This window comes from Streptomyces sp. NPDC045678, assembly GCF_056432085.1.
Window position 1 is genome coordinate 173,015 of sequence record NZ_JBWKJS010000001.1, and the last position, 111,083, is coordinate 284,097.

The 111,083-nt window shown below is 69.9% G+C and carries 114 protein-coding genes, 3 tRNA genes and 2 riboswitches (2 of these 119 running past the window's edge); of the genes, 69 read left to right on the top strand and 48 right to left on the bottom strand.

Annotated features, from left to right (window positions below):
* Positions 1-433, bottom strand: the 5' portion of a protein-coding gene (locus AC07DO_RS00685) for an isochorismatase family protein (RefSeq protein ID WP_479056085.1). Its footprint begins 152 nt before the window's first position; 433 of the gene's 585 nt are visible here — the first part of the coding sequence; its start codon is at positions 431-433; its stop codon lies off the left edge, out of view.
* Positions 434-545: 112 nt separating this feature from the next.
* A complete protein-coding gene (locus tag AC07DO_RS00690; RefSeq protein ID WP_479056086.1) occupies positions 546-1,874 on the bottom strand; it encodes a nicotinate phosphoribosyltransferase in 1,329 nt (442 codons plus the stop codon).
* 91 nt (positions 1,875-1,965) lie between these two features.
* On the opposite strand from AC07DO_RS00690, the gene clpS reads away from it, so the two are divergent.
* The 10 genes from clpS (at position 1,966) to AC07DO_RS00740 (ending at position 9,854) form a co-directional block, all read left to right on the top strand.
* Entirely contained in the window at positions 1,966-2,280 is a 315-nt protein-coding gene (gene clpS / locus AC07DO_RS00695; protein ID WP_479056088.1) for an ATP-dependent Clp protease adapter ClpS, read from the top strand.
* Between the two features lie 39 nt (positions 2,281-2,319).
* Positions 2,320-2,922 carry a DUF2017 domain-containing protein gene (locus tag AC07DO_RS00700; protein WP_479056089.1) on the top strand — a complete coding sequence of 201 codons (603 nt, stop codon included), beginning with the start codon at positions 2,320-2,322 and terminating at the stop codon, positions 2,920-2,922.
* Positions 2,923-3,294: 372 nt separating this feature from the next.
* Complete coding sequence (locus AC07DO_RS00705; protein ID WP_479056090.1) at positions 3,295-4,776, top strand: amino acid permease; 1,482 nt, start codon at positions 3,295-3,297, stop codon at positions 4,774-4,776.
* 129 nt (positions 4,777-4,905) lie between these two features.
* Positions 4,906-5,328 (top strand): M67 family metallopeptidase, encoded by a 423-nt coding sequence (locus tag AC07DO_RS00710; RefSeq protein ID WP_479056091.1) that lies wholly within the window; start codon positions 4,906-4,908, stop codon positions 5,326-5,328.
* 3 nt (positions 5,329-5,331) lie between these two features.
* Positions 5,332-5,453: riboswitch (cobalamin riboswitch) on the top strand.
* A gap of 44 nt (positions 5,454-5,497) precedes the next feature.
* Positions 5,498-6,478, top strand: a complete 981-nt coding sequence (locus tag AC07DO_RS00715) for an ABC transporter substrate-binding protein (protein WP_479056092.1) — start codon at positions 5,498-5,500, stop codon at positions 6,476-6,478.
* Entirely contained in the window at positions 6,475-7,506 is a 1,032-nt protein-coding gene (locus AC07DO_RS00720; protein WP_479056093.1) for a FecCD family ABC transporter permease, read from the top strand. Before AC07DO_RS00715 ends, AC07DO_RS00720 begins: the two co-directional genes overlap by 4 nt.
* Positions 7,503-8,297 (top strand): ABC transporter ATP-binding protein, encoded by a 795-nt coding sequence (locus AC07DO_RS00725; protein WP_479056094.1) that lies wholly within the window; start codon positions 7,503-7,505, stop codon positions 8,295-8,297. The genes AC07DO_RS00720 and AC07DO_RS00725 overlap by 4 nt, the downstream gene beginning before the upstream one ends.
* Positions 8,298-8,363: 66 nt before the next feature.
* Complete coding sequence (locus tag AC07DO_RS00730; protein ID WP_317850449.1) at positions 8,364-8,471, top strand: putative leader peptide; 108 nt, start codon at positions 8,364-8,366, stop codon at positions 8,469-8,471.
* 138 nt (positions 8,472-8,609) lie between these two features.
* Entirely contained in the window at positions 8,610-8,888 is a 279-nt protein-coding gene (locus AC07DO_RS00735; RefSeq protein WP_055567827.1) for a MoaD/ThiS family protein, read from the top strand.
* A gap of 12 nt (positions 8,889-8,900) precedes the next feature.
* A complete protein-coding gene (locus AC07DO_RS00740) occupies positions 8,901-9,854 on the top strand; it encodes a PLP-dependent cysteine synthase family protein (RefSeq protein ID WP_479056095.1) in 954 nt (317 codons plus the stop codon).
* A 123-nt stretch (positions 9,855-9,977) separates the two neighbouring features.
* Here the strand turns inward: AC07DO_RS00740 and AC07DO_RS00745 are convergent, their stop codons facing one another.
* Positions 9,978-10,439: a type II toxin-antitoxin system PemK/MazF family toxin gene (locus AC07DO_RS00745; protein WP_479056097.1), complete on the bottom strand. Its 462-nt coding sequence runs from the start codon at positions 10,437-10,439 to the stop codon at positions 9,978-9,980.
* A gap of 196 nt (positions 10,440-10,635) precedes the next feature.
* Here AC07DO_RS00745 and AC07DO_RS00750 point away from each other — a divergent pair, with 196 nt between their 5' ends.
* Entirely contained in the window at positions 10,636-11,388 is a 753-nt protein-coding gene (locus AC07DO_RS00750) for an MBL fold metallo-hydrolase (protein ID WP_479056099.1), read from the top strand.
* Here the strand turns inward: AC07DO_RS00750 and AC07DO_RS00755 are convergent.
* The 3 genes from AC07DO_RS00755 to AC07DO_RS00765 form a co-directional block, all read right to left on the bottom strand.
* Positions 11,385-12,314: a DUF7916 family protein gene (locus AC07DO_RS00755; protein ID WP_479056100.1), complete on the bottom strand. Its 930-nt coding sequence runs from the start codon at positions 12,312-12,314 to the stop codon at positions 11,385-11,387. The two genes, AC07DO_RS00750 and AC07DO_RS00755, sit on opposite strands and share 4 nt — an antisense overlap.
* 89 nt (positions 12,315-12,403) lie before the next feature.
* On the bottom strand, positions 12,404-13,627 hold the full coding sequence (locus AC07DO_RS00760) for a PTS transporter subunit EIIC (RefSeq protein WP_471423331.1): 1,224 nt from the start codon (positions 13,625-13,627) through the stop codon (positions 12,404-12,406).
* Positions 13,628-13,940: 313 nt separating this feature from the next.
* A complete protein-coding gene (locus AC07DO_RS00765; RefSeq protein ID WP_479056101.1) occupies positions 13,941-15,254 on the bottom strand; it encodes a PTS transporter subunit EIIC in 1,314 nt (437 codons plus the stop codon).
* A 144-nt stretch (positions 15,255-15,398) separates the two neighbouring features.
* Here AC07DO_RS00765 and AC07DO_RS00770 point away from each other — a divergent pair, with 144 nt between their 5' ends.
* From AC07DO_RS00770 to rdgB, 4 genes are all read left to right on the top strand, one after another.
* Complete coding sequence (locus AC07DO_RS00770; protein ID WP_479056102.1) at positions 15,399-15,698, top strand: PTS sugar transporter subunit IIB; 300 nt, start codon at positions 15,399-15,401, stop codon at positions 15,696-15,698.
* An 84-nt stretch (positions 15,699-15,782) separates the two neighbouring features.
* Positions 15,783-16,514 (top strand): ribonuclease PH, encoded by a 732-nt coding sequence (gene rph / locus AC07DO_RS00775; RefSeq protein WP_479056103.1) that lies wholly within the window; start codon positions 15,783-15,785, stop codon positions 16,512-16,514.
* 133 nt (positions 16,515-16,647) lie between these two features.
* Positions 16,648-17,043, top strand: coding sequence for a hypothetical protein (locus AC07DO_RS00780; protein WP_479056104.1), 396 nt, complete (start codon positions 16,648-16,650; stop codon positions 17,041-17,043).
* A 30-nt stretch (positions 17,044-17,073) separates the two neighbouring features.
* Positions 17,074-17,676 (top strand): RdgB/HAM1 family non-canonical purine NTP pyrophosphatase, encoded by a 603-nt coding sequence (rdgB, locus tag AC07DO_RS00785; protein WP_479056106.1) that lies wholly within the window; start codon positions 17,074-17,076, stop codon positions 17,674-17,676.
* 53 nt (positions 17,677-17,729) lie between these two features.
* Here the strand turns inward: rdgB and AC07DO_RS00790 are convergent.
* The 5 genes from AC07DO_RS00790 to bcp all read right to left on the bottom strand — a co-directional run bounded on the left by AC07DO_RS00790 (position 17,730) and on the right by bcp (position 21,570).
* A tRNA-Leu gene (locus AC07DO_RS00790) sits at positions 17,730-17,805 on the bottom strand.
* A gap of 11 nt (positions 17,806-17,816) precedes the next feature.
* The gene (locus tag AC07DO_RS00795; RefSeq protein ID WP_479056107.1) at positions 17,817-18,659 is read right to left on the bottom strand and encodes an HNH endonuclease signature motif containing protein; all 843 of its coding nucleotides are present in this window, start codon (positions 18,657-18,659) and stop codon (positions 17,817-17,819) included.
* Entirely contained in the window at positions 18,656-19,276 is a 621-nt protein-coding gene (locus AC07DO_RS00800; protein WP_479056108.1) for an HNH endonuclease, read from the bottom strand. Before AC07DO_RS00800 ends, AC07DO_RS00795 begins: the two co-directional genes overlap by 4 nt.
* A gap of 146 nt (positions 19,277-19,422) precedes the next feature.
* A complete protein-coding gene (gene proP / locus AC07DO_RS00805) occupies positions 19,423-20,925 on the bottom strand; it encodes a glycine betaine/L-proline transporter ProP (protein ID WP_479056109.1) in 1,503 nt (500 codons plus the stop codon).
* A 177-nt stretch (positions 20,926-21,102) separates the two neighbouring features.
* Positions 21,103-21,570 (bottom strand): thioredoxin-dependent thiol peroxidase, encoded by a 468-nt coding sequence (gene bcp, locus AC07DO_RS00810; protein ID WP_479056111.1) that lies wholly within the window; start codon positions 21,568-21,570, stop codon positions 21,103-21,105.
* Positions 21,571-21,754: 184 nt separating this feature from the next.
* Between bcp and AC07DO_RS00815 the strand changes: the two genes are divergently transcribed.
* From AC07DO_RS00815 to AC07DO_RS00825, 3 genes are all read left to right on the top strand, one after another.
* Entirely contained in the window at positions 21,755-22,075 is a 321-nt protein-coding gene (locus AC07DO_RS00815; RefSeq protein ID WP_385940997.1) for a DUF3618 domain-containing protein, read from the top strand.
* Positions 22,076-22,230: 155 nt separating this feature from the next.
* Positions 22,231-22,533 (top strand): GroES family chaperonin, encoded by a 303-nt coding sequence (locus AC07DO_RS00820; RefSeq protein WP_055568690.1) that lies wholly within the window; start codon positions 22,231-22,233, stop codon positions 22,531-22,533.
* Positions 22,534-22,614: 81 nt separating this feature from the next.
* Positions 22,615-22,676, top strand: a riboswitch (guanidine-III (ykkC-III) riboswitch).
* 57 nt (positions 22,677-22,733) lie between these two features.
* Entirely contained in the window at positions 22,734-23,054 is a 321-nt protein-coding gene (locus AC07DO_RS00825) for a DMT family transporter (RefSeq protein ID WP_150168366.1), read from the top strand.
* A 93-nt stretch (positions 23,055-23,147) separates the two neighbouring features.
* On the opposite strand, the gene AC07DO_RS00830 is transcribed toward AC07DO_RS00825, so the two are convergent.
* A complete protein-coding gene (locus tag AC07DO_RS00830) occupies positions 23,148-23,771 on the bottom strand; it encodes a hypothetical protein (protein ID WP_479056112.1) in 624 nt (207 codons plus the stop codon).
* 234 nt (positions 23,772-24,005) lie between these two features.
* On the opposite strand from AC07DO_RS00830, the gene AC07DO_RS00835 reads away from it, so the two are divergent.
* Complete coding sequence (locus AC07DO_RS00835) at positions 24,006-25,439, top strand: helix-turn-helix domain-containing protein (protein ID WP_479056113.1); 1,434 nt, start codon at positions 24,006-24,008, stop codon at positions 25,437-25,439.
* Between the two features lie 30 nt (positions 25,440-25,469).
* Here AC07DO_RS00835 and AC07DO_RS00840 read toward each other — a convergent pair whose 3' ends face one another.
* A complete protein-coding gene (locus AC07DO_RS00840; RefSeq protein WP_479056114.1) occupies positions 25,470-27,983 on the bottom strand; it encodes a transglycosylase domain-containing protein in 2,514 nt (837 codons plus the stop codon).
* Between the two features lie 207 nt (positions 27,984-28,190).
* Here AC07DO_RS00840 and AC07DO_RS00845 point away from each other — a divergent pair, with 207 nt between their 5' ends.
* From AC07DO_RS00845 to AC07DO_RS00860, 4 genes are read left to right on the top strand one after another with little or no spacing between them, the layout of a single operon-like run.
* Positions 28,191-29,012 (top strand): ABC transporter permease, encoded by an 822-nt coding sequence (locus AC07DO_RS00845; RefSeq protein WP_479056115.1) that lies wholly within the window; start codon positions 28,191-28,193, stop codon positions 29,010-29,012.
* Between the two features lie 7 nt (positions 29,013-29,019).
* Positions 29,020-29,832 carry an ABC transporter permease gene (locus tag AC07DO_RS00850; protein WP_479057480.1) on the top strand — a complete coding sequence of 271 codons (813 nt, stop codon included), beginning with the start codon at positions 29,020-29,022 and terminating at the stop codon, positions 29,830-29,832.
* A 5-nt stretch (positions 29,833-29,837) separates the two neighbouring features.
* Positions 29,838-30,827 carry an ABC transporter ATP-binding protein gene (locus AC07DO_RS00855; protein ID WP_479056116.1) on the top strand — a complete coding sequence of 330 codons (990 nt, stop codon included), beginning with the start codon at positions 29,838-29,840 and terminating at the stop codon, positions 30,825-30,827.
* 11 nt (positions 30,828-30,838) lie between these two features.
* The gene (locus AC07DO_RS00860; RefSeq protein WP_479056117.1) at positions 30,839-31,552 is read left to right on the top strand and encodes a DUF1707 SHOCT-like domain-containing protein; all 714 of its coding nucleotides are present in this window, start codon (positions 30,839-30,841) and stop codon (positions 31,550-31,552) included.
* Positions 31,553-31,724: 172 nt separating this feature from the next.
* Here AC07DO_RS00860 and AC07DO_RS00865 read toward each other — a convergent pair whose 3' ends face one another.
* Positions 31,725-33,047 carry an SGNH/GDSL hydrolase family protein gene (locus AC07DO_RS00865; protein ID WP_479056118.1) on the bottom strand — a complete coding sequence of 441 codons (1,323 nt, stop codon included), beginning with the start codon at positions 33,045-33,047 and terminating at the stop codon, positions 31,725-31,727.
* A gap of 364 nt (positions 33,048-33,411) precedes the next feature.
* Here AC07DO_RS00865 and AC07DO_RS00870 point away from each other — a divergent pair, with 364 nt between their 5' ends.
* From AC07DO_RS00870 to AC07DO_RS00880, 3 genes are all read left to right on the top strand, one after another.
* A complete protein-coding gene (locus AC07DO_RS00870) occupies positions 33,412-34,908 on the top strand; it encodes a DUF445 domain-containing protein (RefSeq protein ID WP_479057481.1) in 1,497 nt (498 codons plus the stop codon).
* 177 nt (positions 34,909-35,085) lie between these two features.
* Positions 35,086-36,567 carry an MFS transporter gene (locus tag AC07DO_RS00875; RefSeq protein WP_479056119.1) on the top strand — a complete coding sequence of 494 codons (1,482 nt, stop codon included), beginning with the start codon at positions 35,086-35,088 and terminating at the stop codon, positions 36,565-36,567.
* 21 nt (positions 36,568-36,588) lie between these two features.
* Positions 36,589-37,569, top strand: a complete 981-nt coding sequence (locus tag AC07DO_RS00880) for a GlxA family transcriptional regulator (protein ID WP_479056121.1) — start codon at positions 36,589-36,591, stop codon at positions 37,567-37,569.
* Between the two features lie 109 nt (positions 37,570-37,678).
* On the opposite strand, the gene AC07DO_RS00885 is transcribed toward AC07DO_RS00880, so the two are convergent.
* Positions 37,679-38,209 (bottom strand): VOC family protein, encoded by a 531-nt coding sequence (locus AC07DO_RS00885; protein ID WP_479056123.1) that lies wholly within the window; start codon positions 38,207-38,209, stop codon positions 37,679-37,681.
* A gap of 391 nt (positions 38,210-38,600) precedes the next feature.
* Between AC07DO_RS00885 and AC07DO_RS00890 the strand changes: the two genes are divergently transcribed.
* Positions 38,601-39,137 (top strand): hypothetical protein, encoded by a 537-nt coding sequence (locus AC07DO_RS00890; RefSeq protein WP_479056125.1) that lies wholly within the window; start codon positions 38,601-38,603, stop codon positions 39,135-39,137.
* A gap of 6 nt (positions 39,138-39,143) precedes the next feature.
* On the opposite strand, the gene AC07DO_RS00895 is transcribed toward AC07DO_RS00890, so the two are convergent.
* The 4 genes from AC07DO_RS00895 to AC07DO_RS00910 form a co-directional block, all read right to left on the bottom strand.
* Positions 39,144-39,446: a hypothetical protein gene (locus AC07DO_RS00895; protein ID WP_479056126.1), complete on the bottom strand. Its 303-nt coding sequence runs from the start codon at positions 39,444-39,446 to the stop codon at positions 39,144-39,146.
* A 109-nt stretch (positions 39,447-39,555) separates the two neighbouring features.
* Positions 39,556-40,095: a nucleoside deaminase gene (locus tag AC07DO_RS00900; RefSeq protein ID WP_479056127.1), complete on the bottom strand. Its 540-nt coding sequence runs from the start codon at positions 40,093-40,095 to the stop codon at positions 39,556-39,558.
* Positions 40,096-40,185: 90 nt separating this feature from the next.
* On the bottom strand, positions 40,186-40,398 hold the full coding sequence (locus AC07DO_RS00905) for a DUF397 domain-containing protein (RefSeq protein WP_479056128.1): 213 nt from the start codon (positions 40,396-40,398) through the stop codon (positions 40,186-40,188).
* A complete protein-coding gene (locus AC07DO_RS00910; protein WP_479056129.1) occupies positions 40,398-41,243 on the bottom strand; it encodes a helix-turn-helix domain-containing protein in 846 nt (281 codons plus the stop codon). The genes AC07DO_RS00905 and AC07DO_RS00910 overlap by 1 nt, the downstream gene beginning before the upstream one ends.
* A gap of 222 nt (positions 41,244-41,465) precedes the next feature.
* Between AC07DO_RS00910 and AC07DO_RS00915 the strand changes: the two genes are divergently transcribed.
* Positions 41,466-42,095: an ATP-binding protein gene (locus AC07DO_RS00915; RefSeq protein ID WP_479056131.1), complete on the top strand. Its 630-nt coding sequence runs from the start codon at positions 41,466-41,468 to the stop codon at positions 42,093-42,095.
* Here AC07DO_RS00915 and AC07DO_RS00920 read toward each other — a convergent pair.
* Positions 42,068-42,838: an HNH endonuclease gene (locus tag AC07DO_RS00920; protein ID WP_479056132.1), complete on the bottom strand. Its 771-nt coding sequence runs from the start codon at positions 42,836-42,838 to the stop codon at positions 42,068-42,070. The two genes, AC07DO_RS00915 and AC07DO_RS00920, sit on opposite strands and share 28 nt — an antisense overlap.
* A gap of 161 nt (positions 42,839-42,999) precedes the next feature.
* Here AC07DO_RS00920 and AC07DO_RS00925 point away from each other — a divergent pair, with 161 nt between their 5' ends.
* Complete coding sequence (locus AC07DO_RS00925; protein WP_479056133.1) at positions 43,000-44,190, top strand: DNA cytosine methyltransferase; 1,191 nt, start codon at positions 43,000-43,002, stop codon at positions 44,188-44,190.
* Here AC07DO_RS00925 and AC07DO_RS00930 read toward each other — a convergent pair whose 3' ends face one another.
* From AC07DO_RS00930 to AC07DO_RS00940, 3 genes are all read right to left on the bottom strand, one after another.
* The gene (locus AC07DO_RS00930) at positions 44,191-44,664 is read right to left on the bottom strand and encodes a very short patch repair endonuclease (protein ID WP_479056134.1); all 474 of its coding nucleotides are present in this window, start codon (positions 44,662-44,664) and stop codon (positions 44,191-44,193) included.
* 30 nt (positions 44,665-44,694) lie between these two features.
* Positions 44,695-45,696 carry a NaeI family type II restriction endonuclease gene (locus AC07DO_RS00935; protein ID WP_479056135.1) on the bottom strand — a complete coding sequence of 334 codons (1,002 nt, stop codon included), beginning with the start codon at positions 45,694-45,696 and terminating at the stop codon, positions 44,695-44,697.
* Between the two features lie 204 nt (positions 45,697-45,900).
* Positions 45,901-46,584 (bottom strand): hypothetical protein, encoded by a 684-nt coding sequence (locus AC07DO_RS00940; RefSeq protein WP_479056136.1) that lies wholly within the window; start codon positions 46,582-46,584, stop codon positions 45,901-45,903.
* 127 nt (positions 46,585-46,711) lie between these two features.
* Here AC07DO_RS00940 and AC07DO_RS00945 point away from each other — a divergent pair, with 127 nt between their 5' ends.
* The 3 genes from AC07DO_RS00945 (at position 46,712) to AC07DO_RS00955 (ending at position 50,791) form a co-directional block, all read left to right on the top strand.
* Positions 46,712-48,121 (top strand): ParB N-terminal domain-containing protein, encoded by a 1,410-nt coding sequence (locus tag AC07DO_RS00945; RefSeq protein ID WP_479056138.1) that lies wholly within the window; start codon positions 46,712-46,714, stop codon positions 48,119-48,121.
* Positions 48,121-49,956 (top strand): DEAD/DEAH box helicase, encoded by a 1,836-nt coding sequence (locus AC07DO_RS00950; protein WP_479056139.1) that lies wholly within the window; start codon positions 48,121-48,123, stop codon positions 49,954-49,956. Before AC07DO_RS00945 ends, AC07DO_RS00950 begins: the two co-directional genes overlap by 1 nt.
* A 70-nt stretch (positions 49,957-50,026) precedes the next feature.
* Positions 50,027-50,791 (top strand): protein NO VEIN domain-containing protein, encoded by a 765-nt coding sequence (locus tag AC07DO_RS00955; RefSeq protein ID WP_479056140.1) that lies wholly within the window; start codon positions 50,027-50,029, stop codon positions 50,789-50,791.
* A gap of 54 nt (positions 50,792-50,845) precedes the next feature.
* On the opposite strand, the gene AC07DO_RS00960 is transcribed toward AC07DO_RS00955, so the two are convergent.
* Together AC07DO_RS00960 and AC07DO_RS00965 are read right to left on the bottom strand one after the other, a co-directional pair.
* Positions 50,846-52,852: a GmrSD restriction endonuclease domain-containing protein gene (locus AC07DO_RS00960; RefSeq protein ID WP_479056141.1), complete on the bottom strand. Its 2,007-nt coding sequence runs from the start codon at positions 52,850-52,852 to the stop codon at positions 50,846-50,848.
* Positions 52,853-53,125: 273 nt separating this feature from the next.
* Entirely contained in the window at positions 53,126-54,160 is a 1,035-nt protein-coding gene (locus AC07DO_RS00965; protein ID WP_479056142.1) for a hypothetical protein, read from the bottom strand.
* A gap of 138 nt (positions 54,161-54,298) precedes the next feature.
* Between AC07DO_RS00965 and AC07DO_RS00970 the strand changes: the two genes are divergently transcribed.
* Genes AC07DO_RS00970 through AC07DO_RS00980 form a run of 3 tightly spaced genes read left to right on the top strand, consistent with a single transcriptional unit; the run spans position 54,299 to position 56,954 of the window.
* Positions 54,299-55,156: a class E sortase gene (locus AC07DO_RS00970; RefSeq protein ID WP_479056143.1), complete on the top strand. Its 858-nt coding sequence runs from the start codon at positions 54,299-54,301 to the stop codon at positions 55,154-55,156.
* 47 nt (positions 55,157-55,203) lie between these two features.
* Positions 55,204-55,425, top strand: a complete 222-nt coding sequence (locus AC07DO_RS00975) for a DUF3311 domain-containing protein (RefSeq protein ID WP_479056144.1) — start codon at positions 55,204-55,206, stop codon at positions 55,423-55,425.
* Positions 55,422-56,954: a sodium:solute symporter family protein gene (locus AC07DO_RS00980; RefSeq protein WP_479056146.1), complete on the top strand. Its 1,533-nt coding sequence runs from the start codon at positions 55,422-55,424 to the stop codon at positions 56,952-56,954. Before AC07DO_RS00975 ends, AC07DO_RS00980 begins: the two co-directional genes overlap by 4 nt.
* Here the strand turns inward: AC07DO_RS00980 and AC07DO_RS00985 are convergent.
* Positions 56,917-58,407, bottom strand: coding sequence for an MFS transporter (locus AC07DO_RS00985; protein ID WP_479056147.1), 1,491 nt, complete (start codon positions 58,405-58,407; stop codon positions 56,917-56,919). The genes AC07DO_RS00980 and AC07DO_RS00985 overlap by 38 nt on opposite strands.
* A gap of 106 nt (positions 58,408-58,513) precedes the next feature.
* Here AC07DO_RS00985 and AC07DO_RS00990 point away from each other — a divergent pair, with 106 nt between their 5' ends.
* From AC07DO_RS00990 to AC07DO_RS01020, 7 genes are all read left to right on the top strand, one after another.
* Complete coding sequence (locus AC07DO_RS00990; RefSeq protein ID WP_479056148.1) at positions 58,514-59,044, top strand: winged helix-turn-helix transcriptional regulator; 531 nt, start codon at positions 58,514-58,516, stop codon at positions 59,042-59,044.
* An 88-nt stretch (positions 59,045-59,132) separates the two neighbouring features.
* The gene (locus AC07DO_RS00995; protein WP_479056149.1) at positions 59,133-59,474 is read left to right on the top strand and encodes a DUF6412 domain-containing protein; all 342 of its coding nucleotides are present in this window, start codon (positions 59,133-59,135) and stop codon (positions 59,472-59,474) included.
* Between the two features lie 127 nt (positions 59,475-59,601).
* Positions 59,602-60,363: a YidC/Oxa1 family membrane protein insertase gene (locus AC07DO_RS01000; protein WP_479056151.1), complete on the top strand. Its 762-nt coding sequence runs from the start codon at positions 59,602-59,604 to the stop codon at positions 60,361-60,363.
* Between the two features lie 113 nt (positions 60,364-60,476).
* The gene (locus tag AC07DO_RS01005; protein WP_479056152.1) at positions 60,477-61,334 is read left to right on the top strand and encodes a fumarylacetoacetate hydrolase family protein; all 858 of its coding nucleotides are present in this window, start codon (positions 60,477-60,479) and stop codon (positions 61,332-61,334) included.
* A 200-nt stretch (positions 61,335-61,534) separates the two neighbouring features.
* Positions 61,535-61,999 (top strand): hypothetical protein, encoded by a 465-nt coding sequence (locus AC07DO_RS01010; protein ID WP_479056153.1) that lies wholly within the window; start codon positions 61,535-61,537, stop codon positions 61,997-61,999.
* 133 nt (positions 62,000-62,132) lie between these two features.
* Positions 62,133-62,960: a serine protease family protein gene (locus AC07DO_RS01015; protein ID WP_479056154.1), complete on the top strand. Its 828-nt coding sequence runs from the start codon at positions 62,133-62,135 to the stop codon at positions 62,958-62,960.
* Between the two features lie 43 nt (positions 62,961-63,003).
* A complete protein-coding gene (locus tag AC07DO_RS01020) occupies positions 63,004-64,719 on the top strand; it encodes a hypothetical protein (RefSeq protein WP_479056155.1) in 1,716 nt (571 codons plus the stop codon).
* A 6-nt stretch (positions 64,720-64,725) separates the two neighbouring features.
* Here the strand turns inward: AC07DO_RS01020 and AC07DO_RS01025 are convergent, their stop codons facing one another.
* The 4 genes from AC07DO_RS01025 to AC07DO_RS01040 form a co-directional block, all read right to left on the bottom strand.
* Positions 64,726-65,169 carry a nucleotide triphosphate diphosphatase NUDT15 gene (locus AC07DO_RS01025; protein WP_479056156.1) on the bottom strand — a complete coding sequence of 148 codons (444 nt, stop codon included), beginning with the start codon at positions 65,167-65,169 and terminating at the stop codon, positions 64,726-64,728.
* Between the two features lie 10 nt (positions 65,170-65,179).
* Positions 65,180-66,052, bottom strand: a complete 873-nt coding sequence (locus AC07DO_RS01030) for a radical SAM protein (RefSeq protein WP_479056157.1) — start codon at positions 66,050-66,052, stop codon at positions 65,180-65,182.
* 103 nt (positions 66,053-66,155) lie between these two features.
* A complete protein-coding gene (locus AC07DO_RS01035; protein WP_479056158.1) occupies positions 66,156-66,641 on the bottom strand; it encodes a heme-degrading domain-containing protein in 486 nt (161 codons plus the stop codon).
* Positions 66,638-67,741: a Gfo/Idh/MocA family protein gene (locus AC07DO_RS01040; RefSeq protein ID WP_479056159.1), complete on the bottom strand. Its 1,104-nt coding sequence runs from the start codon at positions 67,739-67,741 to the stop codon at positions 66,638-66,640. Before AC07DO_RS01040 ends, AC07DO_RS01035 begins: the two co-directional genes overlap by 4 nt.
* A gap of 56 nt (positions 67,742-67,797) precedes the next feature.
* Here AC07DO_RS01040 and AC07DO_RS01045 point away from each other — a divergent pair, with 56 nt between their 5' ends.
* The 13 genes from AC07DO_RS01045 (at position 67,798) to AC07DO_RS01105 (ending at position 79,300) form a co-directional block, all read left to right on the top strand.
* Complete coding sequence (locus tag AC07DO_RS01045) at positions 67,798-69,003, top strand: ROK family transcriptional regulator (protein WP_479056161.1); 1,206 nt, start codon at positions 67,798-67,800, stop codon at positions 69,001-69,003.
* A 132-nt stretch (positions 69,004-69,135) separates the two neighbouring features.
* Positions 69,136-69,918 carry a hypothetical protein gene (locus AC07DO_RS01050; RefSeq protein WP_479056162.1) on the top strand — a complete coding sequence of 261 codons (783 nt, stop codon included), beginning with the start codon at positions 69,136-69,138 and terminating at the stop codon, positions 69,916-69,918.
* Positions 69,919-70,040: 122 nt separating this feature from the next.
* Positions 70,041-70,820 carry a GntR family transcriptional regulator gene (locus AC07DO_RS01055; RefSeq protein WP_479056163.1) on the top strand — a complete coding sequence of 260 codons (780 nt, stop codon included), beginning with the start codon at positions 70,041-70,043 and terminating at the stop codon, positions 70,818-70,820.
* Between the two features lie 135 nt (positions 70,821-70,955).
* A complete protein-coding gene (locus tag AC07DO_RS01060) occupies positions 70,956-72,080 on the top strand; it encodes a TIGR03364 family FAD-dependent oxidoreductase (protein ID WP_479056164.1) in 1,125 nt (374 codons plus the stop codon).
* A 5-nt stretch (positions 72,081-72,085) separates the two neighbouring features.
* Positions 72,086-72,790, top strand: coding sequence for an HAD family hydrolase (locus AC07DO_RS01065; RefSeq protein WP_479056165.1), 705 nt, complete (start codon positions 72,086-72,088; stop codon positions 72,788-72,790).
* Positions 72,790-73,842: an ABC transporter ATP-binding protein gene (locus AC07DO_RS01070; RefSeq protein WP_479056167.1), complete on the top strand. Its 1,053-nt coding sequence runs from the start codon at positions 72,790-72,792 to the stop codon at positions 73,840-73,842. Before AC07DO_RS01065 ends, AC07DO_RS01070 begins: the two co-directional genes overlap by 1 nt.
* The gene (locus AC07DO_RS01075) at positions 73,835-74,797 is read left to right on the top strand and encodes a 2-aminoethylphosphonate ABC transporter permease subunit (protein WP_479056169.1); all 963 of its coding nucleotides are present in this window, start codon (positions 73,835-73,837) and stop codon (positions 74,795-74,797) included. The genes AC07DO_RS01070 and AC07DO_RS01075 overlap by 8 nt, the downstream gene beginning before the upstream one ends.
* Complete coding sequence (locus AC07DO_RS01080; RefSeq protein WP_479056170.1) at positions 74,784-75,581, top strand: ABC transporter permease; 798 nt, start codon at positions 74,784-74,786, stop codon at positions 75,579-75,581. Before AC07DO_RS01075 ends, AC07DO_RS01080 begins: the two co-directional genes overlap by 14 nt.
* 50 nt (positions 75,582-75,631) lie before the next feature.
* Entirely contained in the window at positions 75,632-76,717 is a 1,086-nt protein-coding gene (locus AC07DO_RS01085; protein WP_479056171.1) for a 2-aminoethylphosphonate ABC transporter substrate-binding protein, read from the top strand.
* 238 nt (positions 76,718-76,955) lie between these two features.
* Positions 76,956-77,144: a hypothetical protein gene (locus AC07DO_RS01090; protein WP_479056172.1), complete on the top strand. Its 189-nt coding sequence runs from the start codon at positions 76,956-76,958 to the stop codon at positions 77,142-77,144.
* A 71-nt stretch (positions 77,145-77,215) separates the two neighbouring features.
* Positions 77,216-77,995 (top strand): HAD-IIA family hydrolase, encoded by a 780-nt coding sequence (locus AC07DO_RS01095; RefSeq protein ID WP_479056173.1) that lies wholly within the window; start codon positions 77,216-77,218, stop codon positions 77,993-77,995.
* Between the two features lie 110 nt (positions 77,996-78,105).
* Positions 78,106-78,615, top strand: coding sequence for a hypothetical protein (locus AC07DO_RS01100; protein ID WP_479056174.1), 510 nt, complete (start codon positions 78,106-78,108; stop codon positions 78,613-78,615).
* Between the two features lie 16 nt (positions 78,616-78,631).
* Positions 78,632-79,300, top strand: coding sequence for a class F sortase (locus tag AC07DO_RS01105; protein ID WP_479056176.1), 669 nt, complete (start codon positions 78,632-78,634; stop codon positions 79,298-79,300).
* 299 nt (positions 79,301-79,599) lie between these two features.
* Here the strand turns inward: AC07DO_RS01105 and AC07DO_RS01110 are convergent, their stop codons facing one another.
* On the bottom strand, positions 79,600-80,403 hold the full coding sequence (locus AC07DO_RS01110; RefSeq protein ID WP_479056178.1) for a GAF and ANTAR domain-containing protein: 804 nt from the start codon (positions 80,401-80,403) through the stop codon (positions 79,600-79,602).
* A 158-nt stretch (positions 80,404-80,561) separates the two neighbouring features.
* Between AC07DO_RS01110 and AC07DO_RS01115 the strand changes: the two genes are divergently transcribed.
* Positions 80,562-81,593, top strand: coding sequence for a glycoside hydrolase family 6 protein (locus AC07DO_RS01115; RefSeq protein WP_479056179.1), 1,032 nt, complete (start codon positions 80,562-80,564; stop codon positions 81,591-81,593).
* A 119-nt stretch (positions 81,594-81,712) separates the two neighbouring features.
* Here the strand turns inward: AC07DO_RS01115 and glxA are convergent, their stop codons facing one another.
* The 4 genes from glxA to AC07DO_RS01135 form a co-directional block, all read right to left on the bottom strand.
* The gene (gene glxA / locus AC07DO_RS01120; protein ID WP_479056180.1) at positions 81,713-83,650 is read right to left on the bottom strand and encodes a radical copper oxidase GlxA; all 1,938 of its coding nucleotides are present in this window, start codon (positions 83,648-83,650) and stop codon (positions 81,713-81,715) included.
* Positions 83,647-85,605 carry a glycosyltransferase family 2 protein gene (locus AC07DO_RS01125; RefSeq protein WP_479056181.1) on the bottom strand — a complete coding sequence of 653 codons (1,959 nt, stop codon included), beginning with the start codon at positions 85,603-85,605 and terminating at the stop codon, positions 83,647-83,649. The genes glxA and AC07DO_RS01125 overlap by 4 nt, the downstream gene beginning before the upstream one ends.
* 299 nt (positions 85,606-85,904) lie before the next feature.
* A complete protein-coding gene (locus tag AC07DO_RS01130; protein WP_479056182.1) occupies positions 85,905-86,618 on the bottom strand; it encodes a FadR/GntR family transcriptional regulator in 714 nt (237 codons plus the stop codon).
* Positions 86,619-86,708: 90 nt separating this feature from the next.
* A tRNA-Lys gene (locus AC07DO_RS01135) sits at positions 86,709-86,782 on the bottom strand.
* Between the two features lie 207 nt (positions 86,783-86,989).
* Between AC07DO_RS01135 and AC07DO_RS01140 the strand changes: the two genes are divergently transcribed.
* The 7 genes from AC07DO_RS01140 to AC07DO_RS01170 all read left to right on the top strand — a co-directional run bounded on the left by AC07DO_RS01140 (position 86,990) and on the right by AC07DO_RS01170 (position 94,056).
* Positions 86,990-88,318 (top strand): peptidoglycan-binding protein, encoded by a 1,329-nt coding sequence (locus AC07DO_RS01140; RefSeq protein WP_479056183.1) that lies wholly within the window; start codon positions 86,990-86,992, stop codon positions 88,316-88,318.
* Positions 88,319-88,851: 533 nt separating this feature from the next.
* Positions 88,852-90,027: an SPFH domain-containing protein gene (locus tag AC07DO_RS01145; protein WP_479056184.1), complete on the top strand. Its 1,176-nt coding sequence runs from the start codon at positions 88,852-88,854 to the stop codon at positions 90,025-90,027.
* Entirely contained in the window at positions 90,011-90,700 is a 690-nt protein-coding gene (locus AC07DO_RS01150; protein WP_479056185.1) for a nucleoside/nucleotide kinase family protein, read from the top strand. Before AC07DO_RS01145 ends, AC07DO_RS01150 begins: the two co-directional genes overlap by 17 nt.
* A gap of 79 nt (positions 90,701-90,779) precedes the next feature.
* Entirely contained in the window at positions 90,780-91,382 is a 603-nt protein-coding gene (locus AC07DO_RS01155; RefSeq protein WP_479056186.1) for a lytic polysaccharide monooxygenase auxiliary activity family 9 protein, read from the top strand.
* A gap of 155 nt (positions 91,383-91,537) precedes the next feature.
* A complete protein-coding gene (locus tag AC07DO_RS01160; RefSeq protein ID WP_479056187.1) occupies positions 91,538-92,005 on the top strand; it encodes a DUF3592 domain-containing protein in 468 nt (155 codons plus the stop codon).
* Between the two features lie 40 nt (positions 92,006-92,045).
* On the top strand, positions 92,046-93,704 hold the full coding sequence (locus AC07DO_RS01165) for an AMP-binding protein (protein WP_479056188.1): 1,659 nt from the start codon (positions 92,046-92,048) through the stop codon (positions 93,702-93,704).
* Between the two features lie 31 nt (positions 93,705-93,735).
* Positions 93,736-94,056 carry a hypothetical protein gene (locus AC07DO_RS01170; protein WP_479056189.1) on the top strand — a complete coding sequence of 107 codons (321 nt, stop codon included), beginning with the start codon at positions 93,736-93,738 and terminating at the stop codon, positions 94,054-94,056.
* Between the two features lie 21 nt (positions 94,057-94,077).
* On the opposite strand, the gene AC07DO_RS01175 is transcribed toward AC07DO_RS01170, so the two are convergent.
* The 3 genes from AC07DO_RS01175 to AC07DO_RS01185 are packed head-to-tail and all read right to left on the bottom strand — an operon-like array spanning position 94,078 to position 96,558.
* Entirely contained in the window at positions 94,078-94,722 is a 645-nt protein-coding gene (locus AC07DO_RS01175; RefSeq protein ID WP_055554422.1) for a response regulator transcription factor, read from the bottom strand.
* Positions 94,713-95,825: a sensor histidine kinase gene (locus tag AC07DO_RS01180; RefSeq protein ID WP_479057482.1), complete on the bottom strand. Its 1,113-nt coding sequence runs from the start codon at positions 95,823-95,825 to the stop codon at positions 94,713-94,715. Before AC07DO_RS01180 ends, AC07DO_RS01175 begins: the two co-directional genes overlap by 10 nt.
* A gap of 52 nt (positions 95,826-95,877) precedes the next feature.
* The gene (locus tag AC07DO_RS01185; protein WP_479056190.1) at positions 95,878-96,558 is read right to left on the bottom strand and encodes a DedA family protein; all 681 of its coding nucleotides are present in this window, start codon (positions 96,556-96,558) and stop codon (positions 95,878-95,880) included.
* 122 nt (positions 96,559-96,680) lie between these two features.
* On the opposite strand from AC07DO_RS01185, the gene AC07DO_RS01190 reads away from it, so the two are divergent.
* A tRNA-Lys gene (locus AC07DO_RS01190) sits at positions 96,681-96,754 on the top strand.
* A gap of 68 nt (positions 96,755-96,822) precedes the next feature.
* Here AC07DO_RS01190 and AC07DO_RS01195 read toward each other — a convergent pair.
* The 5 genes from AC07DO_RS01195 to ehuB form a co-directional block, all read right to left on the bottom strand.
* Positions 96,823-97,593 (bottom strand): IclR family transcriptional regulator, encoded by a 771-nt coding sequence (locus AC07DO_RS01195; protein WP_479056191.1) that lies wholly within the window; start codon positions 97,591-97,593, stop codon positions 96,823-96,825.
* A gap of 179 nt (positions 97,594-97,772) precedes the next feature.
* Positions 97,773-98,588, bottom strand: a complete 816-nt coding sequence (ehuA, locus tag AC07DO_RS01200; protein ID WP_479056192.1) for an ectoine/hydroxyectoine ABC transporter ATP-binding protein EhuA — start codon at positions 98,586-98,588, stop codon at positions 97,773-97,775.
* Positions 98,578-99,225 carry an ectoine/hydroxyectoine ABC transporter permease subunit EhuD gene (gene ehuD / locus AC07DO_RS01205; RefSeq protein ID WP_150184254.1) on the bottom strand — a complete coding sequence of 216 codons (648 nt, stop codon included), beginning with the start codon at positions 99,223-99,225 and terminating at the stop codon, positions 98,578-98,580. The genes ehuA and ehuD overlap by 11 nt, the downstream gene beginning before the upstream one ends.
* On the bottom strand, positions 99,222-99,953 hold the full coding sequence (ehuC, locus tag AC07DO_RS01210; protein ID WP_479057483.1) for an ectoine/hydroxyectoine ABC transporter permease subunit EhuC: 732 nt from the start codon (positions 99,951-99,953) through the stop codon (positions 99,222-99,224). The genes ehuD and ehuC overlap by 4 nt, the downstream gene beginning before the upstream one ends.
* On the bottom strand, positions 99,953-100,885 hold the full coding sequence (gene ehuB, locus AC07DO_RS01215) for an ectoine/hydroxyectoine ABC transporter substrate-binding protein EhuB (RefSeq protein WP_479056193.1): 933 nt from the start codon (positions 100,883-100,885) through the stop codon (positions 99,953-99,955). The genes ehuC and ehuB overlap by 1 nt, the downstream gene beginning before the upstream one ends.
* A gap of 97 nt (positions 100,886-100,982) precedes the next feature.
* On the opposite strand from ehuB, the gene AC07DO_RS01220 reads away from it, so the two are divergent.
* Positions 100,983-101,486 (top strand): DUF3830 family protein, encoded by a 504-nt coding sequence (locus AC07DO_RS01220; protein WP_479056194.1) that lies wholly within the window; start codon positions 100,983-100,985, stop codon positions 101,484-101,486.
* A 50-nt stretch (positions 101,487-101,536) separates the two neighbouring features.
* Here the strand turns inward: AC07DO_RS01220 and AC07DO_RS01225 are convergent, their stop codons facing one another.
* Positions 101,537-102,940 (bottom strand): amidase, encoded by a 1,404-nt coding sequence (locus AC07DO_RS01225; protein ID WP_479056195.1) that lies wholly within the window; start codon positions 102,938-102,940, stop codon positions 101,537-101,539.
* 42 nt (positions 102,941-102,982) lie between these two features.
* A complete protein-coding gene (locus tag AC07DO_RS01230; RefSeq protein ID WP_479056196.1) occupies positions 102,983-103,960 on the bottom strand; it encodes a D-2-hydroxyacid dehydrogenase in 978 nt (325 codons plus the stop codon).
* Between the two features lie 289 nt (positions 103,961-104,249).
* Here AC07DO_RS01230 and AC07DO_RS01235 point away from each other — a divergent pair, with 289 nt between their 5' ends.
* Positions 104,250-105,080: a maleate cis-trans isomerase family protein gene (locus AC07DO_RS01235; RefSeq protein ID WP_479056198.1), complete on the top strand. Its 831-nt coding sequence runs from the start codon at positions 104,250-104,252 to the stop codon at positions 105,078-105,080.
* On the top strand, positions 105,077-105,820 hold the full coding sequence (locus AC07DO_RS01240; RefSeq protein ID WP_479056199.1) for a maleate cis-trans isomerase family protein: 744 nt from the start codon (positions 105,077-105,079) through the stop codon (positions 105,818-105,820). The genes AC07DO_RS01235 and AC07DO_RS01240 overlap by 4 nt, the downstream gene beginning before the upstream one ends.
* Before the next feature lie 19 nt (positions 105,821-105,839).
* Here AC07DO_RS01240 and AC07DO_RS01245 read toward each other — a convergent pair whose 3' ends face one another.
* Complete coding sequence (locus tag AC07DO_RS01245) at positions 105,840-106,031, bottom strand: hypothetical protein (protein ID WP_479057484.1); 192 nt, start codon at positions 106,029-106,031, stop codon at positions 105,840-105,842.
* A gap of 65 nt (positions 106,032-106,096) precedes the next feature.
* Positions 106,097-106,345: a hypothetical protein gene (locus AC07DO_RS01250; protein WP_479056201.1), complete on the bottom strand. Its 249-nt coding sequence runs from the start codon at positions 106,343-106,345 to the stop codon at positions 106,097-106,099.
* Positions 106,346-106,517: 172 nt separating this feature from the next.
* On the opposite strand from AC07DO_RS01250, the gene AC07DO_RS01255 reads away from it, so the two are divergent.
* Positions 106,518-107,612, top strand: a complete 1,095-nt coding sequence (locus AC07DO_RS01255; protein ID WP_479057485.1) for an LLM class flavin-dependent oxidoreductase — start codon at positions 106,518-106,520, stop codon at positions 107,610-107,612.
* A 33-nt stretch (positions 107,613-107,645) separates the two neighbouring features.
* Here the strand turns inward: AC07DO_RS01255 and AC07DO_RS01260 are convergent, their stop codons facing one another.
* On the bottom strand, positions 107,646-109,514 hold the full coding sequence (locus tag AC07DO_RS01260) for a putative bifunctional diguanylate cyclase/phosphodiesterase (RefSeq protein WP_479056202.1): 1,869 nt from the start codon (positions 109,512-109,514) through the stop codon (positions 107,646-107,648).
* Positions 109,515-109,842: 328 nt separating this feature from the next.
* On the opposite strand from AC07DO_RS01260, the gene AC07DO_RS01265 reads away from it, so the two are divergent.
* Positions 109,843-111,083, top strand: the 5' portion of a protein-coding gene (locus AC07DO_RS01265; RefSeq protein ID WP_479056203.1) for a M6 family metalloprotease domain-containing protein. The gene runs 40 nt beyond the window's last position; the window shows 1,241 of its 1,281 coding nt (coding positions 1-1,241); it begins with the start codon at positions 109,843-109,845; its stop codon lies beyond the right edge, outside the window.

The following is a 111,083-nucleotide window of genomic DNA, read 5'->3' on the forward strand; positions in this document are numbered from 1 at the left end:
CACAGTGGTCCGTGGCGATGCCCACCACGTCGACCTCCGTGATCTCCCGCTCGCGCAGCCACTCCGCCAGCGAGAGGCCGTTCTCGTCGACGCCCTCGAAACCGCTGTACGCCGCGGAGTGCGTCCCCTTGTCGAAGACCGCGTCGATCGCGCCGGAGGCGACCGCGGGCGCGAAGTTCGGGTGGAAGCCGACGCCCTCCGTGCCGGCCACGCAGTGCGGCGGCCAGGAGTCGACGTAGTCCGGGCGGTCCGAGAAGTGCGCGCCCGGATCGATGTGGCGGTCGCGGGTCGCCACCACGTGGCGGTACCCCGCCGGAGCCTGGCCGATCAGCTCGGTGATCGCGGCGGCCACGTCCGCGCCGCCGGCGACCGCGAGGCTGCCGCCTTCGCAGAAGTCGTTCTGCACGTCTACGACGATCAGTGCGCGGCGCATGGCGGGTGTCCTTCGGGTGGGGAGGGGGCTCGGCCGGATGAACCGAGCGTAGAGACTTCAACCACGTTGTGGGAGGGGGCCCCGCCGGGCCGGGCCGCCCCGCCCCGCGATGTCAGACGTATTCCGTCGGAATGACCGCTTCGCCCCGCGAGAGCTGGGTCGCCGAGAGCGGCAGGCCCGCGCGCGCCGCCGCGTGCCGGTCGCGGACCGCGTCGAGCGGCTCGCGGGAGAGGACCTCGCCGCCCTTGACCAGCTCGATCTGGAGCTGCCTGTCGGCGAGCTCCGCGGGCACGGCGCCCGTGCCGACGACCTCGGCCTCGGCCACCCCGTACCGGTCGGTCCGGCGAGCGGCCCACTTGCGGCCGCCCATGGACGACTTGGCGCCGAGGGACTTCTTGGCCACCGGCTCCAGGGGGGCCTTCGGGTCCGCCGAGTGCGCACGGGCCACCAGCTTGTAGACCATGGACGCGGTGGGGTGCCCGGAACCCGTGACGAGCTGCGTGCCCACGCCGTACGCGTCCACGGGCGCCGCCGCGAGCGAGGCGATGGCGTACTCGTCGAGGTCGGACGTCACGACGATCTTCGTCTCGGTCGCCCCGAGGTCGTCGAGCTGCTGGCGCACCCGGTGGGCGACGAGCAGCAGGTCCCCGGAGTCGATGCGCACCGCGCCGAGCTCGGGCCCCGCCACCTCGACGGCCATCCGGACGGCTTCGGTCACGTCGTAGGTGTCGACCAGCAGGGTCGTGCCGCGGCCGAGCGAGTCGACCTGGGCGCGGAAGGCGTCGCGCTCGTTGTCGTGCAGCAGGGTGAAGGCGTGGGCGCTGGTGCCGACGGTGGGGATGCCGTAGCGGAAGCCGGCCGCCAGGTCCGACGTGGTCGCGAAGCCGCCGACGTACGCGGCGCGGGACGCGGCGACGGCCGCCAGTTCGTGGGTGCGGCGGGCGCCCATCTCGATCAGCGGGCGGTCGCCGGCGGCCGAGGACATGCGGGAGGCGGCGGCCGCGATGGCCGAGTCGTGGTTGAGGATGGAGAGGATCACCGTCTCCAGGAGCACGCACTCCGCGAAGGAGCCCTCGACCCGCAGGATCGGCGAGCCGGGGAAGTAGACCTCGCCCTCGGGGTAGCCCCAGATGTCGCCGCTGAAGCGGTACCCGGAGAGCCATTCGAGGGTCGCCTCGTCGACGATGTTCCGCTCGCGCAGGAAACCGAGGACGCCTGCGTCGAAGCGGAAGTTCTCCACGGCGTCCAGGACCCGGCCGGTTCCGGCCACCACTCCGTAGCGCCGCCCCTCGGGGAGTCTGCGGGTGAAGACCTCGAAGACGGAGCGCCGGTCGCCGGTGCCGGCCCGCAGCGCGGCCTGCAGCATCGTCAGCTCGTACTGGTCCGTGAAGAGCGCTGTCGACGGAACATCCACCGGCAGGCCAAGGTCCGCTGTGTTCATGTGAAGGATGCTACCCCCAATCTCGTCACTCTGACGATTTCTGTGGACGCGCGGGAGGCCGTTTGTGCGAGGGCCCCTTCGGAGTGGCAGCATGGGGCAGGTGAGTACGGCTCCCGCAGAGATCACCCGCCCGGAATCGGACGAAGAGGCGCTCGTCGTCCCCGAGTCGGACGTCCCCTGGATCACCCTCGTGCACAACGACCCGGTCAATTTGATGAGTTACGTGACGTATGTGTTCCAGTCCTACTTCGGGTACTCGAAGGAGAAGGCCACGAAGCTGATGATGGACGTCCACCAGAAGGGCCGTGCGGTCGTCTCCACCGGCAGCCGCGAGGAGATGGAGCGTGACGTACAGGCCATGCACGGATACGGGCTGTGGGCCACTCTCCAGCAGGACCGCAAGTAGCGGACCCGAAGCAGCGGACCGGAAGTAGCGACGCATCTGATGCCAGGACAATTCGAAGCGATCCCGGGCGGCGGCGCCGCCGTCGCGCTCGACGAGGTCGAGATCTCGATCATCCGCTCCCTCGCCGTGCAGCTCCTGGAGCTGATCGGTCCGGGTCCCGGTGGCGAGGTCTCCGACGACCCGCTCGCGGAGCTCTTCGCCGACGGGCCGAGCGAGCCGCCCGCCGATCCGGTGATGCGGCGTCTGCTGCCCGACGCGTACGGCGGCCCGGGGAGCGAGAACGGCGCGAGCGACGCGGACGAGCTGCGGGCGTATTCGGCGGAATTCCGGCGCTTCACGGAGAACGACCTGCGGGCCAAGAAGCGTGACGACGCCCTGGCCGTCATCCGCTCGCTCGACTCGATGACGGCGTCGGACGAGGGCGGAGCTGTCCTGAAACTGTCGGTCGAGGAGTCCCAGCGGTGGCTGGCGGCCCTCAATGACCTCCGGCTCGCGATCGGCACGCGCCTCGAGGTGAGCGACGAGGACGACGCCGATCTGCTCTACCGGCTGCCGGACTCCGACCCCCGCAAGCCGATGGTGATGGCCTACCTCTGGCTCGGCGGACTGCAGGAGACGCTGGTCGGGACGTTGCTGGACTGATTCCGGGCAGAAGTTCATGCGGAATGCAGCAAAATTTGTTGTAGTGGACAGGTTTTGCGGGCCCGGAGCGCTGTTCGCTCAGCGGAGCCTCAAATCCGGATAACGATCCCGTCACGCCATTGCCCGCATTTGCTCTGTCAAGGGTTCTTTGTCCGCTTCTTCCTGTGGTCTGCGCCACAGGTGGCTCATTCCCTCACTGTTGCCACCGTGATAAATCTTCACGACCACTCGGTGACGCCACCCATGTCACCGAGGGCGCTTCAGCCGGCAGACCGCCGGTAGCACTCCATCCATATCCGGGGGGATCAGGACCTGATCCGCAGCCACAACGCAGATGAGCGGGCGCGGATCAGCATGGAGAAAGGCGTCACCATGACCTCAGTGCAGGTCGAAGAGCACCACGACGGGCACGACGGCAATGGGGTCGTGCACGGCTCGTCCGGCGAGGGCGAGGGATACCAGCGCGGGCTCGGAGCCCGGCAGATCCAGATGATCGCGATCGGCGGTGCCATCGGCACCGGCCTGTTCCTCGGCGCGGGCAAGGCCATCCACAAGGCCGGACCGAGCCTCATCCTGGCGTACGCCATCGCGGGCCTCGTCATCTTCTTCATCATGCGGGCGCTCGGCGAGCTCCTCATGTACCGGCCCGTGTCCGGCTCCTTCTCGGAGTACGCACGCGAGTTCATGGGCCCGTTCTTCGGATTCGTGACCGGCTGGACGTACTGGCTCTTCTGGGTCGTCACCGGCATCACCGAAGTCACCGCGGCCGCCCAGTACATGCAGTACTGGACCCACGACTCGTTCCCGCAATGGGCCTACGCGCTGGTCTTCACCGTCATCCTGTACGGCGCGAACCTCATCTCCGTGAAGCTCTTCGGCGAGCTCGAGTTCTGGTTCTCGATGGTCAAGGTCACCGCCATCATCGGCATGATCCTGATCTGCGTCGGCATCCTCACCATCGGCTTCTCCGACGCCGGTGACACCGCCACCGTGGCCCACCTCTGGAACCAGGGCGGCTTCTTCCCCAACGGCATCGGCTCCACGCTGATGACCCTGCAGATCGTGATGTTCGCCTTCCTCGCCGTCGAGCTGGTCGGCGTCACCGCGGGCGAGTCCAAGGATCCGAAGACCGTCCTGCCCAAGGCCATCAACACCGTGCCGTGGCGCATCGCCGTCTTCTACGTCGGCGCGCTCATCATGATCCTCTCGGTCGTCCCGTGGACCTCCTTCAAGCCCGGCGTCTCCCCGTTCGTCGCGGCCTTCGAGGAGATGGGCCTCGGCGTCGGCGCCGCGATCGTGAACTTCGTGGTCCTCACCGCCGCGCTCTCCTCCTGCAACTCCGGCATGTACTCCACCGGCCGCATGCTGCGCGACCTCGCGCTCAACGGCCAGGGCCCCAAGTTCTTCACCAAGCTCACGAAGAACGGCCTGCCGCTGATCGGCACCACGGCCTCCGCCGCGTTCATGCTGGTCGGCGTCTGGATCAACTACCAGTGGCCGGGCGAGGCGTTCAACTACGTCGTCTCCTTCGCGACCATCTCCGGCATGTGGGCCTGGATCATGATCCTGGCCTGCCAGATCCGCTACCGCCGCAAGGCCGACCGCGGCGAGCTGCCGCAGTCCACCTTCCGCGCCCCGGGCGCCCCGTACACCAGCTGGTTCGCCCTGCTCTTCATCGGCATGGTCATCGTGATGATGGGCATCGACAAGGACGCGCGGATCTCCCTGTACGCCGCCCCGGTCTGGGCCGCGATCCTGACCGTGTCGTACCTGGTGCTCAAGAGCCGCAACCCGCAGGCCGCGGCGTTCACCAAGCGGAAGGTCGGCGTGTCCGACTCCGTCGAGAAGGACTGACGACTCCGTCTCCCGGGACTGACCACTCCGTCTCCGAGGACCGGGGCTCCCCAAGGCCCCCGTCCAGCATTCGGGCCCGCGCGTACCACACTTCGGTACGCGCGGGCCCCTCTGCTTATCCTGACTGCCATGCTGACCATCACCCAGGCCCTCCACGACCAGATCGTCGCGCACGCGCGCCAGGACCACCCCGACGAGGCGTGCGGCGTGGTCGCGGGCCCGGAGGGCACCGGGCGCCCCGAGCGGTTCATCCCGATGCTGAACGCCGCCCGGTCGCCCACGTTCTACGAGTTCGACTCGGGTGACCTGCTCAAGCTCTACCGCGAGATGGACGACCGCGACGAGGAGCCGGTGATCGTCTACCACTCGCACACCGCGACCGAGGCGTACCCCTCGCGCACCGACATCACCTACGCCAACGAGCCCGACGCGCACTACGTCCTGGTCTCCACGGCGGACACCGACGACGCGGGCCCCTTCCAGTTCCGCTCCTACCGGATCGTGAACGGCGAGGTCACCGAAGAAGAGGTAAAGGTCGTCGAGGCATACTGAGCTTTACTCATGAGGGCGGCAGGACCCAGGAAGCCGGTGCGAACCCGGCACGGTCCCGCCACTGTGACCCCACCCCGACACCGGGGCCGGGGGAGTCAGGAACTGACCTGCCGCCCCTCTCCACGCAACGCGGGGGACGCGGAAATCCCCTGGAGGAGGCAGTTCAGCCATGTCCCGCCGTCACACCGGCATACGCGCGCTCGCCGCCGCGGCCCTGCTCGTCCCGCTCGCCGCGTGCTCCTCGTCCTCCTCGTCGGACGGGGGCGGTGACGGCAGGACCGCCGCCAAGGCCGCCGGATTCCCGTACACCGTCACCAACTGCGGTGTGAGGACGACGTACGACGCACCCCCGAAACGCGCCGTCACCATGAACCAGCACACCACCGAAGTGATGCTGGAACTCGGCCTCAAGGACCACCTCGCCGGCACGGCCTACCTCGACGACAAGGTCCTGCCCAAGTATGAGAAGGCGTACGACTCCGTGCCCGTCGTCGCCAAGGAGTACCCCTCCTACGAGAAGCTGCTCGCCGCCAACCCCGACTTCGTGTACGGCGGCTACGCGAGCGCCTTCCTCGCGGGCGACGGACGCAGCCGCGAGGCCCTCGCCAAGTCCGGCATCAAGAGCCGCCTCAACGTGGAGGGCTGCGCCAAGAAGCCCGTCTCCATGGACGACGTCTACCGCGAGGTCCGCGAGGTCGGCTCCACCTTCGGGGTGCGCGCCCGCGCCGACAAGTGGGTCAGCGGCGCACAGCGCGAACTCGCCGCCACCGCCGAGAAGGCCAAGGGCAAGAAGCCCCTCTCCGTCTTCGTCTACGACAGCGGCGACAAGACCGCGTTCACGGCGGGCGGCCGCGGCATCGGCAACGACATCATCAAGCGCGCGGGCGGCCGCAACGTCTTCGCCCACGTGGACAAGTCCTTCAGCGACGCGTCCTGGGAATCCGTCGTGAAGAACAAGCCCGAGACCATCCTCATCCTCGACTACGGCGCCACGACCGTCGCCCAGAAGAAGAAGCGCCTCCTCGACGACCCCGTCCTCCGGGACGTCCCCGCCATCAAGAACGAGCGGTTCGCCGTACTGCCCCTGTCGGACATGGTCACCGGGGTACGAGCACCCGAGGCGGTGAGGAAGCTGGCGGCGCAGCTGTGAAGCGGCTGCGCCACGCCACCGTCCTGACGACGCTCTGCGCCGCACTCGCCGTGGCCGTCATGGCGGGACTGGCCCTCGGATCCGTCCGCATCCCCACCGCCGACGTCCTGGAGATCCTCACGGGACGCGCGGACCCCTCCCCGTTCCGCACCATCGTGCTGGACGTACGACTCCCCAGAGTCATCCTCGGAGCCACCGTCGGAGCCGGCCTCGCCGTCATCGGCACCGTCCTCCAGGCCCTCGTCCGCAACCCCCTCGCCGACCCGTTCCTGCTCGGCGTCTCCTCGGGCGCCTCCGTCGGCGCGGTCTGCGCGATCGTCCTCGGCTCCGTGTTCGGCCTCGGCGCCGCCCTGTCGACCACCGTCACCATCCCGGCCGCATCCTTCGCGGGCGCCCTGATCTCCCTGATCCTCGTCTACGCCCTCGCACGCGGCGGGAGCGGCGGCTTCGCCACCGGCAGGCTGATCCTCGCCGGCGTCGCCGTCTCGTACATCCTGACCGCCCTGACCAGCCTCATCCTGGTCACCGCCGACAGCGCCGACCACCTCAAGGAGGTCCTGTACTGGACGCTCGGCGGCCTCGGCAGCGCCCGCTGGGACATGCTCGCCCTGCCCTGCGCCGCCCTCGTCATCGGCACGGCCCTCCTCATGTCGATGGCCCGCCCCCTCGACCTGCTCCTCGCGGGGGAGGAGGGCGCCACCGTCCTCGGCCTGGACGCCGCCCGCTTCCGCGTCGGCGTCTTCGTCCTCGCCTCGCTCCTCACCGGCGTCCTGGTCGCCTACAGCGGCGCCATCGGCTTCGTCGGCCTGATGGTCCCGCACGCCGCCCGCATGCTGGTCGGCGCCGCGCACCGCGCGCTGCTCCCGGTCGTCGCCCTGATGGGTGCCGTGTTCCTGGTCGCCGCCGACCTCGCCGCGCGCACCGTCGCCGCGCCGCAGGACATCCCCGTCGGCGTGCTCACCGCCCTCACCGGCGGCCCGTTCTTCCTGTGGCTGCTGAGGCGACGCAACGAAGGAGTACCGGCATGACCACGGCACCGCCCACCGGCGGACTGCGCACCGAAGGCCTCTCGTACGAGGTCGACGGCCGGCTCCTCGTCGACGCCGTCGACCTCACCGCCGACCCCGGCGAGACCGTCGCCGTCGTCGGCCCCAACGGCAGCGGCAAGACGACCCTGCTGCGCTGCGTGTACGGCACCCTGCGCCCCACCGGCGGCCGCGCCCTCCTCGACGGCGAGGACCTGCACACCATGACCCCCAAGGCCCGCGCCCGCCGCCTTGCCACCGTGCCGCAGGACGGGCAGGCGGCGTTCGAGCTCACCGTCCGGCAGGTCGTCGCCATGGGCCGCTCCCCGCACAAACGGTTCTGGGAGGCGGACACCGCCGCCGACGACGAACTCGTCACGACGGCGCTCGCCCGGGTCGGCATCGAGGAACTGGCCGACCGCACCTTCCCCTCCCTCTCCGGCGGCGAACGCCAGCGCGCCCTCGTCGCCCGCGCCCTCGTGCAACAGCCCACCCTCGTCGTCCTCGACGAACCCACCAACCACCTGGACATCCGCTACCAGCTGGAGATCCTCTCCTTCGTACGGAACCTCGGCACCACCAACCTCCTGGCCCTCCACGACCTCAACCTGGCCGCGTACTACTGCGACCGCCTCCACGTCCTCGACGGCGGCCGCCTCGTCGCCTCCGGAGCGCCCAAGGACGTCCTCACCGCCGAGCTGCTCGCCACCGTGTACGGCGTCACGGCCGAGGTCAGCACACATCCGCTGACCGGCGCCCCGACCGTCGTATATCTGCCGCCGCCCGCATCCTGAACGGAATCCGTCCACCAGCTGAGATCACATTCCGGGATCCGGACCGGGAATCGATACGATGACCGCATGGTTCCCCATGACGTGAGCGAAGAGACGCCGAGCGCACCCCTGCTGCTCGTGGCGCGGCTGCACGTCGACCTGTGCCGCCTCGCCAGCGCCATCTGTACCCGCTGAACCGGTCCACCGCGGTCCGACGGCACGGCCGCGGCCCGCGACGGCGCACCCGCGTACGCCCGGCGCACCACACCGCAAGCCCCGCGCCGCCGCGCGCCCACCACACGCACTTCTCGACTCCCGACAGGAGCCCTCAGCATGGCCATCGAGGTCCGCATCCCGACCATCCTCCGCACCTACACCGACGGCGCCAAGGCCGTCGAGGGCAGCGGTGACACCCTCGCCGAGCTCTTCACCGACCTCGACTCGCGGCACGCGGGCATCGCCGAGCGCATCGTCGACGACGGCAAGCTCCGCCGCTTCGTGAACGTGTACCTCAACGACGAGGACGTGCGCTTCCTCGACGGCATCTCCACCAAGCTCGCCGACGGCGACAGCGTCACGATCCTGCCGGCCGTCGCCGGCGGCATGGTCTAGGCCCGATCCCGGATGCCTCGCTACGACTCCCCGCTCGCCGCGGTCGGCAACACACCGCTCGTACGCCTGCCGCGGCTCAGCCCCTCGGACGACGTCCGCGTCTGGGCCAAGCTGGAGGACCGCAACCCCACCGGCTCCATCAAGGACCGGCCGGCCCTCCACATGGTCGAACAGGCCGAGAAGGACGGCCGGTTGACGCCCGGCTGCACGATCCTGGAGCCGACCTCGGGCAACACCGGCATCTCGCTCGCCATGGCGGCCAGGCTCAAGGGCTACCGCATCGTGTGCGTCATGCCGGAGAACACCTCGCAGGAGCGGCGCGACCTGCTCACCATGTGGGGCGCCGAGATCATCTCCTCGCCGGCCGCCGGCGGCTCCAACACCGCCGTCCGCGTCGCCAAGGAACTCGCCGCCGAGCACCCCGACTGGGTGATGCTCTACCAGTACGGCAACCCCGACAACGCGGGCGCCCACTACGCCACCACGGGCCCGGAGATCCTCACCGACCTCCCCTCGATCACCCACTTCGTGGCGGGCCTCGGCACCACCGGCACCCTCATGGGCGTCGGCCGCTACCTGCGCGAGCAGAAGCCCGACATCAAGATCGTCGCCGCCGAGCCGCGCTACGACGACCTCGTCTACGGCCTGCGCAACCTCGACGAGGGCTTCGTCCCCGAGCTGTACGACGCCTCCGTCCTCACCACCCGCTTCTCCGTCGGCTCCGCCGACGCCGTGACGCGCACCCGCGAACTCCTCCAGCAGGAAGGCATCTTCGCGGGTGTCTCCACGGGCGCCGCGCTGCACGCCGCGATCGGCGTCGGCAAGAAGGCCGTCAAGGCCGGCGAGACCGCCGACATCGTCTTCGTCGTCGCCGACGGCGGCTGGAAGTACCTGTCGACGGGCGTCTACACCGCCACGACGACCGAGGCGGCCATCGAAACCCTGCAGGGCCAGCTCTGGGCGTAGGGCTCCGGCCGCCCGGGGAACTGTTCAGCACCGGCTTCGCCGAGTTCGCCCTCGAACGCCGGACGGGCTGAAATGCCGCTGTCCGGGCTGGTCCTCCGGCCCGGACAGCGGCATTTCGGCGGCTCAGCCCGCCAGGTGCCGCACCTGATCCCACAGCACCGGATCCGCCACCCCCGCCCTGCGCCGGAAGTCATGCAGCGGCACGTCCCGCAACTCGTCCGTCTCCAGGAAGCTCGCCCGGCCCTCCGCATCGCCCACCGAACCCGGCGGCAGGGGAATCACCCCCGCACGCTCGTCGTGATACCTGCTGGTGATCTTCGCGACCCGGGCGCTCCGCCCACGCACCGACAGGACCAGACACGGCCGGTCCTTCCCGCCGGGACCGTCCTCGTACGGCACCCGCGCCCACCAGATCTCCGCCTCCCGCGGCGCCGGAAGCCGCCGCCGCGGGCCCCGCGGCGGCCGCGTCCCGCCCGCCGGACGGGAACTCCGCTTCCGCGGTCCGCGCCCCCAGCCGTCCACCACGGTGACGACGAGCGCGAGCACCACCACTGCGGCCAGCGCGAGCCACCACGACGTGTCCATACCCACGACCGTACCGGCGCGCATCCCGGACCGCCCGCCGCCCCACCCGACCCCAGAAGCCCCCCGAACCGGTGACAGTGCAGGTGAGTTCCCCCACAACGGCCCGCGACGGAGGAGCGACCGGCCCTTTTGCGCCTTACGCTCGACGCACCGCACACTCCCCCAGCTCTCCTGCCAGCGCGGAGGTTCCAGCTTCATGAAGCTCACCGTCGTCGGCTGCTCGGGGTCGTTTCCGTCCGCGGAATCGGCCTGCTCGAGCTACCTCGTCGAGGCCGACGGCTTCCGGTTGCTGCTCGACATGGGCAACGGCGCCCTCGGCGAGCTGCAGCGCCACATCGGTCTGTACGACCTCGACGCGATCTTCCTCAGCCACCTGCACGCCGATCACTGCATCGACATGTGCGCGTACTTCGTGGCCCGCTACTACCGCCACGAGGGCGGCCGCTGCGCCCCCATCCCGGTCTACGGCCCGGAGGGCACCGAACAGCGCCTCACCACCGCGTACGCGGACACGCCCTCCGCCTCCTCGATGAGCGAGGTCTTCGACTTCCACACGGTCAAGCCCGCCTCGTTCGACATCGGCCCCTTCTCGGTCCGCACCGAGAAGATGTGCCACCCCGTCGAGGCGTACGCCATCCGCGTCGAGCACGCCGGTAAGTCCCTCACGTACTCCGGGGACACCGGGCCCTGCTCCGCCCTGGACGAACTCGCCGCCGGAACCGACCTCTTCCTGTGCGAGGCCGCCTTCACGCACGGCAAGGAAAGCATCCCCGACCTGCACCTGAACGGCAGAGAAGCGGGGGAGTCCGCCCAACGGGCCGGTGCAGGAAGGTTGCTGCTCACCCACATCCCGCCGTGGACGGACCCCCAGGCCAACCTCGCCGACGCGCGCGCGGTCCACACGGGCCCCACGGCCCTCGCGGCGCCCGGCGCCACGTACGAGATCTAGACCGTACGCCGGTATCCGCGGCCGCCCAGCGCCATCCGGTTCCACGTGTGGCGGCGGCCGCGGATCGCCACCGAGTAGTCGTACATGACCTCCGGGTCGCACATCCCCGGCAGGAACGAGTCCCCGAAGTGGTGGGCGTCGATGCCCACCTCCTTCGCCGTCAGGGCGAGTTGCGGCACCACGTTCGCGTGCGAGCCCTCCTGACTGGTGCCGATCGCGCCCATCACCACCGCGCCCGCCTCCTGCACCGCCGCCACCGCCTCCGCGGCCAGCTCCCTGGTGACCCCCGGCAGCGTGCCCGGCAGCGGCAGCACCACACCGTCGGCACCCGCGTCCACCAGCGACGTCAGCCGCTCCACCGTCACCCGCTCCGGATGCCCCGCGTGGTGCATCTTGCCGCTCCACAGCGCCACGTCGTCCCCCAGCCCGGCACGCAGCTCCTCGGTGACCCGCGCGAGCCCCTCGTACGACCCGCCCGTGCCCGGGTTCGCCGTCAGACAGAGCATCGCCGCACCCATGTCGATGAGCCGCTTGGCGTACTCCGGCTTCGCGCGCCGGATCTCCGGGACGTCGCCCGGCTCCAGATTGATGCCGACCGGGCGGCCGATGTACGCGGCGAGGTCGGCGATCGAGTCGAAGGCGCCGAGCCCCGGCAGATCGAGGCGCTCGCCGTCCCAGGCGCGCTCGATGAGGTTCAGTACGACGATGTCGGCGCCGAAGGCCGCGACCAGCTCGGCGTTGTGCACCCCGGGCATGCCCGGCATCGGGATCAGGGCGGCACGGTCGGCGAACACCTCGGCGACCATGGTGCGGCCCTCCGCGGCGGCGACGGAAGCGGTCAGGGCGCGGCCGCGCAGGGCGGCGAGGCGCTCGCGGCCGAGGTCAAGGATGCGGGGAGTCTGCTGGGGGCTTCGCTGGTCGCTCATGCCTCGACCGTATGCCGCCGGACACGACGAAGCCCCTCGCCGTTGGTACCTGCGGCGAGGGGCTTACGTCACTCGGAAGCGGGCGGAGACTACTTGCCCTCGGCCTTCAGGAGCTCGGCGAGCTCCTCGTCGGACTCACGGCCCGGCGTCGGCAGGTTGAACTTGGTGATCGCGAAGCGGAAGACCACGTAGTAGACCGCCGCGAAGCAGAGGCCGACCAGGGCGAGGCCCCACGGGTTCTTCGCGATGCCGAGGTTCAGCAGGAAGTCGACCGCGCCGGCCGAGAAGCCGAAGCCGTCCTTCATGCCGAGCGCCCAGGTCAGCGCCATGGAGACACCGGTGAGCACCGCGTGGATCGCGTACAGGACCGGCGCGATGAACATGAAGGTGAACTCGATCGGCTCGGTCACACCGGTCACGAAGGCGGTGAGCGCGAGCGAGAACATCATGCCGCCGACGACCTTGCGGCGCTCGGGACGGGCGCAGTGCACGATCGCGAGGCAGGCGGCAGGCAGGGCGAACATCATGATCGGGAAGAAGCCGGTCATGAACTGGCCCGCGGACGGGTCGTGGTGCAGGAAGCGCGCGATGTCGCCGTGGTAGTCCACGCCGCCGTCGTTGTACGTGCCCGCCTGGAACCAGGGGAAGGAGTTCAGGAGGTGGTGCATGCCCACGGGGATCAGCGCGCGGTTGGCGACACCGAAGACACCGGCGCCGACGGCGCCCGAACCGACGAGCCACTCACTGAAGTTGTGGATGCCGGTGCCGAGGACCGGCCAGATCAGACCGAAGACGATGCCCGCGACCAGGCCCGCGAAGGCCGACAGGATCGGGACGAGACGGCGGCCGCCGAAGAAGCCCGCCCAGTCGGGCAGCTTGGTCCGGTAGAACTTCTGGTACAGCAGGGCGACGATGATGCCCATGACCACGCCGCCGAGCACACCGGCGTTGACCGGCGCCTCGTTCATGACGATCTTGCCGTCCACGACGGACGCGACCTTCGGCAGGTTCTTGTCCGTGAAGGTGGCGAGCACCTTCTGGAAGACCAGGTAGCCGGTCACGGCCGCGAGGGCCGTCGAACCGTCCGACTTCTTGGCGAAGCCGATCGCGATGCCGACGCAGAACAGCAGCGCCATGTTGTCGAGCAGGGCGCCACCGCCGGCGGCCATGTACTCCGCGAGCTTGTTGATGAAGGTCGGGAACGACTCTTTGCCGAGCATGTCGTTCTGACCGAAGCGGACGAGGAGGGCCGCGGCGGGCAGCACGGCGACCGGCAGCATGAGGCTGCGGCCGATGCGCTGCATGACGGCCATCACGCCTGCGCCCTTCTTCTTCTTGTCGGCCGCGGGGGCGGCGCCGGTCGTGGACACAACTTCCTCCAGTGGGCAAGGCGCCGCCTGGGGACATGGAAGTGGGGGACGGCGGCGTCTCCGGGGGACGCGGCGAGAAGGCCGCGTGGTCTACACCAATTAGTGGTGTAGACCTGTTGTAGCACGGTGAAGGTGACGTAAGGAACCCGCGATTCCTGTGGGGTCGGCCATATCCGGATATGACAGTCGAAAGACCCCCGGACCAGAGGTCCGAGGGCCTGACAGAGGGTACGAGAAGCGCGCCCCGGGCGACGAATTACGCCTTCGTCTGCTCCCGGTCCTCCGCCTCCGCCTCCTCCTCCGGTTCACGTCCCGGAGTGTGCAGATCGAACTTGACGATGACGAAGCGGAATAGCGCGTAGTACACGACGGCGAAGCACAGACCGATCGGAATGATCAACCACGGCTTGGTCGCCAGACTCCAGTTGATGACGTAGTCGATCAGCCCCGCGGAGAAGCTGAAACCGTCCTTCACGCCCAGCGCCCACGTCACCGCCATCGACACACCGGTCAGCACCGCGTGGATCGCGTACAACACCGGCGCGATGAACAGGAACGAGTACTCCAGCGGCTCGGTGATGCCCGTGACGAACGACGTCAGACCCACCGAGAGCATCAGACCGCCCACCACCTTGCGGCGCTCGGGGCGCGCGCAGTGCGTGATCGCGAGAGCCGCCGCGGGCAGCGCGAACATCATGATCGGGAAGAAACCCGAGGTGAACTGGCCCGCCGTCGGGTCACCCGCGAGGAACCGGTTGATGTCACCGTGCACGACCGTGCCGTCCGGCTTCGTGAAGTCACCGAACTGGAACCAGACGAACGTGTTCAGGAACTGGTGCATGCCCACCGTGAGCAGCGCGCGGTTGGCGACACCGAAGATGCCCGAACCCAGCCAGTCCAGATCCACCAGCCACTTGGAGAAGCTCGTCAGCGCGTCACCGATGGGCGGCCAGATCCAGACGCAGAGACCCGCGAAGACCAGACCCACGAACGCCATGATGATCGGCACGAGACGACGGCCGTTGAAGAAGCCGAGCCAGTCGACCAGCTTCACACGGTGGTAGCGCTGCCAGAACCAGGCGGCGAGCAACCCCATCACGATGCCGCCGAACACCCCCGGATTCTGGTACGCGGCCTGCGCCACCGTCCCGTCCTCCGCCACGCACACCCCGCTCCACATGCCCGCGCCGCCGAACGTGGTGTCCTTCGGGCAGTCGTCGGGGAACGCGCGCAGCACCGCGTAGTAGACGAGGAACCCGGTGACCGCCGCGAGCGCCGTGGAGCCGTCCGACTTCTTCGCCATGCCGATCGCGACACCGATGCAGAACAGCAGCGGCAGGCCGAGCGACGAGTCGAGCAGCGAACCGCCCGCCGCCGCGAAGACCTTGGCGACGTTCGTCCAGCCCAGGCCGTCGTCGCCGAAGACGTCGGGCTGCCCGAGCCGGTTCAGGATGCCGGCGGCGGGCAGGACCGCGATGGGCAGCTGAAGGCTGCGGCCCATCTTCTGCAGGCCCTGGAACAGGCCGTTCCACCACTTCTTCTGTGGCGCCGCTGCGGCAGTGGAACTCATCGGCGTCCCTCCCGGAACAAGCCAGGTTTGGCGGTCGTTGAAAACTGGTGTAGACCAGTTGCGGTACGTGTGGGAGCGCCGCCCGGCAGGGACCGGCACCTTGATCGTCATCATTGGGCACGACTGACGTAACCGCCCGCGAAGATGGTCCAACCGTGCGTTACCGTGGCAAAGCGGTCCCCCGGCCGCGAGAAACACAGGGAGAAACACATGGCCACCAAGGCTGAGAAGATCGTTGCCGGGCTCGGCGGCATCGACAACATCGAAGAGGTCGAGGGCTGCATCACGCGTCTGCGCACCGAGGTCAAGGACCCCGACCTCGTGAACGACGCCGCCCTGAAGGCCGCCGGCGCCCACGGAGTCGTCAAGATGGGCACCGCGATCCAGGTCGTCATCGGCACCGACGCGGACCCCATCGCCGCGGACATCGAAGACATGATGTGAGTTCCTGAACCCACCGCCGAGGGCCCCGTCCGGACAACCGGACGGGGCCCTCGCGCACACCCGCTCTGCGGCTAGGCTCCTCACATGTCTCGAATCGACGGCCGCACCCCCGAACAGCTCCGCCCCATCACCATCGAACGCGGCTGGAGCAAGCACGCCGAAGGCTCCGTCCTCATCTCCTTCGGCGACACCAAGGTCTTCTGCACCGCCTCCGTCACCGAAGGCGTACCGCGCTGGCGCAAGGGCAGCGGCGAAGGCTGGGTCACCGCCGAATACTCCATGCTGCCCCGCTCCACCAACACCCGCGGCGACCGCGAATCCGTCCGCGGCAAGATCGGCGGCCGCACCCACGAGATCAGCCGCCTCATCGGCCGCTCGCTCCGCGCCGTCATCGACTACAAGGCCCTCGGCGAGAACACGATCGTCCTCGACTGCGACGTCCTCCAGGCCGACGGCGGAACCCGCACCGCCGCCATCACCGGGGCGTACGTCGCACTCGCCGACGCCGTCGCCTGGGCCCAGGGCAAGAAGCTCATCAAGGCCGGCCGCAAGCCCCTCACCGACACCGTCTCCGCCGTCTCCGTCGGCATCGTCGGCGGCGTACCGCTCCTCGACCTCCGCTACGAGGAGGACGTGAAGGCCGACACCGACATGAACGTCGTCTGCACCGGCGACGGCCGCTTCGTCGAGGTCCAGGGCACCGCCGAGGCCGAGCCCTTCGACCGCAAGGAACTCAACGCGCTCCTCGACCTCGCCGTCGGCGGCTGCGAAGAGCTCGCCGCGTACCAGCGCGCGGCGCTGGAAGGCACGCGCTAGGGTCTGCGCCGGCCGCGGACTTGGTCCGCGTCGTCAAGCAGGCAACCAACAACCCCCTGCCGGGCGTTGTTATCAGTACGGACGCGCGGACGAAGCCGCGCGTCCGTACGCACCCTGGGGAGGGGACCCAACCATGGCCGCGCGCCACCGTCGCATCGCCACCGCCGTCGCCACGGCACTGATCGTCATCCCGGCCGGCGTCGGCCTCGTCGGCTGCGACGCCGTCTCGAAGGCACTCGACTGCGTCCAGACCGCCGACACGATCGCCGACAGCGTCACCGACCTGCAGCAGGCCGTCGAGAACGCGGGCGACGACCCCGCCGCGGCGGACCGGGCGCTCGACGACATCGGCAAGAACCTCGACAAGATCGGCGACAAGACCGACAACACGGACGTGAACAAGGCGGTCGAGGACCTGGAGAAGGCGGTCGACAACGTCCGCGATTCCGTCGACAAGGGCGACGCGACGCCGGACGTCAGCCCCGTCACGGACGCGGCGGGCGAACTGACGAAGGTCTGCACGCCGTAGGCGCGACCGCCGGGCGGCGATACTGACTCCATGACCCGCCTCATCCTCGCCACCCGCAACAACGGCAAGATCACTGAACTCAGGGCGATCCTCGCCGACGCAGGCCTCACGCACGACCTCGTCGGCGCGGACAGCTATCCCGAGATCCCCGACGTCAAGGAAACGGGCGTCACCTTCGCGGAGAACGCCCTCCTGAAGGCCCACGCCCTCGCCCGGGCAACGGGCCTCCCTGCCGTCGCCGACGACTCGGGCCTGTGCGTCGACGTCCTGAACGGCGCCCCCGGCATCTTCTCCGCCCGCTGGGCAGGCCGCCACGGCGACGACCGGGCCAACCTGGACCTGCTCCTGGCGCAGCTCTCCGACATCGCCCCGGAACACCGCGCGGCCCACTTCGCCTGTGCGGCGGCCCTGGCCCTCCCCGACGGCACGGAACGAGTCGTGGAGGGCCGCCTCCCGGGCACCCTCCGCACGACCCCCGCGGGCACGGGCGGCTTCGGCTACGACCCGATCCTCCAGCCGGAGGGCGAGACGCGCACGTGCGCGGAACTGACAGCGGCGGAGAAGAACGCGATCAGCCATCGGGGGGTGGCGTTCCGGGCGCTGGTGCCGGTGGTTCGGGAGTTGTTGGGCTGAGGCGCAACACGAGAAAGGGCACGGCGCGCGGCGCCGTGCCCTTTCTCGGTGTGTGGGCCCGGTGGGACTCGAACCCACGACACACCGGACCTAAACCGGCGCCCTCTAGGCCAGCTGGGGTACGGACCCGCCCGGCCACTCTACTGTGCCGGGCGTCGACGGTTCGAGAAGGTCCTGGTCTGGCTGTGGCAGGAAGGACACAGGTATCTGAGGTTCTCCCGGCGGTTGTCCAGACGATCGCCGTCGATGTGGTCGATCTCCAGCACGAGAGGCCTGTCCCGCCAGACCTCGCCCAGCCCGCACGCCCCGCACACACGAGGCGTCCCGACTTCGTCGAGGGCACGCCGCAGGAGTGCGGTGCTGGTCCGCCCCGCGGGCGGGTCGAGCCGGACTAGGATCTCCTCGGCGCTCCTCCGATTGGCCCCGGGCCGACCGACGTTGTGCCCCTGTCCGACGAAGTGGGTGGTCGACAGCCCGTAGGCCTCGATGCTGCGCAGCGCTTTCGTGCGGCCGGCGCCTCCCGCCGGAGAACAGCCCAGGGCCCGCATGACACCGGCCAGCCCACGAGATTCGGCGACGGCCCGTGCGAGATCCTCGCGAGGAAAGAGCGCGGCAGCGCCCTTCTCGGAGCGCTGGAGGAAGTGGCCGGTGTCGATCCCGAACTTCTCCAGCTTCTTCTTGACGTGCCCGTACGGGCCGTCCTCCGGGGGGATGCCCATGTGCAGGAACATCTCCCGAATGCTGCGGGAGCGCGCAGCGGCGTCCGCCAAGATCCCTTTGGAGTAGGAGCGAGCAGGCCGTTCGGGCAGAGGCTCGTCGCGGAAGTGCGCGGTGTCGATTCCGTAGTGCTGTAGGCGCCACCGCAGGTACCTGCGCGGACCTGCCCCCATCGGAGCCCCCAGCCGACGCATCAGGTCCACCAGACTGGTGCACGAGGGCGCCATGCGGGCCAGCGTCCGGTAGGGATACTTGACCCTGCTCACGTGATCCTCCGACGCCGGCCTCGGTAAGTGTCCGTCACCGCATGGCAGTTGGGGCAGAGGAGGCGAAGGTTGGCCGGGCGGTTGTCCCACCAGTCACCGTTGACGTGGTCGACCTCCAGCCGGAGCGGCAGGTCGTTCCATTCCGTACCGACCCCGCACTCGGCGCATTCCTCGGCTACGCCGGTACCCAGCAATGCCCGGCGGAGACGTGTGCCGGGGATGCGTCCGTCGTCCGGAGATCTCAGCGCCAGCACGGGGCCCAAGGCGCCTTTCGGTCTGCCCCGACGAGTCGTGAAGTGCGAGGTGTCGATTCCGAGACGGGTGACCCGGCGGCTGATGTGCGCGTGGTTGCCGCCGACGTTGCTGATCCCCAGGCGGCACACCACTTCCTTCATGGAGGTGGACTGCGCCACGGCCTCCCGGAGCCTCTCCTCGGTGTGGCGGACCCACTGCTGCGGGAAGTGCGAGGTGTCGATGCCCTCCTCGGTCATCTTCCGGCGCAGGTAGTGCCTGCTTCCGGTGGTGGGTTCCCCGCCGCACCACCGCACCGCCTCATCCCACGTAGCCGTCTCCCGCGCTGCCTCCTCCAGCAGTTCGCGGGTGTACCGAACCGTCATGCCGTCCTCCCCATCCGGCCACGCGTTCGCAGCCTCGTACGGCCTAACGAACCGAAAATCGGACTGTTACGCCCGATATGCGGAACGACCCGCCTCACTTGTGGGTGCAAGCGGGGCGGGCCGTTGTGGCAGGGGAGGGGGGGCGGTCAGAACTTGGGGGGTGTGGCCTGGGCCTCGACCATTTCTGCTGCTTCCTCCTTCGTTCCCACCGACGGGGGCGACCCCGACAGCGGCTTCTGGGCCGTTTCCTTCATGCACGCCACCGCGATCACACCCACCAGCGCCGCCGCCATCGAGTAGTACGCCGGGATCATGTCCGTGCCCGTGACGCTGATCAGGGACGTGATGACCAGGGGAGCCGTGCCGCCGAAGAGGGAGGCGGAGAGGTTGTAGCCGACGGACAGGGAGCCGTAGCGGACCGAGGTGGGGAAGAGGGCGGGCAGGGTCGCCGACATCGTGCCGAGGAGGCAGACCAGGGAGAGGCCGAGCAGGAGCATGCCCGCGGAGACCGCCACCAGGCTGCCCTGCTTGATGAGGAGGAACGCCGGGACCGAGAGGACCAGGAAGCTCAGCATGCCCGTCATCAGGAGCGGCTTGCGGCCGAAGCGGTCGGAGAGCTTGCCGACCTGGTTGATGATCAGCATCAGGACGACCATCGTGCCGATGAGGATCAGGAGGCCGTGCGAGTCGTCGTAGCCGAGCTCGTCCGAGAGGTACGTCGGCATGTACGAGAGGAGCATGTAGTCGGTGATGTTGTACGCGCCGACCAGGGCGATGCAGAGGATCAGCGTCGGCCAGTAGTCACGGAAGATCTTCGCCAGGTCGCCCTTGGCGGTGGTCTCCACCGTGGACGCGCCCTCGGACGCCGAGTGGAAGGACGCGTCCTCCATCTTCTGGAACGCGGGCGTCTCGTCCAGCTTCAGCCGCAGGTAGAGGCCGACCAGGCCCAGCGGGCCCGCGACGAGGAACGGGACGCGCCAGCCCCAGGACTCCATGGCGTCCGAGCCGAGGGACGCGTTGAGGATGAGGACCAGGCCCGCCGCGCCCGTGTAGCCGGCCAGCGTGCCCATCTCCAGGAAGCTGCCGAAGAACCCGCGGCGCTTGTCGGGCGCGTACTCGGCGATGAACGTCGACGCACCGCCGTACTCGCCGCCAGTCGAGAAGCCCTGGACGAGGCGGAAGAAGATCAGCAGGACGGGCGCCCAGAAGCCGATGGTCGCGTAGGACGGGATCAGGCCGATCGCGAGCGTGCCGATCGCCATCATGATCATGGTGAGCGCCAGGACCTTCTTGCGGCCCACCTTGTCGCCCATCGGGCCGAACACCATGCCGCCGATGGGGCGCACGAGGAAGGAGACCGCGAAGGTGGCGAAGGAAGAGATCAGCTGTGCCGTGTCGTTCCCGGAAGGGAAGAACACGTGGCCGATGGTGACGGCCAGGTAGCTGTAGATGCCGAAGTCGAACCATTCCATGGCGTTGCCGAGCGAGGCCGCTTTGACGGCCCGTTTGACGGCTGCCTCGTCCGTGACCGTGATGTCGGTACGGCGCAGGGGCGGGTTCTTGCGCCGCTTCACCGCCCGGAACAGGGTGCGGTGGCGCTTCATCGCCTCCGGGTCGGCCTCCGCCTCGAGCTCTTCTTGGGCCGCCATGGAGTGGTTCCTTTCGTTCTTCGTACAAGTCCCCGTGACATCACTTGCTCGAAGATGGCCGATGCAAACGAAAGCCCCCCGTGAGGGGGGCTTACATCACATCGAGAAGGGAACACGTGGGCCCGGCCCGGTGTCCGGCCCGGTGCCCAGGTCGGACACCCCGGCCCGACACCCCGATCAGACGCCCAGGTCCCTGATGATCTTCGCCACGTGTCCCGTCGCCTTCACGTTGTAGAACGCGTGCTCGACCTTGCCCTGCTCGTCGACCACCACGGTCGAGCGGATCACGCCCGTCACCGTCTTGCCGTACAGCTTCTTCTCGCCGAAGGCGCCGTACGCCGCCAGGGTCTCCTTGGAGGGGTCGCCGACCAGCGTGACCTTGAGGTTCTCCTGCTCGCGGAACTTCGCCAGCTTCTCCGGCTTGTCGGGGGAGACGCCGATGACGTCGTACCCGGCGGCGGCCAGCCCGTCGAGGTTGTCCGTGAAGTCGCAGGCCTGCTTGGTGCAGCCGGGGGTGAGGGCGGCGGGGTAGAAGTACACGATGACCTTGCGGCCCTTGTGGTCGGCCAGCGAGACGTCCTTGCCGTCGGCGTCGGGCAGGGTGAACGCGGGGGCGGTGTCGCCGGGCTGCAGTCGCTCGCTCATGGGCGTCTCCTCAGGGGGTGCTTCGCAAAGAGTGTGGTGACGGAGACGAGCGTAATAGGGGTGCCGCGGGGTGCGGCGCGCGCGAAGCTGACAGACTGTGGGGTACAGCGGTACAGCTCCATGTCATGACACGCTCCACACGTTCCACGTTCCACATTCCAGCTACGACCACGGAGGCAGCGCGGTGTCGGATGCCAGGACCCCTGCGCAGATCGAGGCGGACATCAAGCGCCGGCGCGACCAGCTCGCCGAGACCCTCGACGAGATCGGGGTGCGCGTCCACCCGAAGACGATCGTCGGCGACGCCAAGGCGAAGGTCGTCGCGGGCGTGGACAACTCGCTGGGCCGGGCGTACGTAGGGGCGAATCGCTTCGTCTCGGACGTGCGCGGACAGCTCGTCACGGAGGACGGTTCGCCGCGCATCGAGCGCATCGTGCCGGTCGCCCTGGTGGCCGTGGGCCTCGTGGGGCTTCTGGTGGTGAGTTCTCGGCGCCGCGGCGCCTGAGCGGCGCGGACATCGGTGCCTGAGCGGCGCGGACATCGGCGCCGAAGGCGTGAGTGCCGACCCGGGAGCCCACGGCGGCGGCCGGTGCAGGTAGGTTCTGGGGCGTGAGCGAGAAGACCCCCAGGACACCCCACGACGACAAGCTGCCCATTCGCATGCTGCACGACCGCGTGCTCGTGCGGCAGGACACCAGCGAGGGTGAGCGGCGCTCCGGCGGCGGCATCCTGATCCCCGCGACCGCTGCCGTGGGCAAGCGGCTCGCCTGGGCCGAGGTGGTCGCGGTCGGGCAGAACGTCCGGACGGTCGAGCCGGGCGACCGGGTTTTGTACGACCCGGAGGACCGTGCCGAGGTCGAGGTGCGGGGCGTGGCCTACGTACTGATGCGGGAGCGCGATCTGCACGCCGTGGCGGCCGACCGGTTCGAGGGGTCGGAGGACTCGACGGGGCTGTACCTGTAGCCGTCCGTCCGTTCAAAGTTTGCGAGGATCTGTGCGTAAGGGGCTGGTGACCATGGTCACCAGCCCCTTACGCATGCGTTTTGCTACCTTGGAAGGACCCCGACGAGACGCGCCGTACCGGGTTTCCGCAAAGACGACGCACCCCATCAGGTGACGCGTCACGCGATCGCGTCGCGTTTCTACTCGTCGGAGGTGCCGTCATGGCCTGGGTTCTGCTGATCGTCGCCGGACTGCTCGAAGTGGGCTGGTCGATCGGGATGAAGTACACGGACGGTTTCACGCGCCTGTGGCCCAGCGTGTTCACGGGTGTGGGCATCGTCGCCAGCATGATGCTGCTGTCGCAGGCCGCGAAGACGCTGCCGATCGGTACGGCCTACGGAGTGTGGGTCGGTATCGGCGCGGCCGGTGCGGCGGTGCTCGGCATGGTGATTCTGGGTGAGCCGGTCACCGCGGCCCGGATCTTCTTCGTCTGTCTGCTGCTGGTGGCCGTGGTCGGCCTGAAGGCGACCTCCGGCCACTAGGACTGGGACGTATCGGGGCCGGCGGGTACGGGGCCGTCCTTCCGACCCCCGTGGCGGGAGGACGGCCCCTGTCTTTTGTGGCGGCCGCCCCGGTCAGTACAGCTTGTTGACGGCCGTGGTCGTGGTCTTCTTGAAGGCGGCCACGGGCGCGTCCCCGAAGTCGCCCATCTGCCCCCACTGCACGACGGTGACGGTCCTGCCGTCCCGCCCGACCGACAGCAGAGCGATGTCGGTGGCGCCCCAGGACGTCTCGGTGTGCAGACCGCGGACGCGGGCGCCCTCCTCGACGGGCAGCTTGCCGTAGTCCCGGCCCTCGGCCTCGATGTCGGGCGAGGACTTCTCGATGCGGTCGGCGCAGGTGCGGACCAGGTCGTCGTAGTGCTTCGCCAGTGCCTTGGCCTGGGCGGCCGTGCCTGTCACGACGGTCAGCTGCACGGCGTTGGTCTCCAGGTCGGTCCGGAACTCCCGGTGCCGGTAGTCGTAGTCGAGCACGCCCTCCGTGCTCACGCAGGAGCCGAGCGCCTCCGGGAAGCCCTCGGTGACCGGGCCCGCGGTCCAGGAAGACGTCGGGTGCGGCGGCAGCTGGGACGCGGAGAGGAACGTGGGCGCGGCGGCCTTCGGCGCGGCGCCGGCGGCCGGTGCGGTGAGGACCGTGCCCGCCGCGAGGGCGGCGAGGGCGAGTGCGGTGCAAGCGCTTGTTCGGATGCGCAGGGACATGGGTGTTACCCCCCGTGGAGGAGTGCGTGGATGTGGGTGCCGCGGCGGGGCCGGCTGGTCGGCCCGGGCCCGGTCGGTGCGGCACCAAGAGCATCAGCTGTCACGGCGGCCCGGCGCAACGACCGACGGCCCGTCGAGCGGGGTGGAACCATCCCAGCCCTTCTGACGTGCAGGTACACGGGTGCCTGGGATACCGTCCCGGGCCGCGTGGGGGCGTACGAGGACGGGGGGCCCGTGTCGGCACAGGGCGACGGCGACGGCATCGATGAGGTGGCGGAGTTCGCGGCGCTGCTGCGGGGGCTGAAGGAGCGCACGGACCGGAGCTATGGCTCGCTGGCCCGCCGTCTGGGCATGAACACATCGACGCTGCACCGCTACTGCGCGGGTGACGCGGTGCCGCTCGGTTTCGCCCCCGTGGAGCGCTTCGCGGCGCTGTGCGGTGCGACCTCGGAGCAGCGCCTTGAACTGCACCGCCGCTGGCTTCTGGCGGTGGCGGCCCGCCGCCGGCCTCGTGCGACGGAGGCGAGCGAGGCGGCAGCGGGGACTGCCCAGGGGGACACCGCGGCGGAAGCGGGCGAGGCGGCGGCAGGCAGGACTGCCCAGGGGCGCGGGGAACTGCGTGACAAGCCCGCACCGGGCCGCGGGCCTGAGAGCGCGCCCGCCGCCACGGCGGCGGAAGCCGTGGACGACCCGGACACCACGGCTCCGGAGGCCGTGGACAACGTGCCCCCGCCCCCGCCCTCTCCCTGGTACCGCCGCAGACGTCTCGTCGTCGGGCTGGCCTCCGCCTGCGCCGTGCTCGCGACGCTCGGCGCCTATGCGCTGCTGCCGGACGCGCAGCGGGCGTCCGTCGACGGTCCTGACCGGGTCGCCGGGGCGCCGGAGAGGCGGGGCGCCTCGCCCGGCCCGAGCGGCACCCCCTCCTCCGAGTCGCCCACCGACTCCGCCACCCCGAAGAAGAAGTCGGCGGAGGAGAAGTCACCGGCGAAGAAGTCACCGGCGAAGAAGCCGAATCCCTCTCGCCCGTCCGGCGCGACGTCCGCCACGCCCCGCGGCGAAGACCCCGCAGGGTTGCCGCTCACCTGGACCGCCAACTCCCATGCCTGGAAGCTCGGCTGTGGTCACGACTACGTCATCGCGAAGCCGCCGAGCCAGGTCCCGCCTCCGCCCGCCCCGCAGGACGCGGCGCCCTGGGCGGCGACGCAGAAGGCGGTGCACGGCGGCGAGACGCTCGTGCAGCTGTCGGTGCAGGGGCGCAGCGACACGGCCGTCCTGCTGGAGGCGCTGCGCGTGCGCGTGGTCGGCCGTACGGCGCCGGTGAAGGGCACCGCGTACGCCATGCACCTGGGCTGTGGCGGCGCGGTCACTCCCCGGTCCTTCGCCGTGGACCTGGACAAGGACCGCCCCATCGCCCGCGCGGTCCCCGGGAACGACACGGGCACGCCGATCCCGGCCGTGCGCATGCCCTACCGCGTCTCGGCGAAGGACCCCGAGGTGCTGCTGGTCAACGCAGGGACCAGTTCGTGCGACTGCCGCTGGTACCTGGAGCTGGACTGGGGGAGCGTGCGCATCGACGACGACGGCCGCCCGTTCCGCACCAGCGCCATCAAGGGCCTGCCCCGGTACGGGTACGACACCATCGGGCGCCGGTGGGGGACCTACGGCTGAGGACGGGGCGCCGAAGCGTTCGGGTGGGCGTCAACCGTCCGTGAGGCCGCCGATCGCCCCTCCGTCGTCCGTCCCGCCGTCGGTCGCCCCGCCCGCCGGGTCGGTGCCGCCCGTCGGCCCGCCCTGGGCGCCACCGTCGGTGGGTCCGCCGTTGGCGCCGCCGTCGGTGGGTCCTCCGGTGTTCTGGCCGCCGGTCTCCTGCCCGCCCGTCTGGCCGCCGGTCTGACCGCCGTTCTGGCCGCCCGTCTGGCCACCCGTCTGGCCCCCGGGGTCCTGGCCGCCGGTGGTGGTGCCGCCGGTGTCCTGGTCACCGGTGGTGCCGCCGTCGGTCGTGCCGCCGGTGTCGGGGCCGCCGTCCGTCCCGCCGTCGGTGCCGGGCTCGTCGGTGCCGCCCGTCGTCGGGTCCGGGACCTCGGGCAGGTCGGCGCCCTGTTCGAGCTCCAGGTCGAAGTCCTTGACCGGCTTGCCCTCCAGGGCCGCCTTCGTGAACTGGGCCCAGACGCGCGCGGGGTAGGCGCCGCCGTTGATGCGGGTCTCGCCGAGCGCGCCGTACAGCGGGGTGTGGGCGCCGGTCTCCGGGTCCTGGCCCATGACGGCGACGACCGTCGCGAGCTCGGGGGTGTAGCCGGCGAACCAGGCCGCGGTGTCGTTCTCGGCCGTGCCGGTCTTGCCCGCGGCCGGGCGGCCCGCGCCCTGCGCCGCCGTGCCGGTGCCGCCCTGGACGACGCTCTGCAGGACCGACGTGGTGGTGTCGGCGGCCTCGCGGGTCACGGCCTGCGAGGTCTTCGGCTCCGGCAGCTCGATCTCGCTGCCGTCCTTGCTGATCTTCTCGACGAGGGTGTACGTGCCGTGCTTGCCGTGGTTGGCGAGCGTCGCGTACGCCTCGGTCATGTCGAGGACGCTCGCGGTGGAGGGGCCGAGCGCGATGGACGGGGACGCGGTCAGGTCGGGGGTGTTCTCGGGGACGCCGAGGGCGACGGCGGTGTCCTTGACCTTGTCGGAGCCGACGTCGACGGCCATCTGCGCGTACACCGAGTTCACGGACTTGTCGGTGGCGGTGCGGACGGTGATGTCGCCGTAGTCGATGTGGTCCTCGTTCTCCGGGGCGTACGTTCCGCCGCTCCAGCCCTGGACCGGCCGCTTGTTGGTGCCGTCGTACACCGCGTTCGGCGTGATGGGGCGGCCGTCCTGGGTGACCGAGCCGTTCTCCACGGCCGAGGTGAAGACGAACGGCTTGAACGTGGAGCCGACCTGGTAGTCGCGCCGTGTCGCGTTGTTGACGTACTGCTTGGTGTAGTCGATGCCCCCGTACATCGCGACGACCTTGCCGGTCGCCGGGTCGATGGAGGCGCCGCCCGCGCGGACGTTGCGGTCGACCTTGCGGGCGTCCTTGTCGACCTTCGACATCACCTGCTTGTCGACGGCCTCCTTGAAGGCGTCCATGCGGTCCTTCTGGAGGGTCGTGGTGATGCGGTAGCCGCCCTTGGCGAGGGTCTCCTCGTCGATGATCTTGTTGGCCGTCAGATAGTCCTCGACGGCCTTGACGACGTAGCCGCGCTGCCCGGACAGGCCCGCCGCGCCCTTGGCCTCGTCGGGCATCGGGAACTTCGCCTTCGCCCGGTCGGACTTGCCGAGCCAGCCCTCGGTGACCATGCCGTCCAGGACGTAGTTCCAGCGGCCCGCCGCGCGCGGCTTGTTCTCGGGGTGCGTGGCGACGTCGTAGGCGTTGGGGGAGTTGAGGAGCGTGGCGAGGTAGGCGCCCTGGGCGACGGAGAGGTCCTTGACGTTCTTCCCGTAGTACGCCTGGGCGGCCGCCTGCACGCCGTACGCGTTGCGGCCGAAGTAGCTGGTGTTCAGGTACCCCTCGAGGATGTCGTCCTTGCTCACCTCGCGGTCCAGCTTGATCGAGATGAAGAACTCCTTCACCTTGCGGGTGACCGTCTGCTCCTGCCCCAGGTAGTAGTTCTTCACGTACTGCTGGGTGATGGTGGAGCCGGACTGCTTGCCCTTGCCGGTGACGGTGTTCCAGGCCGCGCGGATCATGGCCTTGGGGTCGACCGCGGACTCGCCGTAGAAGTCGCGGTCCTCGGCGGCGAGCACGGCGCGCTGGACGTGGAGCGGGACCTCCTTGAGGGGCACCTTCTCGCGGTTGACCTCGCCGTCGCGGGCGATCTGGGTGCCGTCGGCGTAGAGGTAGACGTTGCTCTGCTTGGTGGCCGCGGAGTTCGCGGGCGGGATGTCGACCAGCATGTAGCCGGCCATGAAGCCGCCGACGCACAGCAGGATGATCAGGATGAAGCCGCCGAGGACCATGCGCCAGGTGGGGAAGATCCGCCGCCAGCCCTTGCGCTTGGGCCGCTTGGGCTTCTTGCTCTTCTTCCCGTCGGCGGACGCCCCGGCGGCAGCCCCTTCGGCCGCCTGGGGGGTCTCCGCCGTCGCCGCCGTCTCCGCGGTGTCAGCGGGCGTGTCCTGCGGCTCCCTCGATGCCCAGCGCGGGCGCCGGACAGGCCCCTGCTTGCCCTGCTGCTGCGGCTCGTCGCTCATGTCTTGCGGAACTCCCGGTTAGCGTCGTACATCCCGTACGCCTCGTAAACCTCACTGCAACCCCGTTGCCACCCCATTGGACACCGTTGCCACAGGCGTTCGTGACCAGGGACGCGCCACGCCCCGAAAATGCCTGGCACGGGCGCCCCCTATCGCACTAGGCTCCAGCGCTTTGGCCCATTCGGGACGAAGCCCACGGTGAAAGGGATGCTCGTGCGCGCAGGACGGTTCCGTTTGTACGCGGCCGTCACCGAGGGCAGCTTCCGCAGGTACGCCACGTATCGGATGGCGACCGCGGCAGGGGTCTTCACGAACACTGTCTTCGGTCTCATTCTCGCCTACACCTACCTGGCGCTCTGGGACGAACGGCCCGGTCTCGGCGGCTACGACCAGTCGCAGGCCCTCACCTATGTATGGCTCGGTCAGGCGTTGTTGACGGTGATGGCGCTGATGGGCGGCGGCTTCGAGGGCGAGCTGATCGAGCGGATCCGCACCGGCGACATCGCCGTCGACCTGTACCGGCCCGCCGATCTTCAGCTCTGGTGGCTGGCGGCCGACGTGGGCCGGGCGGCCTTCCAGCTCCTCGGACGCGGCATCGTCCCCCTGGTCTTCGGAGCGCTCGTCTTCGACCTGACCCTGCCTGCGGACGCGCTGGGCTGGCTGGCGTTCCTGGTGGCCGCCGTGCTCGGCGTGACCGTCAGCTTCGCGATCCGGTTCCTGGTGGCGCTCTCCGCCTTCTGGCTGATGGACGGCGCGGGCGTCACGCAGGTGGCGATGCTCGCGGGCACGTTCTTCTCCGGGATGCTGCTGCCGCTGAACGTCTTCCCCGGGGCCCTCGGCGAGTTCGCCCGCGCCCTGCCGTGGTCGGCGCTGCTCCAGATGCCCGCCGACGTGTTCCTCGGCGAACGCTCCGGGACGGCGCTGTTGCGGACGTACGCGTTCCAGCTCGGCTGGGCGGCGGCGCTGCTGACCCTCGGGCGGCTGTTGCAGGCCGTGGCGACGCGGCGGGTGGTGGTGCAGGGTGGCTGACGCCGACATGTCGCCGGTCCGGGAAGGGCTGCGCGCCTACCGCCTGATCTCCGCCATGTGGATCCGCTCCCTCATGGCCTACCGCGTCTCCTTCGCGCTGACCGCGCTCGGCAACTTCGCGGTGACCGCGTTCGACTTCGTGGCGATCCTGCTGATGTTCTCCCAGGTGGACCGGCTCGGCGGCTACTCGCTGGCCGAGATCGCGTTCCTGTACGGCGCGTCGTGCACCGCGTTCGGCCTCGCCGACCTCGCCCTCGGCTCCATGGACCGCCTCGGCAGACGGGTGCGGGACGGCACGCTCGACACGCTCCTGGTGCGGCCCGCCCCCGTGCTCGCGCAGGTCGCGGCCGACCGCTTCGGGCTGCACAGGATCGGCCGGCTCGCGCAGGGCACGCTCGTCCTCGCGTACGCCCTCGTGGTCCTGGACATCGACTGGACCCCGCTGAAGGTCCTGATGGTGCCGCTGATGCTGCTGTGCGGGGCGGGGATCTTCGCGGCGGTGTTCGTGGGCGGCGCCGCGTTCCAGTTCGTGGCGCAGGACGCGGCGGAGGTGCAGAACGCGTTCACGTACGGCGGCACGACGCTGCTCCAGTATCCGCCGACCGTCTTCGCGAAGGACCTGGTGCGCGGCGTCACGTTCGTACTGCCGCTGGCCTTCGTGAACTGGCTGCCCGCGCTGTACGTGCTCGGGCGCCCCTACCCGCTGGACCTGCCGTCGTGGGTGGCGTTCGCGCCGCCGTTGGTGGCCGCGGCCCTCCTCGCGCTCGCGGGCGTCGCCTGGCGCACGGGCCTCCGTTCGTACCGCAGCACAGGGAGCTGACTGACATGACGGGCATGACGGGCGCGACGGGTGACCCTCTCATCGAGCTGGAGGACGTGGAGAAGGTCTTCGACGTACGGAAGAAGACGGGCTTCCTGCGGCGCGAACGCCACGAGGTGCGGGCGGTGGACGGCATCTCGTTCACCGTCCCGCGCGGCGAGATGGTCGGGTACATCGGCCCGAACGGCGCGGGCAAGTCCACGACGATCAAAATGCTGACGGGCATCCTCACGCCGAGCGGCGGCCGGCTGCGCGTCGCCGGGATCGACCCCTCCCGCGAACGCACCCGCCTGGCCCGCCGCATCGGCGTGGTCTTCGGCCAGCGCACGACGCTCTGGTGGGACCTGCCGCTGATCGACTCGTACCGTCTGATGCACCGGATGTACCGCATCCCGGACGCCCGCTACGCCGAGAACCTCGACCGCTGCGTGGAACTCCTCGAACTCGGCGCGCTGTTGGACGTCCCCGTACGCCAACTCTCCCTGGGCCAGCGGATGCGCGGGGACATCGCGGCGGCGCTGCTGCACGACCCCGAGGTGCTGTACCTGGACGAGCCGACGATCGGCCTCGACGTGATCAGCAAGTCGAAGGTCCGCGGCTTCCTCAGCGACCTCAACAAGGAATCCCGGACGACGATCCTCCTCACGACCCACGACCTGACGGACATCGAGCAGCTCTGCAAGCGCGTGATGGTCATCGACCACGGGCGCCTGATGTACGACGGTGCGCTGTCGGGCCTGCACGAGGTGGGCGAGAGCGAGCGCACGCTCGTCGTCGACCTGGAACGCGAACTCCCGCCCATCGAGGCGGGGTCGGCGGCGAAAGTGGTGAAGGTGGAGGGCCCGCGCCAGTGGCTGGCGTTCCCGGCGTCGCAGTCGGCGGCCCCCCTCGTGGCGCGGATCGCCGACCGCTACCCCCTGGCGGACCTCTCCGTCAGGGAACCGGACATCGAGGCGGTCATCGCGAAGATGTACGCCGAGAAGCCGACCTCGTAGGCTGCGGAGTTATGAGTGACGACCACCGCGCCCCTGCCCGCCTGCCGGACCTGCGCGCCTCCGACGCCGACCGGGAACGGGTCGCCGAGCAGCTCCGGGACGCGGTGGCCGAGGGCCGCCTCGACATGACGGAGTTCGACGAGCGCCTGGACGCGACGTACAAGGCGCGGACGTACGGGGAGTTGGAGCCGCTCACTCGTGACCTCCCGTCGCACGAGGCGGTCTTCGCCAAGGCGGACCTGGTCAAACACGGTGCGAGCGCCGACCCCGTCGCGATCGACTGGTCCGAGCGCATGGTGGAGGGCGGCGAACCGACCTCCTCCCTCGGCTTCGCCTTCTGGAGCGGCTTCGGCCGCAAGGGCAGCTGGGTGGTGGGCCGTCGGTTCACCGCGTTCGCGATGTGGGGCGGCGGCGAGATCGACCTGCGCGAGGCGCGTTTCACGGACCGCGACGTCGAGATCCGCTGCTTCACGATCATGGGCGGCCTCCAGGTCGTCGTACCTCCCGACATGACGGTGGCGGTCCGCGGCTTCGGCATCATGGGCGGCTTCGACGACAAGGCCACGGGCGAGGGCACGCCCGGCTCCCCCCGGGTGGTCGTGAAGGGCTTCGCCCTGATGGGCGGCGTAGGCGTGGACAGAAAGATCCGCAGAGCGGAGAAGCTCCGCCAGCGAGAAGAACGCCGCCGGCAAAAGCTGGAGCGAAAGAAGAACACGACGGACTGACCCGCCCGAGGGGAACGTCTTCAGGGGCGCGGGGAACTGCGCGACACCTCGGGTGACGGGCACAGGACGTTGGGCCTGAGGTGTCGCCGTCCAGGGGCGCGGGGAACTGCGCGACCAGCCCCCACGGCCCGCGGCCGACGACCGGACAGCCCCCCCGGCGGGGAAGCGGAGGTCAGAGCTCGGCCGCGGCCGAGCCCTTGAGGTGCGAGAGGTTGAACGTCTCAGCCATCCGCCGGAACCCCGCATCGGAAGGATGCAGGTGATCCCCCGAGTCGTACCGCGCCCGCAGCTTCCGCGGATCGTACGGATCCCGCAACGCCCGGTCGAAGTCCACGAACTCGTCGAAGACCCGCCCCGACCGGATCTCCTCGTTCACGGCCTGCCGCACGCCCTCGAGTGCGGGCTCGTACCCCCGGTGCCCCCCGAACGGCATCAGCGTCGCACCGACGACCCGCAGCCCGCGCGTATGCGCCTGCCGCGTCAGCTCGCGCAGCCCCTCGACGATCCGGTCCGGATCGTTCTGGTGCGGGTTGCGCAGGATGTCGTTGACGCCGAGCGCGATGACGACGGCCTTGACCCCGGTCCGGTTCAGCACGTCCCGGTCGAACCGGGAGAGCCCGCTGGGATTGACCGCGGGGTTGCCGAGGCCGTCGGAGAGGATGCGGTTGCCGCTGATGCCCTGGTTCACGACGCCGTAGCGCGGCGCGCCCGACTCCTCGCGGAGCCGGTCCGCGAGGACGTCCGTCCAGCGCCGGTTCGCGCCCATCGTCGACGAGATGCCGTCGGTGATGGAGTCACCGAAGACGACGACGGTGCCGTCGGTCTCGTTGCTCAGGACGTCCACCGCGGAGAGGTAGCGCCAGTAGGGGCTCTGCTCCGTGTACGCGTCGCCGAGCTGGTCCTCGGTGCGGTCGCCCTCGGCGACGTAGCTGATCTGGCGGGCGTGCGGGTGGTAGGTGACGGGGCCCGACGGAGTCGGCGAGTACGTCGTGACGAGCAGATCCGCGTCGTGCGGCACCCGCAGCCGCGCCGCGTCGCTCATCACCTGCTGCCCGGGCGGGATCACCACCGACGTGTTGCCGTTGAAGGTGAGCCTGCGCAGCGTGCCGGCCGCGGCGGCGGGGTTGTTCGACGCGGAGGCAAGCGCGATCGAGGCGTGCGTGATGCTGAGCGGCGTCCTGCCGTACAGGTTGGTGAGGGTGATGCGGGCGCTGCTGCCGCCGACGCTCGTGTGCACGACGTTGCGGATGGAGCGGCCCGCGAACCCCTTCTGCTCCGTGCCCGGTTCGGACCCCGCGGGCGAGGCGGACCAGGAGCCGACCCAGATGCCGGAGGAGGCGGGTGCGGCGGAGTTGCGGGGACCGCTGGGGCCCGCGCTGATCGTGTCCTTCGAGCCGTCGTCGGTGCCTGCGACCCCGACGTATATGGCTGCGGAAATCACCACTATGACCGCGAGAACCGCGGCGAGAAGGGCATAACCGTGTCGCTTGGTCATGCGGGCTCTTTCTCCTCGGGCAGGGGGAGCCCCGAGGCTCCGGTGTGATCACCCCATGATGCGGCATGGGCCGTGAGGCGGCCGACACTGCCCCCCTCCGTCCAGTGAGACGCCGGGAACTTGTCGTTCGTTCCAGGAGTAGGTCAGGAAGGGGCGTAGGACACAGGGGATGGGGACAATCGGGACAGAGGGCAGGGCGCAGGACAGGGGAACAGTGCGGACGGCTACTAGGTGAACGGGCCAGGTGGAGTGAGTGGAACGCGCAAATGCGGAGGAACCGGCTGAGGTGCACGGCGAGGAGCATGCCCGCGGGGACGGCGCCGCAAGCCGGGCCCCAGGGGCAGGGGCGGACAGCGCTGCCGCGGTGCCGGAGGGGGGCTCCCCGAATGGCCTAAAGGCGGCGGTCCGAGAAGAACCCGGCACATCCAGCACGCCCGGCGCACCCGACGCGCCCGATGCGGCGCCCGGCACACCTGGCACACCTGGCGCACGCCTCGGCACACCCGGCGTACCCAGCACCGCCGGCACACCCGGCACCCCCGACACAGTCGGCACCCCCAGCACACCCCGAGCCCCCCGAACCCCTCGCGCCCCGGGTGGCCTCACCTACAGCCCCGCCGACGAGGAGAAGCGGCGCGGTGTCCGCCGTATGAAGATCACAGCGACGGGCCTGCTCGTCTTCGTCGCCGTCGTCTACGTACTGGCGAAGTGGGCGCAGCACTCCGGCGCGGGCCCCTGGGCGGGTTACGTGGCCGCGGCCGCCGAGGCGGGCATGGTCGGCGCGCTGGCCGACTGGTTCGCGGTGACCGCGCTCTTCCGCCACCCGCTCGGCCTGCCCATCCCGCACACGGCGATCATCCCGAACAAGAAGGACCAGCTGGGCGCCTCGCTGGGCGACTTCGTGGGGGAGAACTTCCTCTCCGCCGACGTCGTACGGGACCGTCTGCACGCCGTCGGCATCGCAGGCCGCCTCGGTGCCTGGCTCGCCGAGCCGGCGCACGCGGACCGCGTGACGGCCGAGCTCGCCACGGCCCTGCGCGGCGCCCTCACCGTTCTGCGCGACTCCGACGTGCAGGCCGTGGTCGGTGAGGCGATCACGCGCCGCGCGGACGCCCAGGAGATCGCCCCCGGCACGGGAAAGATGCTGGAGAAGGTCGTGGCGGACGGCGGCCACAAGCGGGTCGTGGACCTGGTCTGCGTACGGGCGCACGACTGGCTGGTGGAGCACGCCGACTCGGTGATGGACGCGGTGCAGGGCGGCGCGCCCGGCTGGACACCGCGGTTCGTCGACAAGCGGGTCGGCGAGCGGGTCTACAAGGAACTGCTCCGCTTCGTCACCGAGATGCGGGACATGCCGGGGCACCCGGCGCGGGGCGCCGTGGACCGTTTCCTCGCCGACTTCGCCGCGGACCTGCAGTCCGACTCGGACACGCGTGAGCGCGTGGAGCGGCTGAAGCGGGAGGTCCTCGGACGCGACGAGGTCCAGGACCTCATCGCCTCCGCCTGGTCGGCCGTGCGCGCGATGATCGTCGCCGCCGCCGAGGACGAGCGCAGCGAGCTGCGCCTGCGCGTGCGGGCCTCGCTGCTGTCGCTCGGCGCGCGGATGGCGAACGACGCACGCCTCCAGCAGAAGGTGGACGGCTGGGTGGAGGGCGCGGCGGTGTACGTGGTGACGACGTACCGGGACGAGATCACCTCGCTCATCAGCGACACGGTGGCGGGATGGGACGCCGAGCACACCTCGAAGAAGATCGAGGCGCACATCGGCCGTGACCTGCAGTTCATCCGCATCAACGGCACGGTGGTCGGCTCGCTGGCGGGTCTTGCGATCTATACGGTGTCGCGGCTGCTGGGGGCGTAGGGGGGGGTGCGGGCGCAGGGGGTGCGGGCGGCGTAAGCGCACTTCAGCGCGCGTGATCGGGGGTTCGCTGGGCACTCTGGAGGAGCCCCTCGGCGTAGAGGTGGCCGTCGTCCGGTGGTGCGGGGTGCTCGTGTCCCGCGTCCGGCGACGTGGCTGCAGCGGAAGGAGCCGCCCGCCATGACCGCGTCGTCCACGCCTCCCCAGCCCCCGCCGGGCCCGGCGACCTCCGAGAACACCGTCACCACGGCGGTCCCCGCACGCCTGGACCGGCTGCCCTGGTCCCGCTGGCACTGGATGATCGTGATCGGCCTCGGCACGGTCTGGATCCTGGACGGCCTGGAAGTCACCACCGTCGGCAACATCGCGAGCCGCCTCTCCGAGGAGGGCAGCGGCCTGGCGATCAGCTCGGCCCAGGTGACGGGCACAGCGGCAGCCCTCTATGTCGCGGGAGCCTGCGCGGGCGCCCTCTTCTTCGGCCGCATGACGGACAAGTTCGGCCGCAAGAAGCTCTTCATGGTCACCCTCGCCGTGTACCTCGCGGCCACCGCCCTCACGGCCCTCTCCTTCGACGCCTGGTGGTTCTTCCTCTTCCGCTTCCTGACGGGCTTCGGCATCGGCGGTGAGTACGCGGCCATCAACTCGGCGATCGACGAGCTGATCCCGTCCAAATACCGCGGCCGCGTCGACCTGATCATCAACGGCAGCTACTGGCTGGGTGCGATCGGCGGCTCGCTGCTCTCGGTCGTCATGCTCAACACGAGCATCTTCCCCAAGGACATCGGCTGGCGGCTCACCTTCGCCCTCGGCGTCGTACTCGGCCTGGTGATCCTGCTCGTACGCCGTCACGTCCCGGAGAGCCCGCGCTGGCAGTTCATCCACGGCCACGGGGAGGCGGCGGATCGGCTCGTCTCGTCGGTGGAACGGGAGATCGAGGAGGAGAAGGGTGAGCGTCTCCCGCCGCCCGCGGGCGAGATCACCATCCACCAGCGCAAGAGCATCGGCTTCGGTCTCATCGCGAGGACGGTCTTCCGCGAGTACCCCAAGCGCTCGGCGCTCGGCCTGGCCCTCTTCATCGGCCAGGCGTTCCTCTACAACGCGATCACCTTCGGTTTCGGCGCGATCCTGACCAAGTTCTTCGACGTCCCGTCCGGCAGCACGGGCTACTACTTCGCCGTCATCGCCGCCGGCAACTTCCTGGGCCCGCTCCTCCTCGGCAAGCTCTTCGACACGGTCGGCCGCCGGATCATGATCTCCTCGACGTACATCGTGTCGGGTGTTCTGCTCTTCGCCACGGCCTGGCTCTTCGGCCGGGGCTCGCTGACCGCGACGACGCTCACGGCCTGCTGGTGCGTGGTCCTGTTCTTCGCGTCGGCGGGCGCGAGCAGCGCGTACCTCACGGTCTCGGAGATCTTCCCGATGGAGACGCGCGCGATGGCCATCGCCTTCTTCTACGCGATCGGCACCGCGGCGGGCGGCATCAGCGGCCCCCTGATCTTCGCCGATCTGACGGAGTCGGGCGTGGTCGGCGACACGGTGCTGGCCTTCCAGATCGGCGCGGGCCTGATGTGCGCGGCGGGCCTGGTGGCGGCTGCGCTGGCGGTGAACGCGGAGCAGAGGTCGCTGGAGGACATCGCGAAGCCGTTGTCGGCGACGGAGTGATGGCGGAGCATTCACCGGATCATGACTACTTCTGCTCACCGCGTGGCGGTACTCGTACGGGACGGCGTGCTGCCGATGGAACTGGGCCTGGTGCACCAGTTGTTCGGCGCGGCGAGGGGACCGGTGGGGGAGCGGCTGTACGAGGTGCGGACGTGCGCGGTGCAGGGCCCCGGCCTCATCCGCACGGACGCGGACTTCCCGGTGGGTGCGCGGCACGGCCCGGAGGCGCTGGAGTGGGCGGACACGGTGCTGGTCCCGGCGTCGCACGAGGAGGACGAGTCGCTGGCCCCGGGCGGCCTGCCGGCCCCGCTGGCGCGGGCGCTGGACTCCGCGGCGCACGCGCGCCTCGCCTCGATCTGTACGGGGGCGTTCGTGCTGGCGGCCGCGGGCCTGCTGGACGGCCGCAGGGCGACGACGCACTGGCTCTCGACGGACCTGTTCGCCCGTACGTTCCCCTCGGTGACGGTGGACCCCGATGTCCTGTACGTGGACGAGGGCCGCATCCTGACATCGGCGGGGGAGGCGGCGGGAGTGGACCTGTGCCTGCACATGATCCGCGAGGACCACGGCGCGGCGGTGGCGGCGGACGTGGCACGGCGCACGGTGGTGCCGCCGCACAGGGAGGGCGGCCAGGCGCAGTACATCCAACGCCCGGTACCGGTCCGGGAGTCGACGTCGTCGACGAGCGCGGCGCGGGCGTGGGCGGAGGAGCACCTGTCCGACCCGCTGACGCTGGGAGAGCTGGCCGCCCGGGCCTCGATGAGCGTGCGCACGTTCAACCGCCGCTTCCGCGAGGAGACGGGCCTGACGCCGATGCAGTGGCTGACGCAGCGGAGGGTGGACCGCGCGCGGGAGTTGTTGGAGTCGACGGACCACACGGTGGACCGGGTGGCGACGGAGGCGGGCTTCGGGACGGCGGCGTCGCTGAGGCAGCACTTCGTGACGGGGGTGGGGGTGTCGCCGGGGGTGTACAGGGCGACGTTCAGGGGCGCGAGGTCCTAGGGGCCGTGCGTGGCCGGTGAGTCGTACCCTCGATCGTCCGCAGCCGTGGAGCAACAGGCCGGCGCTGTTGCCGTGGCGGCCGCGGGACGGGGCTGTCCGAGTGCGGGGATCAGCGCCAGTGGTTGTTGCTGGTGTGGTCGCCGGCGAGCCAGCGGGCGAGGTCGGCGTGTGCCGTGGCGCGCCGCTCGGCGTCGATCTTCTCCACATCGGGGTGGTCGACGGCGAATTCCAGGATGAGCCCGTTGGGGTCCGTGACGTACAGCGAGACGCAGAAGCCGTGGTCGAGCACGTGCGCGTTCGCGTCGGCGTGACCGGCGGACTCGACGCGCTTGAGTATGGCTTCCTGTGTCTCGGTCTCGACCTTGAAGGCGACGTGGCGCAGGGGCGTGACATTGAGGTCCGTCTTGAACTCCTCCTGGTCCTTGGGATCGGCGAACTGGAAGAAGGCGAGCGCGCTGCCGTCGGCCATGCCGTAGAGGGCGTGGCTGTAGGCGCGTTCGGCCCCGGCGAGCACGTCGCGCTCGGTCCAGGTGGCCACGAGGGGGAGGCCGATGACGTCCTCGTAGAAGTGCCGGTTGGCCTCCTGGTCGTCGGTGATCCATGCGTGGTGGTGGAGGCGGAGCGGCAGGGCCTGGCTCATGGGGGTCATCTCCCTTGGATGGCAGGGGTGTTGAACCGGAGACCGGACCGGTCTCCGTCGCTCCAATCAGCATGCCCTCTACACCAGTTGAATGTTAAAGGAAAATCGGCCATTGTTCAGGGCGCCGAAGTGTGGGCTTCTTGCTGGATGGCCCTGGTGGGGGATGCCGACTCGCTGTGCGGATGGCGGCCGAAAATGGTTGAACATTAACCAATATGGGTCGGCATCCTGCCGGAGCACGGCCTGTGGCCGGCCTCCAGTCGGGCGGCTGGACCGGTCGGGGCGCATGGGGTGGTCGGGCGGTCGGGGCGCATGGGGTGGGGGTGGGTAAGTACGGCGTGAGTGCCCGTACTCTGTCGCGCCCCCCACGCCACGGGGCACCGTCGCACACATGAACGCGACCGCGACCGCGAACGCGACCGCGAACACGACCGCGAACACGACCGCGAACACGACCGCGAACACGAACGCGAACACGAACGCGAACACGACCGCGATACTGACCCCGCTCCGGAAGACCGCGCCGCTGCCCCGGTACGCGACCCGCATCCTGGGCGCGGCCCTCGCCGCCGCGGCATATCTGGCGTGCCTGCCGTGGGACCTGCGCAACCGCGCGGAGACCCCGGGCGCGCTCAACGAGACGTCCCCCGTGACGACGACGGGCATCACGCTCCTGGCGGTCTCCCTCGTGGCCCTGGCGGCCTACTTCGGCATCAGGGACCGCGCGGCGTGGACGCTCTTGGTGGTGGCGGCCCCGCCGTCGACGCTGCTCTACGTCTCCTTCAACACGCACCCCACGCAGGACGCGCAGGTGTGGCCGCTGGCGTGGGCGGCGTTCATGCTGCTGTTCGGGGCGGGGGCGCTGGTGACGGCGATGGTGGCAAGGCGCGTGAAGGGCCGCCCGGAGGACGGCGACGCCCCGCGCTAGCCCTCCCTACCTCTGGCGGTCGGCGAGCACCCAGGAGGCGAGCCCGACGCCGCCGGCGACACCGAGGACGGCAGGCCAGGCGCCCACCTTCTTGGCGAGCGGATGCGACCCGGCGAACCCGGCGACGTACGCCGTGGTGAGCGCGGCGGCGGTCTTCGCCCCCGCGGCCTCCCGCCACTGCCGGGCGGCGACGACCCCCGCAGCGCCGAGCGCGACGCCGCCGAGGGGCCGCTTCTTGGTGGCCCGCGCGGTGGCGTAGCCCCCGACCAGCCCACTCACGGCCACGACTGCCGCGGGAATCCTCGCCATGATTGATCCACCTCTCGGTAATACGCCCAGTTTGTCTGTGTTGCCTATGTTGCCTACGTTGCCTATGGGCTGAGGCTAACGCGGAGCAATGGGCCACCGACCGGCACCCTCAGAGCTTCGGCTCGACGGGGCCGGGCTGCTCGGCGGCCCACTCGGCGAGAACCCCGACCGCGGCGGCCCGGACGTCCCCCTCGACGGGCACCTCGTCCAACAACCGCCGCTCCCCGTTCGGCAACGCGAGCTCCCGATAGAACTGCAGGTCCGGGTGCCCGTTGCGGGCGGCGTCGTGCCGGTCGGCGGCATAGACGAGACGACTGATCCCAGCCCAGTAACAGGCGGTGAGACACATGGGACAGGGCTCGCAACTGGAATACAGCGTGCCGCCCTCAACGAGAAACGTCCCGAGCCGCCGCCCCGCGTCCCGCAACGCCACGACTTCGGCATGAGCGGTCGGATCACAGTCCTCGACAACGCGATTGCTCCCAACCCCCACGACCTCCCCACCCACGACGACAACGGCCCCGAAGGGCTTCTTGGTACCGGGGCCGAGGGAGCGGCGGGACTGGGCGATGGCTTGCTCGAGGAACGCGCGGTCGTGGTCCTGCTCGGGGGCGTAGGGCAAGGGGGTCTCCTCCTCGTACGGCGTCATACGGCGTCGCGGCGTGCCGCCGATGGGGACAGGGTTGACGGCGGGGCCGGTCTCACACATGACGGTGCGGTACGAGGACCGAGAAACGCGTCAGCGCCACGTAGCGGCGACGAACCTGGCCCAGGCTGTGGAGGAGACCTGGAGGCGGGGGCCGTCGGCTCGCTTGGAGTCGCGTATGAGGACACCGCCGGGCGTGCCAGGGAGGAAGGCGGTCTCTACGCACTCGGTGGTGTTGCCGCCGCTGTAGGAGGACTTGAACCATGTGAGGGCCGAGGGAGGAAAGGGCGGCAAAACGGCAGGCATTACAACTCCTTGCGGACGCGTTGAATCATGGAGGAGGAGGCTTCCATGTCCAACGCTTGTGCGCGGAGGTAGTCGAACGCAAGCCGGTATCGCTCCAGTTCCTCGTCCTTCTCCAGGAAGAGCGACCCGGTGTGGAGGTCGACGTACACGACGTCGAGCGTCGGTTCGGTGCCGCCGATGATCACGAAGCTGCCAAGGGCCGCGCAGTGGGCCCCTTTGGAGAAGGGCAGAACCTGAAGCGTGATGCCAGGTGATTCGTTCGCTTCGAGGAGTCGGCCGAGCTGCTCCTTCATGGCCGCCGGAGAGCCGACGACGCGACGGATGACGGACTCGTCGAGAATCGCCCACAGCCGTGGGGGAGTAGGCCGGGTGAGGACCTCCTGCCGCTTCATGCGGATGTCCACGAGGCGTTCGATCTCGGCCGGGGCGAGGCGTACTTCGTTGGCTTGCTGGACCGCGGTGCTGTAGGCCCGGGTCTGCAACAGCCCGGGTACGTACACACACGAGAAGTGGTCTTCCCGGACTGCCTCGTCCTCCAGTGTGAGCAGCAGATTCATGCTTTCCGGAATCGAGTCGGTGAACGAACTCCACCACCCTTGCTGCTTGGCGTCCTTGGCCAGCGCCACGACTGCTCGCCGTTCGGCATCGGACGCCGCGTACTCGCGGCAGAGCGCGTCGACCACGAGCCACTTGACCGGCCCAGCCTGTGTCTCGTATCGGCTGACCGTCGCCTTGGACACCCCGACGAGGGTGCCGGCCTCTTCCAGAGTGAGCCCCTTGCGGGCGCGCAGCTTCCGCATCATGGCGCCGAGCTGACGCCGACGCGTGGTGGTTCGTAGCGACATGCGTCTCCTCCTGTCCGTCCCCCGAGGCCGGATTCCAACCCGCGCAGGCCGCGACCAGGCTAAGCGCCAACTCGGCTGACACCTCACCGAGTTCACTCGAAGGATGACGGTGAGAAGTTACACAGCGAGACTTCTCTGTGCCATGCTCGCAGCACTCACTACGCGGTGTAGTCGTACGGATACGGCAGGTGCAGCGCTGCGTGGCCTGCGAGGGAGCCCCCCATGTCCATGCACGAAGAGGGCGCACGTCGACTGCGCCGAGTCCTCCCCTTCGAAGCGACACCGAAGGAAGTCCCGCTCCTCCGCCTGGAGGTGAAGCGCAGCTTGGAGCAGTGGGGTGCGCTGAGCATCCTCGACGAGGCTGGGCTGGTCGCGACGGAACTGGCGACGAACGTCATCAAGCACGTGGGCGAGGGCGCGTCGGCGACGCTCGTGCTCGAGCCCCGCGGGGACCGCCTCCGCGTCGAGGTACACGACGGAAGCCGGGCCGTGCCGGCGCTGAGCGCTGTGTGCGGCGAGGCGGAATGCGGCCGTGGCCTCCACCTTCTCGCCTCCCTGAGCGAGGAGTGGGGCACCCTCGTTACGGCTGCGGGGAAGGCGGTGTGGTGCGAGATCTTGCTGACCGCTGCTCGACAGTGTGCCCGGGTCCAGCGTGCAGCGGCCGTACTGGACGAGTACTGCAAGCTGATCGGCCCAGACCCGATGATCAAGCCGGAGCGTGTGGTGTTGGAGGCGTTGGTCCCCGAGGCCATCGCTGACCTGCTGCACTGGCTCGCGGCACAGGGCGGGGATCCGGACGAGGTGCTGGGTCTGGCGCTGGCCCGCTACGAGTCGGCGGCAGAGGCGGCGTGAGGACTTTGGGATGCCGTATCGGCAATCAGGGCCCTCAGTGCGTCGGGAGTGCGCCAGGATTCTCCCCGGCGGTTCTTGTGGCACATGCGGTGGCAGTTTGCGCACAGGCAGGCAAGGTCGTCGAGCCTGGTGCTTCGGGGGCCGGATATGTGGAGGGGGGTGACGTGGTGCACCTCGATGTATCCCTCACCCAGCGCGCCGTAGGTGCGTACGAAATCGAAGTCGCAGACCTCGCAGCGCAGCGGACGGCCATTCTGCCGTGCCTGCTTGATCTTCAACTTGCGGAGTTTCGGGTCTCGCTCGCGGGCCAGTGCCTGACGGACGAGGAGCCGCCCCTCGATGGCGGTGGAACCGAAGTCGTCGATCTCATCGGGCTGGGGCGGGATGAGCTGCAGCCGCCCCGAGCCGATTCCATCTTCGATCGCCTGGGCGGCCTCCAGCATTTCGGCCTCTCGGTCGATGAAAGCCTTGATCATCAGGCGTGTCGGCTCCCCACAGCGGGTGCCTTTGCGGGTATAGGCGGGGTGGTTCGTGGCGAAGTCGCTGGTCTTGCGGCTGACGCTGTCCGGGGAGCGGAACTCGGGGAGGGCGAGGGCTTCGGGGGGATGGATCGGGAGCGACCGGAGCAACTCGGACAGTTCTTGTACCTCCGGATCTCCGGTTCGCAGCTCGCGCCAACCGTTTCTTACGACGCGTGCTCCGGCCAGTACCAGCTCATCCTCAGTCCACGCAGGGATCCGCATGGGCAATATCGTATGAGTGTTCGTCGTGACGGAGGGTGCGTTCAGCGAACTATGCAACGTGCTGCACACTTGGGTAGGTCTAGTTGTCAGTGGGGTCTGTCACCCTCTGTGATGGTGGTGCGCGCAGTGTGCCCGCCGCTGCGCATCGGTAAGGAGGGGGCATGACCCACATGAATGAGCTTGAGTACACCTCTGTGGAGATCTGTGCTGGAGCAGGTGGGCAGGCCATTGGTCTGCATCAGGCTGGGTTCAGACATCTTGCGCTGGTGGAGATCGACGCGCATGCGGCCAAGACTCTCAGTGAGAACATCATCAAGCACAAGGCATGGAACTGGGAGAGCCAGCACTGCGATGTCCTGTCGGCCGATGTCAAGGACTTCAGGCCCTCAGAGCACATGACGAAGAGCGGCCCGCTGCTCCAGGCCAATGGTCTTGACCTTCTTGCTGGCGGCGTTCCGTGCCCGCCGTTCTCGCACGCCGGCAAGCAACTCGGCAGAGACGATGAGCGTGACCTCTTCCCGCGCATGCTGGACCTGGTCAAGGAGCTCAACCCGCGTGCAGTGATGATCGAGAACGTTCGCGGGATCATGGACCCGAAGTTTGCTGACTACCGGGACTGGATCCTGGCCAGGCTCCAGGGTGGAGCGTACCTGGAGGAGAACGGCGAGCAGGCTCACGACCAGGGACTCGGTTACACCGTCTGCAAGTGGGGTGTCCTGGAGGCCAGCGACTTCGGCGTCCCTCAGCTCCGCCCGCGCGCCGTCCTCGTGGCCATCCGCGACGATGTGCTGAAGGACGTCAAGTACGAATGGCCGACGCCGACACACGAGGACCCGGTCAGTGTCGCCGTAAGCCTTCAGCCGACCATGTACGAGCGATACGAACGGTACTTCGAGGGGGAGTACGCGGAGAAAGCCCGGGCTGCGTACGACCGATGGTTGGACAAGGCCACAAAGCGTGATGCCGAGCTCAAGGGCAAGGGTGGTGGCATCGCACCCACTCTCGTCGGCGGATCAAAGAAGCACGGCGGGGCGGACCTGGGGCCCAGCCGGGCAAAGCTCGCCTGGAAGCAGCTCGGCGTCTCGGGAGTTGGCGTTGCCAATGACGCCGACAAGTGCAAGGAGAAGGGGACCGAAGAACGAGACCTCTTCAGGCCGGACGGTCCCATGCTCACGGTTGAGCAGGCTGCGATTATTCAGGGATTCCCACCGGGGTGGGATTTCACCGGCGGGAAGACCGCGCAGTACCGGCAGGTGGGAAATGCATTCCCGCCCCCCGTGGCGAAGGCGGTCGGGGAATCGATTCTGGACGTCCTGAGGGCTGCGCGTGAGCGCGACCGAAAGAAGAGATGATCAGCGGCCCTGGTCGTCATCCCCGCTGCGGTTGCGCCGCCTCTCGACCTCCGCGGTGATCAGTGCTGCGCAATCGCCGGCTGGCTCGTGCTCCCAGAAGCGGAGCACGAGCCAGCCTGCTTCGGTGAGGCGTTGGTCGGTATCCCGGTCGCGGGTCACGTTTCGGAGCACCTTGTCCGACCAGTAGCCGGAATTCGTCTTCGGTGGCACGTAGTGCTCAGGGCAGCCGTGCCAGTAGCACCCATCGATGAACACGGCGACCCGCGCCGGACGGAAGACCATGTCCGCGGTCCGGCGCAGGCCGGGAAGAGGCTTGGCGGCAACCCGGTAGCGCAATCCTTGCGCGTGTACGAGCTGGCGGATAAGCCTCTCGGGTTTCGTGTCCCGGCTCCGGATGGCCTGCATGTTCCGTCGGCGGGCGGCGGATGAGGCCCATGAACCCTCTGGGGGGACCCACGGCTCTTGTTCGGGCACAGTGAGCGGCGCACCTCCTAAGGCGGGTGGTCAGAACTCCGCCGCTTCAGTCTCAGCATTGGTGACTTTAGGAAGCTTAGGACCTGGCTCGTCAGGGTCGGAGGGCCGGGCTAGTACCCAGCTCTTGCCACCAAGATCAACGCGCGGGCGGTCCTCGTGCTGGGGTTTTGCTTCACACACGCGGAAACTAACGAACTGGCCTCTGCCCGGCACCTCGGCGCCGATCCGCTCGGCGATATCCCGGTGCTTTCCATAGGGACCGGCGATAAGAATTCCCTTCTCACGCAGGACCGTGCGAGCTCTTCCCTCACCTTCACGGAGTCGGGCCAGGTAATCGAGCTGTTGCGCTGCAGTGCGTACGGCACCACGGCCGATCTTCCTGTTCTGGACCTTCTCGAACAGTTGGATGACACGGGCTTGCCCCTGCCGATTACCCTGGAGAAGGATCTGGTCGCGTGTCTCGGCAGGAAGGTGTAGCAGCACGTTCTCGGGAAGGGGAGCGTTGTGCCAGAGCCAGAAGATTCTCTTCCGGTGCTCAGCCTTGACCGTCAGTTTCCGGTCTCTGTTCTTACCTAGGTTGAGGAACTGCTCCTGAATGCGCATGAGGCCCGCGGACCACTGGCTCCTGGTGTCGCTGGCCCATACGAGCAGGCATACATGGCCCACGGCCTCGGGTGGAATCATCCAGCCACCAAACTTCTGCGAGAACTTGCAGTCGACCTCGATTCCAGCGATCCGATAGTCCGTCGCATCGCCGTCCGCAAAATCGAACTCGCGGTGAAGGTTGATCTCCACCATGGAGCCTGCGTGTGTCTTCTCGGTCTGGCGCAGCTGCTCCCAGGCGTAGCGCCCCGTGGCCTCCCCGTTGAGCAGCTGATCGATGGTCTCTCGGAGGACCGCCGCGAAGCGCTTGCCCTCCGGATCAAGCTGACGGAGGCGATGGTGCACAGAGGCAAGCCCTTCGTCCTCCTCCAGGAGCGGGCGGGAGTGCACGTTGATGGCTGCGGAGGCATCGACCTCGATGGGGGGCAACAAAGCACCCTCTTCCGTGGGTTGACGATAGTTGGGTGCGATAAAGCTATCTGCCTCAACTGGCAGCACCGCCGCCCGACTGGGCGGCATCCCGGCTCGTAATCACTCGTGACGCTGGGAGGGGCAGATCACAGCGGGCAGCCGCAGGCTCGTCCCATAAAGCCCGCGGCGACCTGCTGGTGAGGCAATGGGGCCGCGTTCGTGTCAGGCCTCGAGTTGGGACTGAATTTCGTCACGAGCAGCGGCGGGTAGCCGTCGGTACGCGTTCCAGGCTCGCTCCAGGGGCGTGGAACCGCGTCGGCCTCGCTTCACCCAATGGGCCAAGCGGCGCTGCTCACTTGGGTCGAGAGCCTTGATATCTGCGAGAACCTCGTCAGCCTGGGCAGGGGGACCCTGAAAACCGGCGCGGCAACGCTTGCACTCGGTCAGCAACAGAGTCTCATGGCGGCCGTCCGGGAGGATCGTCTCGCGACGCGTAACGGACAGCACGGCGGTCTGGTTGGAGTCGTCGATGTACGGTTCGGCGCCAGCAATGCCGCACACCGTGCACATGAAGCCGTCACGCGCCATGACGGACTGCTTCTCCTTCGCGGAGATTGCCTTCTGAGGTGCAGCAGCTCGCCGTGCGGCTGGATCCCATACAGGCACTCCGGCTTTGACGAAGCGTTGGTCCTCTGCCAGCAGCGTCGCGTCCTCGGTATTCGTGAGGATGACCCAGCCGTAGTCACGTAGATCACGGAGACGACGGTCGGCTTGGGACACGCCGGGGAACGCGTTGCGGAGCTGCTCCTTGGTGAACGTCTCCCCTGCGCCGACCTCCTGGACCAGCCACAGAGCTCCTTTGATCATGGTGCCAGCCTTGAGCTCAGGGTCGTTCCAAGTGGGCATGGACACCTTCTGCTCCGTTCTCCGGGGGCTCGGAGCAACGATTGTGGATCATCGGCGAGCTCAGTGCGGGTGATTCCTGCCATGATGCAGGGAGAGGGGTGTCAGGAGACAGCGGGAGGATCTGGCTATGGCTACGAAGTTCGGCGTTCCGCCTGAGGGTGTGAGGGTTCGCTCCCTGGTGGAAGAGCGTCTGAAACAGGCCATGGCTGAGAACGGCGCCAAGATCAGTGTGGAGTGGCGGGGGGAGCAGAGGCACCTGCATGTCATTTCCATGCCGGTGGACATGCTCTACTTCAACCCGGACACCCACCGAATCCGTGCGCAGCGCACACTGAACCCGGAGCGCAACCGGGTTCTCGAGGAGGAGCCTTGGAGCGAGCCTGCGCAGCAGTACCTGCACGACCTGTTGCGTTGTAAGCCCTCGAATCCGAACCAGACGGACCCGGACTACAGCGCTCTGCAGGATGAACTCGATGACTTCGGCCAGAAAGAGCCGGGGATCATCAGCCCGGACGGGATCCTGGTTGACGGCAATACCCGTTGTGCCGCACTCAGAGACCTGGGCGTCAAGGACATCCGTGTCGGTATTCTGCCGCCGGACACCTCGCGGCGTGACATCAACAACGTTGAACTGGCCCTGCAGTTGCGCCGGGACAAGCGCCGCGAGTACTCATACATCAACCGCCTCATAGCCATCGAGGATGAGCTTGCGAGCGGTCGACGCGAGGAAGATGTCGCCCGAGACTTCAACATCAAGACCACAACGCTTCATCAGGACCGCTGGGTCTACCAGTTGATCCAGGAAGCGATAGACCGCAGCAGCACTGCTGACGGGGTGTGCCTGCGGCTGGTGGACTTTGAAGACCACCAGGAGAAGCTCCGGGAGCTGCACCGTGACTACAAGAAACTGTCCGCAACTGACCCTGACGCCTCTGAACAGTTGAAGGAGTCACGCTTGGCGATGGTGGTGCTGAACTACCCGAAGACGTCTGTGCGCCTTGCCGAAGCAGACTTTCACACACGCTATTTGAGCGATCGGCTCCCTGATGACCTGAGGCCGGCCGCTCAGCAGCCGACCGCCGTGCAGATTCCTGGGCTGCCCGGAGTCCAGGTCACTGACGCGACGGCGGCGGTGAAGACTACCCGCACGCTCACGGATACCCTCCTGCGGGCCAAGGCCGCTTCCCAGGCGGGGGACCTGCTGGGAGCCGCGGAGGTGACGTCGGCCGACAGGCTGATCAAGTCAGCGCGGAAGACCTTCGATGTCGCCGTCAAGATGGCTGGGCAGAACGCCCAGCTTCAGAAGCGCCAGGTGGCGGTCCCTGAAAGGCTCACAGACGCCGCCGACTACGTGAACCAATGTGCGGCGGAGTTCGCTGAAGCCAAATCTAAGAGGGCCCTGGATGAAGACGCTTTCGATGATGCACTGATCACCCTGCGAGCCAGCCTGGCCCGGCTTGCCAAGCAGGCCGGGCGGACGTTCAGCTCGCCGAGTGACGGTGTGGCATGGCTTCTCGACGCTACGCAGGAGCACTGATGCCACAGTCGAGCTCCGCGCCCAGCCTGGAGATTGGCTTTGGCGAGAGTGCGACCAGGGCTCGTCTGACAGCAGCGACTGACCACCATGACGACTTGCGTCGGCTGGCGTTGCGTTTTCGCAGTAGTGCGCAGCGGTCGTCAGGGACGTTGGAAGTCGAGATTGACGATCTGCTCACGAACCTGATTGCGCTGTCTACTTGGCCTCATCAGGGGAGTGTGCAGTGGGACCCGCAGCTGGCCACTCTGGCCACGGACTCCGCAATCGATGCACAGGCCGTTGCCGAACGTCTCGACCGGACGCCAGCTGACACCGCGGAGGAGCTGGACCCCAGTCAGGTCTATGACCTGCTGGGGGAAGAATGGATCGGCGACCTGACGTCATTCCAGCGCAGGGACATCGCCAAGCTGCTGTCGCTGCGCCATGGGGCGAACTTCTCAGTTCCCGGAGCCGGCAAAACCCGCGTTGGTCTCGCTGTCTTCCAGGCCCTCCGGCAGACGAAGGGGATCGAGCGGTTCCTGATCGTCGGGCCGAAGTCCTGCTACGAGTCATGGCAGTCTGAGAACCAGTATTGCTTCGCGGAACCGTTGCGCATGAGTGTCTTCTCGCGCGCGGCTGATCCTGCCACGGAAGCGTTCATCGTGAACTACGAGCGCCTCGACGGCGCAGTAGCTGAGCTCGGGCAGTGGCTTACAGCCAGGCCTTCATTGCTTCTGCTCGATGAGGCCCACAGGATGAAGCTAGGCGCTGAGGGTACCTACGGGGCGGCCTGTCTCGCTCTTGGGCCCCGCGCCCGTCACCGGTTGATCCTCACGGGCACTCCGGCGCCGAACGGTGTAAAGGATCTCGAGAACCTATTCGGCTTTGTCTGGCCCGGCCACGGGCGGCAGAAGGTGACCCAAGCCGTAGCCGGCGGCGATCTGGCGAAAGCCAGTCAGGTACTGCGGCCGCTCTTCGCCCGGACTACGAAGGGGGAACTCGGGCTGCCTCCGGTTACTACCAGTCTGAGGCTCGTGCCGATGCCGGCCTTGCACCGTGAGGTCTACGAGGCACTTATCGGCCGCTTTTCTGCCCGAGCTGCAGGGTCAGAGGGCGATTTCCAGGCTCTGGGGAAAACCATCGTGTACCTGTTGATGGCCGCAACGAGCCCTGCATTGCTCACTGTAGGAACGACTCGCTATGAACCGCTTGCGTACCAAGTTCCTCCCTTGAAGGCCCCTGAAGGTACTCCCTTGTTCGATCTGATGCGGGACCTGCCAAGCTATGAGATGTCGCCCAAATATCAGGAAGTTCTTGCGATCGTGGCGCGAAATGCAGCCCAGGGTCGAAAGACGCTTGTCTGGTCGACGTTCATTCGGAGTCTGAACACGTTGGATCGTATTCTCGGAGAGTTCTCACCCGCCATGGTCCATGGTGGCACCGAGGACCGCGACGCACAGATCGCACGGTTCCGGAACGACCCCGACTGCATGGTGCTGCTCTCGAACCCGGCCACACTTGGAGAAGGCATCAGTCTGCATCACCACTGCCACGACGCAGTCTATGTGGACCGGGACTTCGCCGCCGGACGCTTCCTCCAGAGTCTCGACCGCATTCACCGGCTCGGTCTCGACCCAGAGGCAGAGACCCGTATATCGGTTCTTGCTTCGGAGGCCACCATCGACGAAGTCGTTGACCAACGCCTCAGCGACAAGCTCCAGTTCATGGGAAGGATTCTCGATGACCCAGCTGTCCAGGAGCTGGCCGACCTCGATGAGGAGCCTCCTGTCGGCGGCGGGCTGGACCAGCGTGACCTTCAGGCTTTGATGGGCCACTTCCGTGCCCATACCTCCTGACCCGGTCCTCCGCGCGGCGGCCCGGTGGCTGAGGCACCTGTCGTCGTCCGGCGTCGCGCGATCCCGTTCGGTGTTCACTACCCACCCGGAGTACAGCGACATCACTCCAACACAGTACGAGGCGGCTTATAACTGGCTCAGGAAGAACGGGATGCTCGACGATGTGCGTAACCCGAGGCCTGTCCACGACCGTGTCTTCAGACTTGCTGTTTCGGAGAGTGGCCCTCCATGGTTCGCAGATGCCGATCTGCTGATCCGGGACCCTGGAGAGCTCCCCCAGGACGCTTTGATGGCCGCCAAAGCACTGGAGCTCACTGCCGACGAAGCTTTCGCTCATATCCAGTCTGTGTGGGGAAAGGTGGACACTGCACGCCGCGAGCAGATCGGACTGGCTGGCGAGCTGGCTCTTGTTGAGCTGCTTACAGCTGAGGTGCCTGCGCGGATAGAGCACGTTGCAGCGCATTCCGATGGGTATGGATATGACATCGCCGTGCACGCGAATAAGGCCTCAGCGCACATAGAAACCAAGGCCACGACGCGACGCGGTCGACTCACTCTGTACTTGTCACGGAACGAGTACGAGACGATGCGCCGGGACCCGGCGTGGCAACTCGTCGCGGTGCGCCTGACCGCTGACCTGGCGCTGATGTCCGTCGCAACCGTTCCAAAAGAGTGGATCGTTGCTCAGGTCCCCGCTGACCCGGGCCTGTGCGGGCGCTGGGAGTCCTGTCGGCTTGAAGTGCCTCCAGAGGTCCCGGAGAAGGGGATCCCGGCGCTCCTTCCGCTGTTCGCGGGTGCCGCCCCTGCAGAGATCGCTGGGACTGCTGCTGGCTGACGCTCGCGCGTGGTTCTGTGTACGTCCATTCGCGCGCAGAACCACGCGCGCAGCCTATGCGCTGTGTCGTCCGATATCTGTCAGGAGGAGCTCATCGAGGTCCCCCGACCACTGGCTCTCTTGCACCTCATGGTTACTAGCAGTGGGCTGGGCATCCTCGAACACCGCCTTCAGGGACGCACGCCATTGGTCAATGGTGCCGCGTACCCTGAACGGTCCGATGGGCAACGTCACGCCGTCCTCGTCGGTCTGCAACGGGGAAGATTCTCCGGCGATGGTGACGTCACTGTCGATCCCACTAGCCGCCGTGTCGAGAGCTGCCTCAAGTTCGGCGACGTGGATTTTTCCGGTCCACGACCGCTTATTGAGTACGGCTTGCGCCACGAGATCGGTGCCGTGGTCCGCGGTGTACGCGACGAGCGTGAGTGACCGTTGGACCTCCGGGCGGGGTCGCTCGTTGGTCTGCCCGGTCAGGAAGGCCGGCCGAAACTGATTAAGAAGCCCTGTGATGCGTCCAGCGAGCAGCATCCGGCGAGCGGCCAGAAACTGACTGTATCCGGATGCCTCAAGGACTCTTGGATCGGTGGGAATGGCGTGCGCGGTCAGATCGCTCGCGGCGACTTGCTGTATGTACGCAGCCGGGGAGCGCCTACCGATGATGTTCTTCGCAGTCCGTTCCGAGACGAAGACGATGTTCGCAAGTTCGTTGATATCTGCGGCCGAGTACTTGTTCTGGTGGCTTCGAAGCGTCTGTGCAGGGTGAATGTTGCTGTACTCGGGCTTGTCGGAACCTTCTGCGGTGGCAGAAATCGGGCCGCCATCCCACCAGTCGTGCGCGTCTGCATGAGCGGCTGCAAGGTAGCAGAAGAGGAAGTACGGGCTCGATTGGTTACGGCCGACGAGGTCGCGAGCCGTCACCACGAGACCGCTCCCGTCGATACCCACGTTGGCCAGCAACGAACGGACCGGATCTTCGGTGTCGAGCGCCTTCACGTCTCGAGTGAGGGAACTGTCTGTTGCTCCGCCGTAACGGTTACGTGCTGTGGCAGCCATGAACCAGTACAGCAGGCCGTCTTCTATCTCAGGGGCAATGCGCGCTCCCTTCGGTTCGCGGCCTAGAAAAACAATGAGCGGGTGCAAGGCACTGATCGACGGAATAAGCGCGGTAGTGGGGACGAGCAGTCGGTCCTTGAGTAGCGAGACGACCCGCTCCAGTCCTCGCCGCACTCGCTCCCACGCCTCCGCTACCGACTCACGGCTCGCGGTTGTCAGCCTTGAGACGGACGAGGTGCGCTTGCCGGATATGGACAAGCTGAGGGTGATCGCCTTGATGAGGAAGTTGACATCAATGGCTCGGTACCCGAGCTCGGCCCAATGAGCCGACTCCTCCTCCAACTGCCGTAGGAATCCGGGGGATCGGGCGGACAGCGTCGCCATGGCGAGGTCGGTGGTCTTGAGTGCCCGGCCTCCGCTGTTGACGCGGACGAAGATCTGCGTCACTTCTTCGTATTCGAACTCGTGAAGGACCTCCATGTGGAAGTCCCTCTCGGTGATTCTCTCAAGTGCCTTGAGCCGCTGCCTGATCTCGGCGTCGCTGATAGTGAGACCGGCTGACTGCAGCTCGCTGTACAGAGCGAAGGTGTCCGCGTCGGGCCGCACAACGTCGTAGACCCTGACCCACTTCTTGTTGCGGCGGGTGGCCGCACTCTGATTCTGGAATGCTTCCGTCTCGATGTTGAACACGATCTGCGCGTCAGCGTGGTCAGTGAGCACGCGGTACAGGGAGGTAAGACGCTGTTGGCCGTCGAGCAAGTACAGGGGCATCACACTCGGGAGCGGCTGGCTGGAGCCGATCGCCGCCGCGCGGGTCTCAGGGGGCTCGTCGGTCTTCCACAGCAGAAGTGATCCCGCTGGATAGCCTCGGTACAGGGACTCGACTAGCTTCGCTATTTGTGTGGCCTTCCAGACGTAACCGCGCTGGATCTCAGGGAGCATGATCTCCCCTGCGGAAATCTGCGCGATGAGGGTCTTGACGTCCCTGTTGGTGCGCTCTACTGCCATGCTGTGGTGTCTCCCCGGCCTTTGCCTCACGGGCCTGACTAGGTGCCCGCTGTTCACAGAGATGAGGTGCGACGCCCTGGCTCATGTGAATGTGCTGACAACGCCGTCCCAAGGGTCAGCGTATGCCCCCGGCATAGGGGAGTCTGAGGAAACCGTCGGTATGACTGATTTTCTGCTCGACAACGAAAGCTGTGTTGGGCGCTGGGCGGGTTCGTCGGACTGCTTGCGTAGCGGCGGTGGCTATTGATCGCCGCCGTCTGTGAAGGAAAGTCCCTACCGCAGACCGTGGCACCCCTCATAAGCCACCCCCGACCCACACCAACAATTCCCATCCCGCTCCGGCGGCCAAGCCACCGCCCGCCCCCGGGCCGCCAGCGTCGTCGCGTACTGGGGGAGGAGTGAGGGGTCCTCCGGGGAGGATGCCTCGGAGGCGGCGAAGGCCTCGTAGGAGGGGACCGTTCCCGTGACGATTCCCAGGTTCGGGGTGCCGGAGGCGGAGAGTTCGCGGAGGGAGGACTCTATGGTCGACAGGTGGGTCTCGTGGGACGGGTACTCCGAGGTCAGGGACGGGTACGCCGTCAGGAGTTCCGTCAGCTCCGGTGCGGGCCAGTGGAGTACCGCCACCGGGAAGGGGCGGGAGAGGGCCTCCCTGTAGGAGCCCAACTCCGCCTGGATTCGCGTGATCTCCGCGCGGAGTTCCGCCGGGTTCTCCGAACCCAGCGACCAGATCCGCTTCGGGTCGTGCAGTTCGTCCAGGGGGACCGGGGAGGACGAGACGTGGTCCGCCAGCGCGTCCCAGTCGTCGTGGTCCGCGCCCAGGAGGCGGCGTACGCGGTGGCGGCCGAAGAGGATGGGGTGCGTGGCGTACGGGGGCTCCGTCGTCGTCGCGGGGATCAGCAGCGTCGCCGCCTCCGTGAACGTCGCGTGCGCCTGCTCCAGCTCGTCGTGGGATTCGAGGGACTCCGCCACGATCACCCACGGTGCGGGCTCCCGCGGAGACGCCGCGCGGACGCCGTCGATGATCGCCCTCGCCTCCGCCTCGTGCCCGTACTCCCACAGGTTCGACGCCTTCAGGGCGCGGATGAGGAGCGGGGAGGACGGCGGGTGGGGGGCCGAGGGGGAGAGGAGGTTGTCGTAGAGCGTCGTCGCGCGGTCTCGGGCGCCGGCCAGTTCGAGGTGGGCCGCGGCCTGGAGGAGGAGCTGTTCGGCGTCCTCCGGGTACAGGTCGGCCGTGCGTTCCAGGCGCGCGGCTTCGGCGATGTGGTCGGCGTCGACGTCAGCGGCAGCAGCAGGCTTCTCGGGGCGCATACGGGACACGGTACTGCCGAGTGGGCCTTTGGCAGGAGGGTCGGTACCGTCCCTGCCCCCGGTCCGGCCATGGCGCGCCATGGATTCTTGCGGGCGCGGCGCCTATCCTCCGGGCGGCCGTCGGGCAGAGGAGGCGTCGTGCGTCGTCGTGCAGCGGTGGTGCCGGTCGTTCAGCAGGGGCGCCGCCCGGCCCCCCGCCCCCTCGGCGTGCGCGTGCTGTGGCACGGCGCCGAAGTCGCCGTCACCCTCGGGGCCGTGCTGCTCCTCCTCGTCGTCCATCAGCTGTGGTGGACCAACCGGGAGGCCCGCGCCGCCGCCGAGCGCAAGGTCGAGGCCCTTGAGGAGGAGTGGGGGCGGGGGGACGGAACCGGAAGGTCCGGGGGTGGGGGCGGGGGTGAGGGGGCCTCCCGTGCGGGGGGTCCGTCGGCAGGCGTTACGGAGGCGGACGGCTCCGGTGGGCGTGAACCCGGACGCGAACCCGGGCGTGAGCGAGGGCGTGACCACTCGCGTGAAACCGGCGTTGCCGGGACACCCCCGCCCCGCTGGGACCAGGCCTACGCCATCCTCCGCGTCCCGCGCATCGGCATCCGCGTCCCCGTCGCCGAGGGCGTCAGCAAAGGGGGTGTGCTCGACAAGGGGTACGTCGGGCACTATCCCCGTACCGCCCAGCCCGGCCAGGGCGGCAACTTCGCCCTCGCCGGGCACCGCAACACCCACGGCGAGCCCTTCCGCCACATCGACCGGCTGCGGGACGGGGACGAGGTGCGCGTCGAGACCAGGGAGGCCGTGTACACGTACGTCGTCGACAAGGCGTTGGCGCGGACCTCCGCCCACGACGGGGGCGTCATACGTGACGTGCCGCGCAGCGACGTGCGGAAGGAGTACGGGTACAGCCGGGCCGGGTACTACATCACGCTCACCACCTGTACCCCCGAGTACACCTCCACGTACCGGCTCGTCGTGTGGGGGAAGCTGCGGGCCATGCGGCCCAGGTAGTACGGACGCGGCCCAGGTAGTACGGACGTAGCCGTTAAGGTCGGGCCGTGATCGCTCGACGTCCCCATCTCCTCTGGCTGCTCGGCCCCTTCGTGCTGTATCTCGGCGCGCTGCCGTTCGCCAACCGCGTGCGGCCCGTCGTCCTCGGGCTGCCCTTTCTCTTCTTCTGGCTGCTGTGCGCGACCGTACTCACGCCGCTCTGCGTGTGGATGGCCCACAGAGGGGACCGCAAGAACAAGAAGGACAAGAAGACGGAGCGTGCTTCATGAGTGACGGAGCCGTCGCCACCACCGTCTTCGCCGTCTTCATGGTCGGCACCGTCGCCCTCGGCCTCGCCGCCGTCCGCGGGCGCGGCAAGCAGGGCGGGATCGCCGAGTGGTCCGTGGGCGGGCGCAGCCTCGGTGCCGTCTTCATCTGGGTGCTGATGGCGGGGGAGGGGTACACCAGCTTCAGTTACCTGGGGGCCGCTGGGTGGGGATACAACTACGGGGCGCCCGTTCTCTACGTCGTCGCCTACATGTCCTGCGGGTATGCGGTGGGGTACGTCGTCGGGCCCATGCTCTGGGCCTACGCCCGGCGGCACGGGCTCGTCAGCATCTCCGACATGGTCGCCCACCGGTACGGTCGGCCCTGGCTCGGTGCCGGAGTCGCGCTGCTCGTCACCGTCTTCCTGCTGCCGTACATCCAGTTGCAGATCACCGGCATGGGCGTGGTCGTGTCGACGATCTCGTACGGCGCCATCAGCCTCAACTGGGCCTACTTCATCGGCTTCGCCGTCACGACCGGGTTCGTGGTCGTCAGCGGGCTGCGCGGCAGCGCCTGGGTGTCCGTACTCAAGGACGTGCTGGTCGTCGGGACGCTCGCCTTCCTCGCCGTCTACGTACCCCAGCACTACTTCGACGGGTACGGGGCGTTCCTCGACCGGATCGTCGACGAGAAGAGTGACTGGCTGACGCTGCCGGGCAGCGGAGGCAGCGCCTACGGAGAGGCGTGGTTCGCGACGACGTCGCTGCTCAACGCGGTCACAGTCGTCATCTTTCCGACCACCGTCGCGGGGTACCTCGGTGCGCGCAGCGCGGACGGGCTGCGGCGCAACGCCATCTGGCTGCCCGCCTACAACGTGCTGCTCTTCGTTCCGATGCTGCTGGGCATGGCCGCGCTCTTCGTCGTGCCGGGGCTCGTCGGCGCCGAGTCCAATCTCGCCCTCTTCAAGCTCGTGGTCGACTCGCTGCCCGCGTGGGCCGTCGGCGTCATCGGTGTCGCGGCCGCGCTCTCCTCCATCGTGCCGATGGCCGTGTTCATGCTGGTCATCGGGACGATGTGGGGCAGCAGCGTGCTGTCGCTGCTGCCCCGCTGGCGCAGCCCGCAGCGGCAGAAGCTCGCCTCGCAGGCGGTGGTCGTCGTCGCGGGAGCCCTCGCGCTCGCGATGACGTACGGGGTGCCCAACACGCTCGTACGGCTCTCGCTCATCTCGTACGAAGGGATGGCGCAGCTCGTACCGATGCTGCTCCTGGGGCTTGTGTGGCGGAAGTTGAGCCTGGTGGGCGCGTTGAGCGGGCTGGCCGTGGGCGTCGGGATCGTGTGCGCGCTCGTCTTCAGCGACCACGACCCCGTCTTCGGGGTCAACGCGGGGATCGTCGCGCTCGCCGTGAATCTGGCGGTCGCGCTCGTGGTGTCGTACGTCGGGCCGGCCGAGCGGGAGGACGGGCGGCCGAACGAGGACGTCCTCGCGAGCGATCCGCTGGAGGAGATGGAGGACGTCAGTCCCGGCGCCGCTCCCGCAGCAGGAGCACCGTGACCGTCGCGAGCACCGCGAGGCCGGCCGAGACCGTCATCGCGAGGTTCGCGCCGTGCGCGAGATCGTCCGTCGAGGTCGACACCGCGATCATCAGGGCGACGCCCGCGGCCGAACCGACGTAGCGCGCCGTGTTGTTGGCGCCCGAGCCCATCGCGGCGCGTTCGGCCGGCACGGACTCGACCGAGAGCAGCGGGAGTGCCGCGTTCAGGAGGCCGCTGCCCGCGCCGGAGACGAGGAGGCCGGGCAGCAGCCGGGTCCAGGAGCCCGAAGAGGCCGCGCCCAGCATCGTCACGGCGGCGACGGCGTGCAGGGCGAAGCCGACGGCCAATTGGTGGCGGGCCGAGACCCGGCCCGCGAGCCGCCTGGCCTGCAGCGCCGCCACGAAGGACGTGCCCGACCAGATCACGAGCAGCCAGGCCGTGCTCATGACGGAGAGGCCCAGCGTGTGCTGGAGCAGCGTCGGCAGATAGCTGAACAGACCGATCACGGAGAACCCCGTGAACAGGGCGCCCGTCGTCGAGGCCAGGAACAGCGGGCGGCGCAGCAGGGCGAGGTCGAGCATCGGGGTCCGGACGCGGCGTTCCACCGCCACGAACGCGGCGAGCAGCACGGCGGCCCCGACCAGGAGCGCCGCCACGGGCGCGCGCAGCCAGCCGTCCCGCCCGAGGGTGAGCGCGGCCACCAGCGCCGTCAGGGCCAGGCCGAGGGTGGCCGCGCCCGCCAGGTCCGGGCGGCCGCGTTGCGCGGCGCGGGACTCGGTCAGCGCGCGCGGGGCCAGGGCGGCGACCGCGAGGGCGGCGGCGCCGAGGACGGCGTACGCCCAGCGCCAGCCGTCCGGGCCCGCTCCCGTCAGGGCCCCCGCGACCGGCGGGCCCGCCGCGATGCCGCCGCTCACGAACGCGCCCCAGACGCCGGTCGCCCTGATCCGCGCGGCGCCCGCGGGGAACGCGTGCACGAGCAGGCCGAGGCTGCTCGCGAGGATGGCCGCGCTCGCCGCGCCCTGGGCCAGGCGGGCCAGTGTGAACAGCCAGGTCGACCCGGCGAGCGCGGAGAGCACGGTGGTGATGCCGAGCGCGACCGTGCCGGAGAGGAAGATCCGCCGCCGGCCGTAGTCGTCGGCGAGGCTTCCCGCGACCAGGAGCACCGCTGCGAGGCCGAGCGGTGTGCCGTTGAGCAGCCAGGCCTGGGCGGAGAGCGGGGTGTGCAGGGCGGCGGCCGTGTCGGGGAGCGTGATCATCGGCGCCGTGTACGTCATGAGGGTCACGGCCGTGGCGGAGCTGGTGACGGCGAGGGTGGCGCGGGCGTGTGGGGTGCCGGACGGGGGCGTGGGGGCGTTCGGTGCGGGGGCGCCCGGTGCGGGGGTGGCCGGTGCCGGGGCGGCCGGTGCCGGAGTGGTCGGTGCCGGAGTGGTCGGCGCCGGGGCGGTGGAGGCGCGGTCGAGGCGGGGGGACATGGCGGAGCCCTTCGAGGTTCAGTCATTGAACTCGGTGAGTGCGACGACCGTAACATTCGGAGTTCGTTCACTGAACCTCGTACGGGAAAACGGTTAGAGTGGGGTCATGGCTCTCGGCAAGGACTACGCCGCGCAGGAGTGCGCGATGGCCCGCGCACTGGAGGTGGTCGGCGAGCGCTGGACGCTGCTCATCGTCCGTGACGCCCTCTACGGAGTGCGGCGGTACAACGACTTCCTCGTCCACCTCGGCATCCCGCGCGCCGTCCTCGCCGCCCGCCTGCAGGCGCTCGTCGCCGCGGGCGTCCTCGACAAACGGCCGTGTCCCGAGGCGCCGAGGCGGCACGAGTACGTGGTGACGGAGCGCGGCGAGGCCCTGTGGCCGGTGCTCCGCTCGCTCGGGGCATGGGGGCGCGACCACATCTCCGGCACCAAGCCGCCGCGTTACTTCCGGCACGCGGCGTGCGGCACCGAGCTGGGCGCCGGGGGCGACTGCCCCGCCTGTGGCGGCCTCGTCCCCGTCAGGGACGTCGAGATGGTGCCGGGGCCTGGACTCGACCCGGAACCCACCGATCCGGTCAGCCGGGCCCTCGCGGGGCCCCGCAGGCTCCTGCAGCCGGTCGAAGTCGATCCTGTATAACGGCAGTACGACAGCAGTACGACAACAGTGTGCGAGTGCCGGTACGAAGGACTCGCGCGAGTGCGACGAGGATGAGAGGGGGACGGCGATGCGCGACGTGATCCGCAGCCGGAAGAGCTGCTGGCGCGACTGCAAGACCGCCGCACGCCCCGCCCTGCTCCTGCTCTTCCTCCTCGTCGAAGTCGTCCTCGTCGACACCGGAAGCCTCGCCTCCGCCGTCGCGCTCGCCGCGACCGCCGCCGCGGGCTCCGCGCTCGCCGTCTGCTCCGTGATCGCCGCGCGCTGCGCACCCGCCGTGCCCCGCACCAGAGTGCGCACGGCCATCCGCGACCGCGAGATGCGTACGGCCTTCCTGCCGCAACGCGACCCCGACGCCCGGGGCCGCAGGCGCCCCCGAGCACCCGGCCGTCTCCTCCTGACGGCCGCGTAGGGGAACACGCTCAGCACACACCCAGCTTTCCTGGATCCCCTCGCGGGTCGTCATGCCGACGCGACGGCAGCCCTCGCTGACCGTCGCCCTCTCTCCCGGCACGACGAGACCCCAGGAGGGCTCCTCCATGTCCGCTTTCATGTCCCTGTTCGCCGAGCTGGTCGGGCACATCGCCGACCTGCTCGACCCGCTCTTCCACGCCTCCGCGACCGCCGCCGCGATCGTGCTCTTCACCGCCTGCGTACGGCTCCTCGTCCACCCGCTCTCGCGCGCCGCGGCCCGCGGGCAGAAGGCGCGCGCCAAGCTCAACCCGCAGATCGCGGAGTTGCGCAAGAAGCACGGCAAGAACCCCGAGAAGCTGCAGAAGGCCGTCCTCGAACTGCACCGCAAGGAGCAGGTGTCGCCGCTCTCCGGGTGCCTGCCCAGCCTCTTCCAGCTGCCGGCGTTCTTCCTGCTCTACCACCTCTTCTCCAGCTCCAGCATCGGCGGCGACGCCAACACGCTCCTCGACCACACCCTCTTCGCCGCGCCGCTCGGTGGCCGGTGGACGGACGCGCTGGCCGACGGCGGGGTCTTCGGCGCGCAGGGGCTCGTCTACGTCGGACTGTTCCTGCTCGTCGCGGCCGTCGCCACGTTCAACTACCGGCGCACCAGGGCGCAGATGGCGAACAACCCGCTGCCCCAGAGCGGTGACCAGCAGGTGCCCGGCATGGGCGCGATCGCGAAGGTGATGCCGCTGATGTCGTTCATGACTCTGTTCACGGTGGCCGTGGTGCCGCTGGCGGCCGCGCTGTACGTGGTGACCAGTACGACGTGGAGCGCGGTCGAACGAGCCGTGCTGTACCGGGACATGCCGGACACCGCGGGGGTTCTGGCTACCGCCGGGTAACGGTCCAGTACGTGAACGGGGTATTGCGGAGCGGACGGCGAGCTTGGACGATCGACCAAACCTCCGATGGCCGCAACCCATCGGCCGGGCTGCCGAAGGAATGGAGTCTGACCATGAAGCTGCTGCGAGTCGGTACGTCAGGCGCGGAGCGCCCCGCGCTCCTCGACGCCGAGGGAACCCTCAGGGACCTGTCGGGGGTGGTCGCCGACATCGACGGCAGCGTGCTCGCCGACGCGGCCGCGCTCGACCGGATCAGGGCCGCCGCCGACGCCGGTGACCTGCCCGCACTCGATGGGACAGGACTGCGCGTCGGCCCGCCGGTCGGGCGGGTGGGCAAGGTCGTGTGCATCGGCCTGAACTACTACGACCACGCCCGCGAGACGGGCGCCGAGCCGCCCGCCGAGCCCGTCGTCTTCTTCAAGGCGGCGGACACGGTGGTCGGCCCCGACGACACCGTCCTGGTGCCGCGCCGCTCCGTGAAGACGGACTGGGAGGTCGAGCTCGCCGTGGTCATCGGACGTACGGCGCGCTACCTGGAGTCGGCCGAGGAGGCACTCGCGCACGTCGCGGGGTACGCGGTGGCGCACGACGTGTCCGAGCGGGAGTTCCAGATCGAGCGGGGCGGCACCTGGGACAAGGGCAAGAACTGCGAGACGTTCAACCCGCTGGGCCCCTGGCTCGTCACCGCGGACGAGATCGCCGACCCGCAGGCCCTGTCCCTCAAGCTCTGGGTCAACGGCGAGCTGAAGCAGGACGGCACGACCGCCGACCAGATCTTCCCGGTCGCGGAAGTGGTGCGTTACGTAAGCCAGTTCATGACCCTCTACCCCGGCGACGTGATCAACACGGGGACGCCGGCGGGCGTGGCGATGGGCCGGCCGGAGCCGAAGCCGTACCTGCGGGCCGGTGACGTGGTGGAGCTGGAGATCGAGGGGCTGGGGCGGCAGCGGCAGGAGTTGAAGGACGCGTAGCCCGCCCCGAACGCGGTCCCCCGGCGTTCCCGGTTCAGCCGGGGGCGCCGGCGCGCCATGATGACGCCATGGGACTGACTCCGGCCGTAGCGGCACTCACCGGTACGGCGTTCGGCGCCCTGGCCACGTTCTCTAGCGCGTGGCTCATCCAGCGGGCCACGACCAGACGCGAGCACGAGAACCGCGTGTGGGACCGGCGTATGGCCGTCTACGACGAAGTCATGATCGCTGTCAGACGGATGGCGGACCTCAGGGAGACGGTCCGCCGAACCGGCACGTTCCCCGAGCGCCGCCCCGGCGAGACGGCCCCCGCCGACGACATGTCCCCGCTCCTCGCCCGCCTCGAGATCTACGGCAGCGACGCCCTACTCGCCGCCTGCAAGCGCGCCTTCGCGGCCCGGCGGCGATGGAAACTGGCCTGGGGGACGTGGCACACCCAGCAGGACAACAACCCGCGGATCAGCGACAACGACCCGTACTGGGTCGAGTTCAAAAAGACCGTGAAAAAATCAAGGAAAGCGGATCACTGTCTTCTCGCGCTGCTGCGGGCTGAGATTCATCCCGAGCGGATCTCGATGAGGCAGGAGTGGCTGAGGCAGCTGGCGCGGCTGAAGAGAATGAGGATGACCGAACCTCGGAGAGCACGCCGGATCTCACCCGACTGACACCGCATCTTTCGTCGGCTGAATATTCCCTTAGATGTGCCACGGGCCCATTCCCGGGCAACCAATTCTGGTTACCATGGCGTCTTCGGGCGAAATCGGGGGTTCGCTCAGGGTCCGGACGGGGGGCTGGCCCGTGGTGTACGACGAACATTTCATCGAGATCTTCCGCAGCGGCTGCCGCCAGGGTGCCGAATGCCGCCGAGGGGTCGACTGCGGGCAGGGCGAAGGGCTCGGGCAGGGCGACAGCTGCCGGCGCGGTTCGGGCGTGCGCCTCACTCGGGAGTTCGCCCTCACCGCCGCGCACTGCCTCAAGGACCGCGAGCTCAAGGGCCTCGACCCCGTCATGCTCCGGCTCTCCGACGGGAAGCAGGCCATGGGGAAGGTGCACGACCACGATCGCCGCTCGGACCTCGCGCTCCTGAACCTCACCTTCGACGAGGGCGAGGACGTCCGGCTCCCCAGGGTCTGCTTCGACGACGCCCGGCAGGGCGAGGAGTGGACGGCGACGCACCAGCCGCCCGACACCGACGACGTGCTGACCGGCAGCGTGGCCGACGTCTCGTACGAGTACGGGGACCCGGAGAAGGGCGTGAACATCTGTGCTCTGCGGCTCAACTGTCACGTGAGCATGGACGATTACACGAAGTTCGCCGGCAGCCCGGTGGAGCGCGACAACCCGTACCGCCCGACGGCGGTGCTGGGCCTCATCGTCAGGCGGCGCTCGGGCACGGTGGCGGACACGGTCTTCGCCGGCACGATCCGGGAGGCGGTCAGGCAGTTCGACCGGTTCCGGTTCCGGATCGAGGATCTGGCGAGGGACCAGTGGCCCCTCTCCGTCAGGCCGTACTCGGTGGAGGCGACCGAGACGGAACAGAAGCTGCGGATCAATGCCGCCGTGGCCGAGGCCCTGAAGAAGGCGGGGCAGGACTCCGTGGTGACAGTGCACTGGATGCGCCGCTGACCCAGCACACCGGCAAGGGGCCGGCGACCTCCCGGGAGGGACCATGACGACGACGCAGTACCTGGACGACGCCATAGCCGTCGCCGAAGAGATGCTCCTCGAAGAGATGTATGCGACGCCCCCAGGCCCACGCCCACGGGACAGGAGCCGCCTCGCGGCCTACGTGAAGCACGTCCGCAGGCCCGACCCCGGCGACACATACCAGCAGTTACGGGCCGAACAGCTCATTCACCTCGCCAAGCTTCTGAGCGCCCTCGGGATGAAGACCCTGTCCCTTTCCATGGCCGACATGACGCTGCGGCACATGGAGACCATGGAGGCGGACCGAGAGGTGTACGCGGCGTCCGTCTGGAACGAGTTGGGGGCGCTGCTCGCCGAACACGGCGAGCTCGAGCGGTCACGACTCGTCCTGTGCCGCGCGCTGAGCAGGGCCGAACGCGGCAGTCGCGTACCCGAGCGGGGCCGGATCCTGGCCAACCTGGGAGCCGTCAGCCTGCGCAGGGGAGACCTGGGAGACGCCGGGTTCTGGGCCGACAAGGCGCTGGAGGAGATGGAAACGTGGCCGGGCGACGATCCCGACGCACGCCTGACGGCGGACCTGGTGCGACTCGAGCTCGCCAGGGGTGCGGACGACCGCGACCCGGACCGCATCGGCGACACCCTGCGGAAGTTCGACCGGTCCGCGGAGCACTCCATCGCGCTCAAGGGCGGTGACCATCCGGCGGCCATCGCCGCGCGGCGCGCGCTGGCCACGGCGAAGTTCGAGGCGGCCGCGGCCACCCACGACGTGGAACTCAGCGAACGGCAGCTGAGCGAACTGGAGATCGTGCGGCTGAACGCGTCGGCGTTCCTCGGGGCGACCCACCGCGAGACGATCGTGGCCCAGGCGGCGCTCGCCGTCGCGGAGTTCGAGGCGGCGCGCGGCGGATCGGGCAGTCCGGCGCGGAGGCAGCGGGCGGTTTCGCTGCTCGAATCGGCCGAGGGGATGGCCGTGGAGTCCCTCGGCAGGGAGCATGCGCAGACCCTGGCGATACGTGAGGCGCTGGCGCATCTGCGGGCCGCGACGGTGCAGGCGGACGGTCTCCCGTACCGCATCGACCGCACCTACACGCCGCAGGAGAACGACATCCGCAACACCGCGAAGAAGAAGGCGATCGAAGCGGAGCGGAACGTGATCATGCTGACGGCGCACGCGGGTGCCTCTTATTTCCTGGCCGACTTGGACATTTTCTACTGGCAGATACATCGGGCCCTGGAGCGGGGCACTTACTTCCATGTGATTCTGAGCAGTCCCTGGAACAATCTCGCGATCTTCATGCAGCACGGGGCGGAATCGGAACCGGTGAGTCACCAGAACATCGTGGACCGGGTGCGGGCCAGCACGTATTACCAGGAGACGTTCCTGCCGGTGATCGAGTCGTACAAAGATCTACGCCGCCGATTCCCCGATCACATCGAACTGAAGCTGACCCCCACCGACATTTCGGGGTCGACGCTGCTCACCTCGGAGGCGGGCTTCTTCGAGCCGTACATCACCATGAATCCGCTGCAGCGCACCCGCAGGGGCCTGAGCGTCTTCGAGCACCAGTTCCTCAAGGACAGCAAGTACTACGAGGACAGCCTGGCGGCGTTCCGCACGCAATGGGAACTGACCAGCACCTGGGAGCAGTTCGGCATGCACGAGGAGAAGCACATGGAAAGGCTGCGCGCGCTGATGACGACGCAGTCCGACGACCAGTGGTGCAAGACCACGGAGTGAGGGACGTCAGGCGACCAGGGGCAGATGCAGGGCGCCGTCCCTGACGCTCATCAGAATGCCCTCCGACCCGACGAAGAGCGGCTCGGGCAGGCCGTCCAGGGGCCAGAACTGCCAGCGCAGGCAGCGGTCGGGTTCGCGCAGGCGGATGACACCCGCGTAGTCGAGGACTTCGACGCCGACCTGCATGTGGTGGTTGGCCGCCGGGTCGGGATCGGTGAGGCAGGCGACGCGCAGGTCGAGGGCGTCGATACCGGTCTCCTCGGCGAGCTCCCTGCGAGCGGCCTGTTGCAGGGTCTCGCCCAGTTCGAGGTGGCCGCCGGGCAGGCCCCAGGAGCCCGCGCCGAAGCAGTTGGTCCGCAGACCGAGCAGGATGTCGCCGGCCGCGCCACCCGCGCCCCTGCCGTCGCGGCGGACGATTGCCTGCACACCCACACGTACGTGCGCCGTCATCGGGAGCTCCTCACTGGTCCGGGTAGGTGCCGGCGAAGTTCTCGACGTTCCTGGCAGGAGTGATCAGTTCGGCGGGCCGGAGCATGTCGTCCGCCAGCTTTTCGAAAAGGTTCCCAATTCTGCGTTCCTCACCCTCCTCGACGACGACGATCCCGCAGTCCGGGTCGATGAAGAAGTAGCTCCCGGTACGGGTGGAGTTCCTGTACACCCGCAGGGGTACGTCGCGCTGCCGTGCGGCTTCCTCGCACGCGCTCACGACGTCCTCGAACTCCTCGTCGCCGAGGGCGAGCCAGTCCCTGTTGTCCGCGCCGTAGTTGGTCTCGGACATCTGGTAGACCTTCCAGACGTCCGGCAGGGACGCGTCCTCGATCAGGTCAAGGACCCGCGGGGCGCCCTCGACGTTGAGCCGGGTGACGACGGTGCCCAGCTTCACCCGGACGTGCTCGTGGTTCGTGCGCACCTCACCGAGCAGGTGGAGTACCCGGTCGCGGTGCGGCGCGGGGCTGCCGCTGCGGAGGAGACCGTGCTCCTTTGGATTCGCGGACTCCAGGGGCAGGGCGATCCAGGAGAGGTGGGGCAGAACGCGGTCCATGGCCTTCTGGGGTGCGAGGCCGTTGGTGCTGAGGACGACGCGGGGGGTGGGCCGCCCGTCGTCGAAGGGCTTGCGCAACGCCCCTACGAGGTCGGGAAGGTAGGGGAGCAGAGTCGGTTCACCACCGGAGATGACGACACCCTGCACCCCGCCGTCCCGCAGGACGTCGACCACGTTCCGAGCTGTGTCCCATGACATGGAAGGGACCTCGTGACGCGGTCCGAAACAGAAGGGGCAGCTGAGATTGCAGCGGCCGATGGGGCGTAGATCCACGAATGCGGGCAGCTGCATGCTACGGAATTAAGGACCCTATGGAGGCAGTAGAGAAATCCATAGGGCCGCTTTCAGTCGTTCCGGTGGTTTAGTTCACTCGATGCGCTGAACTAATGGCCGTTCAGGTTGCGAGAAACCCCTCCAGTGCCTCCACCACCAACGCATGGTCCTTCACCTGCGGCAGTCCCGACACCACCACCGCGCCGATCACCCCCGCGCCCTCGACCGCGAGGGGGAACGCGCCGCCGTGGGCCGCGTACGCGTCGGGGTCGAGGCGGGAGGCGTCCTCGAAGGTCGTGCCCTTGGCACGGAAGCGGGAGCCGACCAGGAGGGAGGAGCAGCCGTAGCGTTCCACGACGCGGCGTTTGCGGGTGATCCAGGCGTCGTTGTCCGGGGTCGAGCCGGGAAGTGCCGCGTGGAAGAGCTGCTGGCCGCCGCGGTGGATGTCGATCGCGACGGGGGCGTCGCGCTCGCGGGCCAACTCCACGAGGCGCGTGCCGAGGGCCCACGCGTCGTCGTACGTGAAGTGGGGCAGGACCAAGCGGCGTTCCTGGGCCTCCAGCTCGTCGATGGAGGGGGCGTTCGCGGGAGCGGGAGGAGTGCTCACAGCGTCACCGTCACACCGTCGCGGGCCGAGCGGCGCGCCGCTTCCAGGACGTCGAGGGCCGCGGTCGCCTCGTGCGCGGAGACGGGGTTCCCGCCCTCGCCGCGCAGAGCCGCGGCCACCGCCGCGTAGTACGCGGGGTAGTCGCCCGGCAGGGTCGGCGTGGGGCGGCCGCCGCCGGTCAGCGGGGACTCGCCGGAGCCGACCCGGCCCCACATCGACTCCGCCTCCACGCCCCACGGGGTCCCGGTGGCCGGTCGCTTGCCGTCGCGCAGGGCGGCCTCCTGCGGGTCGAGGCCGTACTTCACGTAGCCCGCCTCGGAGCCGAGGACGCGGAAGCGCGGGCCGAGCTGGGCCGTCGTCGCGCTGACGTACAGGTGCGAGCGGACGCCGTTCGCGTGGGTGACGGCGATGAACGTGTCGTCGTCGGCCTCCGCGCCGGGGCGGCGGACGTCCGACTCGGCGTACACGCTCACCGCGGGGCCGAACAGGACGAGGGCCTGGTCCACGACGTGGCTCCCCAGGTCGTAGAGGAGGCCGCCGATCTCCTCCGGGTCGCCGGACTCGCGCCAGCCGCCCTTCGGCCGCGGCCGCCACCGCTCGAAGCGGGACTCGAAGCGCCACACGTCGCCGAGCTCACCGTCGTCGAGCAGCTTGCGCAGCGTACGGAAGTCGTTGTCCCAGCGGCGGTTCTGGAAGACGGAGAGGAGCAGTCCGCGCTCGTCGGCGAGGGCGGCGAGCTCGCGCGCCTCGGCGGCCGTGCCGGCGATCGGCTTGTCCACGACGGCGGGCAGGCCGGCCTTGAGGGCGGCGGTCGCGAGGGAGACGTGGGTCTTGTTGGGGGAGGCGATGACGATCAGGTCGAGCTCGTCCGCCCGGCCCCACAGCTCGTCGGCGGAGGCCGCGCAGCGCAGGTCGTCGCCAAACTCGGCGCGGGCCTGTGCCTGCCGCTCGGGGTTCGACGTCACGACCGTGTCGAGGACGAGGCCCTCGGTGGCGGCGATCAGCGGGGCGTGGAAGACGGAGCCCGCGAGGCCGTATCCGACGAGGCCGACGCGGAGCGGGGAGCCCGGGGAGGGGCGCGTGGAGCCTGTACCAGTCATGCTCTCCACTTAAGCAACGGTGTTGCCAAAGTGCAAGCGGACGGGACAATGGGGGCGTGAAGTCGTACGTGCACAGCGAAAACATTCGCAGGGAGAACTCCGGCGTGAACCTGCCGGCGCTGCGCGGGCACAACGCGGCGCTCGTGCTCGATCTGCTGCGCGCCGCGGGCGAGACGGGCATCAGCCGTCTGGAGCTCGCCGAGCGCACGGGGCTCACGCCGCAGGCGGTCAGCAAGATCACGGCGCGGCTGCGGGCGGAGGGCCTCGCGGCGGAGGCGGGGCGCCGGGCGTCGACGGGCGGCAAGCCCCGCACGGTGCTGCGCCTCGTGCCCGGCGCGGGTCACGCGGTCGGCCTCCACCTGGACCGGGACGAGCTGACGGCCGTCCTCGTCGACCTGACCGGCACGGTCGTCGCCGAACGCCGCGCCCCGCTCGCCTTTGGCGCGGGGGCGCGGGCGGTGGTGGAGGTGGCGGCGGGGGAGGTGCGGGAGCTGCTGGACGCCGGTGGGGACGGGGGTGTGGTTGCGGTTTCCGGGGTCGGGGTCGCGCTGCCCGGGCCGCTCGACCACGCGGAGGGGGTGCTGCACCGGGTCACCGGGTTCCCGGAGTGGGACGGGTTCCCGTTGCGGGACGCGCTGTCGGAACGACTCGGGCTGCCGGTCACGGTCGACAAGGACACGAACGCCGCGGCGCTCGGCCTCGCTCTCGCGGGGGCCGCGGACTCCTTCGCTTACGTCCATCTGGGTACGGGGCTCGGTGCCGGTCTCGTGCTCGGCGGGGTCGTCCACCGTGGGGCGCGTACCGGAGCGGGGGAATTCGGGCACCAGGTGCTGCAGTTGGACGGGCCGCGCTGCGAGTGCGGGGACCGGGGGTGCGTCGAGGCGCTCTGCCTCGCCGCGGTCGCGCGGGGCGAGTTCGCGGAGGCGGCGCGGGTGCTCGGCACGGCTGCGGGCAACCTCGTCGGGCTGCTCGACATCGACCGTGTGCTGCTCGGGGGGCGGACGGTGTTCGCGGCGGAGGATCTCTTCGTACGTGGGGTGGGGGCGGTCGTCGCCGAACGCGTCCGGCGCGGGGGCGGGGGCGGGGCGGTCCCCGTTCCGGTACCGGTGAGTCTCGCCCCGGGAGGGGAGCGGGCGGTGGCGGAGGGCGCGGCCCAGCTCGTCCTCGCGCCCGTGTTCGGCCGCGCGGACGTGGCGTTCCCCGCCCGCCGCGGTGGCCGGGGCCCGGCGCAACCGGCTGAGCGGGGCATCTCGCCTGATTGAGGGGACTCCGGCGGGCCGATCGGGCCTATCGGGCGGTGGCGGGGCGGTCAGGGCGGGGCGGCGTGACAGGGTCTCAGCCCACGGCAACCAGCCTTCCGCCCCGCTCCGGCACCCGCTCAGCAAAGGTCCCGCATGCGCTTCCGCGATTCCTTCGTCCCCGTCGTCACCGCCACGGTCGTCGCCCTGGCGTCCGCCGCCGCTGCCGCGGTGCCCGACGTGGCCGCCGAGGGTGGGGCGAGGGGCAGCGGCGGGGCAGCCGTCCCCCGCGCCGCCGACCACCCCACCTGCACCTCCGCGGACGCCGTCGCGTTCCCCCTCGTGACCCGCATCCATCCGGGGCCCGGCGCCTACGAGCCCGACGGCGAGCCGCGGGAGTGGACGCTCGACCTCACCAATTCCACCGACGAGACGTGCGGGAACATCCACCCCATCCTCGTCCTCGTCGACCGCGAGCGGACGTTGAGGCCCCGGCACGTGCGGGTGGAGTTCGGCGACGGGACGCGGCAGCGGGACGTGCGCTTCCAGAAGACCGGGGTAGGGGAGAACATCGGCGTTTTCGGCGACGGCGACGGGTTTCCCGGGTTCACCGTCGGGCCCGGCCGTACCGTCACCGTCAAGGTCCGCCTCTCCTTCGCCCCCGACGCCGGGACCAACCACGTAGTGGCGTCCGCCGCGCTCGTCCAGCGCAGGGACGACGACGGCGACTGGGTCGGCGCCTCCAACGACTACCCCTTCGACATCACCCCCGAAGGCACGGTCGTCCCCTCGGCGGCCCCCTCCGCCGGGCGGCTCCAGGAGCTCGCCGAGACGGGGACCGGTACCCCGCTGGGCATGGGCATCACCGCGGGCGCCGCCCTCCTCGGCCTCGGCGCCCTCGCCGTGGGGGCACGGCGCCTGCGCGCCGGCAGGCGCTGAGCCGAGGTGCGTGCGTCGCCCCGGCGCCCCCGACTTCCCCACGCCCCAACTTCCCCGCCCCCAACTCCCCCCGCCACCCCGCGTTCACCCACCCGTTCACGTACGTCTGCGAACATCCCCGGGTGGAGAACTTCACCCCCGACCCCCCCGCCCACCTGCTCACGCAACTGCCCGGCGCGCCCATCCGCTCCGGCATTCCGGAGCACGGGCGCATCCCGAAGTACTACGCCGTGAAGGCCAGGATCGCGGGGCTCGTCGAGGAGTTGGGGGACGGGCAGCCGCTGCCCACGGAGCGCGATCTCGCCGAGCGGTACGAAGTGGCGCGGGAGACCGTGCGGCAGGCGTTGCGCGAACTGCTCCTGGAGGGGCGGCTCCGCAGGCAGGGGCGCGGCACCGTCGTGGCGGGCCCCAAGCTGGAGCAGCCGCTGTCGCTCGCGAGCTACACGGAAGGCGTGCGGAGGCAAGGGCGTACGCCCGGACGTCATCTCATCTCCCTCGACCGTTTCCCCTGCCCCGCCCCCCTCGCCGCCGAGATCGGCGCCGAACCCGGCGAGCCCGTCTGGCACATGGAGCGCGTGCTGCTCGCCGACGACGAGCGGGTCGGCCTGGAGAGCACCTACGTCGCCGTCGCCCGCGTACCCCGCCTCGACGTCGACTTCGAACCGGACTCCTCCTTCTACGCGTACCTGCGCGACCGCCTCGGCATCTCCTTCGGCGACGCCGACGAGAGGATCGAAACGGTCCTCGCGACCCCCCGTGAGGCTCTTCTCATCGGGACTCCGCCCGCGCTCCCCATGCTGCTGATCCACCGGCTCTCCCGGGACACGGAGAGCCGGCCGCTCGAACGCGTACGCACCCTCTACCGCGGGGACCGGTTCTCCTTCACCACCCGCCTCGGCTGAACCCTCCACACACCGAGCACAACGCTCATATTGTCACGGATGCATAACGGGTCTAGTCCAAGCTTGGGTGGGCGTTCACCGTCCCGTTGCCGGCCCGCCCCGCCCGGGTCACCGATCCCCAGCAGCGTTGCCGCCGTGAGAGTCATCGTCGTAGGAGCCGGCGTGGTGGGAACCATGCACGCCTGGCACGCACTGGACCGCGGCCACGAGGTCGTACAGATCGAGCGGGAGAGCGAGGCCCGGGGCGCGTCGCTGCGCAACTTCGGGCAGATATGGGTGAGCGGCCGGGCGGGTGGCGAAGAGCTCGACACCGCCCTGCGCGCCCGCGAACTGTGGGAGGGCATCGGCGCCCGCGTCCCGGGCCTCGGCTTCCGGGCCAACGGCTCCCTCACCCTCGTCCGCAACGACCGCGAGCACGCCGTCGCCGAGGCGGCCCTCGCCCGCCCGGACGCGGCCGCCCGCGGGTACAAGCTGCTCACCGCCGACGAGGCGCGGGCCCTCAACCCGGCCCTGCGCGGCGAGTTCAGCGGCGCCCTGTGGTGCGAGCGGGACGCGGCCGTCGAGCCCCGCACCGCCCAACTGAGGCTTCGGGAAGCGCTGTTGGCGTCACCCCGCTACACCTTCCTGCCCGGCCGCGAAGTCCGCGACGTCGTCGGCGAGAGCGCCGTGCGCGACGACCACGGCGACGTGCACAGCGGCGACGTCGTCGTCCTCGCCACCGGCGCCTGGCTCGGCGGACTCGTCCGGGAGCTCGCGGGGCCCGACCTGCCCGTGCGTCGCGTACGGCTGCAGATGATGCAGACCGAGCCCCTCGGTGAGCGGCTCACCACCTCCGTCGCCGACGCGGACAGCTTCCGCTACTACCCGGCGTACCGGTCGGACGCCCTCGACGCGCTCAACGCCGGGCAGGCGCAGACGCCGACCGCCGCCGCGCACAAGATGCAGCTGCTCATGGTGCAGCGCGAGGACGGCGGCCTGACCATCGGCGACACCCACGAGTACGAGCACCCCTTCGCCTTCGACACCGTCGAGGACCCCTACGACCACCTCACCGAGGTCGTCGAGGGCTTCCTCGGCCGCCCGCTGCCGAAGATCGGGCGGCGCTGGGCCGGGGTGTACGCGCAGTGCGTCGACACGAGCCGTGTCGTGCACCGGCAGCAGGTGCGCGACGGCGTGTGGCTGGTCACCGGGCCCGGCGGGCGCGGCATGACCTGCTCGCCCGCCATCGCCGAGCGGACCGCCGACGAACTGGGATGGTGAGAGAGTTGAAGGACACCACGGACGGCAGCCGCATCGGGCTCGTTGTGCTCGACATGGCCGGCACCACCGTCGCCGACGGAGGCCTCGTCGAGCAGGCCTTCGCCGCCGCCGCGCGCGAACTCGGCGTCGAACCCGACTCGGCCGACCACGCCGCGAAACTGGAGTACGTCCGCGCCACCATGGGCGAGTCCAAGATCTCCGTCTTCCGGCACCTGTTCGGCGAGGAGAAGCTCGCGCGGCAGGCGAACGTCGCCTTCGAGAAGGCGTACGGGATGCTCGTCGACGGCGGCCGCATCGCACCCGTCCCCGGGGCGCGCGAGGCCATCGAGGAGCTCGCGGACGACGGCCGCACCGTCGTCCTCACCACCGGGTTCGCCCGCGTCACCCAGGACGCCATCCTCGACGCGCTCGGGTGGCGGAACCTGGTCGGCCTCACCCTGTGCCCCGCCGACGCGGGCGGCCGCGGACGCCCCTACCCGGACATGGTGCTCGCCGCCTTCCTGCGGACCGGCGCCGTGGACGGCGTGCGGGACGTCGCCGTCGCGGGCGACACGGCCTACGACATGCTCAGCGGCGTACGCTCCGGCGCCTCCGTCGTCGCGGGCGTGCTCACCGGCGCCCACGACGGTGCCGCGCTGCGCGAGGCCGGTGCGACCCACGTGCTCGGCTCCGTCGCCGAACTGCCCGCCGTGCTCCGGGAAGTCGGCTGATGGGCAGCGGCATCCGCTTCGACGGGGTCTCCGTCGCGTACGGCGGGAACACCGTCCTCGACTCCCTCGACCTGACCGTGGAGCCCGGCGAGGTCATGGCCCTGCTCGGGCCCTCCGGCTCCGGCAAGACCACCGCGCTGCGGGCCGTCGCGGGGTTCGTACGGCCCGTGTCCGGGCGGGTCTTCCTCGGGGAGCGCGACGTCACGGACCTGCCGCCGCACCGGCGGGGCATCGGCATGGTCGTCCAGCAGTACGCGCTCTTTCCGCACCTGCGGGTCGAGGACAACGTGGCCTTCGGGCTGAAGGCGCAGAAGGTGGCGAAGGGAGAGATCCCCGGGCGGGTCGCCGAGGCGCTCGACACGACCGGCATGGCCGCGTACGCCAAGCGGTACCCGCGCGAGCTCTCCGGCGGCCAGCAGCAGCGCGTCGCCATCGCGCGGGCCCTCGCCATCCGGCCGGACGTCCTCCTGCTCGACGAGCCGCTGTCCGCGCTCGACGCGCAGCTGCGGTCGGGAATGCTGGGCGAACTCGCCCGGCTGCACCGCGAGTTGCCGGACGTGTCGATGCTGTACGTCACCCACGACCAGGTCGAGGCGCTCACCCTCGCCGACCGCATCGCCGTCATGGACCGGGCACGGCTTCGAGACTGCGGGACGCCCCAGGAGCTGTACCGGGCGCCGCGTACGGAGTTCACCGCGTCGTTCGTCGGCAACGCGAACCTCCTCGGGGTGACCGTGGGAGCGAACGGGGTGTTCCTCGGCGACGCCGAGCTGAAGGTCGACACGGGGGGCGTGGCCGCCGGGGTGACGGCCACGCTCTGCGTGCGGCCTCACCTGGTCGGCCTCGGGGAGGGGCCGAACGCCCTCACCGGGCGGGTCACCGAGGTCCAATGGCGGGGCGCCACGCATCGGTTGTACGTCGATGTCGCGGGCGAGCGGGTCAAGGCGGACCTCCGGGAACTCCGCGATCCGCCCGCTCCCGGGTCCTCGGTGACCCTGCACTTCGCGCCCGAGGACGCGGTGCTCCTTGCCGGAGGGGTGACCGATGAGTAGTCCCACTGAGCGCCACGGTTCGAATGCCCCGGCACCGGGGGCTGTGCCCGCCCGTTCCGCCCCGGCGGAACGCACGCCCACAGCGGTTGCGGCCAACACCGGGGCGGCGACGCCCCCAGCGGGTGCGACGTCCCGCACGCTGCCCGCCTTCGTCTGGGCCCTGCCCCCCGTCGCCCTCCTCGCCCTCTTCTTCCTCTACCCGCTCTTCCTCGTCGTCAAGGAGTCCGTGCGGCCCGACACCGGCGGGACCTCCCTCCAGCCCTACTCCGACGTCTTCGTCTCCGAGGCGTTCCGGGAGGCGCTCGGGACCACCGTGTGGCTGGCGGCCGGGGCCACCGTCGGGTGTCTCGTGCTCGGGTTCGCGCTCGCGCTGGTCATCGCCTTCGTGCCGTTCCCCGGCGGGAAGGCCGTCGCCAGGTTCATCGACGTCTTCCTCTCCTTCCCGTCCTTCCTGATCACGCTCGCCCTCCTCTTCGTCTACGGGACGAAGGGCATGGCCAACGGCGTGTGGACGGACGCGACCGGCGCCGCCGAGGGGCCGTTCCAGTTCCTGACCACGCCGTGGGGCGTGCTGCTCGCGGAGATCACGTACTTCACGTCCTTCGTGATGCGGCCCCTGCTCGCCGCGTTCTCACAGATCGACACCGCGCAGATCGAGGTCGCCTCCAGTCTCGGTGCCCGGCCCGGCCGCATCGTGCGCCGCGTCATCCTGCCCGAGGCGCTGCCCGCGCTCGCCGCCGGCGGCAGCCTCGTCCTCGTCATGTGCCTGAACGAGTTCGGGATCGTCCTCTTCACGGGGGCGAAAGGCGTCACGACGCTCCCGATGCTCGTGTACAGCAAGGCGATCCTCGAGTCGGACTACCCGGCGGCCTGCGTCGTCGCCGTCGTCAACATCGCGATTTCCGTGGGCCTCTACGGCCTGTACCGGGTGGTGAGCCGTCGTGTTGGTGCATAGCCGCAAGGGGAAGTGGGCCACCTGGGCACTCTTCTTCGTCCTGTTCCTCCCGCTGTTCGCGCTGCCCCTGCTCGTGATCCTCGTGGCGTCGTTCTCCGAGCACTGGTCCGGCGCCTTCCCGTCCGGGTTCACCGGCGAGCACTACGCGTCGGCGACGCGCGGCGAGTCACTGCGGGCCCTCACCACCAGCCTGGTCACCGCCGTCGCCGCCAGCCTGCTCGCGCTCGCCGTGGGATCCTGGGCCGCGCTCGCCGCCGCCTCCCTGAAGCGGGGCGGCAAGAGGTTCGTGGACGCCCTGTTCGTGCTGCCCGTCGCCGTGCCGTCCGTGGTCGTCGGGCTCGCCGTCCTCGTCGCGTTCTCCAAGCCGCCGATGATCCTCAACGGCACGCGGTGGATCGTGATCCTCGCCCACGCCCTCCTCGTCACGGCCTTCGCCCACCAGTCGGTCTCGGCCGCCGTCGCGCGCCTCGACCCGGCGTACGAACAGGCCGCCGCGTCGCTCGGCGCCCGGCCCTCGTACGTCCTGTGGAAGGTGAAACTGCCCCTCCTGCTGCCGTCCCTGAACGCGGCGGCGGGGCTCTGCTTCGCGCTGTCCATGGGGGAGTTGAGCGCCACGATGATGCTTTACCCGCCGGACTGGATGCCGCTGCCCGTGCGGATCTACGCCGCCACCGACCGTGGCTCCACCTTCACCGGCGCCGCCGTCGCGGTGGTCCTGATGGCGGCCACACTCCTCGTCCTCCTGGCCGTCTCCCGCATCCGGACCCGCGCCTCCTACCGCTGAACTCGCCGAACCCGCCCCGTCCCCCGGTTCTCCAAGGAGTACACAACGCCATGTCCCGCCTTACCCGCGCCCCGCACCTGCGCACGGTCGCCGCCGTCACCGGCAGCCTCGTCCTCGCCGGATCCCTCACCGCGTGCGGCGGCGGCTCCGCCGCCTCCGACGACAAGGTCGTCACCGTCTACAGCGCCGACGGCCTCAAGGGCGAGAACGGCGACGGCTGGTACGACCGGGTCTTCAAGGACTTCGAGAGGAAGACCGGCATCAAGGTCAACTACGTGGAGGGCGGCTCCGGGGAGATGGTGCAGCGCGCCGTCCGCGAGGAGTCCAACACGCAGGCCGACGTCCTCGTCACCCTGCCGCCGTTCATCCAGCAGGCCGACGAGCGAGGGTTGTTGCAGACGTACGAGCCCAAGGGTTCGGACCAGGTCGACGGGGCCGGCAAGGACGCCGACGGCAAGTGGACCTCGGTCGTCAACAACTACTTCGGGTTCATCTACAACAAGAAGGAACTGAGCGGGGGCAAGGCGCCCAAGACCTGGGAGGACCTCACCGACAGCTCGTACAAGAACAAGGTGCAGTACTCCACGCCAGGCGTCGCGGGCGACGGCACCGCCGTGCTCATCAAGGCGATGCACGACTTCGGCGGCAAGGAGCCGGCGATGGCGTACCTGAAGAAGCTGCAGAGCAACAACGTCGGTCCTTCCGCCTCCACCGGCAAGCTGGCGCCCAAGGTCGACAAGGGCGAGCTGCTCGCCGCCAACGGCGACGTCCAGATGAACTACGCGCAGTCCAAGGACATGCCGAACCTCGGCATCTGGTTCCCGGCGACCGCCAAGAGCCCGGACAGGCCCACCACCTTCGCGCTGCCCTACGCCGCCGGGCTCGTCAGCAAGGCCCCGCACAGCGCCAACGCCAAGAAGTTCCTCGACTTCCTGCTCGGCCAGGAGGCACAGCGGCAGGTCAGCGAGGTCGGCGGCGGGTTCCCCGCCCGCAAGGACATCAAGGCCACCGACGCCAACGCCATCGCCCTCGCCAAGATCATCGATGGCGTGGAGATCTTCGAGCCGGACTGGGCGGACGTCTCCGAGAACCTCCCGTCGTACGTGGAGGACTGGAAGTCGGCGACCGGCAGCTGACCGCTCACCGTCGCACCACCGCGCGCGCCGCCCCACCACCACGCTCTCCGGAGGACCACGTGTCGTCAGGTACCGGAATCACCCGCCGCTCGCTGCTCGTCTCCACCGCCGTCGCCGCCCTCGCCGCAGGGCCCCTCGCCGCCACCGCCAAGGCCGCGGCCACGACGTCCGGGGCGGGGGCGCGGCGACGCTCACGTACACGACGTACTACCGCCACGAGGCCCCGCAGAAGGGCGAGGTGCTCGTCTCCTACGACGGTGGCGCCCCGGTCGCCGTGCGGACGTACACGGCGGACACGCCCTCCGTCGTCGAGAACATCGCGCTCAAAGTCCCCGCGGGTGCCCGGAAAGCACAGGTTCGTTTCCGTTACAGCGGGGGCGACAACTGGTACTGGACGATCGACGGGGTCAAGATCAGTGCGGCTTGATTAGGCTGTGGGCGTCGGCACAGCGCTGTCCCGGCGCCCCAGCCACCCCGTACACCGCAGGAGTGCACCGCATGGCAGAGCGCAAGCCCATCGAATCGTGGCTCACCGACATGGACGGCGTGCTCATCCACGAGGGAGTGCCGATCCCCGGCGCCGACGCCTTCATCAAGAAGCTGCGCGAGTCGGGCAAGCCGTTCCTCGTCCTGACGAACAACTCCATCTACACCGCGCGCGACCTCCAGGCCCGGCTGACCCGCATGGGCCTCCAAGTGCCCGTCGAGAACATCTGGACGTCCGCGCTCGCCACCGCCAAGTTCCTCGACGACCAGCGCCCCGGCGGCACCGCGTACGTCATCGGGGAGGCCGGCCTGACCACCGCCCTGCACGACATCGGGTACGTCCTCACCGACCACGACCCCGACTACGTGGTCCTCGGCGAGACCCGCACGTATTCCTTCGAGGCCATGACCAAGGCCGTCCGCCTCATCAACGGCGGCGCCCGCTTCATCTGCACCAACCCCGACGAGACCGGCCCCTCCACCGAGGGCCCGCTGCCCGCCACCGGAGCCGTCGCCGCGCTGATCACCAAGGCGACCGGCAAGAACCCGTACTTCGCGGGCAAGCCCAACCCGCTGATGATGCGGACCGGCCTGAACGCGATCGGCGCGCACTCGGAGACCAGCGCGATGATCGGCGACCGCATGGACACGGACGTCCTCGCGGGCCTGGAAGCGGGCATGGAGACGTTCCTGGTGCTGACCGGCCTGACGTCCCGTGCGGACATCGACCGGCACCCGTTCCGCCCGTCGAACGTCGTCGACTCCATCGCTGACCTGGTCGAACGGATCTGATCCGCCCGTTTGCCGCGCATCGGGATGCGGAGTCGCCCCGCGCGGGTGAACCTCGTAGGTGGAGGTTCATCACGATGCGTATATGTTCCCTTGCCGTCCGTGGGGCGGGAGTGGCCGTCATCCTGGCGGCCGCCCTCCCCGCGGGCGCGGCCCAGGCCCACGAGAACGGGTCCGTACGGGCCACCGTCACCCCCGCGAGCACCGCGCCCGGCGCCACCGTGGAGGTGAGCGTGACGGGCTGCAGCGGCACCACAGGCACCGCGGGATCCGGGGCCTTCGAGGGGGACGCCGAGCTCACCGGCCGGGACGGCGACAAGTACGCGCTCAACGGCAGCGCCAGGATCAAGCACGGCGTCTCCGGTACGCACGACGTCACGGTCACCTGCGACGGCCACCCGCACCAGGGCGTCGGCACCGTCCGGATCGAGCGGCACAACCCCGAACCCGTCTCCCCGGTGCGGGCCGGTGGCGGCGGCACCGCGCAGCTGACCACCGGCGCGAGCGCGGAGGCCGCCGAAGCGGGACCCGGCACCCGGCACGCCGTGATCGGCCTGATCCTCGCGGGGGTCGCCGCCGTCGCGGTGGCCCTCCGCAGCGTCCGCCGGCGCCGCTCCGAGTGACGGGCGGAACGGCACCATGTCCGGCACCGGACGCGCCACCGGCCGGGGACGGCTCCTGACCGGAGTCGCCTGGGCGGTCCTCCTGGTCGGCCTCTGCCTCTGGGGCAGCGACATCACGGGCCTGCGCGGCGGCCTCTCCGCACCCGCCACGGGCGACGTGGCCGCCGTCGGCCGACCCCTCGGCATCGAACTGCCGCCCGCGCACGACCCGTTGCCGCCCGCGCGGCCCGAGCGCGTCGACGTGCCCGCGCTGAAGGTACGGGCCCCCGTGACGGCCCGCGGCCTGGACGGCGACGGCGCGATCGACCCGCCGCCCTTCGCGGAGTCCGGCACCGTCGGCTGGTACGGCGGCGGCACCCGCCCCGGCGCCCCCGGCGCCGCCCTCTTCGTCGGCCACGTCGACACGGAGACCGAGCGCGCCGTCTTCTACGACCTCAGCACCCTGCGCCCCGGCGAGAAGGTCGAGGTCGCCCGCACCGACGGCAGGACCGCCGAGTTCACGGTGGAGGACGTCCAGGTCGTCACCCGGGAACGCTTCGACGCGAAGGCGGCGTACGGCCCGCACGAGGACGGCCGCGCGGAGCTGCGCCTCATCACCTGCGGCGGCACCTTCGACAAGAACGCGCGCACCTACACCGCGAACGTGATCGTCTCCGCCTATCTCACCGGCGTGAGCGGCTCGTAGCCACGGGTGGCCCGTGCACGCATCCCGTACCCGGCCCGGTCGGCGGCCCGCTCCCCCCGGAGCCGCCGACCGGGCTGGTCCTCGACCGCGCGCGCACGAGCTGCGGGAGAAACCCGGCGCCGGCGCGGGAGGTACGGGGACCATTCCGAATTGCGGAACGGTCGACTAGGCCGGGGGCTTGGGCCGTGCAGTCGACTTTAGAACGAATGAGCTCGGGGGCCTAGAGGCGACGGCGACAGAATGACGCCAAGTCGCGCTTCACTCTCATTCCGTGATCGCCGCAGGTGGGGCGGCCTGCGTCAGGAAGGTGCGGACCTACCCCGGCGGAGCTCTTTCTCGTCGATCTTCCCCCTGATCACCTGGGTGGCCACATGGTCGATGACCTGCTGTTCTCTGCGTGCGTAACCCCGCAGCACCTCGAATGCCTCGTCCATGCCGGTGTGCCAGCGCTCGGCGAGCACACCTTTGGCTTGTTCCACGTGAATACGGCTGTCCAGCGCCGTCTGAAGCTGTTCCGAGAGCACGCGGTACGCGGAGTGGGTGCGATGGTTGTGGAGGCCCGTGGCCGCGGCATCGGCCAGAGTCTGCGCGATCCGCAGCCCTAGTTCGGACGGCACCCCGTCCTCGGGTCCGCCCGGTTCGCCCTCCTCGCCGGCCGCCGCCTCGAAGTCGGCCGCCGCCACGAAGACGTTGAGCACGCCGAGTACCGTGCCGCCCCGCCGGATCGGCACCGCGTACGTCTCCTCGACGCCGTACGCGCTCGCCCGCTCGGCGAAGTGCGGCCAGCGGGCCCCGGCGCCGTCGGGGCAGATCGGCGTCGGCGGCACCGGCTGCCCGGTGGCGAAGCTCTCCACGCACGGGCCGCCGCGGTACTGGATCTCCAGCAGCCCCCGCACCGCCGCCCGTTGGCGTCCGCAGGGGACGATGCGGACCGCGTCGTCCCCGCCGGTGTACATCACGCCGACGCCCCGGGCGCCGACCAGCTCCGCACAACGGTCCGCGAGCCACTCCAGATAGCGCTCGAGGTCGAAGTCCTCGGTCAGGGTGTCCGCGGTACGCACCAGGACGTCCGCAAGCCGCAGTTCGCTGTCGCGGTCCCGCATGTCCTCATGTACCTCCCCTCCCCGCAGACTGCGACTACCCATATGGGGCAGGCTGTAACAGCTCTCCTACAGCTCTCTGCGCGGGCCGGGCGGACCTCGTGGGCAGGGAAGACGTGTGTCAGGATTGGGAAACGGACAGTGCACCCGAGGGGGAGTGGATGTACCGCAAAGGCACCGGTCGCGGGCACGGTTTCGCGGCCAGGGGGATGCGGACGGGAGCGGCGCTCGCGGGGGCCGCGATCGTCCTCGCCGGGTGCTCCTCCGGCGGTGACTCGGAGGACGACACGTCGAGTCCGCCGGTCAAGCAGCAGCCCAAGGGCAAGGACCCGTACTGGGTCAACCCGGACGGGAACGCGGCCAAGCAGGTCGCCTCGTACGCCGAGGACGGCAAGAAGGACGAGGCCGCGCAGATCCGGAAGATCGCCGAGCAGCCGGTCGCCGAGTGGATCGTCCCGGAGAACGCGGAGGACCAGGCGCGCGGGTTCACCGAGGCGGCGGAGAAGGCCGACCGGGACGCGCTGCTCGTCCTCTACAACATCCCGCACCGCGACTGCGGCCAGTACTCGGGCGGCGGCGCGGCCGACGGCAACGCGTACCGCGCGTTCGTCGACCAGGTCGCCAAGGGCATCGGCGACCGCCACGCCACGGTGATCCTGGAGCCCGACGCGGTCCTCCACATGGTCGACAACTGCACGCCGGAGCAGTTCCACGAGGAGCGGTACGACCTCCTCAAGGGCGCCATCGGCAAGCTCAAGTCCCTGAAGAACACGAAGGTGTACCTGGACGCGGGCAACGCGGGCTGGAAGAACCCCGACTCGCTCTGGGAGCCCCTGAAGTGGTCGGGCGTCGAGCAGGCCGACGGCTTCTCGGTGAACGTCTCCAACTTCCAGACCACCGAGGTCAGCACGGAGTTCGGCAAGAAGCTGTCGGCGAAGATCGGCAACAAACCGTTCGTCATCGACACGGCGCGCAACGGCAACGGGCCGTACACCAAGGGCAAGGACCCCTGGTGCAACCCGCCCGGCCGGGCGCTCGGCGAGACGCCCACGACGAAGACGCGTGATCCCCTCGTCGACGCGTACCTCTGGGTCAAGCGGCCCGGTGAGTCCGACGGCACGTGCCGCGGCGGTCCCAAGGCCGGCGAGTGGTGGCCCGAATACGCGTTGGGCCTCGCGAGGAACGCCCCTTAAGGGGCGCGGGGAACTGCGCGCTCAGCCCACGAAAAGCCGCAGTCGCGTCTGCTCAGTGACTCAGCAGACGCGACTGCGGCTTTGTTGTGGTTGCTCGCGCAGTTCCCCGCGCCCCTGGGTCACGGCACGTGGACCCACTGCGCTTTGCTGGGGGTGCCCTGGTCGTCCGTCACGAACAGCATGTACCAGCCGGACTCGACCATGCTGCGGTTCTTCGGGACCGTCACCGTGACGTCGCCCGCGGACTTCTTCAGGCCGAGCGCGATCGACGTCTGGTCGATGTCCGTGACGTGCGTCGACGCGCTCGGCTTGATGAGGCGGGCCGTCTTGATGGACGAGGCGTGCTTCGTGGGGAACGTCCCCGACCCGCCCCGCCTGATCGTCTCGGGGCCCTTGCCGAGCGACGGCTGCGACCCGTGGTACAGGTACGGCGGTGTGTAGATCTCGATGCGCTGCTCGAACACGCCCGGCTTCGTGTTGGCCTTGTCGGCGTAGAGCGAGTCGGAGCCGAAGAACATCACGCGGCCGTCGGGCAGCAGGATCGAACCGGAGTGGTAGTTGCGCCCCACCTCGGGGTCGGCCACCCGCTTCATCTCACCGGTCTTCGCGTCGTAGATCCGCGCCTGGTGGATGTTGGAGTCGCCGCGCCCGCGGTAGTCCTCGGAGCCGCCGGAGATCAGCACCGTGTCGTCGGGCAGCGTCGAGATCTGCGGGTAGCGCGTGCCCTTCTCCAGGGAGGGCCCGTCGACGAACTTCGGGTCGTCCGCCTTGAGGTCGACGATCCGTGTCTTCTCGCTGGACTCCTTGGACTCGCCGACACCGCCGCCGCCGACCACCATGTACTTCTGGTCCTGGGCGGGCGGCAGCTCGACCGTGCCGGACGTCTCCATCAGCTTCGGGTCGCTCAGGCCGGGGATGCCCCGCCACTTGTTGGTCTCCAGGTCCCAGACGCCGGGCTTGCGGCCGACGTCGTCCGGGCCGTACCCCGCGTTGGAACCGGAGTAGAACAGCTTGCCGTCGGCCATCTGGAAGATCGCCGGGTAGGTCGGGAACTGGCGGATGCCCTTGGTGTACGTCCACTTCTTGGTCTTCGGGTCGTACACCTCGTTCTTGCCCGGGACCAGCTGGCCGATCTCGTCGAGGCCCGAGGTAGAGAGGATCTTGCCGTCGGTGAGCGTGGTCAGCGTGGGGTACCAGCGCGCCTCGTTCATCGGGTCGACCTTGATGTACCGCTCGGCGACCGGGTCGAACTCGAAGGTGTCCTTGATCCCCTGGAAGTCCTTCTTGTCCAGGGCGAGCTTCTCCGCCATGCCGTAGACGTTGCGGGTGTCGGCGCCCTTCAGGCCCTGGATGCGGTAGTTGTCCTGGGTTCCCGTCTCGTGCTCCGCCCCGCTCTTCTGCGCCTCCACGTAGACCCGGCCGAGGCCCGGCTCCGTGCGCACGAACGCGCCGGTCTGCTTGTCGAAGACCTTCTTCGCCTTCTCGACCAGGATGTTGTCCTGGGAGACGAACGTCTTGCCGTTCTTCTTGCCGGTGAACTTCGTCCCCGCGGGGATCGTCTTCGGCTCGTCGGGGTCCTCGTTGTGGACGACCATCAGGCCGCCGGCCTTGGTGATGTCGCCCTTCAGCTTCTCGTAGCGCTGCGTGCCGCCCGCGATCAGCAGGTTGCCGTTGCCCAGCTGGGTGTGGCCCGTGCAGAACAGGTCGGTGGGCGTCGGGATCTTCTTGATGGTGTTCTTGACCGGGTCCCACAGCCGGGTGTCGAACTTCTTCTTGTCGAAGTTCTTCTGGTTGTTGCCGGACCCGGCGACCAGGAGGACCTTGCCCGTGTGCAGAAGTGCCGCGTGGATGGTGTTCTGGCGGTACTCCTCCGGGAAGTCGACGACCTCCCAGTGGCCGTTGTCCGCCTTGTACTCCGACTTGTTGATCTTGTAGTCGTGGTACTTCTCGGAGCCCACGCGCCACAGCCACGGGCCGTTCATCCCCGCCAGCGCGAGGACGACCGCCGCGCCTATCGCGATGCGGCGGGCGCGACGGCGGCTGGAACGGTCTTTCATTTCTTACGTCCCCCAAGGGAAATCTGCATGGTCTGGTCGGGCGCGGCCCAGCTGGGCTTCTGCTGCGAGGCGTGCGGCGCACCGTGCGGCGCGGGCGGGCCGGCGTGCGGCAGCGGCGCCGTGGCGTCCCGCTGGTGCGGGACGTTCGCGTCCGGCGCGGGCGGCGGAGGCTTCTTCTTGTCCTGCCGCATGCCCCAGCGCCACGCGAAGATCGGCGCGGCCGTGATCAGCAGGGCGAACGTGGCCCAGGTGATCATCGCGGGGTGGGAGTGCCCGTACACGAAGGAGGCGGCCATCGAGGCGCCGAAGACCAGGATGAAGAACAGGTGGATCCGGAAGGTCCCGAACAGGGTGTCGGGGCTCGCCGAGTCGCCCTTGGGGGTCACCACGAACTTGCTCTTGCGGCGCAGGGCCGCGTCCATCAGGGAGCGTGCGTAGACCGGCGCGGAGAGCGCCGACATCACCATGCCCGCCACACCGCCGGAGCCCTCGGGCTCGTGCGGGGAGACGTTGTGCCTGCGGTTCCAGATGTACAGGCCGATCTGCAGCGCAGAGGCGTTGCCGTACAGCATCAGCCAGATGGTCGGGTCGATGTTCACGCCGGACGCGCCCAGACCCAGGAACAGCGCACAGCTCAGCGCCGCGAGGATCCAGTTCATGGCGGACATCGGGTAGAAGATGACCATCATCGTGTAGTTGAAGAGACGGCCAGGGGGCAGCGAGAACGGTGCCTTCCAGAACTGCTTGAGGATCGTCTCGTACGTTCCGCGGGACCAGCGGAGCTGCTGGGTGAAGAAGTCCGTCCAGGCGTTGGGGCCCTCGCCGACCGCGAGCACGTCCGGGGTGTAGACCGACTTCCACTTCTTGCCGGTCGCCGGGTTGGTCGCCCGGTGGATCTCGAACCCGGTCGCCATGTCCTCGGTGATCGAGTCGTACAGGCCGCCGATCTGCTTCAGGGCCTTGATGCGCACCGCGTTGGAGGTGCCGACGAACATCGGGGCGCCGTACGCGTTGCCCGCGCGCTGGATCAGCGCGTGGAAGAGGAACTGCTGCGACTCGGCGGCCTTGGTGACGAAGTTGTCGTAGTTGCCGTAGACCTGCGGGCCGATGACAAAGCCGACGTTCTCGTCCCGGAAGAAGCCGAGCATCCGCTCCAGGTAGTTCGGCATCGGGACGTGGTCGGTGTCGACCGAGGCGAAGTAGTCGTAGTCGTCGCCGTGGGCGTCGAGCCAGGCGTTGTAGTTGCCGTGCTTGGTCTTGGCGCGGTGCGGGCCCTTCGCCATGTTCCACTTCGCGACGCCCTTGCGGGAGAAGTGGTGCACGCCGAGGCGTCGGCAGACCTCCTTGACCTCCGGGTCGTCACCCTCGTCGAGGAGCCATACGTGCATCAGACCGCGGTGCCGGATCCTGACCGCGGCCTCCAGCGTCTTCGTCACCATCTCGATCGGCTCCTTGCCGGGCACGAACGAGGTGAGGAAGGCGACTCTGGTGCCCGTCTCGGGCACCACGGGTATCGGGTCGCGGGCGACGAGCGTGGCGTGCGCGTTGGAGAGCACGTTCATGCAGCGGAAGAACTCGATCAGGCCGATCGATATGAGCATGACGACGTCGAGGACCGGCAGCCAGTCGTTGGCGACGTAGTCCCGCTCCGTCCAGTGCTCGGGCTGGAGCAGCCAGCCGAGCAGCACCAGGGAGAGCAGCGGGGCCGCGCCCAGCATCAGCGCGGCCCGTATCTTGTGCGGCTCCTGGGAGAGCAGCGAGCGGTACTTCACCTTGTAGGGCTTGCTCGGGTCGGGCTGCGTCAGCGGGCCCGCGAGCCGGCTGTAGTGCTCGTAGTCGTACCGCGGCAGGGTCTTCTTGATTCTTCGGAACCCACCCGTCCTGTGCGAAACCGCCCTGAGCTGGGTCGTCTCTGACGGGTCGTTCTGCCGCGCGCCCGTCGGCGTCGACGTCATGAGTCATCCCCCCGCACGCGGTCCCCCGCGTGTTCGTAGGTCGTTCCGTCCGCTCCGGTGCCCGTGGACCCTCGCGAACGCATCAGCGGCAGGCCACCTTCTCCTAAGACATGGAAAGGCGACCTTCCGGTTGCATGATGCCCCCCTCGACATCGCTTCACGAACGGGACCCCCGTCCCTGTCCCGCCGCGGCCGTCTCGGGCCCCCAACTGCCCCGTATCGCCCGCCTCGTGAGAGCCGATGGCTCCAGGACAGGGTTCTACGCCTTACGGCATGATCGCAAGAGCGATACAAGGGGTTTACCGGTCATACGAGCGATTTGAGGCGTCTGTTGGGACTGGTGAGCCCAAACGGGTTCGAATATTACCGAAGTGCTCGCGTATGGCCTGCTCAGCCCGGAGAGCGTCGCCAGAGCGTACCGCCTCCAGGATCTCGCGGTGCTGACGGCAGGTGACCTCGGGATCCGGTGGTACGTCCACGAGATCCGTCCGGACTCGGTGGAAAGCGTCCCAAAACGCCTCCAGAACCTCGCCCAGGAGCAGGTTTCCGAGGCCGCGGTACAGCGTGGCGTGAAACGCACGGTCGGTCTCGGCCCGCACCTCGCCCTCCGGGGACGCCGCCTCGGCCTCCATCCGGGCCACGAGCGCGTCGAGTTCGGCCAGGTCGGCGTCGGGGACGCGGCCCGCCAGACGCGCGATGAGCCCGGTCTCCACGGCCTCCCGCAGCTCCAGGAGCTGGAGCAGGCTGTCCTCGCCGCGGTAGTGGCCCGCGACCGTGCGGAAGGCGAGGCCCTCGATCATCGGTGCGACCGACATCGGACCGACATACGTCCCGAAACCGTGCCGGATCTCCACGATCCCCATCGCCTGGAGCGCCTTCAGGGCCTCCCGTACGGAGTTCCTGCTGACCCCCAGGCGCTCCATCAGCTCGGGCTCGGTCGGCAGCGAGGCCCCGGAGGGCAGCCTCGAATCGATGATCAGCTTCTTGATCCGCTCCTGGATGTCTCGCGCCATGGCGACACGGTAGCGGTACGCGCACGGCAGCCGGCCCCCGTGCGGGAACGACGAAGGCCCTCCGTGTGAACGGAGGGCCTTCGCTGTCTGTGCGCCGCCAGGGACTCGAACCCCGGACCCGCTGATTAAGAGTCAGCTGCTCTAACCAACTGAGCTAGCGGCGCCTGCTGACCCGGAGAACTCTACCGGATGTCCGGGGGTGCTCCGAACCACCCGGCGGCCGGTCGCCCGCCCCGGGAGGCGCGAGAGGGGAAGGCGGCAGGGGCCCATCCATCATTCGGGCCGTCAACATGCGGTATCCCGGGACAGTTGAGAAACTGACGGACGTGCAGATGCGCGAACATTCTTTTCCGGGGTGTGAGGGGAGTCGCATGGAGGCCGCTCCGGCATTCGAGGAATTCACCCCCGAGAGCGACTGCGAATGTCCCGGCTGTATTCGCTGGCGGCGCACGGCCCCGCACGCTCTCCCGGTCCGCCTCGGCGGCCACCCCGCGGCGCACGGCGCGCGCCGCGCCCTCGTCCTCGCCGCGGCCGCGGGCACCGTGCTCGGCGGCCAGACGCTGCCCGTGGCGGCATCCGCCGAGGTGGGGGGCCACCTGGCGGATCCCGGTGCGGGTCGGGGCGCGGTCCCCGCCGACGACGGGCCCGGCACCCCGCAGGGCGGCAAGACCCCGCTGCACGGCCGTCCGGCCACCGCGGCCCCGGGCCCGCCGGGCACCGCCGCCGTCCGGGCGACCACCCGGGCGGAGATCATCGACCGGGCGAAGAAGTGGGTCGCGGCGAAGGTGCCGTACCGCATGGACGCGTACTGGTCGGACGGCTACCGGCAAGACTGCTCGGGCTTTGTCTCGATGGCCTGGAACCTGGGCGGAAACGAATGGACGGGCAGTCTCGACACGTATGCGGTGCGCATTTCCAAGGACCAGCTTCAGCCCGGCGACATTCTTCTGTTCCACAATCCGGCGGATCCCGACAAGGGATCGCACGTGACTCTTTTCGGCGGCTGGACGGACTACACGCACTCGCGCTATTTCGCCTACGAACAGGCACGCCCGCACGCCAGGAAACAACCCACGCCCTATGCCTACTGGACCAACGGGAACCGCTATCTGGCCTACCGCTACAAGGGCGTGGGCGGCGGCACCCCGGGCGGCCCGGGCCCGGTGGACCCCGCCGCGGCCCGGTACCCGGGCGCGGGGTCCTTCGGTCCCGGGGCGAACAACACGTACGTGACGCGGCTCGGCAAGGCGCTGGTCGCCCGGGGCGGCAAGCGGTTCTACCGGTCGGGCCCGGGGCCGCGCTGGAGCGACGCGGACCGCGGGGCGACGCGGGCGTTCCAGCTGGCGCAGGGCTGGCGGGGCAAGGGCGCGGACGGTCTGCCGGGGCCGACGACGTGGACGTACCTGATGAAGGGGGAGGGCCGGGACATCCCGAAGGCGGGCGTCGGCGGCGGCGCGGGCGCTCCGGCCTACCCGGGCCGCGACGTCTTCCGCCCCGGCCGCTCCCACCCGGCGATCGAGCGGCTCGGCAGACAGCTGGTGAAGAAGGGCTTCGGCAGGCACTACGTACGGGGCCCGGGGCCGGCCTGGAGCGAGAGCGACCGGCGCAACGTGGAGGCGTTCCAACGGGCCCAGGGCTGGCGCGGCGCGGCGGCCGACGGCCGCCCGGGGCCCGAGACGTGGCGGCGGTTGTTCCGGTGAGGGGGCGACTGGCCGAGTGGGAGGCGCGGCCGTTCCGGCGGGCGGCGCGGTCATGCCATGGGGCGGGGCCGATGGCTTCGGCGGGCGATCCGGGTCCGGTGGTGGGTGGTCTGGGTCTGCCGGTGGGTGATTCGGGTCTGCCGGTGGATGGTCTGGGTCCGGTGGTGGGTGGGGCGAGTCTGTCGGCGGGTGATCTGGGTCCGGTGGTGGGTGGTCCGGGTCCGGTGGTGGGTGGGGTGGGTCTGCCGGTGGGTGGTCCGGGGTCGGTGGTGGGCGGGGCGGGTCTGCCGGTGGGTGATCTGGGTCCGGTGGTGGGTGGGGCGAGTCTGCCGGTGGGTGATTCGGGTCTGCCGGTGGATGGTCTGGGTCCGGTGGTGGGTGGGGCGAGTCTGTCGGCGGGTGATCTGGGTCCGGCGGTGGGTGGTCCGGGTCCGGTGGTGGGTGGTCCGGGTCCGGTGGTGGGTGGGGTGGGGGCGGTGGGGGAGTGGTGTGCGCACGTACGAGATCGAGGTCCGAACGAGTCGGAGGCACGGATGAGTGCGACGGCAGCTTCACAGCCCCAGTCCCCGCAGTCCGACGGGGCGCCCGAGTCCGGCGCGCGCCCGCCGCGGGTGATCCAGAGCGAGGCGACCACCGAGATCCCCGTGCACCTCCTCTTCCGGGACGACCCGGACGACGCGGCCGACGCGACGGGCGTTCCGCTCGCGCCCGCCGTGGTGCGGCGCAGGCAGGGGTCCGGGGAGCAGCCGCGGGTGACGCGGCGGAGCACGCCGTACGTGACCGCGCCGGTCGCCCGGCCCGTGCCCGACGTCGACCCGGCCCTCGTGGCGCGGCGGGCGCGGGTCCTGCCGGGTCTCGCCGGGGTGCTCGGCGGGTGCGCGGGCGTCGCCGGGTGCGCGCTCTCGCTGTGGTGGGCGGGCGTGCTGCCGGAGCCCGCGCTGCGGGTGACGGGACTGCCCTGGTACGAGGGGGCCGGGCTCGGTGCCGCGCAGTGGGCGTCGCTCGCCGGGGCGGGGACGCTCGGCCTCTTCGGGTTCGGCGGTCTGGCGCGCGGGCGGGTCGGGCGGGCCTGGGTGCTCACCCTCTTCGGCCGCTACCGGGGCACGGTCCGCCGCACCGGCCTCATGTGGGTCAACCCGCTGCTGCTGCGCCGCCGTGTCGACGTACGGCTGCGGCACTGGCGGAGCGAGCCGATGCCGGCCGTGGACCGCGGCGGCGTCGCCCTGCGCGTCGTGCTCCTCGTGGTGTGGCGGGTCAAGGATCCGGCGCGGGCGACGCTCGCGGTCGAGGACCATCAGGAGTACCTGCGGGAGTGCGTGGAGGCGACCACGGCACGCGTCCTGTCACGGCTGCCCGCCGACGCCTTCCACGAGGACGGCCCGACCCTGCGCGACGCTGACGCCGTCGGTGCCGCGCTGACCCGGGCGCTCGCCGCGGACGCGGAGGCGGTGGGCGTCGAGATCTTCTCGGCGCAGCCGAGCCGTATCGAGTACGCCCCCGAGGTCGCGGCCGTGATGCAGCGCCGCCGGGTCGCCGCCCTCGACGCGCGGCACCGCGACACCGTCCTGACGTCGGTGGTCGACTCGGTCGAGGACACGGTGACGCGGCTGACCAACCGGGGGCTCGTGGAGCTTGACGACTACGAGCGCAAGGCTTTGGTGAAGGACCTGACGGTGGCGTTCTATACGGGCCATGGAGAACACCGATGACGTGGAGAGCACCGAGGGTGCGGAGGGCGCGGGCGGGGCGAGCGGGCTCGCGGACCTCGCCGCCGACGCCCGGCGGCTGACGGACGGCGTCCCGCGCGCCGTCCTCGGCATCGCCGGCCCGCCGGGCACCGGCAAGTCGACGCTCGCGCGGGCCCTGGTCGACCGGATCGGCGAGGGCGCCGCGTATCTGCCGCTGGACGGGTTCCACCTCTCCAACGGCCAGCTGGCGCGGCTCGGCCTCACCGCCCGCAAGGGCTCGGAGCCGAGTTTCGACGTGGCGGGGTACGTCGCGCTGCTGCGCCGCGTGCTCGACGATCCGGGTCACGACATCTACGTACCGGATTACGACCGCACGCTGAACGAACCGATCGCGGCCCGGCACCTCGTCCCTCCGGGCGCCCGTCTCGTGGTCACCGAGGGGAACTACCTCGCCTGCGATCTGCCCGGCTGGCGGGAGGCGCGGGCGCTGATGGGGGAGTGCTGGTACCTGGATTCACCTGGAGAGGTACGTCAACAGCGCCTGCTGGCGCGGCAGTTGGCGGGCGGGCGGACGCCGGAGGAGGCCGCGGCGTGGCTCGCCACGAACGACGGGCCCAACGGTGAACTCGTGGAGACCTCGCGACGGCGATGCGGACGGATCCTCTCCACGATTGGTATGGACATGTTCAACTAACGGCAATAACCTCGGGCTTGGTCTAGACCGCAGTGCGCGCACGTCTCACGGAACCCCCCTCGTTCGGCAGGAGCGGCACATGCGAAACAAGAAGATGTACGCGGCCATGGTCGGCCTCGGCACGGTCGGCGCGTTCGCGCTCTCCGCCGGTGGCGCGAGCAGCCACGGCTACACGGACCTGCCGGCCAGCCGGCAGATCAACTGCGCGAAAGGCGTGGTGACCAACTGCGGCTCCATCCAGTGGGAGCCACAGAGCGTCGAGGGCCTCAAGGGCTTCCCCGCGGCGGGCCCCGCCGACGGCAAGATCTGTTCGGCGGGCGTCGCCGGCTTCGACCAGCTCAACTCGCCCAAGGCGCCGAACGGCGGGGCCTGGCCGACGACGAAGGTGAGCGGCGGCCAGAACTACACGTTCCGCTGGCAGTTCACCGCGCGCCACCGCACCACGGACTTCAAGTACTACATCACCAAGCAGGGCTGGGACGACAGCAAGGCGGTGACCAGGTCCGCCCTGGAGACCACACCGTTCCTCAACGTCCCGTACAACAGCCAGCAGCCGCCCGCGACCCTCTCGCACAGCGGCACGATCCCCGGCGGCCGCAGCGGGCACCATGTGATCGTCGCCGTCTGGACGGTCGCGGACACGGCGAACGCGTTCTACGCCTGCTCGGACGTCCAATTCTGACCCTGAGCAGCGCTTTCGACATTCTGAGCAATGCTTGAGGAACTTCCCCTCACCCCACGGGTAGGTTCTGCGCACGCCGTGCCGACCTCACGGCGTGCGCAGAGCCGCACGCACGCATCGCGCGCGGCGGCCGGAACCGACCTCGGGGGATCCTCATGGAGTTCATGTTCTACGTCGTACCCGGAATCATCGCCGCGGGAGTACTGCTCATGGCGGCGCAGGTGGTCAGGCGCTCCACCCAGGTGAGCCGGGCCTGGAACAGCGGGCTGACGGCGGAGGCGCGCTGCCTGCGCACGTACACGACGACCAGCGGCCACGGCGACAGCGACACCATCTCCACGACGCTGCACCACGTCTACGAATTCCTCACCCGCGAAGGCCGCTCCGTCCGCTTCGAGGAGGAGGACGGCCCGGCGACGACCCTCGAGGGCGACATCGTCACCGTGCACTACACGGCCGAGCGCCCCGAAGCCGCGACCGCCCACGAGCCGCGTCCCTTCGCGATGGCGGCGGGCACGGTGGCGATGCTCTGCTTCCTCGGCCTGATGCTGGCGTTCTGTGTCTTCTTCATGACGACCGTGCACTCTTTCTTCGAGGACGACATGTTCAGCAACATGCCGTGACGCTCCACTTCTGACGGGGCGTCAATTATGGTGCGCGCCCATGGAGTCCACCGGAGCAACGGTCGCGGAACTCGTACAGGCGCGGTGGGGCGACCACCGCACCGGCCTGCGTCACGCGGGCGGTGAACTGACCCACCACCAGATGGCGGCGGGCGCGGCGGCCAGAGCCGCGCTCCTCGCCGACCTGCTGCCGCGGCACGCCGCACCGCACATCGGTGTCCTGCTCGACAACACCCCGGAATATCCGCTCTGGCTGAGCGCGGCCGCCGTCGCGGGCGCGGCCGTCGCGGGCATCAACCCCACCCGGCGCGGCCCGGAACTGGCCCGCGACATCCTCCACACCGACTGCGCGGTCCTCGTGACGGAACGCGCCCACCTGCACCTGCTCGACGGCCTCGAACTCCCCGGCGTACGCCTCCTGGTGACGGACACCGACGCCTACACCCACCTCCTCGCCCCCTACGCCGACGCCACCCCCGAGATCGCCCCCACCGTGCGCCCCGACAGCCGCATGCTGCTCTACTTCACGTCCGGCTCGACCGGCGCCCCCAAAGCGGCGATCTGCAGCCAGGGCAGGCTCGCCGCGGCCGGCCGGTCCCTGGTCGCCCACTTCGGCGTGCGCGCCGAGGACACCCACTACATCTGCATGCCCATGTTCCACGGCAACGCGGTGATCGCCGACTGGGCCCCCGCGCTGGCCGCGGGCGCGGGCGTGGCACTGCGGTCCCGCTTCTCCGCGTCCCGGTTCCTCACCGACGTCAGGGAGTTCGGAGCCACGTACTTCACCTACGTGGGCCGCGCGGTCCAGTACCTCCTCGCCACCCCCGAGCGGCCCGACGACCGCGAGAACCCCCTGCGGGTCGGCTTCGGCACCGAGGCGGGAGCGGTGGACGCGGCACGCTTCGAGAAGCGGTTCGGGGTGCGGCTCGTCGAGGGGTACGGCTCCTCCGAGGGCGGCGCGGCCATCCAGCGCACCCCGGGCACACCCCGGGGCGCGATCGGCAGGGCGGCCCCCGGCGACGACCTCGCGGTCGTGGACCCGGACACGCGCAGGGAGTGCGAGACGGCCCGCTTCAGCGAGTCCGGCCGCCTCCTGAACGGCGAGACGGCCATCGGGGAACTGGTGAACCGCGGCCCGAACCCCTTCGAGGGGTACTGGCGCAACGACGCGGCCCAGGCGGAACGCCAACGGGACGGCTGGTACTGGACAGGAGACCTCTTCTACCGCGACGACGGCGGCTACCTCTACTTCGCGGGACGCACGGACGACCGGCTGCGGGTGGACAGCGAGAACCTGGCGGCGGCGATGATCGAGAACATCCTCGCGCGGTACGAGGGAGCGGCGGCCGTCGCGGTGTACGCGGTGCCGGACCCGGTCGCGGGCGACCAGGTGATGGCGGCACTCGCCCCACCCGCCGACACCCCCTTCGACCCCCTCGCCTTCGCCGAATTCCTCGTCGCCCAGCCCGACTTGGGAACCAAGATGACGCCCCGCTTCGTGCGGGTGGTCCCGCACATGCCGGTGACGGCGACGAACAAGGTCGCACGCGGTGAGCTGCGCCGCGAGGGCTTCCGCTGCGCCGACCCCGTCTGGTGGCGCCCGCCCGGCGCGGCCGTGTACGCACCCCTGGCACCCGCGGACGTGGAGACCCTGCTGGGCCTCTACAGGGCCCAGGGCCGCGACGCCCTCCTGACGTGACCGCTCTCCTGACCGATTACGATCCACGTCCATGAGCGCGCCAGAACAGACCGAGCCGCAGGACCACCTCCACGACGAGAACACGCCCCAGGAGGGCCCCACCCCCGCCGCCCGCGCCCGGCGCGCCCGCATCGCCGCGGCCTCGCTGCTCATGGCCGCCGCCGCGGTGGTCCTCGCCCTGCGCCTGGCCAGCCGCTCGTCCGTCCTCGTCGTCGGCGTCTACGGCCTGCTGCTCATCCTGTGCGGCGGAGTGATCGGACTGAGCCGCCGCGGCCGCACCCGGCTCGGCACGTGGCTGCTGGCCGCGGGGCTCGCGGCGGCGCTGGTCATGGACGGGTTCGTCCTGTCGTGACCCCCGGGCGGGCATTCCCGCTCAGGACTCCAGATACCGCAGCACCGCGAGCACCCGGCGGCTGTACCCCGTCGTCCGGTGCAGGCCCAGCTTGTCGAAGATCGCGTTGAGGTTCTTCTCGACCGCGCTCAGGGAGATGTGCAGCTTCTCGCCGATGGCCGCGTTGGTGTGACCCTCGGCCAGCGCCTCGAGGACCGTGCGCTCCCTCGGGGTGAGGCGGGTCAGCGGGTCGACGTGGGTGGTGCGGATGAGCAACTGCCGTACGACTTCCGGGTCGATGGCGGCGCCCCCGGCGTGCACCCGCTCCAGCGCGTCCAGGAACTCCTCGACCTGGGCGACCCGGTCCTTGAGGAGGTAGCCGACCCGTTCGGCGCTCGACGTCAGCAGCTGGGCCGCGTAGTTGCGCTCCACGTACTGGGAGAGGACGACCACGCCGATCTCCGGGCGGAGTTCACGGATGCGCACCGCCGCGCGCAGGCCCTCGTCGGTGTGGTCGGGCGGCATCCGGATGTCGGTGACGACAACGTCGGGAGCGTGCGCCTCGACCTCGCGCAGCAGCGCGTCGGCGTCGCCCACGGCGGCGAGGACCTCGTGGCCCTCCTCGGCGAGCAGCCGGACCAGGCCCTCCCGCAGCAGGGTCGAGTCCTCGGCGAGGATTACGCGCACGGCAGCTCCGCGGTGATCGTGGTGGGGCCCCCGAGGGGGCTGTCGACACGCAGGGTGCCGTCGAGCGCGGCGACCCGGCTGCCCAGGCCGGTGAGCCCGCTGCCGGCCGGGTCCGCGCCGCCGACGCCGGTGTCGCGGACGAGGACGGAGAGCGTCGTGCCCCGCTGCCGTACGCGTACGGAGATCTCGTCGGCCGACGCGTGCTTGGCGGCGTTGGTCACCGCCTCCGACACGACGAAGTAGGCGGCCGTCTCGACGGCGGACGGCAGCGGGTCCGGTACGTCGTACTCCATGCGCACCGGGACCGCGCACCGCTCCGACACCCCGCCGAGCGCCTCGCGCAGCCCCAGGCTGTCGAGTGCGGTGGGGTAGACCCGCCAGGCCACCTCGCGCAGCTCGGTGAGGACCTCCTGCGCTTCCTTGTGGGCCTGTTCGAGCAGGGCGTCGGCCCGCTCCGGGGTGCGGCCGCGACGGGCCCGGCCGAGCAGCATGGCGAGGGCGACGAGCCGCTGCTGGACGCCGTCGTGCAGATCGCGCTCGACCCGGCGCCGCTCCACGTCGACCGCGTGCACGACCGCGGCACGGCTGGTCGCCAGTTCGTCGATGCGGCGCTGGAGGAGTTCCCGTTCGGAGGGGCCGAAGCACTCGCGGGCCAGCCGGGCGTCCTGCTCGGTCAGCGCGCGCAGCCCCTGCACGGCGAGGAAGAGCAGGGTGCCGCCGAGCACGACCTGGCTGAGCACGTCCACCCAGGTCATCGAGGACCGGGTGAGTCCGACCGCGAAGATGCCCGCGAGGACGGCACCGAAGTCGACGAGGCCGACCACGACGGCGCAGAGCAGTCCGGAGTACGTGCGGGCGGCGAGGTAGCGCAGGACCTGCCGGTCGTCGGCGCGGTGTTCGGGAAACACGTCGTGGAAGAAGAGGGACCGGCGCCCGCGCTCCAGCGCGGTGAGCCTGCGGGCGCCCGCCGCCAGCAGGGCATGGGCGCGGACGCGGGTGCGCGGCCAGAGCAGGAAGGCGCCGAGGAGGGCCCCGGCGACGACGAAGTACAGCAGCCCGAGCAGCGCGGTCAGGCACCCCACGAGCACCCCTGCGACCCGCATGAGCAACGGCGCGGCTACGGGTTCCTTCACATCGGCCGACACTAGCCGAGCCCTAGGAGGTGCGCCGGTGGCGGGCCTCGGTGGCGGACCGCGGCCGCTTCCGCGAGCGCACGCGCACCGCCACGTACACGGCGACGGCCCCGACGGCCAGGACCAGGACGGCCTTGGACACCAGCCCCACGTACGTCTCGACCGCGTCCCACCGGTCGCCGAGCCAGTAGCCCGCGAGGACGAGCACCGAGTTCCAGACCAGGCTGCCCAGCGTGGTCAGGGCGAGGAAGACCGGCAGCCGCATGCGTTCCACACCGGCCGGCACGGAGATCAGGCTGCGGAAGATCGGCACCATCCGGCCCAGCAGGACGGCCTTGGTGCCGTGCTTGGCGAACCACGCCTCGGTGCGTTCCAGGTCCGAGGTCTTTACCAGCGGCAGCTTGGCCCACAGGGCGTGCATGCGCTCGCGTCCGAAGAGCACGCCGATCCAGTACAGGACGGCGGCTCCGACCACCGAACCGAGCGTGGTCCAGAACAGCGCGGAGGCGAGGCTGATCACTCCCTGTCCCGCGGCGAAGCCGGTCAGCGGCAGGATCACCTCGCTGGGCAGCGGCGGGAACAGGTTCTCCAGGGCGATGGCGAGTCCCGCGCCGGGAGCGCCCATGGTGTCCACGAGGTCGGCGGCCCAGCCCGCGATGCCGCCGGCCGGCTCCTGGGGGAGGGCGAGAGTCATGAGGTCCATGGCAGCAACGCTAGAAATCGCAGGTCACCGGCGGTATGGGGGATGCCGTCGGATCGGGGTGCGGTTTCCCGCACCTGGTCGGGAGCACCCCCTGGGACCAGGTACTATTAATGAGTCAGCAGGCGCCGCTAGCTCAGTTGGTTAGAGCAGCTGACTCTTAATCAGCGGGTCCGGGGTTCGAGTCCCTGGCGGCGCACTTGCGAATGCCGAAAGGGCGTTCCCGGTCTCCGGGGACGCCCTTTCGGCGTACCGGCCCCCTGGGCGTCAGATCGCGAGCGAGAGCAGCACCGGCGCCGCCCCGCGGTTGAGCGTGTCCGCCGCCTCCCGCAGCCGGTGGGCGTGCTCGATCGGCAGGGACAGGGCGAGGCAGCCGACGGTGGAGCCCGCCGTGATGGGGACGGCCGCGCAGACCGTGCCGACCGCGTACTCCTGGAGGTCGAGGACCGGGACCGTGGCGGGCTGCGACGCGAGACGGTTGAGCAGGACCCGCTCGTTCGTGATCGTCCGGGAGGTGAGGCGGGCCATCTTGTGGCGGGAGAGGTGGTCCCTGCGGCCGTTCACGTCGAGCTGGGTGAGCAGGCTCTTGCCGACCGCGCTGGCGTGCGCGGAGGAGCGGAAGTCGACCCATTCGTTGACCGCGGGGGTGCGGGGGCCCGCCGCGAAGTCGGTGACGCGGACCTCGCCGTCCACGTACCGGCTGATGTAGACGGCGGCGCCGATGGAGTCGCGCAGCCCGTCCAGGGTGCGCTGGAGCTTCTCGCGCAGCGCCTCCGCGTGGTCGCGGGTCGAGCCGAGCCGGCTGAGGGTCTCGCCCGTGACGTACGCCCCCGGGGTGCCGTCGTCCGTGAGCTGTTCGACGTATCCCTCGCTGGTCAGCATGCGCAGCAGGGGTGTCAGCCGGTCGAGGGGCAGTCCGGTGTCGCGGGCGATGCGGGCGGCGGTCACTCCCGTGTCGTGCCGGGCGACGGTCTCCAGGACCCGCAGGGCGCTCTGGACGGAGCGGTGCGGCGTGATCGCCTCGTGCTGCAACGCCACGGCTTCCCCCTGCGTGGAACGGTTCCGGACAGTCGGGCTCGGTTCCACGATAGCTGTCAAGTGGCGTATTCGGAGAGTCGGTTGGGGACATAAGTGGCGCGTTCCGTACCTGTCAGCAGGAACGCGCCACTCCGGCATATGCCCAGGTCATGACCCGGGCCGTGTGTCCTTCCCAGCCGTTACAGCACCGCGCTCAGGAATTCACGGGTGCGCTCGTGCTCCGGCTCCGTGAAGATCTTCTCCGGGGTGCCGGACTCGATGACGCGGCCCGAGTCGAACATGAGGACCTGGTCCGAGATGTCCCGGGCGAAGTTCATCTCGTGCGTCACGCACAGCATCGTGATGTCCGTGGTGTGCGCGATGTCGCGGAGCACGTCCAGGACGCCCGCCACCAGCTCCGGGTCGAGCGCGGACGTCACCTCGTCGAGCAGCAGCACCTGCGGGCGCATCGCCAGGGCCCGCGCGATGGCGACGCGCTGCTGCTGGCCGCCGGAGAGCTGCGTCGGGTACGCGTCGCAGCGGTCCCCGAGCCCGACCAGGTCGAGCAGTTCGCGGGCCCGCACCTCGGCCTCGTCCTTGGAGAGCCCGAGGACGGAGACGGGTGCCTCGGTGATGTTGCGCAGCACCTTCATGTTCGGGAAGAGGTTGAACTGCTGGAACACCATGCCGATGTTCTTGCGGACCTCGCGGACGTGCTTCTCGCCCGCGGGGACGAGCTTGCCGTTCTTCTCCTCGTGGGTGAGGTAGTTGCCGCCCACCTTGATCGTGCCCTGCTCCGGCTTCACCAGCGTCATCAGGAGCCGCAGGATCGTGGTCTTGCCGGAGCCGGAGGGCCCGATCAGCGTCACGTGCTTGCCGGAGGCGACGGAGAAGTCCAGCTCGTCGAGGACGACGTTCGAGCCGTACCGCTTGACGACCTTGTCGAAGCGGATCAGCTCGCTGCCGTCGACGGCCGGGTTCGGGATTTCCTGGGAAGTGCTGCTGTCAGCGGACAAGGCGACGCTCCAAAACTCGCAGAAGAAGAGAGGCCGGATAGGCGATGACGATGAAGGCGACACCGACCACGCTGATCGCCTCGAAGGTGAAGGTCGTCTGGCTGTAGTTCTGGGCCTGGCCCAGCATGTCGAGCGCGCCGATGGCGGCCATCTGCGGCGACTCCTTCAGCATGACGATCACGTAGTTGCCGAGTGCGGGGATCACCCTGCGCACCGCCTGCGGCAGGATCACGGACGTCCAGGTGCGCCGCTTGGAGAGGCTGAGCGCGGTCGCCGCCTCCCACTGACCGGCCGGCACACCCTCGATGCCCGCCCGGTAGACCTCCGAGGTGTACGTCGAGTAGTGCAGCCCGAGCCCGACGATGCCCGTGGTGAGTGGGGACATCGAGGGCCCCCACTCCGGCACCACGTAGAACAGGAAGAACAGCTGCACCAGGAGCGGGGTGTTCCGGATGAACTCCGTGACCACCGTGACCGGCCAGCGGATCCACTTCTTCTCCGAGCGCTGCGCGACCGCCCAGACCAGACCGAGGGAGAAGGCGATCAGGGTGCCGAAGAACAGCGCCTTGAGCGTGAGCTCCACACCGTCCCAGAAGAGCGGCATGAACTCGTCGACGTGATCCCAGTTCCAGTTCACTTGGCACCCCCCGTGCCCGAGACGACGTCGATCGACGACTTGGAGCGCAACCCGCCGAACAGGCTCGTCTTCTCCGGCGTCTGCCCCACCCGTTTCTTGGCGTGCCGCTCCAGGAGCCGCATGCCGCGCGTGAGGACGAACGCGAAGACGAAGTACAGGGCGAGCAGCAGCGTGTAGATCGGCGCGCTCTCGTTCTTGACCAGCCGCAGCAGGTCACCGGCGAACGTCATGTCGGCCACCGCGATGAGGGACACCAGCGAGGTGCCCTTCAGCAGCTCGATGAGCAGGTTGTTGAACGGCGGGATCATCTCCGGCCAGGCCTGCGGCAGTTCGATGCGGCGCAGCCGCTGCATCGGGGTGAAGTTCAGGGCGATGCCCGCCTCGCGCTGCGCGGGCGGCACCGCGGCGAGCGCGCCGCGCACGATCTCCGACGCGTACGCGCCGTACGTGATGCCGAGCGCGACGACGCCCGCGAACATCGGCTGGAAGCTGATGTTGAACAGCGGCGGCACGGTGAACGCGATCCAGAACATGAAGACCAGCGACGACGTGCTGCGGAAGATCTCGAAGTAGGCCCCGGCGAGGAAGCGGACGATCCAGAGCCGCGACGTGCGCAGCACACCGATCGGGAACGCGATCACGAAGGCGAGCGCCGCGCTGAGGAACGTGACCTGGACGGTGATCCAGATGCCGGGCAGGAACCAGTTCCCGAAGAACTCCGACGACATCATGACGAGACGCCCTTCGCCGGGGGACACAGCTTCGCGACGGTCAGCTCCGTCATCTCGGCCTCGGTGAAGCCGAACGGCTTGACGATCCGCAGCAGTTCGCCGCTCTCCTTGAGCTTGTGCAGCTCCTTGTTGAAGGCGTCCCGCAGGTTCTTCTCGGAGAGCCTGAAGGCGAAGCCGCCCGCTCCGTAGGCGGGCTTGCCGTCGACGACGGGCTGGAAGGGCTTCGTCGCCTCCACCCGCGCGTTGTTCCTGATCACCGTGCGCACGGTGACGTTCGTCCCGGCGAACGCGTCGACCCGCCCCTGGGCCACGGCGTCCATGCCCGCGACCTGGTCGGGCAGGACGAGCACGGACTTCACGCCCGCCGCCTTGGCGTAGTCGATCTCGGCGTAGGCCGTGCCGCTCGCCAGCTTCAAGCCCTTCTTGGCGATGTCCTCGTACCCCTTGATGCCGTGGGGGTTGCCCTTCTTCACGATGAAGGAGTCGAGCATGAGGTAGTCGGGGTCGGAGAAGAGGACCTGTTCGCACCGTGTCGGGTTGATGTACATGCCCGCCGAGACGACATCGAACTGCCGGGCCTGCGTGAGGCCGGGTATCAGCGCGCCGAACTTCGTGGGCACCGCCTTGACCTTGGGTACGCCGAGGCGGGGGAAGATGACCTTGGCGATGGCCGGCGCCTCGCCCGTGACCTCGCCGTTCTCGTCGATGTATCCGAACGGGACCTCGCCCGCGACACCGATCCTGACCGTGCCGCTGTCGCGCAGGCGGTCCAGCAGATCGCCCCCCTCAACCTTCCCCTCGTCGGGTACGCGGCTGCACGCCGACGCCCCGAGAACTCCCAGAGCCGCCCCGCCCGCTCCGGTGAGCAGCGCGCGGCGGCGCACTGCTCTGCCTGTGAATCCCTCGTTGTTCCCAAGTGGTGGAGCCATGGGCGCGCGGCTACCCGACTCCAAGCGAGTTATGCCGACGAATTCCGGCCCCTGATGCAATCGTTGTGCCCTTGACCCAGGGAGGAGCATGGGACACATGGCAGAGCGATTCATCGAAGTCTCCCTCGCCGAGCGAGGGGTTCAGTGCACGGCGAAACTGCTCGACGACCGGGCTCCGGTGACCTGCGCGGCGGTGTGGGAGGCACTGCCGCTCGGCTCGGACGTCTACCACGCGAAGTATGCGCGCAATGAGATCTACGCCCTCTTTCCGGCATTCGCGGACCGCGAGCCGCCCCTGGAGAATCCGACCGTCACGCCCATCCCGGGAGATCTCTGTTATTTCTCCTTCTCCGGTACGGAACTGGGCACCCAGGCGTACGGCTACGAAGCGGAGGCCGACGTGAAGGCGGGCACCACCGTCGTCGACCTCGCCCTCTTCTACGAACGGAACAACCTGCTCCTCAACGGTGACGTCGGCTGGGTGCCCGGCATCGTCTGGGGCCAGATCGTCGAAGGCCTCGACCGGATGGCCGAGGCCTGCAACGACCTGTGGCGCGCGGGCGCACAGGGCGAGACGCTGAACTTCCGCAGGCAGGAATAGAGCCGTCCGGCGATTGAGGACTGGTGGTCCGGGGGCGGAGCCCCCGGCACCTAGGCCGAGGCAGGCGGCGCGACGCCGCCCGCCCCGGCCTCGTACAAGGCGTGCGCCGCACGGAGCACCACCGCGTCCGCGTGGCGCGCGCCGACGAGCTGCACCCCGATGGGCAGACCGTCGTCGTCCACCCCGCAGGGCACCGTCGCCGCGGGCTGCTGCGTGAGGTTGAAGGGGTACGTGAACGGGGTCCACCCGGTCCAGCGCCGGTGCCCCGACCCCTTCGGCACCTCGACGCCCGCCTCGAACGCCGTGATCGGCAGCGTCGGCGTGACCAGCAGGTCGTACGTCGAGTGGAAGCGGCCCATGCGGCGCCCGAGGGCCATGCGGACGTCGACGGCCGCGAGGTAGTCCAGCGCGCTGTACCGCGCGCCCTGCCCGCAGACCTCCCGCAGCCCCGGGTCCAGCAACTCCCGCTGCGCGGGCGCCAGATGCTGCACGACGCGCGCCGCCCCGCTGAACCACAGGGTGTGGAAGGCCTCCACCGGGTCGGAGAAGTCGGGGTCGGCCTCCTCGACGTACGCGCCCTGCGCCGCGAGCGCCTCCACCGCCCGGCGCACCGCCGCCGCGACGGCGGGACGCACGGCGACCTGCCCGCCGAGGGAGGGGGAGTAGGCGACGCGAAGACCGTGCACGCCCCCGTCAAGGCCCGCCCTGAAACTCCCCGCCACGGGCCCCAGCTGGGACCAGTCGCGGTCGTCGGGGCCCGAGATCACCTCCATCATCAGCGCCGCGTCCGCCGCGTCCCGGGTCATCGGCCCGACGTGCGCGAGCGTCCCGAACGGGCTCGCGGGATACAGCGGCACCCGGCCGTACGTCGGCTTCAGTCCGAAGATCCCGCAGAACGCGGCGGGAATCCGCACCGAGCCGCCGCCGTCCGTGCCGAGCGACAGCGGGGCCGCGCCGAGCGCCACGGCGGCCGCGCTGCCCCCGCTGGAGCCGCCCGACGTACGGGACGGATCGTGCGGGTTGCGGGTGATGCCGCTCTGCGGACCGTCCGTCACGCCCTTCCACCCGAACTCCGGCGTCGTCGTCCGGCCGATGAACACCGCGCCGTGCTCGCGCAGCCGGGCCACCGAGGGCGCGTCCTCGTTCCACTTGCCCTCCGGCCGCACCGTCAGCGAGCCGCGCAGCGCCGGCTCGCCGCGCTGGAGGAGCAGATCCTTCACCGACACCGGGACCCCGTCCACGAGACCCTGCGGCGCGCCCCGCCGCCACCGCTCCGCACTGGCCTCGGCCTGCGCCAACGCCGAGTCCGCCGTGATCCGCACGAAGGCGTTCACCTGCGGCCCGCTCTCCTCGGCCCGGCGCAGGGCCGCCCGGGTCGCGTCGACCGGACTGAATTCGCCCTTGCGATAGCCATCGACGAGTTGTACGGCCGTGAGATCCGCGAGCTCGGTCATGCAGGCTCCTCAGCAGACGGAGGGTGAGGGAACGGGAGGTGATCAATGACCTGGGACATACCCACGTTCCTTGTCCACGACGTTCGTCAGCGGCCGGTCCGCCGCCCACGCCTGGAACAGCTCGACGAACTGCGCGCCGAGCGCGTCCCGCCAGCCGACCGTGTCGCCGCTCATGTGCGGGGAGACGAGCAGGCCGGGCGTCGTCCACAGGGGGCTGTCCGCGGGCAGCGGCTCGTTCTCGAACACGTCGAGGGCCGCACCCGCGATCCACCGCTTGGACAGCGCCTCGACCAGGTCGTCCTCGACGACGAGGGGCCCGCGCCCGATGTTGATGAACCGCGCCGACGGCTGCATGAACCCAAAGCGCCGCGCGTCGAACATGCCGCGCGTGTCGTCCGTGAGCGGCGCCGCGCACACCACCCAGTCGGCCCTGGCCATCAGCCGGTCGAGCTCGTCCGTGCCGTGCACCCCGGGGCGTGCCGTGCGGCCCACCAGGGCCGTGAGGATGCCGAGCCCCTTCAGCGTGCGCACGATGGCCCGCCCGATGGGCCCCGAACCGATGACGCACGCGCGCGTGCCCGCGATCCGCTGGGTCTCGCGGTGGTGCCAGGAGCGTTCGCGCTGGAGCTCCAGGGTGCGCGGCAGATCCTTGGCCATGGCGAGGACCAGGGCGGCCACGTACTCGGCGATGGGCTGGTCGAAGACGCCTCGTGCGTTCGTCACCACGGTGTCGGACGCCGCGAGTTCGGGGCACATCAGATGGTCGACGCCCGCGCTCGCGGTGTGCACCCAGCGGGGCCGCGGACCCTCACCCGGCCAGGCGCGGCGCACCGCGTCCGAGGTGAAGTCCCACACCAACAGGGCGTCCGCCAAGGGCAGTTGCCCGGCCAGCGTGGCCTCGTCGGCGTGCAGGATCCGGGCCTGCCCGGCCAGGCTGCCGAGGCGCGGCGGCGGGGTCGGTGGCTCGGCGTCAAGGACGAGGACGGTCGTTTCGGAAACCGACGGGACACCGTTTCGCAATGAGATTCCGCTTCCCTGTTCAGAGGTACGGTCGCGCCGCGTCGACAAGTCGGCTCAACCGTCTGAGATGTGCGGATTGACCACGCTCGCACCCGAACCTACCTTCGTCAACAGAGGCACTGCTGTACCGGCTGTCCAAGAACCAGTACTCTCCGTGCAGCCGATCGCACACGCTGTGTGGTACGCCCGCGCGGCCATCCCCGTCCCGACGTCCCGGCGCGTCGCCGGCATCGCTCGTCCCCGGCCCCCGGCCGGTCCCTGAACACACGCACGACCTTGGGGACTGCTCATGGACGTCTCTTTCCTCGGCGGACCACACCCTCAGCGCGGTGTAGGTGTCGTCGCCCCTTTCGACTTCGTCCTCGACCGCGAACTGTGGCGCTGGATCCCGGACGAGGTCTCCCTCCATCTGACCCGGACGCCGTACGTGCCCGTGGAGGTCAGCCTCGACCTCGCCCGCCTGGTCAGCGAGCACGAGACCCTCGCCGAGGCGGTCCGCGCGCTGACCGCCGCCGAGCCCGAAGTCCTCGCGTACGCCTGTACGTCGGGCAGTTTCGTCGGCGGCACGCCGGGTGAACGCGCGATGTGCGAGGCCATGACCCGCGAGGGCGCGGTCGCCTCGGTGACCACGTCCGGCGCGCTCCTGGAAGCCCTCGACGAACTGGGCGCGCGGCGCATCGCGCTCGTCACGCCCTACACGTGGTCGGTCACGCAGTCCCTGGAGGAGTACCTGTCCGAGGCGGGGGTGTCCGTCACGGGCCGCGCCTACCTCGGCCTCACCCGGCACATCTGGAAGGTGCCCTACCGGGACGTGGCCGACATGGCGCGCCGCGCGGTACTCGGCAGCGACGGGGGCGTGGACTGCCTCTTCATCAGCTGCACGAACCTCCCGACGTACGACGTCATTCCGCAACTGGAAGCGGAACTGCGGATGCCGGTGATCTCCGCGAACCAGGTGACGATGTGGTCCGCACTGCGTCGGCTGGGTACCCGTGCGGTAGGGCCCTATCAGGCACTGATCGATCCGACGGCGAGGCCGGGCGCGAGTCCGCTGAACCCGCCGGCTCCGCCCCAGGGCCTGCCCGAAGTACCACCCGCAGAAGGAGGAGGCTGGACGTGACGGCACTCGGATTTCTCTACCCGGGGCACTCGGCAGAGGACGACTATCCCCGCATGGAGCAGATGCTCGGCAGCGACATCCGGCTGCAGGTCGTCCACACGGACATCGGCGAGGACGCGCACCGCGTCGACGCGCTGCTCGAGATGGGCTCGGCCGACCGGCTCGCCGCGGGCGTCGAGGAGCTGCGGCTCTCCGGCGCGGAGGCGGTCGTGTGGGCCTGCACCAGCGGCAGCTTCGTCTTCGGCTGGGAGGGCGCGCACGACCAGGTCCGCAGGCTGGCCATGGCGGCCGGGCTGCCCGCCTCGTCGACGTCGTTCGCCTTCGCCCATGCCGCGCGCGAGGTGGGGGCCACCCGAGTCGCGGTCGCGGCGACGTATCCGGAGGACGTGGCCGGGCACTTCTCCGCCTTCCTGAAGGACGGCGGCGTGGAGGTCGTGGCGGCCAGGGGGAGCGGCATCATCACGGCGGCGGAGGTGGGCACGTGGGGCCGCGACGAGGTGTTCGCGCTGGCCCGCGCGGGCGACCACCCGGACGCCGAGGCGCTGCTCCTGCCGGACACGGCGCTGCACACGGCGGCGTTCGTCCGCGACCTGGAGGCGGAGGTCGGCAAGCCGGTCCTGACGGCGAACCAGGTCACCGTCTGGGAGGCACTGCGGCTGGCCGAGCGCAGGGTGAACGCGCCGGCGCTCGGCGCCCTGTTCACGAAGGAGCCGCTGGTCCAGGCGCCGGTCACGGGCTGAGGAGTCACCGGCTGAGGAGTCACGGGCTGAGGATCAGTCTCACCACCGTTAACGTCTGGACCGATCCGGAGACGTAGTAGAGGACGATGGCGCCGTTGACCGTGGCTTCCCTGCGGTCGGGGTCGTCCCGTACGGGTGTGGAGCCGTGGCCGTACGGATCCCGGCCGATGGTGCGGGACAGGGCGGCGCGGAACGCGTCGGCGTCGCCCATCTTGGCGAGGGTGTCGTCGGCGGGCGGCGCGTAGGTGACGCGGTGCGACTTGCGGTGGCGGGGGCTCACGACGTGGACCGCCGTTCGGCCTCGTCGGAGGCGAGCCGGGCGAGGCGGGCCTCGGCTTCGGGATCGGGTACGGCCTCCAGCATCCAGTGCCGCATCACCGCGTGGATCTCGTCGACGCCCGCCGCGTTGATGGCCCGGTCGAACTCCGTGCGCCGGTGCGCGGGCAGGGCGGCGCGGATGTCGGGGAGGGTGTTGGGCACCTCGACCTCGACTCCGTCGACGAGGGTCTTCAGGGGATCAGCCATGGCCAGCACGGTAGCCGTGCGGGGGCGGCGACGCGCCCACGTGTCCATGCGAAGGTGCGACGAGGTCCCGGGGGGAATAAAACGGAGTGACCCTCCTGTTCTGGTTCTCCGTAGCTACGCGCGCTACGCGAGCAGCCGAAACGTACGCAGTGCAGGAGGACCCCAAGTGACAGTGGACCCGACCGAGGACGGCATCCGCGGCGAGCGGCACGGCACCGCCCCCGTGCCCCTGTCCGTGCTCGACCTCGTCACCGTCGGCGCGGGGCGCACCGCCACCGACGCGCTGCGCACCAGCGTCGACATCGCCAAGCTGGCCGAGGCCCGCGGGTACCACCGCTACTGGGTCGCCGAGCACCACTCCATGCCGGGCGTCGCCTCCTCGTCCCCGGCCGTGATCCTCGCCCACCTGGCCGCCCACACCGACCGCATCCGGCTCGGCTCGGGCGGCGTCATGCTGCCCAACCACGCACCACTCGTCATCGCCGAACAGTTCGGCACCCTGGAGGCGATGGCCCCCGGCCGCGTCGACCTGGGCCTCGGCCGCGCGCCCGGCACGGACGGCGCCACCGCCGCCGCCCTGCGCCGCACCGCCGGCCTGAACGAGGGCGCGGACGAGTTCCCCCAGCAGCTCGCCGAGCTCACCCGCTTCCTGGACGACGACTTCCCCGACGGCCACCCCTATAGCCGCATCCACGCCGTCCCCGGCCCCGTCCAGGCGACCTCGCCCGGCGGCGTCCAGTCCCCGCACCGCCCGCCGGTCTGGCTGCTCGGCTCCTCCGGCTTCAGCGCCCGCCTCGCCGGCACCCTCGGCCTGCCGTTCGCCTTCGCGCACCACTTCTCCGCGCAGAACACGATCCCGGCGCTCGACCTCTACCGCGAGTCGTTCAGGCCCTCCGCGCTCCTCGACGCCCCGTACGCCGTCATCGGCGTCTCGGCCCTCGCGACCGACGACGAGAAGGAGGCCCGCCGCCAGGTCATGGCCGCAGCCCTGAACATGGTCCGCCTGCGCACCGGCCGCCCCGGCCTGGTCCCCACCCCCGAGGAGGCGGAGGCGCACCACTTCACGGAGATGGAGCGGGACTTCATCACGTCCTGGAACTCCAACGTCGTCCACGGCACCCCCGACCAGGTCCGCACGGGCCTGGACGACCTGGCCAAGCGCACGGGCGCCGACGAACTCATGCTCACGGCCAACGCGCACAGCGGCGAGGCCCGCCTGCGCAGTTACGACCTGATCGCGAGCGCCTACGGACTGCCGGAGGCGTAGCGGCGCGCCTCAGGCGGCCCCCTCCAGCAGTCCTCAGGCGGCCCCCTCCAGCAGTAGGGAGATACGATCCGCCGCGACCGGGCGGGAGTAGAGCCAGCCCTGGCCCGTGTCGCAGCCGATGCGGCGCAGGCGGGTGGCCTGGGCGGCCGTCTCGACGCATTCGGCCGTCACCGTCAGGCCGAGCCGGTGGGCGAGCTGGATCATCGCCTCGACGATGACCTCGTCGGCGGGGTTGGTGTGTTCCTCGCCCTCCTCGTACTGGAATCCCCGTACGAAGGAGCCGTCCAGCTTGAGGACGGAGACGGGGAGGCGGCTGAGGTAGGCCAGGTTCGAGTAGCCCGTGCCGAAGTCGTCGATGGCGATCCGCACGCCCATGTCGCTGAGCGCCTGCAGCGCCTGGAGCGGGCGGCCCGCCGAGCCCATCACGGCCGACTCGGTGAGCTCCAGCTGGAGGAGGCGGGCCGGGAGGCCGGTCTCGGCGAGGATCTCCGCGACGTCCGCGACCAGGTCCGAGTCCCAGACCTGGCGCACCGCCACGTTGACGCTGACGAACACGGGCTCCCGCTCCGGGTGCTCCAACTGCCAGCGGCGGGCCTGGAGGCAGGAGCTCCGCAGCACCCACCGGCCCAGCTGCACGATCGAACCGTCCTCCTCGGCCAGTCCGATGAACCGATTCGGCGTCAGGAGACCGAACTGCGGGTGCCGCCACCGGACGAGCGCCTCGACGCCGTGCAGGCCCTCGTCGTCGAGCCCCACCAACGGCTGGTACTCCAGGACGAACTCGCCGCGCTCGACCGCGGGACGCAGTGAGCTGGACAGCGCCTGCCGGGTCATGCGGTGGGCGTTGCGCTCGGGGTCGAACAGCGTCCAGCGGGCCTTGCCGTCCGTCTTCGCCCAGTACAGCGTCGTGTCGGCGGCCTGCATGAGGCCCGTCGTCGTGGTGCCCGCGGCGCGCCGCTCCACGACGCCGATGGACGCGGAGACGGAGAGCCGCTGCCCGGACAGGTCGAACGGTTCCTGCAACGCCTTCAGCGTCGTATCGGCGAGCTCGGCCAGCTGGTCCGTGCCGGTCGAGTCCTCGACGAGCAGCGCGAACTCGTCGCCGCCGAGCCGCGCGACCAGCGGCGCCGACGCCCTGCCGTACCCGGCCCGGTCGGCGCAGCGCGTGAGCCGCTCCGCGACGGCGGCGAGCAGCCGGTCGCCGACCCGGTGGCCGAGGGTGTCGTTGACCGCCTTGAACCCGTCGAGGTCGAGGTAGCAGAGCCCGATGCGGCCGGTGCTCGTGTCGTCGTACGTCCCCGCCTCGAGCGCCGTCGCGAGGCGCTCGAAGAACAGGTTGCGGTTGGGCAGCCGCGTCACCGGGTCGTGCATCTGTACGTGGCGCAGCCGGGCCTGCAGCTCGCGGCGCGCGCTGATGTCGGAGGCGGCGAGCAGGACCGCCCCGCCCGCGCCCCGGTCGACGGGCTCCGGCATCGGCGAGACCGTGATCTGCACCCACAGGGAGTGCCCGTCGGGGTGCTTCAGGCGCCGCGTGCAGCGCAGCTTGGCCTGCCGGCCGCGCAGCACCTCGCGGTACGCGTGCCAGGTGCGGGCGTCGGAGGCGAGATCGATCAGGTCGGCGGCGACGCACCCCGTGAGCGCGCCGGGGGCCGTCCCGAAGAGGGCGGCCAGTGCGTCGTTGGCGCTGATGACGAGGCCCTCGGCGTCGACGACCGCGAGAGCCAGGGGCGCGGCCGCGAAGGCGCCGCGGTAGTCGGACGCGTCGCGGTGGTCCGACGCGTCGCGGTGGTCCGACGCGTCGCGGTGGTCCGACGCGTCGGTTCGGCGACGCTCCGTCACGTCGGTACGGGTTCGGTCGGGCGCCGTGACCGTGGAGGCGGGTCCTTCGGACGTTCCGTTCACCGCTTGCTCCCGCAGTGCAGTTTGTTGCCGAACAGGTCTCGTCGGGCGGCGGGCAGGTGGCGGGCGGCGGTGGGGAGACCGGGCCCGCGCAGGAAAGTGTGCCGATCATAGAGGCTGGCCAGAGGCCCGTTCCAGCCGTATCACCGGTCCGGGCGGGGCGCATCGCCCTCGGCAGATCGTTTCTGCTCGGCCCTGAACTGCTTCCGTTGCGACCCGATCGCTTGTGACGTTCCGTGAGCGGTCGGGGTGTCGCGCCCTTGTTCCGTCCTCACTCGGAAGGGCCAGACAAACAGGGCGAAGTTCAACAGATCATCACAAGGTGGGTGGGGTGTCCCGCATTCCGCACCCGGAGGTCGACGTGCCGCGTCAGCTCCCCTCTTGGGGACTCACCCGTGGAGGGGAGAATTCCCGCCTGCGCAGCACCACCGCCCTCCTCACCTCGCTGACCGCCCTGGCCGCCACCTCACTGGTCGCGGGCCCCGCGATCGCCGAGTCCGGCGCGGGACCGTGCGCCCTGCGCCGCACCACCGCGCACCACTCGGAAGGCCTCGACACCTGGAACACCGCCTACCCGCGCCCGGCGAGGACCCTGAACGCCGTCATGGTGTTCCTGTCCTTCCCCGACTCCCCGCCGCGGACCACCCCCGGCGAACTGGCCGCCGACCACTTCCCCGCCACCAGCCAGTTCTTCGAGCGCGCCTCGTACGGCAAGTTCGCGCTGCGCCCCCACCCGCACCGCGCGTGGGTCGAGATGCCGCACGACTCCCTCTCGTACGCCATACGGCGCGACTGGAACCCCAAGCTCCGCGCCGCCTACCTGCGCGACGCGGTCGCCGCCGCCGACCCGCACGTGGACTTCTCCCGGTACGACGTCGTGTACTTCGTCGCCGATCCGGACGCGCCCGGCGTCGACTCGGACGCCACGAAGGTGGTCAACTTCGACCGGCCGATGCGGGCCGACGGCACGGACATCCGGCGCATCGTGACCGTCTTCGAGCGGCACCCGCCGGACCGCAACGTCCTGGCCCACGAGACGGGCCACGTCTTCGACCTCCCCGACCTCTACCACCGCCCCACCGACGGCAAGGGCGACTGGGACACCTACGTCGGCGACTGGGACGTCATGGGCAGCCAGTTCGGGCTCGCCCCCGATCTCTTCGGCTGGCACAAGTGGAAGCTGGGCTGGCTGGAGCCGCGGCAGGTGCGGTGCGTGGGCGCGGGGACGGAACGGCTCACCCTGGAACCGCTGGCGGCCCCCCTCGCGTCGGGCGCCCTCGGCGGCACCCGGCTCGCCGTGGTCCGTACGGGCCGGGACTCCGTGCTCGCCCTGGAGGCGCGCGGCGCCGTGGGCAACGACCGTGCCACGTGCACGGAGGGCGTCCTCGTCTACGAGGTGCGGAACGGGGCGGCGTCGGGCAGCGGCCCCGTCGAGGTCGTCGACGCCCATCCGGAGACCGAGTCCTGCTGGGGCGACTCGGTGTATCCGCAGCTGGCGGACGCGCCGGTGCGGGTGGGGGAGAGCTTCACGGTGCCGGACCGCGACGTGCGGGTCGAGGTGGCCGGGCGGAC

Bases quoted from the DNA above. Each gene is read 5' to 3' on its own strand.
- AC07DO_RS00690 (WP_479056086.1), bottom strand. From the start codon at position 1,874: ATGAACACAGCGGACCTTGGCCTGCCGGTGGATGTTCCGTCGACAGCG.
- clpS (WP_479056088.1), top strand. From the start codon at position 1,966: ATGGGGCAGGTGAGTACGGCTCCCGCAGAGATCACCCGCCCGGAATCG.
- AC07DO_RS00700 (WP_479056089.1), top strand. From the start codon at position 2,320: ATGCCAGGACAATTCGAAGCGATCCCGGGCGGCGGCGCCGCCGTCGCG.
- AC07DO_RS00705 (WP_479056090.1), top strand. From the start codon at position 3,295: ATGACCTCAGTGCAGGTCGAAGAGCACCACGACGGGCACGACGGCAAT.
- AC07DO_RS00710 (WP_479056091.1), top strand. From the start codon at position 4,906: ATGCTGACCATCACCCAGGCCCTCCACGACCAGATCGTCGCGCACGCG.
- AC07DO_RS00715 (WP_479056092.1), top strand. From the start codon at position 5,498: ATGTCCCGCCGTCACACCGGCATACGCGCGCTCGCCGCCGCGGCCCTG.
- AC07DO_RS00725 (WP_479056094.1), top strand. From the start codon at position 7,503: ATGACCACGGCACCGCCCACCGGCGGACTGCGCACCGAAGGCCTCTCG.
- AC07DO_RS00730 (WP_317850449.1), top strand. From the start codon at position 8,364: ATGGTTCCCCATGACGTGAGCGAAGAGACGCCGAGCGCACCCCTGCTG.
- AC07DO_RS00735 (WP_055567827.1), top strand. From the start codon at position 8,610: ATGGCCATCGAGGTCCGCATCCCGACCATCCTCCGCACCTACACCGAC.
- AC07DO_RS00740 (WP_479056095.1), top strand. From the start codon at position 8,901: ATGCCTCGCTACGACTCCCCGCTCGCCGCGGTCGGCAACACACCGCTC.
- AC07DO_RS00745 (WP_479056097.1), bottom strand. From the start codon at position 10,439: ATGGACACGTCGTGGTGGCTCGCGCTGGCCGCAGTGGTGGTGCTCGCG.
- AC07DO_RS00750 (WP_479056099.1), top strand. From the start codon at position 10,636: ATGAAGCTCACCGTCGTCGGCTGCTCGGGGTCGTTTCCGTCCGCGGAA.
- AC07DO_RS00755 (WP_479056100.1), bottom strand. From the start codon at position 12,314: ATGAGCGACCAGCGAAGCCCCCAGCAGACTCCCCGCATCCTTGACCTC.
- AC07DO_RS00760 (WP_471423331.1), bottom strand. From the start codon at position 13,627: ATGGCCGTCATGCAGCGCATCGGCCGCAGCCTCATGCTGCCGGTCGCC.
- AC07DO_RS00765 (WP_479056101.1), bottom strand. From the start codon at position 15,254: ATGAGTTCCACTGCCGCAGCGGCGCCACAGAAGAAGTGGTGGAACGGC.
- AC07DO_RS00770 (WP_479056102.1), top strand. From the start codon at position 15,399: ATGGTCCAACCGTGCGTTACCGTGGCAAAGCGGTCCCCCGGCCGCGAG.
- rph (WP_479056103.1), top strand. From the start codon at position 15,783: ATGTCTCGAATCGACGGCCGCACCCCCGAACAGCTCCGCCCCATCACC.
- AC07DO_RS00780 (WP_479056104.1), top strand. From the start codon at position 16,648: ATGGCCGCGCGCCACCGTCGCATCGCCACCGCCGTCGCCACGGCACTG.
- rdgB (WP_479056106.1), top strand. From the start codon at position 17,074: ATGACCCGCCTCATCCTCGCCACCCGCAACAACGGCAAGATCACTGAA.
- AC07DO_RS00800 (WP_479056108.1), bottom strand. From the start codon at position 19,276: ATGACGGTTCGGTACACCCGCGAACTGCTGGAGGAGGCAGCGCGGGAG.
- proP (WP_479056109.1), bottom strand. From the start codon at position 20,925: ATGGCGGCCCAAGAAGAGCTCGAGGCGGAGGCCGACCCGGAGGCGATG.
- bcp (WP_479056111.1), bottom strand. From the start codon at position 21,570: ATGAGCGAGCGACTGCAGCCCGGCGACACCGCCCCCGCGTTCACCCTG.
- AC07DO_RS00820 (WP_055568690.1), top strand. From the start codon at position 22,231: ATGCTGCACGACCGCGTGCTCGTGCGGCAGGACACCAGCGAGGGTGAG.
- AC07DO_RS00825 (WP_150168366.1), top strand. From the start codon at position 22,734: ATGGCCTGGGTTCTGCTGATCGTCGCCGGACTGCTCGAAGTGGGCTGG.
- AC07DO_RS00830 (WP_479056112.1), bottom strand. From the start codon at position 23,771: ATGTCCCTGCGCATCCGAACAAGCGCTTGCACCGCACTCGCCCTCGCC.
- AC07DO_RS00840 (WP_479056114.1), bottom strand. From the start codon at position 27,983: ATGAGCGACGAGCCGCAGCAGCAGGGCAAGCAGGGGCCTGTCCGGCGC.
- AC07DO_RS00845 (WP_479056115.1), top strand. From the start codon at position 28,191: ATGCTCGTGCGCGCAGGACGGTTCCGTTTGTACGCGGCCGTCACCGAG.
- AC07DO_RS00850 (WP_479057480.1), top strand. From the start codon at position 29,020: ATGTCGCCGGTCCGGGAAGGGCTGCGCGCCTACCGCCTGATCTCCGCC.
- AC07DO_RS00855 (WP_479056116.1), top strand. From the start codon at position 29,838: ATGACGGGCATGACGGGCGCGACGGGTGACCCTCTCATCGAGCTGGAG.
- AC07DO_RS00860 (WP_479056117.1), top strand. From the start codon at position 30,839: ATGAGTGACGACCACCGCGCCCCTGCCCGCCTGCCGGACCTGCGCGCC.
- AC07DO_RS00865 (WP_479056118.1), bottom strand. From the start codon at position 33,047: ATGACCAAGCGACACGGTTATGCCCTTCTCGCCGCGGTTCTCGCGGTC.
- AC07DO_RS00875 (WP_479056119.1), top strand. From the start codon at position 35,086: ATGACCGCGTCGTCCACGCCTCCCCAGCCCCCGCCGGGCCCGGCGACC.
- AC07DO_RS00880 (WP_479056121.1), top strand. From the start codon at position 36,589: ATGACTACTTCTGCTCACCGCGTGGCGGTACTCGTACGGGACGGCGTG.
- AC07DO_RS00885 (WP_479056123.1), bottom strand. From the start codon at position 38,209: ATGAGCCAGGCCCTGCCGCTCCGCCTCCACCACCACGCATGGATCACC.
- AC07DO_RS00890 (WP_479056125.1), top strand. From the start codon at position 38,601: ATGAACGCGACCGCGACCGCGAACGCGACCGCGAACACGACCGCGAAC.
- AC07DO_RS00895 (WP_479056126.1), bottom strand. From the start codon at position 39,446: ATGGCGAGGATTCCCGCGGCAGTCGTGGCCGTGAGTGGGCTGGTCGGG.
- AC07DO_RS00900 (WP_479056127.1), bottom strand. From the start codon at position 40,095: ATGACGCCGTACGAGGAGGAGACCCCCTTGCCCTACGCCCCCGAGCAG.
- AC07DO_RS00905 (WP_479056128.1), bottom strand. From the start codon at position 40,398: ATGCCTGCCGTTTTGCCGCCCTTTCCTCCCTCGGCCCTCACATGGTTC.
- AC07DO_RS00910 (WP_479056129.1), bottom strand. From the start codon at position 41,243: ATGTCGCTACGAACCACCACGCGTCGGCGTCAGCTCGGCGCCATGATG.
- AC07DO_RS00915 (WP_479056131.1), top strand. From the start codon at position 41,466: ATGTCCATGCACGAAGAGGGCGCACGTCGACTGCGCCGAGTCCTCCCC.
- AC07DO_RS00920 (WP_479056132.1), bottom strand. From the start codon at position 42,838: ATGCGGATCCCTGCGTGGACTGAGGATGAGCTGGTACTGGCCGGAGCA.
- AC07DO_RS00925 (WP_479056133.1), top strand. From the start codon at position 43,000: ATGACCCACATGAATGAGCTTGAGTACACCTCTGTGGAGATCTGTGCT.
- AC07DO_RS00940 (WP_479056136.1), bottom strand. From the start codon at position 46,584: ATGCCCACTTGGAACGACCCTGAGCTCAAGGCTGGCACCATGATCAAA.
- AC07DO_RS00945 (WP_479056138.1), top strand. From the start codon at position 46,712: ATGGCTACGAAGTTCGGCGTTCCGCCTGAGGGTGTGAGGGTTCGCTCC.
- AC07DO_RS00950 (WP_479056139.1), top strand. From the start codon at position 48,121: ATGCCACAGTCGAGCTCCGCGCCCAGCCTGGAGATTGGCTTTGGCGAG.
- AC07DO_RS00960 (WP_479056141.1), bottom strand. From the start codon at position 52,852: ATGGCAGTAGAGCGCACCAACAGGGACGTCAAGACCCTCATCGCGCAG.
- AC07DO_RS00965 (WP_479056142.1), bottom strand. From the start codon at position 54,160: ATGCGCCCCGAGAAGCCTGCTGCTGCCGCTGACGTCGACGCCGACCAC.
- AC07DO_RS00980 (WP_479056146.1), top strand. From the start codon at position 55,422: ATGAGTGACGGAGCCGTCGCCACCACCGTCTTCGCCGTCTTCATGGTC.
- AC07DO_RS00985 (WP_479056147.1), bottom strand. From the start codon at position 58,407: ATGTCCCCCCGCCTCGACCGCGCCTCCACCGCCCCGGCGCCGACCACT.
- AC07DO_RS00990 (WP_479056148.1), top strand. From the start codon at position 58,514: ATGGCTCTCGGCAAGGACTACGCCGCGCAGGAGTGCGCGATGGCCCGC.
- AC07DO_RS00995 (WP_479056149.1), top strand. From the start codon at position 59,133: ATGCGCGACGTGATCCGCAGCCGGAAGAGCTGCTGGCGCGACTGCAAG.
- AC07DO_RS01000 (WP_479056151.1), top strand. From the start codon at position 59,602: ATGTCCGCTTTCATGTCCCTGTTCGCCGAGCTGGTCGGGCACATCGCC.
- AC07DO_RS01005 (WP_479056152.1), top strand. From the start codon at position 60,477: ATGAAGCTGCTGCGAGTCGGTACGTCAGGCGCGGAGCGCCCCGCGCTC.
- AC07DO_RS01010 (WP_479056153.1), top strand. From the start codon at position 61,535: ATGGCCGTCTACGACGAAGTCATGATCGCTGTCAGACGGATGGCGGAC.
- AC07DO_RS01020 (WP_479056155.1), top strand. From the start codon at position 63,004: ATGACGACGACGCAGTACCTGGACGACGCCATAGCCGTCGCCGAAGAG.
- AC07DO_RS01025 (WP_479056156.1), bottom strand. From the start codon at position 65,169: ATGACGGCGCACGTACGTGTGGGTGTGCAGGCAATCGTCCGCCGCGAC.
- AC07DO_RS01030 (WP_479056157.1), bottom strand. From the start codon at position 66,052: ATGCAGCTGCCCGCATTCGTGGATCTACGCCCCATCGGCCGCTGCAAT.
- AC07DO_RS01040 (WP_479056159.1), bottom strand. From the start codon at position 67,741: ATGACTGGTACAGGCTCCACGCGCCCCTCCCCGGGCTCCCCGCTCCGC.
- AC07DO_RS01050 (WP_479056162.1), top strand. From the start codon at position 69,136: ATGCGCTTCCGCGATTCCTTCGTCCCCGTCGTCACCGCCACGGTCGTC.
- AC07DO_RS01070 (WP_479056167.1), top strand. From the start codon at position 72,790: ATGGGCAGCGGCATCCGCTTCGACGGGGTCTCCGTCGCGTACGGCGGG.
- AC07DO_RS01075 (WP_479056169.1), top strand. From the start codon at position 73,835: ATGAGTAGTCCCACTGAGCGCCACGGTTCGAATGCCCCGGCACCGGGG.
- AC07DO_RS01085 (WP_479056171.1), top strand. From the start codon at position 75,632: ATGTCCCGCCTTACCCGCGCCCCGCACCTGCGCACGGTCGCCGCCGTC.
- AC07DO_RS01095 (WP_479056173.1), top strand. From the start codon at position 77,216: ATGGCAGAGCGCAAGCCCATCGAATCGTGGCTCACCGACATGGACGGC.
- AC07DO_RS01105 (WP_479056176.1), top strand. From the start codon at position 78,632: ATGTCCGGCACCGGACGCGCCACCGGCCGGGGACGGCTCCTGACCGGA.
- AC07DO_RS01110 (WP_479056178.1), bottom strand. From the start codon at position 80,403: ATGCGGGACCGCGACAGCGAACTGCGGCTTGCGGACGTCCTGGTGCGT.
- AC07DO_RS01115 (WP_479056179.1), top strand. From the start codon at position 80,562: ATGTACCGCAAAGGCACCGGTCGCGGGCACGGTTTCGCGGCCAGGGGG.
- glxA (WP_479056180.1), bottom strand. From the start codon at position 83,650: ATGAAAGACCGTTCCAGCCGCCGTCGCGCCCGCCGCATCGCGATAGGC.
- AC07DO_RS01125 (WP_479056181.1), bottom strand. From the start codon at position 85,605: ATGACGTCGACGCCGACGGGCGCGCGGCAGAACGACCCGTCAGAGACG.
- AC07DO_RS01130 (WP_479056182.1), bottom strand. From the start codon at position 86,618: ATGGCGCGAGACATCCAGGAGCGGATCAAGAAGCTGATCATCGATTCG.
- AC07DO_RS01140 (WP_479056183.1), top strand. From the start codon at position 86,990: ATGGAGGCCGCTCCGGCATTCGAGGAATTCACCCCCGAGAGCGACTGC.
- AC07DO_RS01145 (WP_479056184.1), top strand. From the start codon at position 88,852: ATGAGTGCGACGGCAGCTTCACAGCCCCAGTCCCCGCAGTCCGACGGG.
- AC07DO_RS01150 (WP_479056185.1), top strand. From the start codon at position 90,011: ATGGAGAACACCGATGACGTGGAGAGCACCGAGGGTGCGGAGGGCGCG.
- AC07DO_RS01155 (WP_479056186.1), top strand. From the start codon at position 90,780: ATGCGAAACAAGAAGATGTACGCGGCCATGGTCGGCCTCGGCACGGTC.
- AC07DO_RS01160 (WP_479056187.1), top strand. From the start codon at position 91,538: ATGGAGTTCATGTTCTACGTCGTACCCGGAATCATCGCCGCGGGAGTA.
- AC07DO_RS01165 (WP_479056188.1), top strand. From the start codon at position 92,046: ATGGAGTCCACCGGAGCAACGGTCGCGGAACTCGTACAGGCGCGGTGG.
- AC07DO_RS01170 (WP_479056189.1), top strand. From the start codon at position 93,736: ATGAGCGCGCCAGAACAGACCGAGCCGCAGGACCACCTCCACGACGAG.
- AC07DO_RS01180 (WP_479057482.1), bottom strand. From the start codon at position 95,825: ATGCGGGTCGCAGGGGTGCTCGTGGGGTGCCTGACCGCGCTGCTCGGG.
- AC07DO_RS01185 (WP_479056190.1), bottom strand. From the start codon at position 96,558: ATGGACCTCATGACTCTCGCCCTCCCCCAGGAGCCGGCCGGCGGCATC.
- ehuC (WP_479057483.1), bottom strand. From the start codon at position 99,953: ATGTCGTCGGAGTTCTTCGGGAACTGGTTCCTGCCCGGCATCTGGATC.
- ehuB (WP_479056193.1), bottom strand. From the start codon at position 100,885: ATGGCTCCACCACTTGGGAACAACGAGGGATTCACAGGCAGAGCAGTG.
- AC07DO_RS01220 (WP_479056194.1), top strand. From the start codon at position 100,983: ATGGCAGAGCGATTCATCGAAGTCTCCCTCGCCGAGCGAGGGGTTCAG.
- AC07DO_RS01225 (WP_479056195.1), bottom strand. From the start codon at position 102,940: ATGACCGAGCTCGCGGATCTCACGGCCGTACAACTCGTCGATGGCTAT.
- AC07DO_RS01235 (WP_479056198.1), top strand. From the start codon at position 104,250: ATGGACGTCTCTTTCCTCGGCGGACCACACCCTCAGCGCGGTGTAGGT.
- AC07DO_RS01245 (WP_479057484.1), bottom strand. From the start codon at position 106,031: ATGGGCGACGCCGACGCGTTCCGCGCCGCCCTGTCCCGCACCATCGGC.
- AC07DO_RS01250 (WP_479056201.1), bottom strand. From the start codon at position 106,345: ATGGCTGATCCCCTGAAGACCCTCGTCGACGGAGTCGAGGTCGAGGTG.